This is a genomic window from Akkermansia sp. AE01SA01, from assembly GCF_036417395.1.
Classification (GTDB): Bacteria; Verrucomicrobiota; Verrucomicrobiia; order Verrucomicrobiales; family Akkermansiaceae; genus Akkermansia.
Map to the genome: position 1 here is coordinate 171,692 of NZ_CP143890.1, position 115,343 is coordinate 287,034.

95 protein-coding genes and 1 tRNA gene (2 of these 96 running past the window's edge) are annotated in these 115,343 nt (G+C 55.7%); 38 read left to right on the plus strand and 58 right to left on the minus strand.

The genetic code is table 11. The features are described 5' to 3' along the window. Positions 1–2,886, plus strand: the 3' portion of a protein-coding gene (locus V3C19_RS00705; protein WP_295934511.1) for a VIT domain-containing protein. It extends 816 nt beyond the left edge of the window; 2,886 of the gene's 3,702 nt are visible here — the last part of the coding sequence; the start codon falls outside the window, past its left edge; the stop codon is at positions 2,884–2,886. Between the two features lie 44 nt (positions 2,887–2,930). On the opposite strand, the gene V3C19_RS00710 is transcribed toward V3C19_RS00705, so the two are convergent. Then, positions 2,931–4,016 (minus strand): glycosyltransferase family 8 protein, encoded by a 1,086-nt coding sequence (locus V3C19_RS00710; RefSeq protein ID WP_295934509.1) that lies wholly within the window; start codon positions 4,014–4,016, stop codon positions 2,931–2,933. A gap of 36 nt (positions 4,017–4,052) precedes the next feature. Further along, positions 4,053–5,141, minus strand: coding sequence for a glycosyltransferase family 8 protein (locus V3C19_RS00715; protein ID WP_302389227.1), 1,089 nt, complete (start codon positions 5,139–5,141; stop codon positions 4,053–4,055). A gap of 424 nt (positions 5,142–5,565) precedes the next feature. On the opposite strand from V3C19_RS00715, the gene V3C19_RS00720 reads away from it, so the two are divergent. Genes V3C19_RS00720 through V3C19_RS00730 form a run of 3 tightly spaced genes read left to right on the plus strand, consistent with a single transcriptional unit; the run spans position 5,566 to position 8,943 of the window. After that, complete coding sequence (locus V3C19_RS00720) at positions 5,566–6,669, plus strand: glycosyltransferase (protein ID WP_295934505.1); 1,104 nt, start codon at positions 5,566–5,568, stop codon at positions 6,667–6,669. Between the two features lie 21 nt (positions 6,670–6,690). After that, complete coding sequence (locus tag V3C19_RS00725) at positions 6,691–7,803, plus strand: glycosyltransferase (protein WP_295934503.1); 1,113 nt, start codon at positions 6,691–6,693, stop codon at positions 7,801–7,803. 33 nt (positions 7,804–7,836) lie between these two features. Further along, positions 7,837–8,943: a glycosyltransferase gene (locus V3C19_RS00730; RefSeq protein WP_302389224.1), complete on the plus strand. Its 1,107-nt coding sequence runs from the start codon at positions 7,837–7,839 to the stop codon at positions 8,941–8,943. Positions 8,944–9,016: 73 nt separating this feature from the next. Here the strand turns inward: V3C19_RS00730 and V3C19_RS00735 are convergent, their stop codons facing one another. The 7 genes from V3C19_RS00735 to V3C19_RS00765 all read right to left on the minus strand — a co-directional run bounded on the left by V3C19_RS00735 (position 9,017) and on the right by V3C19_RS00765 (position 16,105). Next, on the minus strand, positions 9,017–9,580 hold the full coding sequence (locus V3C19_RS00735; RefSeq protein WP_295934501.1) for a DJ-1 family glyoxalase III: 564 nt from the start codon (positions 9,578–9,580) through the stop codon (positions 9,017–9,019). 51 nt (positions 9,581–9,631) lie between these two features. Then, positions 9,632–10,675, minus strand: coding sequence for a biotin/lipoyl-containing protein (locus V3C19_RS00740; RefSeq protein WP_295934499.1), 1,044 nt, complete (start codon positions 10,673–10,675; stop codon positions 9,632–9,634). 84 nt (positions 10,676–10,759) lie between these two features. Then, entirely contained in the window at positions 10,760–11,908 is a 1,149-nt protein-coding gene (gene nagA / locus V3C19_RS00745) for an N-acetylglucosamine-6-phosphate deacetylase (RefSeq protein WP_295934497.1), read from the minus strand. Between the two features lie 62 nt (positions 11,909–11,970). Next, the gene (locus V3C19_RS00750; RefSeq protein ID WP_130084372.1) at positions 11,971–12,228 is read right to left on the minus strand and encodes a hypothetical protein; all 258 of its coding nucleotides are present in this window, start codon (positions 12,226–12,228) and stop codon (positions 11,971–11,973) included. 31 nt (positions 12,229–12,259) lie between these two features. After that, positions 12,260–12,853, minus strand: coding sequence for a peptidylprolyl isomerase (locus V3C19_RS00755; RefSeq protein ID WP_295934495.1), 594 nt, complete (start codon positions 12,851–12,853; stop codon positions 12,260–12,262). A 160-nt stretch (positions 12,854–13,013) separates the two neighbouring features. Further along, the gene (locus tag V3C19_RS00760; protein WP_295934493.1) at positions 13,014–14,357 is read right to left on the minus strand and encodes an MFS transporter; all 1,344 of its coding nucleotides are present in this window, start codon (positions 14,355–14,357) and stop codon (positions 13,014–13,016) included. A 278-nt stretch (positions 14,358–14,635) separates the two neighbouring features. Beyond that, complete coding sequence (locus V3C19_RS00765; protein WP_295934491.1) at positions 14,636–16,105, minus strand: carbon starvation CstA family protein; 1,470 nt, start codon at positions 16,103–16,105, stop codon at positions 14,636–14,638. A 396-nt stretch (positions 16,106–16,501) separates the two neighbouring features. Here V3C19_RS00765 and V3C19_RS00770 point away from each other — a divergent pair, with 396 nt between their 5' ends. Together V3C19_RS00770 and V3C19_RS00775 are read left to right on the plus strand one after the other, a co-directional pair. Further along, entirely contained in the window at positions 16,502–17,266 is a 765-nt protein-coding gene (locus V3C19_RS00770) for a PEP-CTERM sorting domain-containing protein (RefSeq protein WP_295934489.1), read from the plus strand. Between the two features lie 193 nt (positions 17,267–17,459). Then, positions 17,460–21,695, plus strand: a complete 4,236-nt coding sequence (locus V3C19_RS00775) for a sulfatase-like hydrolase/transferase (RefSeq protein WP_295934487.1) — start codon at positions 17,460–17,462, stop codon at positions 21,693–21,695. A gap of 449 nt (positions 21,696–22,144) precedes the next feature. Here V3C19_RS00775 and rbfA read toward each other — a convergent pair whose 3' ends face one another. The 3 genes from rbfA to nusA all read right to left on the minus strand — a co-directional run bounded on the left by rbfA (position 22,145) and on the right by nusA (position 26,065). Further along, the gene (rbfA, locus tag V3C19_RS00780; RefSeq protein ID WP_295934485.1) at positions 22,145–22,522 is read right to left on the minus strand and encodes a 30S ribosome-binding factor RbfA; all 378 of its coding nucleotides are present in this window, start codon (positions 22,520–22,522) and stop codon (positions 22,145–22,147) included. A 143-nt stretch (positions 22,523–22,665) separates the two neighbouring features. Further along, positions 22,666–24,726, minus strand: a complete 2,061-nt coding sequence (infB, locus tag V3C19_RS00785; RefSeq protein WP_295934483.1) for a translation initiation factor IF-2 — start codon at positions 24,724–24,726, stop codon at positions 22,666–22,668. 43 nt (positions 24,727–24,769) lie between these two features. Continuing rightward, positions 24,770–26,065 (minus strand): transcription termination factor NusA, encoded by a 1,296-nt coding sequence (gene nusA, locus V3C19_RS00790; protein ID WP_067572275.1) that lies wholly within the window; start codon positions 26,063–26,065, stop codon positions 24,770–24,772. Between the two features lie 254 nt (positions 26,066–26,319). On the opposite strand from nusA, the gene V3C19_RS00795 reads away from it, so the two are divergent. Both V3C19_RS00795 and V3C19_RS00800 read left to right on the plus strand, forming a co-directional pair. After that, positions 26,320–27,081, plus strand: coding sequence for an exodeoxyribonuclease III (locus V3C19_RS00795; RefSeq protein ID WP_295934478.1), 762 nt, complete (start codon positions 26,320–26,322; stop codon positions 27,079–27,081). A 27-nt stretch (positions 27,082–27,108) separates the two neighbouring features. Further along, the gene (locus tag V3C19_RS00800) at positions 27,109–27,720 is read left to right on the plus strand and encodes a non-canonical purine NTP pyrophosphatase (protein WP_130084362.1); all 612 of its coding nucleotides are present in this window, start codon (positions 27,109–27,111) and stop codon (positions 27,718–27,720) included. A gap of 59 nt (positions 27,721–27,779) precedes the next feature. Here V3C19_RS00800 and V3C19_RS00805 read toward each other — a convergent pair whose 3' ends face one another. After that, positions 27,780–28,355: a class I SAM-dependent methyltransferase gene (locus V3C19_RS00805; RefSeq protein WP_295934476.1), complete on the minus strand. Its 576-nt coding sequence runs from the start codon at positions 28,353–28,355 to the stop codon at positions 27,780–27,782. A gap of 165 nt (positions 28,356–28,520) precedes the next feature. Here V3C19_RS00805 and V3C19_RS00810 point away from each other — a divergent pair, with 165 nt between their 5' ends. The 3 genes from V3C19_RS00810 (at position 28,521) to V3C19_RS00820 (ending at position 31,701) form a co-directional block, all read left to right on the plus strand. Next, a complete protein-coding gene (locus tag V3C19_RS00810; RefSeq protein WP_295934474.1) occupies positions 28,521–29,435 on the plus strand; it encodes a DUF362 domain-containing protein in 915 nt (304 codons plus the stop codon). Positions 29,436–29,534: 99 nt separating this feature from the next. Beyond that, a complete protein-coding gene (locus V3C19_RS00815; protein WP_295934472.1) occupies positions 29,535–31,265 on the plus strand; it encodes a 4Fe-4S dicluster domain-containing protein in 1,731 nt (576 codons plus the stop codon). Between the two features lie 211 nt (positions 31,266–31,476). Next, positions 31,477–31,701 carry a hypothetical protein gene (locus V3C19_RS00820; RefSeq protein ID WP_295934471.1) on the plus strand — a complete coding sequence of 75 codons (225 nt, stop codon included), beginning with the start codon at positions 31,477–31,479 and terminating at the stop codon, positions 31,699–31,701. 30 nt (positions 31,702–31,731) lie between these two features. On the opposite strand, the gene V3C19_RS00825 is transcribed toward V3C19_RS00820, so the two are convergent. Further along, positions 31,732–32,184, minus strand: coding sequence for a GNAT family N-acetyltransferase (locus V3C19_RS00825; protein ID WP_161981663.1), 453 nt, complete (start codon positions 32,182–32,184; stop codon positions 31,732–31,734). A gap of 362 nt (positions 32,185–32,546) precedes the next feature. On the opposite strand from V3C19_RS00825, the gene V3C19_RS00830 reads away from it, so the two are divergent. The 4 genes from V3C19_RS00830 (at position 32,547) to V3C19_RS00845 (ending at position 37,597) form a co-directional block, all read left to right on the plus strand. Further along, positions 32,547–34,370 carry an ATP-binding cassette domain-containing protein gene (locus tag V3C19_RS00830; protein WP_295934467.1) on the plus strand — a complete coding sequence of 608 codons (1,824 nt, stop codon included), beginning with the start codon at positions 32,547–32,549 and terminating at the stop codon, positions 34,368–34,370. Positions 34,371–34,474: 104 nt separating this feature from the next. Beyond that, positions 34,475–34,855 (plus strand): hypothetical protein, encoded by a 381-nt coding sequence (locus V3C19_RS00835; RefSeq protein WP_295934463.1) that lies wholly within the window; start codon positions 34,475–34,477, stop codon positions 34,853–34,855. Between the two features lie 18 nt (positions 34,856–34,873). Further along, a complete protein-coding gene (locus V3C19_RS00840) occupies positions 34,874–36,778 on the plus strand; it encodes a hypothetical protein (protein WP_295934461.1) in 1,905 nt (634 codons plus the stop codon). Between the two features lie 84 nt (positions 36,779–36,862). After that, on the plus strand, positions 36,863–37,597 hold the full coding sequence (locus tag V3C19_RS00845) for a L,D-transpeptidase family protein (protein ID WP_295934459.1): 735 nt from the start codon (positions 36,863–36,865) through the stop codon (positions 37,595–37,597). 128 nt (positions 37,598–37,725) lie between these two features. Here the strand turns inward: V3C19_RS00845 and V3C19_RS00850 are convergent, their stop codons facing one another. Continuing rightward, positions 37,726–38,376: a hypothetical protein gene (locus V3C19_RS00850; RefSeq protein ID WP_295934457.1), complete on the minus strand. Its 651-nt coding sequence runs from the start codon at positions 38,374–38,376 to the stop codon at positions 37,726–37,728. Positions 38,377–38,819: 443 nt separating this feature from the next. On the opposite strand from V3C19_RS00850, the gene V3C19_RS00855 reads away from it, so the two are divergent. The 3 genes from V3C19_RS00855 (at position 38,820) to V3C19_RS00865 (ending at position 43,858) form a co-directional block, all read left to right on the plus strand. Next, positions 38,820–40,151 (plus strand): sugar transferase, encoded by a 1,332-nt coding sequence (locus tag V3C19_RS00855; protein WP_295934455.1) that lies wholly within the window; start codon positions 38,820–38,822, stop codon positions 40,149–40,151. Between the two features lie 299 nt (positions 40,152–40,450). Further along, positions 40,451–41,548, plus strand: coding sequence for a galactokinase (gene galK / locus V3C19_RS00860; protein ID WP_238623847.1), 1,098 nt, complete (start codon positions 40,451–40,453; stop codon positions 41,546–41,548). 12 nt (positions 41,549–41,560) lie between these two features. Then, positions 41,561–43,858: a sodium/solute symporter gene (locus tag V3C19_RS00865; protein WP_295934452.1), complete on the plus strand. Its 2,298-nt coding sequence runs from the start codon at positions 41,561–41,563 to the stop codon at positions 43,856–43,858. Between the two features lie 685 nt (positions 43,859–44,543). On the opposite strand, the gene V3C19_RS00870 is transcribed toward V3C19_RS00865, so the two are convergent. Both V3C19_RS00870 and fmt read right to left on the minus strand, forming a co-directional pair. Further along, a complete protein-coding gene (locus V3C19_RS00870; RefSeq protein WP_130084348.1) occupies positions 44,544–46,550 on the minus strand; it encodes a UvrD-helicase domain-containing protein in 2,007 nt (668 codons plus the stop codon). After that, positions 46,551–47,495 (minus strand): methionyl-tRNA formyltransferase, encoded by a 945-nt coding sequence (gene fmt, locus V3C19_RS00875; RefSeq protein WP_130084347.1) that lies wholly within the window; start codon positions 47,493–47,495, stop codon positions 46,551–46,553. A 187-nt stretch (positions 47,496–47,682) separates the two neighbouring features. On the opposite strand from fmt, the gene V3C19_RS00880 reads away from it, so the two are divergent. From V3C19_RS00880 to dtd, 6 genes are all read left to right on the plus strand, one after another. Then, positions 47,683–48,807 (plus strand): hypothetical protein, encoded by a 1,125-nt coding sequence (locus tag V3C19_RS00880; RefSeq protein ID WP_161987484.1) that lies wholly within the window; start codon positions 47,683–47,685, stop codon positions 48,805–48,807. 5 nt (positions 48,808–48,812) lie between these two features. Next, positions 48,813–49,541, plus strand: a complete 729-nt coding sequence (locus V3C19_RS00885; RefSeq protein ID WP_295876029.1) for a type III pantothenate kinase — start codon at positions 48,813–48,815, stop codon at positions 49,539–49,541. 135 nt (positions 49,542–49,676) lie between these two features. After that, positions 49,677–49,919, plus strand: a complete 243-nt coding sequence (locus V3C19_RS00890; protein ID WP_012420022.1) for an acyl carrier protein — start codon at positions 49,677–49,679, stop codon at positions 49,917–49,919. A 99-nt stretch (positions 49,920–50,018) separates the two neighbouring features. Further along, the gene (locus V3C19_RS00895; RefSeq protein ID WP_067572309.1) at positions 50,019–50,561 is read left to right on the plus strand and encodes a hypothetical protein; all 543 of its coding nucleotides are present in this window, start codon (positions 50,019–50,021) and stop codon (positions 50,559–50,561) included. Continuing rightward, a complete protein-coding gene (locus V3C19_RS00900; protein WP_295934450.1) occupies positions 50,518–51,294 on the plus strand; it encodes a LysM domain-containing protein in 777 nt (258 codons plus the stop codon). Before V3C19_RS00895 ends, V3C19_RS00900 begins: the two co-directional genes overlap by 44 nt. After that, the gene (dtd, locus tag V3C19_RS00905; RefSeq protein WP_295934448.1) at positions 51,291–51,743 is read left to right on the plus strand and encodes a D-aminoacyl-tRNA deacylase; all 453 of its coding nucleotides are present in this window, start codon (positions 51,291–51,293) and stop codon (positions 51,741–51,743) included. Before V3C19_RS00900 ends, dtd begins: the two co-directional genes overlap by 4 nt. Positions 51,744–52,090: 347 nt before the next feature. Here dtd and V3C19_RS00910 read toward each other — a convergent pair whose 3' ends face one another. Genes V3C19_RS00910 through V3C19_RS00920 form a run of 3 tightly spaced genes read right to left on the minus strand, consistent with a single transcriptional unit; the run spans position 52,091 to position 55,579 of the window. Beyond that, positions 52,091–52,858 (minus strand): succinate dehydrogenase/fumarate reductase iron-sulfur subunit, encoded by a 768-nt coding sequence (locus V3C19_RS00910; protein ID WP_067572315.1) that lies wholly within the window; start codon positions 52,856–52,858, stop codon positions 52,091–52,093. Positions 52,859–52,898: 40 nt separating this feature from the next. Then, positions 52,899–54,857, minus strand: a complete 1,959-nt coding sequence (locus tag V3C19_RS00915; RefSeq protein ID WP_130084341.1) for a fumarate reductase/succinate dehydrogenase flavoprotein subunit — start codon at positions 54,855–54,857, stop codon at positions 52,899–52,901. A gap of 20 nt (positions 54,858–54,877) precedes the next feature. Next, positions 54,878–55,579: a succinate dehydrogenase cytochrome b subunit gene (locus V3C19_RS00920; RefSeq protein WP_130084340.1), complete on the minus strand. Its 702-nt coding sequence runs from the start codon at positions 55,577–55,579 to the stop codon at positions 54,878–54,880. A 200-nt stretch (positions 55,580–55,779) separates the two neighbouring features. Between V3C19_RS00920 and V3C19_RS00925 the strand changes: the two genes are divergently transcribed. Both V3C19_RS00925 and V3C19_RS00930 read left to right on the plus strand, forming a co-directional pair. Continuing rightward, complete coding sequence (locus tag V3C19_RS00925) at positions 55,780–56,052, plus strand: hypothetical protein (RefSeq protein ID WP_130084339.1); 273 nt, start codon at positions 55,780–55,782, stop codon at positions 56,050–56,052. Positions 56,053–56,057: 5 nt separating this feature from the next. After that, positions 56,058–56,876 (plus strand): TatD family hydrolase, encoded by an 819-nt coding sequence (locus V3C19_RS00930; RefSeq protein ID WP_162851517.1) that lies wholly within the window; start codon positions 56,058–56,060, stop codon positions 56,874–56,876. 195 nt (positions 56,877–57,071) lie between these two features. Here V3C19_RS00930 and V3C19_RS00935 read toward each other — a convergent pair whose 3' ends face one another. From V3C19_RS00935 to V3C19_RS00960, 6 genes are all read right to left on the minus strand, one after another. Beyond that, positions 57,072–57,623: an N-acetylmuramoyl-L-alanine amidase gene (locus tag V3C19_RS00935; protein WP_130084337.1), complete on the minus strand. Its 552-nt coding sequence runs from the start codon at positions 57,621–57,623 to the stop codon at positions 57,072–57,074. Positions 57,624–58,030: 407 nt separating this feature from the next. Continuing rightward, positions 58,031–58,747, minus strand: coding sequence for a PEP-CTERM sorting domain-containing protein (locus tag V3C19_RS00940; RefSeq protein WP_130084336.1), 717 nt, complete (start codon positions 58,745–58,747; stop codon positions 58,031–58,033). A gap of 617 nt (positions 58,748–59,364) precedes the next feature. Beyond that, positions 59,365–60,567 (minus strand): SUMF1/EgtB/PvdO family nonheme iron enzyme, encoded by a 1,203-nt coding sequence (locus tag V3C19_RS00945; RefSeq protein WP_130084335.1) that lies wholly within the window; start codon positions 60,565–60,567, stop codon positions 59,365–59,367. Between the two features lie 20 nt (positions 60,568–60,587). Beyond that, positions 60,588–61,334 (minus strand): 3-oxoacyl-[acyl-carrier-protein] reductase, encoded by a 747-nt coding sequence (gene fabG / locus V3C19_RS00950; RefSeq protein ID WP_130084334.1) that lies wholly within the window; start codon positions 61,332–61,334, stop codon positions 60,588–60,590. Positions 61,335–61,666: 332 nt separating this feature from the next. Further along, complete coding sequence (locus V3C19_RS00955; RefSeq protein WP_130084333.1) at positions 61,667–62,197, minus strand: hypothetical protein; 531 nt, start codon at positions 62,195–62,197, stop codon at positions 61,667–61,669. 58 nt (positions 62,198–62,255) lie between these two features. Continuing rightward, positions 62,256–63,866, minus strand: a complete 1,611-nt coding sequence (locus V3C19_RS00960) for an ABC-F family ATP-binding cassette domain-containing protein (protein WP_130084332.1) — start codon at positions 63,864–63,866, stop codon at positions 62,256–62,258. Between the two features lie 240 nt (positions 63,867–64,106). Between V3C19_RS00960 and V3C19_RS00965 the strand changes: the two genes are divergently transcribed. Beyond that, positions 64,107–64,700 carry a hypothetical protein gene (locus V3C19_RS00965; protein ID WP_295934442.1) on the plus strand — a complete coding sequence of 198 codons (594 nt, stop codon included), beginning with the start codon at positions 64,107–64,109 and terminating at the stop codon, positions 64,698–64,700. Between the two features lie 220 nt (positions 64,701–64,920). Here the strand turns inward: V3C19_RS00965 and V3C19_RS00970 are convergent, their stop codons facing one another. Together V3C19_RS00970 and raiA are read right to left on the minus strand one after the other, a co-directional pair. After that, a complete protein-coding gene (locus V3C19_RS00970) occupies positions 64,921–65,046 on the minus strand; it encodes a hypothetical protein (protein WP_330937123.1) in 126 nt (41 codons plus the stop codon). 215 nt (positions 65,047–65,261) lie between these two features. Beyond that, entirely contained in the window at positions 65,262–65,855 is a 594-nt protein-coding gene (gene raiA, locus V3C19_RS00975) for a ribosome-associated translation inhibitor RaiA (RefSeq protein WP_130084329.1), read from the minus strand. Between the two features lie 349 nt (positions 65,856–66,204). Here raiA and V3C19_RS00980 point away from each other — a divergent pair. Further along, positions 66,205–66,281, plus strand: a tRNA-Met gene (locus V3C19_RS00980). A gap of 165 nt (positions 66,282–66,446) precedes the next feature. Here V3C19_RS00980 and V3C19_RS00985 read toward each other — a convergent pair. Continuing rightward, positions 66,447–67,613, minus strand: a complete 1,167-nt coding sequence (locus tag V3C19_RS00985; RefSeq protein ID WP_130084328.1) for a DUF418 domain-containing protein — start codon at positions 67,611–67,613, stop codon at positions 66,447–66,449. Between the two features lie 343 nt (positions 67,614–67,956). Here V3C19_RS00985 and V3C19_RS00990 point away from each other — a divergent pair, with 343 nt between their 5' ends. From V3C19_RS00990 to V3C19_RS01020, 7 genes are all read left to right on the plus strand, one after another. Next, a complete protein-coding gene (locus tag V3C19_RS00990; RefSeq protein WP_330937124.1) occupies positions 67,957–69,003 on the plus strand; it encodes a glycosyltransferase in 1,047 nt (348 codons plus the stop codon). A gap of 14 nt (positions 69,004–69,017) precedes the next feature. Further along, a complete protein-coding gene (locus V3C19_RS00995; RefSeq protein ID WP_149880173.1) occupies positions 69,018–71,267 on the plus strand; it encodes an alpha-1,2-fucosyltransferase in 2,250 nt (749 codons plus the stop codon). 339 nt (positions 71,268–71,606) lie between these two features. Continuing rightward, positions 71,607–72,212, plus strand: coding sequence for a hypothetical protein (locus V3C19_RS01000; RefSeq protein ID WP_130083701.1), 606 nt, complete (start codon positions 71,607–71,609; stop codon positions 72,210–72,212). 6 nt (positions 72,213–72,218) lie between these two features. Next, the gene (locus V3C19_RS01005; protein WP_130083700.1) at positions 72,219–73,025 is read left to right on the plus strand and encodes a phosphoadenosine phosphosulfate reductase family protein; all 807 of its coding nucleotides are present in this window, start codon (positions 72,219–72,221) and stop codon (positions 73,023–73,025) included. Positions 73,026–73,047: 22 nt separating this feature from the next. Continuing rightward, positions 73,048–73,761 carry a GTP-binding protein gene (locus V3C19_RS01010; RefSeq protein ID WP_161981419.1) on the plus strand — a complete coding sequence of 238 codons (714 nt, stop codon included), beginning with the start codon at positions 73,048–73,050 and terminating at the stop codon, positions 73,759–73,761. Between the two features lie 400 nt (positions 73,762–74,161). Next, positions 74,162–78,076, plus strand: a complete 3,915-nt coding sequence (locus tag V3C19_RS01015; RefSeq protein ID WP_130083698.1) for a TIM-barrel domain-containing protein — start codon at positions 74,162–74,164, stop codon at positions 78,074–78,076. Between the two features lie 299 nt (positions 78,077–78,375). Next, positions 78,376–78,654 carry a hypothetical protein gene (locus tag V3C19_RS01020; protein WP_130083697.1) on the plus strand — a complete coding sequence of 93 codons (279 nt, stop codon included), beginning with the start codon at positions 78,376–78,378 and terminating at the stop codon, positions 78,652–78,654. 391 nt (positions 78,655–79,045) lie between these two features. Here the strand turns inward: V3C19_RS01020 and V3C19_RS01025 are convergent, their stop codons facing one another. The 9 genes from V3C19_RS01025 to V3C19_RS01065 form a co-directional block, all read right to left on the minus strand. Then, positions 79,046–79,366 (minus strand): DUF3820 family protein, encoded by a 321-nt coding sequence (locus tag V3C19_RS01025; RefSeq protein ID WP_295931246.1) that lies wholly within the window; start codon positions 79,364–79,366, stop codon positions 79,046–79,048. Beyond that, positions 79,359–80,066, minus strand: coding sequence for an alpha/beta fold hydrolase (locus V3C19_RS01030; RefSeq protein ID WP_295931249.1), 708 nt, complete (start codon positions 80,064–80,066; stop codon positions 79,359–79,361). Before V3C19_RS01030 ends, V3C19_RS01025 begins: the two co-directional genes overlap by 8 nt. A 15-nt stretch (positions 80,067–80,081) precedes the next feature. Continuing rightward, the gene (locus V3C19_RS01035; protein ID WP_130083694.1) at positions 80,082–80,687 is read right to left on the minus strand and encodes a MarC family protein; all 606 of its coding nucleotides are present in this window, start codon (positions 80,685–80,687) and stop codon (positions 80,082–80,084) included. Positions 80,688–80,851: 164 nt separating this feature from the next. Further along, on the minus strand, positions 80,852–81,235 hold the full coding sequence (locus tag V3C19_RS01040; RefSeq protein ID WP_295931251.1) for a hypothetical protein: 384 nt from the start codon (positions 81,233–81,235) through the stop codon (positions 80,852–80,854). An 87-nt stretch (positions 81,236–81,322) separates the two neighbouring features. Beyond that, entirely contained in the window at positions 81,323–81,730 is a 408-nt protein-coding gene (locus V3C19_RS01045; protein ID WP_295931255.1) for a hypothetical protein, read from the minus strand. A 5-nt stretch (positions 81,731–81,735) separates the two neighbouring features. After that, on the minus strand, positions 81,736–82,764 hold the full coding sequence (locus V3C19_RS01050; RefSeq protein ID WP_295877222.1) for a GDSL-type esterase/lipase family protein: 1,029 nt from the start codon (positions 82,762–82,764) through the stop codon (positions 81,736–81,738). Beyond that, positions 82,761–83,819: a hypothetical protein gene (locus V3C19_RS01055; RefSeq protein ID WP_295931258.1), complete on the minus strand. Its 1,059-nt coding sequence runs from the start codon at positions 83,817–83,819 to the stop codon at positions 82,761–82,763. The genes V3C19_RS01050 and V3C19_RS01055 overlap by 4 nt, the downstream gene beginning before the upstream one ends. Next, positions 83,816–84,388 carry a hypothetical protein gene (locus tag V3C19_RS01060; protein ID WP_295931261.1) on the minus strand — a complete coding sequence of 191 codons (573 nt, stop codon included), beginning with the start codon at positions 84,386–84,388 and terminating at the stop codon, positions 83,816–83,818. Before V3C19_RS01060 ends, V3C19_RS01055 begins: the two co-directional genes overlap by 4 nt. 117 nt (positions 84,389–84,505) lie before the next feature. Next, positions 84,506–85,279 (minus strand): Hsp33 family molecular chaperone HslO, encoded by a 774-nt coding sequence (locus V3C19_RS01065; RefSeq protein ID WP_130083688.1) that lies wholly within the window; start codon positions 85,277–85,279, stop codon positions 84,506–84,508. Positions 85,280–85,804: 525 nt separating this feature from the next. On the opposite strand from V3C19_RS01065, the gene V3C19_RS01070 reads away from it, so the two are divergent. Further along, positions 85,805–86,308, plus strand: coding sequence for a peptidylprolyl isomerase (locus tag V3C19_RS01070; protein WP_130083687.1), 504 nt, complete (start codon positions 85,805–85,807; stop codon positions 86,306–86,308). An 88-nt stretch (positions 86,309–86,396) separates the two neighbouring features. Beyond that, positions 86,397–88,391, plus strand: coding sequence for an ABC-F family ATP-binding cassette domain-containing protein (locus V3C19_RS01075; protein ID WP_302388900.1), 1,995 nt, complete (start codon positions 86,397–86,399; stop codon positions 88,389–88,391). Between the two features lie 82 nt (positions 88,392–88,473). Here the strand turns inward: V3C19_RS01075 and V3C19_RS01080 are convergent, their stop codons facing one another. The 11 genes from V3C19_RS01080 to lepA all read right to left on the minus strand — a co-directional run bounded on the left by V3C19_RS01080 (position 88,474) and on the right by lepA (position 102,225). Next, positions 88,474–89,127: a PEP-CTERM sorting domain-containing protein gene (locus V3C19_RS01080; protein ID WP_295933524.1), complete on the minus strand. Its 654-nt coding sequence runs from the start codon at positions 89,125–89,127 to the stop codon at positions 88,474–88,476. Positions 89,128–89,538: 411 nt separating this feature from the next. Continuing rightward, positions 89,539–90,444, minus strand: a complete 906-nt coding sequence (locus V3C19_RS01085; RefSeq protein ID WP_295933517.1) for a DMT family transporter — start codon at positions 90,442–90,444, stop codon at positions 89,539–89,541. 202 nt (positions 90,445–90,646) lie between these two features. Next, on the minus strand, positions 90,647–91,402 hold the full coding sequence (locus tag V3C19_RS01090; protein ID WP_161981420.1) for a LamG-like jellyroll fold domain-containing protein: 756 nt from the start codon (positions 91,400–91,402) through the stop codon (positions 90,647–90,649). Between the two features lie 488 nt (positions 91,403–91,890). After that, positions 91,891–93,306, minus strand: coding sequence for a cysteine--tRNA ligase (cysS, locus tag V3C19_RS01095; RefSeq protein WP_295933515.1), 1,416 nt, complete (start codon positions 93,304–93,306; stop codon positions 91,891–91,893). A gap of 119 nt (positions 93,307–93,425) precedes the next feature. Beyond that, positions 93,426–94,982, minus strand: a complete 1,557-nt coding sequence (locus V3C19_RS01100; protein ID WP_130083682.1) for a beta-N-acetylhexosaminidase — start codon at positions 94,980–94,982, stop codon at positions 93,426–93,428. A 114-nt stretch (positions 94,983–95,096) separates the two neighbouring features. Beyond that, positions 95,097–96,839 carry a sulfatase gene (locus V3C19_RS01105; RefSeq protein ID WP_130083681.1) on the minus strand — a complete coding sequence of 581 codons (1,743 nt, stop codon included), beginning with the start codon at positions 96,837–96,839 and terminating at the stop codon, positions 95,097–95,099. Between the two features lie 249 nt (positions 96,840–97,088). Further along, positions 97,089–98,063: a thioredoxin family protein gene (locus tag V3C19_RS01110; RefSeq protein WP_130083680.1), complete on the minus strand. Its 975-nt coding sequence runs from the start codon at positions 98,061–98,063 to the stop codon at positions 97,089–97,091. A gap of 90 nt (positions 98,064–98,153) precedes the next feature. Beyond that, on the minus strand, positions 98,154–99,080 hold the full coding sequence (locus V3C19_RS01115) for a hypothetical protein (RefSeq protein WP_295877209.1): 927 nt from the start codon (positions 99,078–99,080) through the stop codon (positions 98,154–98,156). Positions 99,081–99,097: 17 nt separating this feature from the next. Then, the gene (locus tag V3C19_RS01120; RefSeq protein WP_215434233.1) at positions 99,098–99,343 is read right to left on the minus strand and encodes a hypothetical protein; all 246 of its coding nucleotides are present in this window, start codon (positions 99,341–99,343) and stop codon (positions 99,098–99,100) included. A gap of 318 nt (positions 99,344–99,661) precedes the next feature. Continuing rightward, on the minus strand, positions 99,662–99,970 hold the full coding sequence (locus tag V3C19_RS01125) for a hypothetical protein (RefSeq protein WP_330937125.1): 309 nt from the start codon (positions 99,968–99,970) through the stop codon (positions 99,662–99,664). 455 nt (positions 99,971–100,425) lie between these two features. Then, positions 100,426–102,225 carry a translation elongation factor 4 gene (gene lepA, locus V3C19_RS01130; protein ID WP_295933509.1) on the minus strand — a complete coding sequence of 600 codons (1,800 nt, stop codon included), beginning with the start codon at positions 102,223–102,225 and terminating at the stop codon, positions 100,426–100,428. A 261-nt stretch (positions 102,226–102,486) separates the two neighbouring features. Between lepA and V3C19_RS01135 the strand changes: the two genes are divergently transcribed. Further along, entirely contained in the window at positions 102,487–102,690 is a 204-nt protein-coding gene (locus V3C19_RS01135; protein ID WP_130083676.1) for a hypothetical protein, read from the plus strand. A 17-nt stretch (positions 102,691–102,707) separates the two neighbouring features. Here the strand turns inward: V3C19_RS01135 and V3C19_RS01140 are convergent, their stop codons facing one another. From V3C19_RS01140 to nusG, 9 genes are all read right to left on the minus strand, one after another. Then, entirely contained in the window at positions 102,708–103,343 is a 636-nt protein-coding gene (locus V3C19_RS01140) for a GyrI-like domain-containing protein (RefSeq protein WP_295933506.1), read from the minus strand. A gap of 100 nt (positions 103,344–103,443) precedes the next feature. After that, complete coding sequence (locus tag V3C19_RS01145) at positions 103,444–104,148, minus strand: PEP-CTERM sorting domain-containing protein (RefSeq protein WP_130083674.1); 705 nt, start codon at positions 104,146–104,148, stop codon at positions 103,444–103,446. A 308-nt stretch (positions 104,149–104,456) separates the two neighbouring features. Beyond that, the gene (gene rpoC, locus V3C19_RS01150; protein WP_130083672.1) at positions 104,457–108,650 is read right to left on the minus strand and encodes a DNA-directed RNA polymerase subunit beta'; all 4,194 of its coding nucleotides are present in this window, start codon (positions 108,648–108,650) and stop codon (positions 104,457–104,459) included. A gap of 72 nt (positions 108,651–108,722) precedes the next feature. Next, a complete protein-coding gene (gene rpoB, locus V3C19_RS01155) occupies positions 108,723–112,661 on the minus strand; it encodes a DNA-directed RNA polymerase subunit beta (RefSeq protein WP_295933502.1) in 3,939 nt (1,312 codons plus the stop codon). 203 nt (positions 112,662–112,864) lie between these two features. Beyond that, entirely contained in the window at positions 112,865–113,239 is a 375-nt protein-coding gene (gene rplL / locus V3C19_RS01160) for a 50S ribosomal protein L7/L12 (protein ID WP_295933500.1), read from the minus strand. A 158-nt stretch (positions 113,240–113,397) separates the two neighbouring features. Further along, positions 113,398–113,901 (minus strand): 50S ribosomal protein L10, encoded by a 504-nt coding sequence (rplJ, locus tag V3C19_RS01165; protein WP_067570725.1) that lies wholly within the window; start codon positions 113,899–113,901, stop codon positions 113,398–113,400. Between the two features lie 21 nt (positions 113,902–113,922). Next, positions 113,923–114,624 (minus strand): 50S ribosomal protein L1, encoded by a 702-nt coding sequence (rplA, locus tag V3C19_RS01170; protein ID WP_067570723.1) that lies wholly within the window; start codon positions 114,622–114,624, stop codon positions 113,923–113,925. 50 nt (positions 114,625–114,674) lie between these two features. Next, positions 114,675–115,103, minus strand: a complete 429-nt coding sequence (gene rplK / locus V3C19_RS01175) for a 50S ribosomal protein L11 (protein WP_067570722.1) — start codon at positions 115,101–115,103, stop codon at positions 114,675–114,677. 54 nt (positions 115,104–115,157) lie between these two features. Further along, positions 115,158–115,343, minus strand: the end of a protein-coding gene (gene nusG / locus V3C19_RS01180) for a transcription termination/antitermination protein NusG (RefSeq protein ID WP_067570720.1). 384 nt of this gene lie beyond the right edge of the window; 186 of the gene's 570 nt are visible here — the last part of the coding sequence; the start codon falls outside the window, past its right edge — the gene reads right to left on this strand; the stop codon is at positions 115,158–115,160.

The window sequence follows — 115,343 nt, forward strand, 5'->3', positions numbered from 1 at the left end:
GCCCGGGCATGTCCCGGTTTCATCCATCTGGTTTGGGATGCCTCCGGTTCCATGAAGGATATCGATGTAACGAAAGTCCTTGATTTCTTAAAGAGTTATCTTTCTTACGGCAACGTTGGGAAAGGCGTGGAACTGTGTTTGACCGTAGTGAGGGACAGGGTTTTGCCGTCCAAAACCTTCACGGTGGCTCCTGACAGGCTGGAAGATTTGTCCAGGGAATTGAAGGCCCTGGATTATGACGGGGCTACCGGGGATTTGGGTGTGGCCACGGCCCTCTATGCGGACCGCAAGGGGGCCTGCATGGTTGTGAGTGACGGATTGGTCAATTTCAGCGCTGCTCCCGGGCGGACCACACCTCTTCCGGAGGAGGCGTATGCCGTGGTGGCCGTTCCCCGCAAGGATGTCAACCTGTTCAAGAGCATGGGCTTTCGGATTCTTGACCTGAGTACCCAGACGGTGGAGCAGGCCATGGAAAAGGTCCGTTCCGGAGAGGTACATGCCGGTTTTGACGACAAGGGAGACATGCCCTGGGGTGCTTTTCACCGGTATGAATCTCCCGGGCTTCCGGCGGGCTCCGTTCTGCTGGTGGCGGAACTGGAAGGGAAAGGCGTGTTTACGGGAGGAATAAAAGTTTCCGGCGGTGGTGTTCCGGACAGGAACATCCCGGTAAGCGTAGATACGGATCGGGCCCTTCCAGGCACCATGTTGCGGTCCTTGTATGCCCAGGCCAAATTGAACGAATTGATGCGCCAGCCAGCTTCCGGAGGCAGGGATGAGGCAGTCAGGGAACTGGGAATGGAATACGGCATGGTAACTCCCGGCACATCCCTGCTGGTGCTGGATTCCCTGGACCAGTACCTGGAATACGGAGTCCGGCCTTCTGCCTCTTCTCCGGAATTGCGTGCTGAATATGACAGAATGATGATGGAAGGAGAAAAGAGGGAAGTCTTGAAAGAAGAAAGCGCCCGGCTTGACAGATTGAAAACTTATCTTGCCTCCTGGGAGCGGCTGCAGAAGTGGTACGACAGCGTGAAATATGTTCCGGCGGAAGTTTTGTGGAAGCAGGGAAAAATGGAGGAAGCTATTGGTGCATATGAGAAAATATTGAAGCAGGATGCCGGAAACAGGTATGCCATGAAACGCCTGAAAGAGTTCAGGAATACTCTGGAAGGTGTGAAAAAGGCCGCGAAGGCGAAAGAAGAACGCCAGACCTTGAAAAGAAAACTGGAAAAGGAATATGCCGTAGGGATGCCGGAAAGCGTTCAGGGCATGTTGTCCCTGGCGTCCGGATTCCGCGATGTCGGCGATTATGAAAAAGCGGTGCTTCTGTTCGGCAATGTGCTGAAAAAAGATCCTGATAACGCAGCAGCCCGCCGTGAGCTGGAAAGTATTAGCCGCAGAATGGTTTTCTCCTGCAGGGCCGCCTTTGACAAAGCCAGGGCCGCCATGCAGGAAGCTGTGGATGGCGCGTCTGACGATCCCTTCATGTTTGTTCCTGTTCCTGTTTCTTCTCCTGTGATGCAGTTTTCCGGTAACGATGAGAATTCGGATCCTTTTGGAGCCGATTTCGCGGTTGATAGCGTCAATGGAGTTCCAGAAAGAGTATCCGCCAGCACGGTTGTCGAAGAAGGAGACCTTTTACCGCCCGCCGAGTTGGGATTGGAAGAGGAAAATTCTTTCTCCGGTAGTGCTACGGGAAATACGGATAAAATAACATTGCCGACGATTTCCGGTGCGGCCGGAGGGTTTGGCAGCTTAAGCGAAAATGCAGGGGCTTTGAGAAAGAGCCGTTCCGGCAGTTCCCCCGTGGTCAATGTGAAGGCATGGGATTCCAAGGCTCCGTATCTGGCTGCCCTGGAGGCAGCCGACCGGCCTGTTGCAGTGTATATGAGGCTTAAGGAACAGTATGGAGAAAGTCCCGGATTTTATATGGACTGCGCGGACTGGTTTGCCGGAAAGGGGGAGAAGGCGCTTGCCATTCAAATTCTCTCCAATTTGGCAGAACTGGAGCTGGAAAACCGTTCCCTGCTCCGGGTTTTGGGCTACAAGCTGCGCTACATGGGGGAACTGGAACAGGCAAAATACATTTTTGAGATTGTAAAAAACCTGTTTCCGGAAGAACCGCAGTCTTACCGGGACCTGGCTCTGGTGCTGGACGAACTGGGAGAAGCCCAGGCGGCGTTCGATATGTACAAGGAGGTGCTGGACCGCCCGATGCCGGAACGTTTTACCGGTATAGAGCAAATCGTACTGGTGGAAATGAACCGTCTGCTTTCCCGCAGCAAGGGCCAAGGGCTGGATTTGGATACCAGAAGAATTGACCCCGCCTTCATCAGGCCTGTTGAAGCGGATTTGCGCGTGGTCATTAATTGGGATACGGACGCATCGGACATGGACTTGTGGGTGACGGACGCCACCGGGGAAAAATGCTATTACAGTAATAAATTGACCAAGTCCGGCGGTCATCTTTCCCGTGACGTGACGCAGGGCTACGGTCCGGAAGAATACCTCGTGCGCAAAGCAATTCCCGGTCCCTACAGAATCCAGACGGACTATTACGGAACCCATTCGCAAAAAATGCTGGCGCCCGTTACCCTCTATGCGGAGGTATATACGGACTACGGCCGCCCGGAGGAAATCCGCAAAACGTCCGTGTTCCGTCTGGACGGAAGAAAGCAGGTGGTTCACGTGGGAGATGTGACGTATGGCCGGAATCAGCAGGAGGGCATGACACGCGATTACCAGGTGAAAGCCGGGGAAACGCGCTCTTCCATTGCAGCGGATCAGTTGGGAGATAAGGAACGGAAGAAGGAGATCATCCGGTTGAATCCAGAATTAAAGGAACGGGAGCCAAAGGCAGGAGAAATCATCAAGCTTCCCCAGTGAAGAAAAATGATGGAGCGTGTTCCGTACATCCCATACATGCGCGATCATGCCCTGCCGTTTTCAAAAGCGTGCAGCAGACGTTTCAACAAGCGGATTCTTTTCTGGCGTTTGCGGAAATTCTTTCCGAAGGAGAAGGGAAGGTGCCATTGGTTGTAGCGGAGCTGCTTGCGCGTCCAGCGTGTGAATTCATCCAGCAAATTCTTTACGTAGGGCTGGTGGGAAGGGGTTTCCATGGCCGCTTCCCACCAGACATTCGTGGACATAAGGTATTCTTCCGTCTTTTCAGGCTGAAGCCAGGGTTTTTTGGAGCCGATCATATGAAAGAGCTTCCATGAGCGGTTGGCGTAAATCGTGGAAATGCCGGAGAATTCCGTTCCCTCCGCTGCGGCTTCCAGGCCGTCTTTTTTCAGTTCAAACTGGAAGTGATAATTCCATTCAACGGGGAGAGGGGATATCCGGTCGTGAAACACGATGTTCAGGGCGTCCTGGTCCGGATGCTCCAGTTGTTCGTTGTATTCTTCAATCACCTGAAGGAGGCGCGGTTCCGCATTTTCCGCCCGTATCAGGGCCAGATCCAGAACCAAAACGCCCGAGTTGAAGTAATGGCGGGGATTGCTCAGGCCGAGCGGTTCCAGTTTTCTGAGCTGGAGGCGCGGATAGCCTGCAATCAGGCTGCTCAGTACAGATACGTCCCGAACGGCACCCAGAGGATTTCCGCCGAGGTCGGCATCATAAAGTTCCGCTACATCCGCATAGATGACCGTATCCGCATCCAGATACACTATTCGGTTGTGAGAGGGCAAAAGGCTGGCGGCCAGCAGACGTGCATATGCCAGGGAAGAGAAGCGTTTGACGTCCCGGTGGTCCAGCACAGCCGCCAGTTTGTCCGGCATCGTGCTGAAATGCAGGAGCACATGAGGATATGCGGCAACGGCTTTACGCAATTCCTGTATGTTTTCTCCGGTCAGACCGTCGTGGACGATCCAGATTTCATAGCTCCGGTCCGGATTGGCATGGGCGCACAGGGAGTGAAGGGTGACGGCCAGGCAGACGGTCCATGGCGCAGTAGCGGCAAACATGACAGCAACGGCAGCCTGTCCGTGCGGGGAATGGATTGATGTAGATTGCATAAGGGTAAAAAAAAGGAAATTTTTGAAAATATAGTATTATTGCCAGATGCCGTCAAAGACGGCCAGCAGTCGTTGAAGACCTTTGATCTTTATCCGGCGTTTCCGGAAGACTTTGGGGGGGGAGATGAGCAGCCTCCATTGGTGGCGGTGCATCCGGGAACGGATGGGGCATGTGAATTCCCGGTAGAGGGAATGCAGTTCGGCGCGGAATGCGGGAGTCCGGCGGGCGGCCGGCCACCAGAGGGAGAGGTAGAGGCGGTGGTAAGTCTTTTTCATGTCCGGCGGGAGCCAGGGCTTGTAGTCGCCGACCAGATGGAACAGCTTCCATGAACGGTTGTTGAACAGGACATGCACTTTCTCGAATTCGGTTCCGGTGATGAAGGCCTGCATTCCTTTGTGGTGCAGTTCGAATTGGAAGTGGTAATTCCACTCTACGGGTAGGGGCATCATGCTGCCGTGAAAGGCGATGTTCAAAATGTCCTGATCCCCGTACGGAAAAGAATCCGGGAGGGAGCGGAGTATCCGGAAAAGAGTATTTTCCATGTCTTTTTGCCGTATTTGACAGAGATCCATGACCATTACTCCTGTATTGCAGTACAGCAGGGGGAAAGTTACGTCCGTGCCGTCCAGGCATTCCAGGTGGGGCGCGAGCCTTCCCGTGCAGATGCTCTGCAGGACAGCGCAATCCCGGACGGCGGCTATCGGTTTTCCCTGAAGTTCGGTATCGTAAAGTTCAGCTACGTCTCCGTTCAGCAGGATGTCTGCATCCAGATACAGGAGCCGGTCATACTGGGGAAACAGGCCGGCAGCCAGAAGGCGGACGTAGGACAGGGAGGAAAATCGGCCGCAATCCCTGTTCTGGAGGGATTGGAACAGTTTTTCCGGGAGCGTGGCAAAATGAATTGATATATGGGGATGGCCGGAGATGGCCTTGTGCAGTTCCTTCATTTCTGAAGCTCTCAGGCCGTCATGAACGATCTGGATTTCATAAAGGCGGCGGGGATTGGAATGAAGGCAGAGAGAATAAAGGGTCACCGCCAAAGGAACAAGCCAGGAGGAAGTGACGGCAAACATGACGGGAACGGGATGCCCCTTTTTCTGGCAAGGAGAAGATGAAGTCGGCATGTGCTGGATTTCAACAGGAAACGAAAAATGGGTGGAATGAGGAGAGGTTCCGGTGCCTTTGAAGAATCCTTATGCAGGGAATGGTGGAAGAAGGAAGTTTCAATTTCATGATGAGGATGAATTCCGGTGCGCTGGGGAGGAAGCGTAAAAAACACGTCTGCAACTGCTTTTTCCGTTATTCACAGCATAGGACAACTTCTGCGGTAAAAACGCTCATGATACGGAATTAATTATACGGATTAGAAATCCGGAAGGTTGTTTTCGATTTTTCCCAAGGTTGATTACCAGTTGTTAATAAAACAATTATGTTAAATTCTGGAAAGAAGCTCATAGGAAAATCTTTTTTCAGGAACATGCGTCTGGCAATGCGTATGCCCTTTTCTGTCCGGCTGTTTGGTTTGACTTCGGATTTCTAATCCGTTACATGGAGATTGCATTGCATGCGGTAACTGTATCCATCATTGTTCCTTGTTATAATGTAGCTCCCTATCTGGATGCGTGCATGGACAGCTTGGTGCACCAAACCCTCCAGGATATTGAAATTATTTGCGTGAACGACGGATCCACGGATGATACCCCTGCCTTATTGCGCGCCTGGGAGGAACGGGACAGCCGTGTACGGGTGATTGACCGGGAAAACGGTGGTCTTTCCGTGGCCCGTAATACCGGCATGGAGTTGGCGTCCGGGGAATACATCGGCTTTGTGGACCCGGACGACTACGTGGAACATTCCATGTATGCCCGTCTGCTGGAAGAAGCCCGCAGGCATGACTCGGATGTCGTGGCATGTGGTTATACGTGCTTTTCAGTTCATGGCGGGAAGGTTTTTGAGAAGTGGAATATCTCGCCGGACTTCGGAGTGGAGGAAGATGCACAGTCAAGTGTATTTGGATCACGGTCTGCCTGTGAAAGAATGGATATAGTCGCTTGGAACAAGCTATATAAGAGAGAGTTTCTGGAAAGAAACAGCCTCTGCTTTGAACCTTCCTGCAGGCAGGCGGAGGACGTTCTATTCTGGCTAATGCTGCTGGCGCATGTTTCCAGCCTGGCAGTAATTCCCGACCGTTTATACTGGTACAGGAAGGGGAGGGAGGGCGCTCTTTCCCTGAAATGGGAAGAAGAAGGGGCCCCCGTTCTTCTTTTGATAGATCGTCTGGCATGTGCTACCGTTTACTGGAAAAAATGCGGATGGCTGGAATCCGGACTGGAAAGAGGGTGGGTAGTTTATTTCCTGCGGTGTTACCTGTTGCAGCGCCTGGTGCCCGTACGTAAGCCGTTTCCCCTTTTAAGCAAGGAGGAATGGCGGGCTTTCCACAGAAAATTTCAGGAGTGGTTTGCGCTGGCTGGGGGCAAGGTGGACAGGTTGCAGATATTGGATAAATGGGAGACAGCGTTTTGCCGTCTATTGTCCCAACCCGCAAAAACTCCGTACTGGATACTCCGCATGTGGTGGAAATTTCTTTCCCGCCGCCGTGGGCGCCGTGGCCATTATTATACCCTGAAGATGCTTTTAAGCACCCGCAAATGAAAAGGCCATTTCTGATATCCCATGATTGCTGCCGTATCCATTATTGTTCCCTGTTATAATGTAGCTCCCTATCTGGATGTCTGCCTGGACAGTCTGGTGAACCAGACGTTGCCAGATATTGAAATTATCTGCGTGAACGACGGGTCCACGGATGATACCCCGGCCCTTTTAAGGGAATGGGCGCAGCGGGACAGCCGTATCCGGATCATTGACCGCGAAAACGGCGGACAGGGAGCCGCGCGCAACACCGGGATGGACGCAGCTGAAGGGGAATACATCGGCTTTGTGGATCCGGACGACTACGTGGAACATTCCATGTATGCTCGCCTGCTGGAAGAGGCCCGCAGGCATGAGACGGATATCACGGCGTGCGGCTATGCATGTTTTTCCGACCATGATGGAAAATTGCTGGAAAAATGGTGCCAGTCTCCGGCAGCCGGAGTGGAGGAAAACGTAAAATCCAGTTTATTCCATTTGAACGCCCTCTGGATGCGGACGGATGTCGTCGTCTGGAACAAGTTGTACAGGAAAGACTTTTTAAACAGGCACCATCTCCGGTTTGAAACTTCGTTCCGGGCCGCGGAGGATGATGTTTTTTGCCTGATGCTGCTGCCGCATGCAACCCGCGTAGCTGTGATTCCGGACCGCCTGTACTGGTACCGCAGGCAGCGGGAAGGTTCCATTTCCTCCTCGTGGGACGAGCGGGGAGCCCCTTTCATGATTGCCGTGGAACGGTTGATGCATGCGACGGAGTATTGGAAGAAAGTCGGCTGGCTGGATTCCGGGCTGGCTCAGGGCTGGGTTTCCCAGGCATTGCGGGTTTATTTGCTGGGCCATTTTCTGGCCCAGGATTATCCTCTGCCGCAGTTGAGTGAGGCGGAGTGGGCCTTGCTCCGCGACAGATGCCGGAAGTGGTTTGAGATGGTGGGAAACATGGATGCTTACCGGTCCTTGGGGAAATGGGATTTTGCTTTTTGCCGCTTGCTTGCCTCTCCTCCTGAAGGAGCAGGATGGTTGGCACGCGCGTGGTGGAAGTTCCTTTCCCAGTGCCGTGGACGCCGCGGCCGCTATTACGAAGTATGCCGGAGGCTGTCTCTTCCGGAAGGGCAGCGGAGGAAAAAACTGCGGTCGTAGAAGCTACCGCCGGTAAAGGGCATGAAGATCTGAATGATGAGAGTTGAATCTTCCATAAATGGTACGGTTTCCATTATTTTGCCTTGCTATAATGTAGCTCCGTATCTGGACCAGTGCCTGGAAAGCCTGGTCCATCAAACCTGGAAGTCTGTGGAAATCATCTGTATCAATGACGGTTCCACGGATGAAACGTCGGCTGTGCTTCATTCGTGGGCGGCAAGAGACGGCCGCATCCGGGTGGTTGACCGGGAAAACGGCGGCCAAGCTTCAGCCCGTAATGTTGGCATGGATATGGCTTCTGGCGAATACATCGCGTTTGCCGACCCGGATGATTATATGGAACATTCCATGTATGGCCGTCTGATGGAGGAAATTTGCACGCATGATGCTGATGTTGTGGCTTGCGGATATACCAGTTTTTCCGATGAAAACGGCTCCGTGCTGGAAGAGTTGAGCAGGTCCCCCGGTTTCGGTGTGGAGAAGGAGGCGCGGTCAAGTTTTTTCCATGCGGATTCCGTCTGGATGAAGATGGATGTCGTCACATGCAACAAGTTGTATAAAAAGGAATTCCTGAATCAATGCGGAGTTCGTTTTGAACCTTCTTTCAGAAGGGGTGAGGATGACGTATTCTGGCTGATGGTACTGTCCCATGCCCGGTGCTTCGCTGTGATACCTGACCGGCTGTACTGGTACCGGAGGAAAAGGAAAGGTACCGTTTCCTATGCGTGGGAAGAACAGAGATGTCCCTATTCCTTGGATATGGACCGACTGGAGTACGTAACCGCCTACTGGAAGCAGATCGGCTGGCTGGATACCGCCGTGAGTCGGGGATGGCTGGCCCATGTCATGAAACGCTATTTGTTGTCCCACGTCACCTCCGGAGAGGAAATTTTCCAAAAGCTGGATAAGCAGGAAAGCCGGGCCTTGGTGCAACGCTACCGGGAATGGCTGTGCGGCATGGAAGCAGGGGCGAACCCTGCGGGATTAAACAAGTGGGACCGCGCTTTTTGCCGCCTTTTGCGCACAGAGCCTGTGAAAGCCAATCCGGTTGTTGGAATTTACAACAGGTTCATGTCGGCATGCAGTGGCAGGCGCGGACGGTACTACCGCCTCAAGTCCCTAATGTCCAGTTTATCCTGAGGAATACTCTTCCGCAAGAGAACATGGCCTTTTTGGTTTTCTGCCGTGCGCCCGCTGTTCCTGCTACCGGGAATTACACCCCGGTGTAGCACATTTGCTCCTTGAGCTGGGCCACCTGGAGGTCTTCTCCCAGGTATTCCCCGATGGAGTAGCCGAAGAGCATGGCGGCTCCGGGGCCGTTAGCGGTGAGCACGTTGCCGTCCAGAACCACATTTTCATCCTTGATGATGTGGGCCCCAGCCTCGTTGAGTTCCCGGTAGACGTCCTGGGCCGGGTAGGCCGTGACGTCCTTGTCCTTGACCAGTCCGGCTTTTGCCAGAACGATGGGAGCGGCGCAGATGGCGGCCACCAGTTTGCCCGCTTCATTCATTTTCTTTACCAGATGAATGACTTCCGGCGTATCCCGCAGGATCCAGGAGCCTGCGCCGCCGGGCAGAACCAGGGCATCCAGCTTGTCAGCGTGGAGCTTGTCCAGCATGGTGTCCGTAGTGACGGTTACGTCGTGGGTGCTAACCACCTTGTCTGATTGTACGCCGGCAAGCAGGACTTCCATATTCAGCCGGCGCAGGATGTCCAGCGGGGCAATGAGTTCGATTTCTTCAAATCCGGGTGCGGCAAGAATGGCGACTTTTTTCATGCTTGGTAAGACAGAATGGCAGGATGGAATGTTCAAGGAAACAGGCAGCCTCTACAGGAGCAGCAAGACCGGGTTTTCCAGCAGGGTCTTGAATTCGGCGGCGATTTTGGACGCCTTGCATTCCGGAAGGATGTTGGCGTTCACGTACAGGGTGACGGGCAGGATGAGTTTGGAAACGGGGCGTCCCGCTTCAATGCCCGTTTTTGGTGTCGTGCCTCCGATGCTGATGATGCTGTGGGGCATGTCGCGTATGACGGAGCGCTGGGCTTCCACATTCACGCCGCTGTCGCAGAGCAGGATGTTGGGCGCCACGGTCCCCGGAGCGGGAGCACCGGATTTGGGTGCGGCGAACCGTTCCATGGCAATGTTGTAGATGGTCTTGGCGCCGGCGTTTTCAATGAGAACGTATTTCTCTCCCTTGTCCAGCACCATGAGCAGTTCCGCGGAAGCGTCTCCCGCCAGCCATTCCGGTTCGCTGAGGCATGCCTTTACGGCGGCGCGCACGACGTAGTCGAACAGGCTGTAGCGCCCCCCGATGAGTTTTTCACACTGGACGGCAATGGGCGTGCTGATGGCGGCCAGGTAGGACATGTTGGCGCCCAGGGTATAAAGATAAAAGTTGTCCACGCGCGTAGCATGGCGCGTATCCTTCGGTGCAAGAGGGGTCTGTACCTTCCGGGCTGGGCCTTCGGTCCTACGGACTGCGGCGCGTACGTCCGCCGCCATGATTCTGGCGTGCGGACCGGTGCCGTGCAGGCTGGCGGGGTCCATCCCGGCTTCCGCCGCCAGTTTGGCGGCCAGAGGACTGAATTTTACCGCGGGGGAGGAAAGGGGACAGTCACAGGAGGCCGCACCGAATTCCGATTGCAGCAGGGCAATGGGAGTGCCCACGGCGGCTGTGGCGCCTTCCGGCACCAGGATTTCCGTCAGGGTTCCGTCCTCGCATGCCTGAAGTTCCACGTGGGCCTTTTCCGTTTCGATGTCGGCCAGGTGGTCTCCCACTTCCACAAAGTCTCCTATTTTTTTGATCCATCTCAGGACGATGCCTTCGTGCATGGAATCGGAAAGGCGGGGCATTTCAATGGTAATGGCCATGGAGAGTGAATATTGAATGTTGGAATATGGGAAAGTGCTGTGTGATGGAGCGGCTTTGCCGCTCCATCACACAAGTGTGCGCATTCAGGCGCTGTATTTTTCTACGCCGTCGATGAACACCCTGGAGGTGTTGAAATCATCGTCCAGCAGGACCATGTCCGCCGTGAAGCCGGGCGCGATCTTGCCGAGGCCTTCCAGTCCCAGGGACTGGGCCTGGTTCCAGGAGGTAGCCTTGACCAGCTCGCTGAGGGGCTTGCCGGTGAGGCGGTGTACATTTTTCAGGCCGTGGGCATATTTGAGGGTGCTGCCGGCCAGGGCGCCGGATTCCTGCAAGCGGGCCACGCCGTCCTTCACGATGATGGGCAGGCCGCCGAGATCGCCGGGGCCGTCCGGCATCCAGGAGCAGGCCAGGGAGTCCGTGATCATCATCATCTGGTCCGTTTCCTTGTTCTTGAATACGGTTTTGAGCATGTCCGCGCAGAGGTGGATGGTGTCGCAAATGATTTCGATCTTGATTTCCCTGTCCAGCAGCCCGGAACCCACGAGGCCGATTTCACGGTGGTGCAGGGGGGACATTTGGTTGCAGTAGTGGGTCAGGTGGACCAGGCCGGCGGCTTTCGCCTTGTTGAAATCCTCGTGGGTAGCCGCGCTGTGGCCGGCGGAGCAGCGGATGCCTGCGGCGGATGCTTTCGAAATGAAGTCCACGGCGCCGGGCATTTCCGGCGCCAGGGAGACCAGCAGCACCCTGGCGATGGAATTGAGATTGGCTACTTCATCATAGTCCGGCTGGCGGACAAAGGCGGGGTTTTGCGCACCGCAGCACTTGGGATTGATGAACGGCCCTTCCAGATGAACGCCGGGGGTTTTCGCAAATTCCTGGTTCTTCATGTATTCCGCTACGGAGGCGCACACGTTTTCCAGCACCTTGGGAGACAGGGTGAGGGTGGTCGGCAGCCAGGAGGTGACGCCTTCCTTCATTTTGCATTCCGCGATGGTGCGCAGGCTTTCCAGCTTGGCGTCGCAGGTATCGCAGCCGCCGGCACCGTGGCTGTGGATGTCGATGAATCCGGGAAGGAGCATCTTGCCTTCCGCGTCCACCACCTTGTCCGCCGCGGGAAGTTCGCTCCCGGCGGGATAAACGGCGGTGATGACCGTTCCTTCGATTTCCACGGCTGCCCCGGGCAGGTCGATGCCGGGGGAAATGATGCGTGCGTTTTTAATGAGTGTTTTCATAAAAATAAATAATTGTTTGGTGGAATGGATAAGTATGTTTGATGAATGATGGGGAAGAGATGTTACAGTTCCTTTCTTTTGTCAATGACAAGCCAGGACCATTTGCGGCACCGGGGGCAACGGCCGAAGTTCCTCTTCCTGCCGGATGATTTGTAAAGGATGCCGTATTTCCCGAAGGGTTCTTCCAGACCGCACTTGTTGCAGTGCATTACCCAGCCGGGCGCCCTTTTCTCCCATTTGGCCAGGTTTTCCGGCGTTGCCTCCACTTCCCTGGGTATGGAAATGTAGTCGATCAGCCGGGTGAAGATGTTGGGAGCCATGGGAGGGGCAATACGGGACGGTCGGCATGAATTACTTCTGTGCGTCCAGCGTCTTGTTCCACTCGGCCACCCGGGCGGCTTCCACTTTCAGAACGGCGTCTGCCTCGGCCTTGTCCAGAATGCGGATGTCCTTGATTTTGTCTCCGCGGGCAATGGCGTTGACGACGGCTTGCCCTTTCAGCACTTTCCCGAAGACGGTATGGCGTCCGTCAAGATGGGGCGTAGCCACGTGGGTGATGAAGAACTGGGAGCCGTTGGTCCGGGGACCGCGGTTTGCCATGGAAAGGATACCGGGACCGTCGTGTTTGAGGTCGGGGGAGAATTCGTCTTCAAACTCATAGCCGGGACCGCCCATGCCCGTGCCCTGGGGATCGCCTCCCTGGATCATGAAGTCCGGAATCACGCGGTGGAAGGTTACTCCCTTGTAATAGCCCCTGTTAATGAGGTTCAGGAAGTTGGCGACAGTAACGGGTGCCTTGGAGGGATAGAGGGCCAGTTCAATGTCCCCCTTGGTGGTGGACATGACTACTTTCACGTCCTTGAGTCCGGCGGTGGAGTCGGCGCAGGCCGTAAAGGCCGCCAGGGCGCACAAGGAACACAGCAGAAGGGTAAAATACTTTTTCATGGCTTCTTGTTGTTCCCCCATGTTGCCCTAAGAGAGGCCGGTTTGCAAGTAAATCGCGTGCCCTGGCGGGAGAGTGCCGCACGCCAACGGGAATTGGAAGCGGGGGATCAGAGGCATCAAAGGCATTTTTAATCTCAATATGCTGTTTTTAAATGATTTTTCATACTACTCCCCCGGCTGCACGGGAAAAACGGAAGATCAGCCAGGTCATGCACAGGCTCAGGACGCCCATCACGACGAACTGCCAGGATGGGGGGATGACCAGCATCATGGCGTACTGGAATCCCACGGCCGCAAGACCCAGAACACAGTCCACCAGGTTTCCGGCGGCAATCATGTCGCCGCGCTTGTCGTTGTCCGCCCGGTCTTGAAAGAAAGCGTTCAGCGGTACCAGGAACAGGGCGGCGGAGATGCCGGCCGCCATCAGCAGGGCGTAGAAGACGGATGAGGTCATGGAGACCGTGGAAAGGGCCAGGCAGCTCAATGTCATCAGCGTCCCCCCCGCCACGGACACTTTCATGCGGATGTGGTTCCTGCACATCAGGGAGGCCAGGATCCCCCCCAGTACGGTACCGCCGCTCATCCAGGCCATCAGCACAGCCCCTACGGAGCTGAAATCGTCGCTTCCTCCGGAGATTTCCTTGGCCATCTGAATGGTCATCAGCATCACGGTGCCCCCGAAGAACCAGAAGTACCCTATGCCCATTTCGCTGACGCGCAAGTTCCTGTTTTTCCACATTTTGGAAAGCTGGTGGAAGTGTTCGTAGAACAGGGACCAGGAAAAGGACCTGAATCCTTCCGGAGCGTACCGGGGAAGGTAGAAGCTGGAAATTGCCACAGGAATGGCCAGCAGAAGGAACACCAGGCACGGGAAGGAAGCTGCGTACCAGCCGTCGTTGAGGCCGGAGGGTTTCAGCCAGGCGTCAAACCATTGGAAGAAGCCCTCCCCCAGCAGATGGTGCCAGACGGTGTCCGTGGAGGGTTCCAGCAGGTAGCGGAACCAGACGAAGACGCCTATCTGGCCGATCAGCAGGCTGAGGATGGAGGCCATTTCCACAATGCCGCTGGCAAATCCCATGCGGGAGGTTCCCACAATGTCCTTCACGATTCCCTTTTTTGACGGACTGAAAATGGTGGCCTGCAAGGCAAAGACGCAGAACCACAGGATGGCTCCGTTCAGGTTGTGGGAGCGCAGGCTCCAGTACATTCCCCCCAGCACGCAGATTTGGAGAATGGCCATGGATTGAATGATGCGAGCCTTGCAGAAGCGGTCGGACAGCCACCCGACAAAGGGAGAAAACAGGATGAAGGGAAGAACAATGATGGCCCCCAGCGGATATTCCAGGTCTCCCTGCGTACCGTACAGCCATACGCCCAGGGGAATCAGCAGGAACTGGGCCCCCTTTTCGTTGAAGGAGTTCTGCGCCTGGATCAGCACGAGCCGCCAGAAGGCGCCCCAGGGCACCTTGTCAACCGGTCCGGGGGTGTGGGAGTCATGTTTCATGAAATCATATGCTTGGTTCCTCCGTTTTTCTGGATTCAGTACGGGATTCCGGACCAGGCAGGGCGGCCCGGCAAAGGGCGCCTGTCCGCGGAGCTTAACTTTTCCCCGTGTTGCTGGCAAGCCGGAAGAGCCCAAGGGGCCGCATCCCAGGGGGTCATCAGTATCCGGGGGCTGTAGGTGGAAGGGATGCCGCTCCCGGGGGAGATGCTGTGGAAGGACGCAGAAGGGAGGCTCCGTACCTTCAGCTCATGGGACCTCCCGTTTTGGCTTCCGGTATTTTATGCAATTTCTTCCGATTCCCTCAGCCCGGAGCTGCGGAACAGGCAGAGAACACCGATAACGGCTACCGCCACGACGCTGGCGATAAGCGACGCCTCATAACCGAACCCGCACATTTCCGGGCTGGAAAACAGGTATTGGAAGACGACCAGGCTCAGGAACGCGGCGGGAACGGCGGCTATCCAGCAGCAGCGGGTTTTGCTGCGCAGATAGATGGAGACAGCCCACAGCGTGGATGCCGCCAGGAGCTGGTTTGCCCAGCCGAAGTACTGCCAGATAATGTTGTAATCCATGCTGCTCACGGCGATGGCCACGGCAAACAGGGGGATAGCGATCATCAGGCGGCGGCTCAACTGCTCCTGGTTCAGCTTGAAGCAGTCGGCAATCATCAGGCGCGTTACCCGCAGGGCTCCGTCTCCCGTGCTGATGGGCAGGATCACGACGCCGATCATCACCAGAATGGAACCTGCGTGCCCCATCCAGGATTCCGAAATCATCTGGATGGCCAGGGCAGGGGCTTTCCCGTTGGCGGTAGCTATGCCCAGCGCCTCCGGAGAACCGTAGAAGGTCAGGGCGGCTGCGGCCCAGATGAAGGCGATGACGCCTTCCGTAATCATGGCTCCGCCGAAGACGGGCAGGCCTTCCTTTTCCGTTTTCAGGCAGCGGGCCATCAGGGGGGACTGGGTGGCGTGGAAGCCGCTCACGGCTCCGCAGGCAATCGTGATGAACATGACCGGGAACAGCGGGAAGTCCGCCGGGTGGAGGTTGTGGAAAAAGTCCATGTCCGGCAGCACCTCCATGCGGGGAATGTGCATCCAGTACGGCATGGATTCCGCAAAGGGCATCAGCAGCATCACGCCCAGAATGCCGGCCACCATGATGATCAGCGCTACGGAAAACAGGGGGTACACCCGCCCCATGATGGCCTGGATGGGCAGAATGGTAGCCAGAAAGTAGTAGCCGAAGATGATCCAGACCCATGTGGAGACGCTCCACCCCGTCATCGGGGCCAGAATGGCGGCAGGCCCCACGGCGAATACCACCCCCACCAGCACACTGAACACAATGCAGGCCGCGCGGCTGATCCACTGGGCCTGGCTTCCCAGATAGCGGCCCAGGATTTCCGGAAGGTTCTCCCCCTTGTGCCGCAGGGAGATCATGCCGGAGAAATAGTCGTGCACCATGCCGCCGAAGATGCAGCCGAACACGATCCAGAGCAGGGCGGCGGGGCCGTACAGCACCCCCATCACGGCTCCGAAAATGGGGCCCAGCCCTGCGATGTTCAGCAATTGAATCAGGAAGATGCGCCAGCGCGGCATGACCACGTAATCCACGCCGTCCGTGTACGCCACGGCCGGTGTCCGGCGTTCCGAGTCCGGCTGGAAAATCCGCTCCAGCACGCGGCCGTACGTAAAATAGCCGGCCGCCAGGACCAGCATTCCCAGAATGAAGTAGCAGTAACCGTTCATGTTGAAAAGGAGGACTCCCGGGCAGAAATAACAAGAGGCCGTCCGCGTGTGAAACGTAACTTTTCCATTGCATTCTGGCAAGACGTTATTGATCTGTAGATTCCGGATTTTTTGCCCGGAAAATGAAAAGAAACACAACGTCAATTTCCAGATAATCTGAGCGGATTGCAAATTCGTCCAAGGAGAAGCCTTGTCCGATGAATGATATAATTACTTAATAATAAAGTAACATGAATATTGATAAAATGAAAAACTAGACTTGGGTAATCTGACTATTTTCTCAGGGTTAATCCTTATAAATCGTTTTGTCTGAAAAAAACATGTTGACTTCGAATTTGCAATCCGCTAAGAAGATGAGGCTGACTCTTTGGCACTTTAACTTACACTTGCAGTATCATGAAGAAAACTTTGTTCCTGCTCTCATCTCTTGCCCTGGCTGCGGCATCGGCTCAGGCGGCGGTCTTGTGCACGACGACATTCAACCGGACGGGTAACAGCCTTGGATCGGTAACGATTAATAACGAGTCTGGATACGGGCTGGAAGGCCCCACTTCCATTTCCTCTTTCAGCAAAGGAGGAAATCCGGCTGGAGGCCAAAGCGGAGATCTGCTGGGACAGAGTTCCATTCCGTCCTCCGTGGTAACTCCCAATTCCAATGTGGCAAGCGGCGGTTCCTGGAGCATGTCCTTTACGTTTACCAACACCGCTGCCCAGGACATGCAGATTTCTTCCATTGACCTGACCATGATAGGGGTGACCGGCGGTGGAGCTGCCCAGAACACGGGCAATGGAGTAGCAGGCCAGGACGGATGGATTGGCACGACTACGGGCTTGAGCAACAAGCCTATCAACCTGGCCCTTTCCATAGATAGTGTCGGTTCGCAAACTCTTGTTTTCAATGCTGCCACGGATGGATCCAATTCAGGAAACTGGAACATGACCAAAACGGGAGGATATGATTTTTTCAACGGTTTTATTCTGAAGGCGGGAGAGTCGCTGACCATCACGATTGACGCTTCCCAGCATGAAGCCTATAACAAGGGGTGTTTTGCAGGGTTATCCGGCATTCAGATCAATGGGGAGCTGGTTCCCGAACCGGCCACGGCGTCCCTTGGACTTCTGGGGCTGGCGGCATTGATGGTGCGCCGTCGCAGGGCCTGACCATTTCAGCAAAATTTAATCAAGCCGTCCTGTGGATTTTCCGAAGCAGGCGGCTTTTTTCTTTCAAACGGGACTCTCACATGTTGTTTGCTTAACTGATGCTTGTTGCCATCATCCAATCCGTTTTCTCCGCTAGAATTTCCTGTCCCGGTCCTTTTCATCCGGGGTCTTTTTTCCATTGACTGCCATGTTCATGTTTCGCTTCTTATCCGCTCTGATTTCCTCCCTGCTGATTCTGTCTCCTGTAAAAGGAGAGGATGCAGAATATGTCTGGAGAGGGACGGGAGGAAATGCCTGGGGGACCTTGTCCAATTGGAGCCCGTCAGTTGCTCCGGGAGCCCAATCTTCTGCCTACACGCACTGGATGACCACTAATGGAGCGGATTCCGTGGGAAGAACGGACGTGGGAGGCCTGGGTTCCGACGGAAGGTATCTGAAGGGTGTCCGGGTGGAGGGTGTCAATAACCAGCCCGGAGGGAAAATTCAGTTGTTCATCAAGAATACAAACGAAAAGGTTTACCTTCGTATCCAGGATGGCGGCATTACTGTATCAAATACAAGCACGGGGGGATACAATGCGGATTTCGGGATTGCCCAGCTGCGCGTAGCCTCGGACCAGACCTGGCATGTGGAGGAGGGCCGCAGTTTTTATGTGGGGAGCGATGAAACGGCCCCCGTCGGCGGTCTCTATTCCCTGACTTCTGAAAACGATGCCGCCCGGGTGGTAACGCTGACGGGCGCCGGCGCCGTGCGCATCGGGGAGGGAATGCTGCTGAACAATATTTCCGGCGTGATCGGCTTCGTGATGAGTGCGGGGCAGGGAACGCCCACGCTGGACCTGGCGGACCGGGGAATGAGCAATACGATTACGGTGGAGGACGCCGCGCGACTGGAGGGCATGGCCCTATATCAGGGCTCTCTGATTACCCGGGAAAATTCTTCCGTGACTTTCTCCGGGACTACGGCAAAGGTTTCCAGCTTATGGAACATCGGGAAAAATACGGCCATCATGCTGGAAAGTTCCACACTGGACATGTCTGAAGCGGGAGTGGAGGCTGAAGCGATTCTTTCCGGAACATCCGGAGTTTCAGGTTCACAGGGAACGCTGAAGCAGACGATTCTGGATGATGCCCGGATCACCTACACGAACAGGGAAGGCAAGCCGGGAGAAATTCAGTCCGTAGGGAAAAACGTCACCATTACCCTGAATAATTCCTCCGTTGATTTTAACGGAGAAGTTCCGGAAGTAAATCTGGTCGTTCAAGGGAATTGTTCCCTGGCGGGAAGCGGAAATTTCAACGGCACGATTACATATGCTCCGGGCGGCACTCTCGCTGTGAAAGGGGACATTACCCTTCCCAGTTCTTCCCTGGCCTTGGGCCGTTCCCATGTGACCGCCCTGGACGGCGTGCCGCAGGCCGGGGCCGTGCCGCCGGAAAATTCCTCCCTGCAGGCGCAGGAATACGTCATCCTGTTTGATTCGTCTTTTGAAGACCTGATTGCCGAATGGCCCGGAAGCCATACGCTGACGGTGCAGTTTGCGGAAGGGATGGAAGCGGAAATTACCGTGAAGGACCTTCCGAAGGGAGCCGTTTCCTGGAGCTATGACCGCGCTTCCAGAAGGCTGAACCTGGTGACGAATGTGGCGGAAAAGCCTTCCATGCCTTCCGGTGTATCCGGCTCCAGGCCGAACATCATCTTTGTGCTGGTGGATGACATGGGCTGGGGGGACCTGAGCGTCAACTGGACGCAGCAGGATAAAAACGGGCGCCAGGTGACGCGCAGGAATGAATTCAAGACTCCGACCCTGGATACGATGGCTACGGAAGGCATGCAGCTCCGGCGCCATTACAGCGCCGCTCCGGTGTGCGCTCCGGCGCGCGCCTCACTGCTTCTCGGCGTGCACCAGGGCCACTCACGCGTGGTGCGCAACAACACCTTTGACTACCCCATTGAAAACTCCCACACCCTGGGAACGCTGCTGAAGGGCGCGGGTTACCACACGGCGGCCATCGGGAAATGGGGCGTGGGCGGCGGAGGGCAAAGCGGCAAGGGGCTGACCGGAGCGCCCCATATGCGCGGGTTTGACTACTTTTACGGAATCATCAAGCATCTGGCGGGCCACTTCCACTATTTGACGGCGGGTTCCCAGGAGATTTACGAATATGATGACCAGTCCGCAGCCCCGGCGTGGGCGAACGTCAGCGCCAAGGTCCCCGGCACCGCCTATGATACGGACCTCTTCGGCGCCCGGGCCAAGCAGTGGATTATGGAGCACCATGAAAAGGCCCCTTCACAGCCTTTCTTCCTGTACCTGGCTTTCCCCGCCCCCCACGGCTGCCTGTCTGCTCCTGCCTGCGCCTATCCGGAGGGATTGGGAAAAACCGGCGGCCTGCAATGGGAGAAGAAAGATGGCTATGAAGCCTGCAATACCGCCGCGGACGGCTGGACTGGCGTGCAGGGGGATTTTGGCCCGGATACGTACATTTATCCGGAACACACGGTTTTCGGCAAGACGGAATCCCGGCACGCCACGATGATCCGCCGCGTGGACGATGTTCTGAAGGATATGATCCAGCTGCTCAAGGAGCTGAACCTTGACAGCAATACGATGATCGTGTTCACCTCCGACAACGGCCCCCACAATGAGTCGGGCTCAGGTAATTACAACAACGGGGCCCAAGACCCGCGGTACTTCATGAGTTATGGAATGATGGACGGCATCAAGCGGGACTGCTGGGAGGGCGGCATGCGCGTGCCTGCGGTGGTGCGCTGGCCCGGAGTGGTTCCCAGCGGGATCAGCCTGGGCGCCAGCCAGTTCCATGACTGGATGGCCACCTTCGCGGATGTGGCGGGGGTACCCGTTCCGTCCCGCTGTGACGGCGTTTCCCTGCTGCCCACGCTGGTAGGCGTTCCGGAGCGCCAGAGAACCGGCGTCATTTACACGGAATATGCCTACGGCGGAAATACTCCGGGCTACAGTGACTTCCTCCAGGCCCACAGGAACCGCGGCAGGCAGCAGCAGCAGATTGTGTTTGCGGACGGTTTCAAGGGCCTGCGGATGGGCAATGCCGCTCCCGCTACGGACTTTGAAATCTATGATACGGAAAAGGACCCGCAGGAGGCCAACAACTTGGCTTCCTCCCGTCCGGACCTTCAGGAGAAAATGAAGGCGCAGGCATTGCGCATGCGCCGTCCTTCTCCCACGGCAGCTACGAACTTTGACACTGCTTACGTTGCACCCGTCGCGCCTCCCTCCAACCTCCGGCAGGGGCGGTTGCGCCAGCGCGCGTGGAACCGCGGGTTCGACTGGGTGCCGGATTTCCGCCAGATGGAGGAAGCCCCGGCCGTCACAGGAGCTACGGGCGCTTCCGGCGTGCTGGATGTCAACCCCGCAATTTCCGGCCAGAAGGGCGTGGAACTTACCGGTTATCTCACCGTGCCTGCTACGGGGGAATATAAATTCTACCTGAAAACGGATTCCAACAAAGGTTCCAAGGCTTTTGTCCATTTGCACGACATGCAGCTCCTTGACGCGGATTATGCCTATACGCCGGGAACGGAAGTTGCCTCCAATGCGCGGGAAGGTGTTTCCAGCGATGTACAGCCCAATGCCGTACAGACGGTCAAGCTTACGGCGGGCGTTCATCCGATCCGCATCGGCTATGTGGGCCAGGGTTCGTCGTCTTCCCTTTCCATGCAGTGGGAAAGCGCCGATGCGGGCATTTCCAAGCAGGAGATCCCCGCCAGCGCGTTTGCGTATGAATACGTGAATCCTTTCAATATTGATAAAACGGAGGAGGCCGTGGGCTTTGCCGCTGCGGAGACGACGCTGACCGTGCAGACCCAGCTTCCCTGGACCGCTTCCTGCGACCAGCCCTGGGTCACGGTCATTCCCGCTTCCGGGAACAGTACCGCTACGCTGGCTGTCAGCGTGGACGCCAATAGCCAGGAAACACATCGTACGGCAGTTGTGACCATTACCTGTGACGGCGAACAAAGGACCTTCACGCTGACTCAAAGTGCCGCGCCGCCATTGACCGGATACGATAAGTGGAAGAAGGATAAGTTCCCCGCCGGAACGACGGAAGACGACATGGCTCCGGGAGCCAGCCCTGCAGGCGACGGAATCAGCAATTTGATGAAGTATGCTACCGGCCTGGATCCTTTGAAACCGTGCGGCAGTGTAACAACGCTGACGGTGCGGAAGGAAGAGGGCAGCCAGGAATATCTGGTGCTGGACTGGCCGGTCAATACGGAAGCCGTGGATGTGGTTTTCAGCGTGGAAAGCTCCGCGGACCTGAAGACCTGGAATGAGGAGGAAACGGTAGTTCCGGCAGGCAGCAAGGGAGAATACCGGGACACGGTGGCCATTGATGAAAATGCGCCGCAACGCCGCTTCCTGCGTTTGAAAGTAACGAGAGAGTAGAATCTGGGCCTGTATTGGCATCGAAAATTGAATGCCGATACAGGCGGTACTCCATGCCGGGATTTTTCGTGATCCGGTTACCTTTTATTAATAGCGAATCACCGTTCCGGAGCTCTTCGGAAGATTTCTCCGGAATTCCTTCTCTTTGCCGAGGTCTATTTCCGACCGAAAAGCAAAAAACCGGGCACGGGCCGCAAGCCCGGCTGCACGGATTGCGCCACGCGAGATTCACGAAGGATAAAGCGACCGTGGGAAGCAGTGACCAAATGTGTACTCCCAAAGACGCTTATGGAAAGATACCTCCGGAAATGTCTGTTTGCCGGGAGTCACGGCTCCGGTGTCCGGGGCGAGAGTATCCTGTTTTTGACGGACAGATTTTTTTGCCTTCAGCAGGTGGAAGAATCGCTGTTTTCCAGTATCCGGAGTGTTATTCCAGGGGGCCGCGGGATTCAGGCCTGTTCTTCCTCCGGATCTGCGGGAGGGGCTTTAGGCAGATTTTTGTCAATGTCGTCCAGCAGGTTGACCAGATCAACCCCGCGCTGCGCGGAGTCGTCCAGCCGGAAGGAGAGCCGCGGAGTGTTGCGCAGAACGACTCTTTTGGCTACGGCCGACTGAATGAGGCCGTGGCGGGAGTTCAGCTTTTCCAGAACCTGGGGAGGAGCCATGCGGCCCACGACGCCCACCCAGACCCTGGCTTCTTTCAGGTCATCCGTCACTTCCACTTCAATTACGGTGACAATCGTTCCGGGGAATTCAAAGTCCCGCTGGATGGTGGTGCCTATTTCCCGGCGGAGGAGTTCATTAACCTTGTCTGTGCGTCTGCTCATATGAAGAAATAGAGTAAGGGGCTGTCCGATTGTTCAATCGGAAGGAGGGATGTACACGAATGGCAGAAATGGAAGCTCCCTAGGGGACCCTGTCGGAGCCCTGGGGCGGTTCCATTCCCGCTTCGGTGAGATTACGTATTGGCTTACAGCGTCTGCTGGATTTTTTCCAGCGTGTAGCATTCGATGATGTCGCCAGCCTCATATTCGTTGAAGTCGCCCAGGCGAATGCCGCATTCCAGACCGGCCTTGACTTCTTCCACTTCGTCCTGGAAGCGGCGGAGAGTGGACATCTTGCCGTCGAAAACGGGAGTTTTGTCGCGGATGACGCGCGCTTCACAGCTGCGGAGGATTTTGCCGTCCTCAACCATGCAGCCTGCGGCGCGACCCTTGTTGAGCTTGAAGACCTGGAGAACCTTGGCGTGGCCGATGATGGTTTCACGCGTTTCCGGTTCCAGCAGGCCCAGCATGGCGTCCCTCACCTGGTCGATGAGTTCGTACACGATGGAGTACAGCTTCACCTGCACGCCTTCACGTTTGAGAAGTTTCACGGCGTTGGATTCCACCTTGACGTTGAAGCCCAGGATGACGGCGTCGGAAGAGGAAGCCAGCAGGACATCAGATTCCGAGATGGGACCGGCGGCGGCATTCAGGAAGACACATTCCACCTTGTCCGACTGGATGTCCATGATTGCCTTTTTAATGGCTTCCACGGAACCCTGGACGTCCCCCTTCAGGAGAATCTTGAGCTGGGCCTTCTGGGTACCGTCGCCCATCATGGCGAGCAGTTCCTCCATGCGGGCCTTGCGGGGCTGGGCCAGGCGCTGCTTGCGCAGTTCCTCCTGGCGTTCTTCGCCCAGTTTCTTGGCGGCGCGTTCGGATTCCATTTCCACGAGTTCGTCACCCACGTTCGGGGTCTCGGAAAAGCCGATGATTTCCACGGGCATCCCGGGGCCGACTTTTTTGACGCGTTCGCCGTGGTCGTTGACCAGGGCGCGCACCTTGCCGGCGTAAGGGCCGCAGATGAAGGGCATGCCGATGCGGATGGTGCCGCTTTCCACAATGGCCGTGGCGGAACTGCCGGTACCGGGTTCCACGCGGGCTTCAATGATGGATGCCCGGCAGTTGGCCTTGGGATTGGCTTGGAGTTCAAGCACTTCCGACTGGAGGGAAAGGAGGCCGAGCAGGTCGTCAATGCCGTCCCCGGTCAGGGCGGAGACTTCCACGCATTCCACATCGCCGCCGAAGTCCGTGGGGACCAGCCCTTCTTCCATCAGGCCGCTCTTGGCTTTCATGGGATCTGCCGCAGGGAGGTCGCATTTGTTGATGGCCACGATGATGGTTTTGCCGGCCGCCTTGGAATGGGCGATGGCTTCCCGCGTCTGGGGCATGATGCCGTCATTGGCGGCTACGACGAGCACGACAATGTCCGTCACGTCCGCTCCGCGGGCGCGCATTTCCGTAAAGATGGCGTGACCGGGCGTGTCCAGGAAGGTGAGGGTGTTGCCGTTGTAGTCTACCGTATAGGCGCCGATATGCTGCGTGATGCCGCCGGCTTCCCCCTTCGCTACGTGGGCCTTGCGGATGTAGTCCAGCAGGGAGGTTTTCCCGTGGTCTACATGGCCCATGACCGTGATGATGGGCGTGCGGGTGATGAGGGTGGCCTTGGGTTCTTCCACGACCGGCACTGGTTCCGGCTCCTTCACCGGTTCCTGCTGGGCCTTGACTCCACCTCCTTTTTCCCGTTTTTCACGGGCGAAGGTGTAGCCGTGCAGGTCACAGATGGAACTGACGGCGTCAGCGTCCAGCGGCGTGTTCGGGTTGGCGAAGATGCCCATGCCCATCAGGTCCTTGATGATCTGGAAAGGCTTGGCTTGAAGCAGAGCGGCCAGTTCGGAAACGGAAACGGGCGGCTTGAGGTTGATGACCTTATCCCTGGAAGACGGTTCCTCTTCCTGCGGCGCGGGTGCGGCGGCAGGAGCTGGCTGGACGGATTCGGGAGCCGGTTTGGCGGGAACGGGAGCAGGCGCTTTTTTCTTGGGGCCGGAAAGCAAGTCGAGAGCTTCTTTCTTGGCCGGAGCCGGACGGGGGATGGGCGCCGGGGCCGGAACGGGTTCGGGCTGCGGTGCGCGTTTCTTTTTGGGAGATCCGCCGATCAGATCCAGCACTTCTTTTTTGGGTTCGTTCTCTTCTTGTTTGTTAGGCATTTGATTTTAAATTGGTTAGATATTGAGCGCCGTGCTCAATGGTTTATTGGGAAATGAGGTCCCTGGCCTTGTCCAGAATCTGGGCGGCTTCCTCTGCGGGAATACCCATGCTTTCCGCGATGTCGGAAGCTTCAAATCCGGTGAGGGCCACCAGGTCCGTTCCCCCCATGGTTACGAGGCCCATGGCGGTTTCTTCCGGGATTTCCAGTTGTTCGCTGAGGGTTTTCGCCGCGGCCTGGCACTGGCGCATCACTTCTTCAGCGGCTGCCTGGCTCTGGAGTTTTTCAGCTTCCTGAACGTCAAAGACGCGCACCTGGACATCCCAGCCCATCAGGCGGGAGGTGAGGCGGGCGTTCTGGCCCCTGCGGCCGATGGCCTTGGAGAGGTCCTTGTCGTCCTGGACGATGACGAAGACCCTCTTGGCGTCTTCGTCCACGGTGATTTCCCGGGGCTCCACGGGGCTGAGGGCCTCCCGGACGAATTCGACGGGGTCTTCCGTCCATTCCAGGATGTCCACCTTTTCATTGTTGAGCTCCCGGACAATGTTTTTAACGCGGGCTCCGCGCATGCCCACGCATGCTCCCACGGGGTCCACCTTGTCGTCGTGGCTGATGACGGCCACCTTGGTGCGGTAGCCGGCTTCGCGGGCGATGCCGTGGATTTCCACCGTCTGGTCACCGATTTCCACCACTTCCGATTCAAAGAGGCGGCGCACCAGGTTCGGGTGGCTGCGGGAAAGGATGACTTCCGGTCCGCGGCCTTCCGTGCGCACTTCCACCACGTAGAAGCGCATGCGGTCGCCTACGCTGTAGTCTTCGTTCGGCACGCGCTCGCGGGAGGTCATGACGCCCTCGAATTTTCCGAGGTCCACAAAGATGTCCCCTTTCTCAAAGCGGCGGATGGTGCCCGTGACCAGATCGCCGGCACGGTCCTTGAACTCGTCGTACAGCATTTCCTTTTCGGCATCCAGCAGTTTCTGGAGCATCGTCTGGCGTGCCGTCTGCACGGCGATGCGGCCGAAGCCCTTGGGGGTGATGTTGGTGGCCAGCAGGTCGTGCAGGACGGCATTCTGGTCCAGCTTGACGGCCAGGGAGAGGGGGATCTGGTTGAATTTGTCCTTGTATTCTTCATCCGGAACTACTTCCAGATCAGCAAAGATGCGCACCTTGCCCTTGTCCACGTTGATTTCAGCCCGGAGGTAGTTGATGGAGCCGGAACCGGGGACCATTTTGCGGTAGGCGGACAGGAAGGCAGATTCCAGAGCGAGGAGAATTTTTTCACGGGAGAGCCCTTTTTCCCTCTCGTAGTAGTCGATCAAAGCTTTAATGTCGTTTGTCATGAGCGTAGAGATGTGTGATGGATAGACAAAAAAGAGCGGGTCGACAGACCCACTCTCGAGTGCCTCTCGGGGTGTTTGCCTATCTAAGTAAGCATGACCCCTGCCGGTTGGCAAGAAAAAACACTTGTCCCGTGCGGCATGCAAGATACTGGGGATGATTCCGGAAGAAGGGTTTGCGCGGAGGGATGAAGCAGGGCCGACGAAGGGGAGTTTGAGGGCTTGACGGGAAGGGGAAAAACGGGAAGTATGCCCGCATGAAACTCGTTTCTTGGAACGTGAACGGATTGCGCGCGATTCTGGGCAAGGGGCTGGGAGAAGCCGCGGATGCGCTGGATGCGGACATTCTCTGCCTTCAGGAGATCAAGGCGCGTCCGGAACAGGTGGATGATTTGTGGCTGTCTTCCTGGCCGTACCAGCTCTGGAATCCGGCGGAAAAGGCGGGTTATTCCGGAGTGCTGGTTCTCAGCCGCGTGAAGCCCCTGTCCATGTCCACAGGTATTGGCTGGCCGGAACACGACCGGGAAGGACGCGTGTGCACCATGGAGTTCGAGCAGTTTTACCTGGTCAACTGCTATACGCCCAATTCCCAGAGCGAGCTGGCAAGGCTGCCCTACCGGCAGCAGTGGGATCAGGCGTTCCGCAATTACGTGGCCGGCCTGGCGGCTGTCAAGCCGGTCATTTTCTGCGGCGATTTGAACGTGGCCCATCAGGAGATCGACATCGCGCGGCCCAAGGACAACCGTTTCTCCGCCGGGTTCACCGACGAAGAACGCTCCGGGTTCACGCAGTTGCTGAAAGCCGGATTTACCGATACGTTCCGCCTGCTGCATCCGGAGGAACCGTCCTGGTACAGCTGGTGGTCGTACCGCGGGGGCGCGCGTGCCCGGAACATCGGCTGGCGCATTGATTATTTCTGCGTTTCCGATTCTCTGGCTCCCAGGGTGAAGAGCGCGGCCATCCATATGGACGTGATGGGTTCCGACCATTGCCCCGTAAGCCTGGAGATTGACTGCTGAGAAAAAACACGACACGAGAATTTCAACATGATGCAACAGGAATTGCCATTGCTGGTGGTTGCCACGCGCAACGCCCATAAAACCGGGGAAATCCGTGCCATGCTGGCCGGAAAATGGGAGGTAAGGGACCTTTCCGACTATCCCCAGGCCCCACCCGTGGAAGAAACCGGCGTTACGTTTACGGAAAACGCCACGCTCAAGGCAGTCTCCGCCTCCAAATGCATTCCCGGCATTGTCCTGGCGGACGATTCCGGGCTGGAGGTGGATGTTCTGGATGGCCGTCCGGGCGTCTGGTCTTCTTCCTTCGGGGGAGAGGAAGGTAATCATGAACGGAACAACCGCCGTATGCTGGAAGAGTTGCGGAAGGCCGGAGTGCGCCCGGGAGGCAAGCCTGCCGCCCGCTTCCGCTGTGTGATGGTTTTGGCCCGCGAAGGTGCGGTGCTGGCGGAATTTTCCGGTTCCATAGAAGGCCACATGCTGACGGAATTGACCGGGGAGGGAGGATTTGGATATGACCCCCTGTTTGTGCCGGAAGGGTATGAGCAGAGCTTCGCCCAGCTCCCCATGGAGGTGAAGAATTCCATGTCCCACCGGGGCCGTGCGCTGGCGCAGGTGGTGGAGTGGATGGGCCGTGCGTGAGAAGGGTATTCCTTAAGTATCTTCCGGTCTGCGTTCGCCTTCCGGAAGCTGAAGGAATGTCAATCCAGCCTGAATGCACAAATTTGAAACGGTGCGGGCGTGGAAGTGTTCAGAAGCTGGTATTTGCCTGTTCTCCACAGGTGATGGGGAAGCCGGGAAAGGAATTGTTCCACGGCGGCCGCTTCCATGTCTCCTCCCTCATGGCCCGGATAGCACATGACGCTGAGGATTCCGTTGGGGGCTGTCAGGTTCACGGCCTGTTCCAGGGCCGCCAGAGTGGAATCCGCACGGGTGGTGAGGTTCCTGTCCCCGCCGGGCAGGTAGCCCAGGTTGAACATGATTGCTTTGACCGGGCCGCGGACCAGTTCCGCGAGGCGCGAGTGGCTGGCCAGATGGAAACAGACGGCGTCCGTAAGCAGCCCCTCTTCCCTCAGGCGTTCCCTGGCGGAGCGGATCGCCTCTTCCTGAATGTCGAAGGCGTGCACTTTCCCTTCCGGGCCGACCAGGCGTGCCAGAAATGCAGTATCGTGCCCGTTTCCCGCTGTGGCGTCCACCACCGTGTCTCCGGGCAGGACGAGACGGCTGATCCAGTCGTGCGCGCAGGTCATGGGCCGGCTGAGCAGGGAACACTTCATGACCGGGTTTTATAGGAGCCCGGCGTGTATGACAATTAGTTTGTGAATTTCCCGCAGGGAAAATGATTGACAGGTTGTTTTTCCATTTTCCGTATGATAAGGTAGGCACTAAGGCATCGGAAATGCTCCGTTGCCGGAAAGATGAACATTTGACTTTGCACCAATATGACTGACAGACGTACATTTTTGAAGGGGACCGCCGCCGTGGGCGCTTTAGCGGCCATTACGGACATGGAAACCCTCTTCGCCCAGGAGACGTCCCCCCAGACGGCTTCCGGCATTCCCGACCTCGTTGCCGTCCGCAATGGGACTCGCGCGGAAATGGTTAAAAAGGCCGTGGAAACGCTCGGCGGCATGCAGGCATTCGTGAAGCCGGGCCAGACCGTGGTGATCAAGCCGAACATCGGCTGGAACAAGGCGCCGGAGTTCGGGTCCAACACCCACCCGGAAACCGTCGCCACGCTGGTGGAACTGTGCAAGCAGGCCGGCGCGAAGGAAGTGAAGGTTTTTGACCACTGCTGCCATAATGGCGCGTATGAAGGCAGCGGCGTGAAAGAGGCCGTGGAAAAAGCCGGAGGCGTGATGGTGGACGGCGGCAATGAAGGGCAATACGTTCAGACGGAAAACCCGAAGGCCAAAAAATTCACTTCAGCCAAGGTGCACAAGGCCGTTCTGGAAGCGGACGTTTATATCACCTGCCCTCCGCTCAAGCACCACAGCGGATCTGAAATGACCGCCTGCATGAAGAACGTCATGGGCACCGTATGGGACCGCGGCGCCATGCATAAGAACGACTTGCACCAGTGCATTGCGGATGCCGTGTATTTTCGCAAGCCGGACCTGTGCGTGCTGGACGCCTACATGCCCATGGTGCGCAACGGTCCCGTAGGCAAGGACACGAACGATCTGGTGGAGCGCAAGACTCTGCTTGCCTCCCGCGATATCGTGGCGATTGATTCTGCGGGCGCGGCCCTGCTGAACAAGGCGGGCAAGATCCGCCATGTATTGCTGGGAGAGGAAATGGGGCTGGGAACGGCGGACCTCACCAAGCTCAATATCCGCCGCATCAACATGGCCTGATGTTTTTTCCGTCCGTCCGCAATTATTGCGGACGGACGCCAACTTTTCGTTGCGGGCGGTGTTTCATAGATTGGTATGTCAATCATTAAAGCTTTTTTTGTGAGTCCGTTGAAATGGCTCCGCGCAACCGTGGCCGTCATTTTCTTCGTGGGGATTGCCTATGCTTTCCTGCGCGGCATTCCCGCGTGGAATGTGCCGAATATGACGGGAGGCGGGGAGGGGATGGAAGATTCCTTTGCGCTGGCGCAGTGGCAGTTTGTCCCTTCCGTGCTGGGGACGTTGAATTGGGTGGGTGTTTCCGTGGCGGCTCTGGCCGTTCTGCTGGTCCTGACCTTGCTTTTCGGCCGCGTTTATTGCTCGTTCCTCTGTCCCCTGGGCATTTTGCAGGACATTGTGTTCAGGATGCGCAGATGGATCAGGCCGAAAGTTTTTTTGAAATTTTCCCGGCCCGTGCCGTGGGTGCGGTATATCATTCTGGCGGCACTGGCCGTCTGCTGCGTGATCGGTTTTGCCGGGTTGACGCTCAATTGGCTGGATCCGTACAGCATTTTCGGGCGCATCATGTATGTGCTTGCGTGGCCTGCCGCCGTCTGGGGCAACAACCTGCTCGCGGCGGACAGCGCTTCCGCGGACCTGGTCCGCATGGACTATTATCCCGTGGCTCTTCCCGCCTTGCTGGCTTCCGCCGGAATGCTCGGGCTGGTTGTCGCCATGAGTGCCTGGAGGGGACGTTTGTATTGCAATACGGTGTGTCCCGTCGGCACCCTGCTGGGGCTCCTTTCCCGGGTTTCCCTTTTCCGGCTGGGTTTTGATCCCGCATCCTGCAAAAAGTGCGGCAAGTGTATCAAATCCTGCAAGGCCCAATGCCTGAATCTCAAGGAATACCGGATAGACGCCTCCCGCTGCGTGGCGTGCTACGATTGCGTGCGCGCCTGTGATGAGGGAGGAATCCGCTACCGCTGGTTCACCAGGGCCCGGAGATTGATTCCTGCCAAAAAGGAAAGGAAAGAGGCTTCTTCCCGCCCTTCGGCGGCGTTTTCTCCGGTTGTCGCGAAAAGTTCCCGTCGTGAATTCCTGGGGGCTACCGCCGTCGGGCTTGCCGGAGCCGCCCTGTCGGGATGCCGTGGGGATGCAGCCCAGAGGCTGGACCCCACCCAGTGCGTTCTTCCGCCCGGAGCCGGTTCCCTGGAACGGTTTCTGGACGTATGCACCGGCTGCCAGATGTGCATCGCCAGCTGCCCCACCCACGTGCTCCAGCCCGCTTATTTCCAGATGGGCATTAAGGGATTCATGAAGCCCCGGATGGATTTCAGCACCAAGTATTGTCTTTACGACTGCCACCGCTGCGCGGAAGTGTGCCCCACCGGGGCCATCAGAAAACTCCCTATTACCGCTGAAAAGGATACGACGGAAATCACGAAGGATACCACGCGCATTGCCGTGGCCCAGTTTTACGTGTGCCGCTGCCTGGTCAGGAGGGAGGACATGGACTGCGGCGCCTGTACGGAACACTGTCCCACCAAGGCGCTTTACACAGTGCCCTACATCGGGCGCGACGGCCAGGAACACCGCCTGCCGAAGCTGGATCCTACCCTGTGCATCGGCTGCGGGGCGTGTGAGCACGCCTGTCCCGTTACGACGGAAAAGCCGGAGGAACGCGTGCGGGTAGGCCCCTGCAATTTGTGCGAGGAAAAGTGCGAATTCAAAAAGCGGGAAGCGGTGCCCCCGAGAGCCATTGTGGTGCGGGCCGTGAATCCCCAGCAGAAGGCCGTAAAGAAATTTGAGGAAAAAGCCGTGGACCCGGTGGGCGATACGGATTTCCCGTTCTGATGCGGTTGCCGCAGGGCGGTACTTGGGCCTTGTTCATTTATCCGTTGTTTTTTCGCGGTTTGTTCTCCTATCCGGCAGGAGAGGATGAAAGGCATGATGTTCCATGCCGTGCCCCTGCTTGTGCTTTTGCGGAGAAGGGTGTAAAATGGACTGTGTGGTTAATTATTAAATATTAAAGTCCATGAGTGTTTTGGAATTCATCTTGCGGCACATGATGGGATTTTTGGAGGACATCCTGATGAAGGTTTTCCTTATTTCTCCCTTCTACCCGGAGGAATGGAGCCTGATGCGTGTGATCAACACATTTTTGCTGTGGTGTGCGTTGATATTCCTGGTATGCGGGGTATTGCTGGAATGGTTTTCCTTTTGGGTAGCGGCGGGGATTTTTCTGGCCGGGTGCTTGATCCGGCTGGCCGTAGGGAAAATGTTGGAATGAAGTGTTCCTCTTCCTGCGGGGGCCGTTTTTTCAAGCCTTCTTTTCCAGAAACGCCATGACGGTGCTTCCGGCATTCCGCGTGTACAGCTTTTCGTAACCCAGTTTGCCGTACAAGTGCAGGGTTTCCGGAGTTTCCTCCGACGTGAACAGGAGGTACCGGGAGGCTTTTCCGCGGAAGTATTCTTCCAGCGCCTGCATGAGCTGCCGTCCGATTCCCCGGTTCCGGCAGTACGGGTCCACAATCAGCTTGCCCACATGGCAGGTGCCGGAGGCATCCAGGCTCCCTCTGACCGAACCGATGATATGCCCGTCCTCCGTATATTTAAGAAATACAGAGTTCTGCTCTTCTTCCAGCAGTTGTTCAATGGTTTGTTCCAGCGGAGGCAGAGTGGCGGCGTTCAGGCGCCGGGCAACTTCTCCAAAGGCCCGGAGCTGGAGATCCAGGATTTCCGGAAGATCGTCTTTTACCGTCCGGCTGATCATGAAGCCCATGATGCCTCCATCCGGGCGGGGAAGCGAGGAAAAAGAAAGGTTCAGCTTTTTCTTCCGATTCAATCAAGAGGTTGACATGGAATTCTTTTTCCGGAGTTCCGGCACCCTGGAAATCCGTTAAAAAGAGGACCTCACAGGAATCACAAGTAATCCTGATGAGCAGGGGAGGAGTGGAGGGAAGATTCTTCGCGGCGCGGAAGTCGCAAATCCACAACATGAGGGTAGTCAGGTGTTTCGTCGTCCGGGGCGGAACCTTTTCAAAATAACAAGTTTGCGCATGGGTTCAACATGTGAGGGAAGAGTCCCGATTTTCCTTGATGATGCGGAGACTGATGGGATAAGGTACATGCATTATGTTGCAGGCGGACGGCATTACGTACGAGATAGAGGCCCAGGACGGTCCTTTGAAATTGCTGGACAATGTGAGCTTTAATGTGCCCAAGGGGCATTTCATGGCGGTCGTGGGGCCGTCCGGCTGCGGAAAGACCACGTTGTTGAAGGCTATCGCGGGCATGGTCGCGGAGACAGACGGCAGTTTTTTCTGGAATGGGCATGATTTGGCGGAAGAGGATTTTGAACCGACGGAGATCGGGTTTGTCCCCCAATTCAGCATTGCCTATGACCAGTTGAGCGTGGATGAGAATGTGGAAAGCGCCGCGAAGCTCCGCTGCAAGTTCGAGTCTCTTGACGATCTGGACGACAGCATTGACAACGCCCTGGAGGTAACGGGCATGGAGGGAATTGCAGACAGGGACGTGAAGATTCTTTCCGGGGGCCAGAAGCGGCGCCTGGCGCTGGCCATGGAGCTGGTGTCCGATCCCCGGCTCCTGATTTGCGACGAGGTGACTTCCGGCCTTGATCCGCGGTCCGAGCACGATATCGTGAACCTTCTGCATGAGGTGTCCCGTTCCGACGGGCGCATCGTCATTTCCGTTACGCACAGCCTGGCTCATCTGGACAGTTACGATTCCATCCTGGTCATGCATCAGGGATGCGTGGTCTACCACGGTTCCCCCAAGACGATCCTGCATTACTTCGGTGTTTCCGCTCTTGAAGAGATTTATCCCAAGCTTCAGGACCGGACCGGAGCTTCCTGGTCCCGGTCCTGGGCCAAGCATCGGGAGTCCTATTATGCCCGGCTGGAGAAGGAAAGGGAGCAGAAGATTCTTTCCGGAGAGTTGCCGGACCCAAATGCCAAGCCTTTTGACGAAGAGAACGGAGTAACGCCGGCTCCTGCCGGAGAGGAAGATGGGGAACGGGGATCTTCTGAACGAGCTTCAGCCGGAAAAGAAATTGCCGCCGCATTTGAGGGCGGGGAGGAAGCCATTCCCGAAGTGCCCGGTTTCTTCACCCAGTTTTTCTGCCTGCTGGGGCGCCGGTGGCGCATTTTCTTCCGTGACCGCTCCCAGCTTGTCCTCCAACTGGTAATGGTGCTTTTGTTTCCCGTGCTGGTAGCCATGTTCACGGATAAGGGAACCGGGCAGATCGTAGGGCTTTCCGCCACGCAGGACGTGCAGACGCTGCAGAAGGATATTGAGGCGCAGCAGTTGAATATGAAGACCGGTTCCGCCGTTTCCGGCATCATCATGTTTGAGGTGATCCTGCTGGGGCTGATGGGGTCCAACAATGCCGCAAGGGAGGTGGCCGGGGAACGCGCCATCATGGAGAAGGAGAAGTATGCGGGCATGCGGCCTTCCTCCTATCTGGCGAGCAAGCTGGCGTATTTGAGCGTGCTGGTGCTGGTTCAGTCCGTGTGGATGTTCGCCTTCGTGGATTTCTTCTGGGACCGGGGCGGCAGCCTGACGCATTTGTTTTTCCTGATACTGGCCAATGCCGCCATGACGTTTGTCTGCCTGGGCATTTCCTCCCTGGCCAAGAGCGCGGACCAAGCCTCCCTGCTGAGCATTTACCTGGTGGGCTTCCAGCTTCCCCTCTCAGGGGCGGTACTGGCTCTCCCGGAGCAGGTGGAAAGCTTCATCCGGCCGTTCATTTCCGCGTACTGGTCCTGGTCCGGAAGCATTTCAGCTCTGAAGCCGGACGTGTACAATGCCGTCAAGAATGTGCTGGATACGGGGCTGACCCCGGCCCTGATCTGCTATATTGTCCTCGGCGCGCATGTTGCATGCGGCATCGCCGCCTCCTACATCGGCATCCGCCGTTCCCGCTGGGAACTGTAATTTAATGCGTGCAATCACTGCGTGTTCGTTATACATTTTCTCGACAAGAGATTATGGCGAGACGACGTGCAGCGAAAAAGAAGAGTTCATCATCATCTGCTCCAATGCTGGTCATCGGGGCGGTGGTTCTTGTGCTGGCGCTTGTTATCGGCTATGCCGTGACGCGCTCCAGCAACAAGCCCCAGGCGGGATCCGACATCCCGCTGGATATTCTGGCGATGAACGCCTCCCAGCTTTCCAACAACAATTACGTGCTGGACGGCACCGTGATTGACCGTTTTCCCCGCGGCGAGTCGGAATTGATTTCCTTTTTGTACAAGGATGCGTCCGGACGGGAATACATTATTCCCATCTGCGTTTCCGCAGAAGCCAGAAATGGAATGAACATCAACAGAGACCAGCAATACAGAATAGAATTCCGGGTGGAGGATATCAGCCCGAACGTGCGCGGCGTGTGTATGGCTACCTCCATCCTGCCTAAATAACCCGAGCTTTTTCGATCCATGAAATACTGCTTTCTTCTGACCTTGGCCTGTACGTTTCCTGCGATGGGGCAGATGATGTACAATCCTCCGGCAACGGGAGGAACCCCCGCTCCTGCGTCTCCACAGCCAGCCAATCCATCCGGCTCCATTCAGCCCAACGCCTACCAGCCGGGCAGCCAGGGAGATGCCAAATCCCTGTACGGCAATGAACTGCCGTTTCTGAACCCGCAGGACGGCACGGTAACCATCAACGGGCAGACCCTGAACATGGGCAGCTTCCGGGAAATTGAGGCCCGCTTCAACAAGTACCTGAGCCAGCCGGAGGAGAATACGGAGGATGCCCGTGAATACCAGAAGGTTTTCAACAAGATTCACGAAGTGCTTTCCATGCGCAAGGAAAGGCTGGCGGCGGACAATGTCCTGCGGCAGGTGGTAGACCTGCTGACTGCCGCTTCCAGCAATCCGCTGGACGGCGGTGTTTCCGACGCATTGTGCCAGGCCATCTATACCGCATGGCAGGCCAAGACCAACGGGAAGAACAAGGGAAAGATGATGGACGCGATGGAACGCGAAATCCGCACCAATACCCAGAAAATGAGCCTGATGGAAAGCGGTGTGACGACGTCCTCCGGTTCTGCCTCTAACCAGAAGGGGGGCAGGAAGGGGAATTCCTCTTCCAATCCGGCGCGGGACAATCCGCGCTACAAGTATTTGGAAAAGCGCGTGGTGGAGATGCAGGCCCGCAAGCTGAAACTGGAAACCGAGCAGGTGCTTACCGTAACGGAAGCCAAAATCGTGTTCCAGTCCACACTTGTCCAGTTGTTTGCCCAGCGCCGTTTTGACCATGTATCCATCGGCTGCGGCGTGTACAGCCGCCTGTTCAATGACGGCGATACGAAATTGCGCCTGGAGAAGGGTTCCGATGCGGCCAAGATGTTTGGAGGTACGCTGGGCGTACCTCCTACCGTGGCTGTTCTGGACAATCTTTCCCGGGAATTGGCGCGGGATTCGGACCGCCACATGAAGGCCGTGAACAATCTGGTGGATTCCCACCATTACGTGGATGCCCTGGAACGGTTGAATGAAGCTCTCCTGATCGGCGAATTCATGGCGCCCGTCAGTACGTTCCCGTACGAGAAGAAGCAGAAGCTGTATGTGTTCAAGCGGGATGTGGAGAAACTGTTTGAGCTGATGAACGGCAAGGATTACGAGGAAGCCCTCACGCTGGTGGAGGACCTCAAGAAGACTTCCCGGGATTTCAGCACGGGCCGGGCAGAATCCGCCATCAGCGCTGCCGTGTTCGCCAGCGACGCCTATATCGCCCAAGGGCAGGAAGCCCTTGCCAAGGGGGACCGCGTCAAGCTGGAAGAATGCCTGAAGAAGGCCATTGAGATCTGGCCCAAGAATCCGCGCCTGCTCCCCCTGCGCAATGCCATGATGGCCGCAGGCCAGCAGTCCCATGCCCTGGAGGATTTCAAGCGTTTCCACAAGAACAAGAACTATCGGCGTATTTTCGACAATCAGCACGAGTTTGCCGTGCTGGTGAAGGATGACCCGGAACTGCAGGCCCAGTTTGTGGATGACCTGGCTAAAATGGCGGTCATTGAGCGGGCACTGGGCGCGGCGCGTCAGCGTGAGGCCATGCAGGACGTTTACGGCGCCTGGGAGGAATTGCAGCAGCTGCGCCTGCGCGACCAGGAATTGTTTGTCAATGACCAGGAGCTGAATTCCCAGTATCTGGATCTGACGACCAAGGCAAGCAGGCTGGTCAAGCTGCTGGACGATGCGGAAAATGCGCGGAATGCCAAGGAAGTCGGTTCCGCCCTCGGCAAGTACATGGAAGCCAAGAAGCTTTACCTGCATTCCCGATTTGCCAAGGAGGGGATAGAATCGCTGCTGGACGAGGTGCTTCCGTTGAAGTAGGTACTCTTGTGTACGTCTGCCGGATGCCGGGGAAGGACGGAGTATTTGCTTCCCTTCCGGAGCTTCCCCGGTATGCTACGGCGCATGAAGGGTATCTATGTATGCGTGTGCATGCTGGCGATGTTTTGCGCTGCGGCCATGGCTCTCCCTGAAGATTGCCGCCAGGTAATTGTGGGGACGTCCGACGGCTGGAACAGTTCGCATGTGAAATTGAGCCTTCTGGAGAAAGGTCCCCAGGGGTGGATGATGGTGAAGGGGCCGTTTCCGGCCCGCTTGGGGAAGTCCGGACTGGTATGGGGCAGGGGGGTCAGCAGCCCTCCCGCGGAAGGTCCCGTGAAGAAGGAGGGGGATTTGCGTTCTCCCGCCGGAATTTTTGAATTGGGCGGAGCGTACGGCACCGTGCCCGTTCCCAACAAGAAGCGTTCCATGCCATACCGCCGCATCACGCCCCGGGACATGTGGGTCGATGATCCGTCTTCCCCTCTTTATAACCAGCATTTCGTGCTGAAGCATGATCCCGTGACGCCTTGGGAGTTCAAGCAGCAGATGAAGCTGAACGATTACGCCCACAGCCTGAAGCTGTTCATCAGGCATAACGCCGCCGGAGATCAGGGGCGCCCCGTAGCAGGGGGAGGGTCTTCCATTTTCTTCCATATCTGGAGGAGGGACGGCCAGGCCCCCACGGCCGGATGCACCGCCATGAGCGAGGAAAATTTACGTGCCATGATCGCATGGCTGGACCCTTCCAAGCATCCTTTGTACGTCCTGCTGCCTTCCAGGGAATACCTGAGGCTGCGCAAGGCATGGGGGCTGCCGTGATATGGCCGTTCTTCGTATGGCGGGTTCCCCCGCAATTTACAGGCTTCTGGAGGCGGCGTAAGAGGCAGGAAAGCAAAGAGCCGGCTTTCCCTGAGGGAGAGCCGGCTCTTGATTCGTAAAAACTTGTTTTATGCCTGAGGCTGGGTTTCCGGCTGAATCAGGGGGGTGGAAGTTTCCTTTATTTCTTCCATAGAATCCTGTTCTTCCTGCGGGGCGCGGGGTTCGCGGGCCGGCCTGGACTGTTCCTGGCGTTCGTTGGCGCCGCTGACCAGCAGGTTTCTGCCCATGAAAGGCTGGTTGTGAAGAATGTCCACGGAGCGGACGGCATCTTCCAGTTTCTTCATTTCCACGAAGGCGTAGCCCTTGGATTTGTGAGTGCGGGGATTGTAAATGATTTCCACGGAGGTTACTTCGCCAATGCCTTTGAACACGTCTTCAAGGTCGCTTTCCGTAGCTTCGTAGGAAAGGTTGCCTACATACAGCCTGCGGTTGGAGACAGGCTGCTTGGGAGTGATGATGCGTTCCTGCTTGGTGCGGGCCACCCTGGTATTTGTTTTGGAGGCGTTTTTGTCTTTGACGGCAGGCTTGCCCTTGGCCGGGCGGATGCCGAAGATGCCCAGGAAACGCTGCCATAAAGAGAGCTTGGCAGGAGCTTCTTTTTTATATTTGGGACGGTATCCGCCGGATTCCCGGCGGTCATTGCCATAGGAATGGCCGCCCTTGTGATAGCGGCGACGGGGGCCTTGGCCTTGTCTTCCCTGTGTGTGGTGTTGCGACATACTTATATGCTAAGTTGATGATTATGTTGGTGTCATGCCGGATTTTCATGCCCCATGCAATAGGTTCCGTCCGGCGAATCGCCGGGGTGTTCCGTTTCCGTAAGGAAAGACAGAAATGCGGATGCCCCGTGCCCCGATCAACGGTCCGTGCATGGTCTGATAAGGAGCGATCCGGCTGTGTGCGGTGTCAGTCCGGCGGATTGACGCGTATACCAATGCACACGGAGGCCGTTTCTTGCAAGCCGGTATCCCGTCATTTTGGGCTTTCCAGCCCCGCGGAGACGAAAACCCGTTTGCGAAAACTGGTCTTGTGACGGGAAGGCAGTCCGGAATTGGATGAAACTTGACAAAAACTTTGGCATCATTAACTATGTGGTCCGCTAGCTCCTTCATTCTCGATGCTTATCCAAAACGCAGACCGTACAACTTACGGAATCAATAAAATGGCGGTCACTGTTCTGGCGTTTGTCGTTTTTATGGTTGTTGGGTTCATTTCCTGGAGTTCACTGGGCGTCCAGCCTGAACCCTGGCGGCTCCGCACACTGGTGCTCGCCCCTCTGACCATGTCCCTGCTGTTGTATTTCTGCTGTGACCAGTTTGGGGTGTATTACCGCTGCATGACGTTGAGCGGCACCGTTTGGCGACTGGTGCTGGCCTACGCATGCTTTGTGGTGCTGAGTTCCATCATCTGGAAGTATCTGGTCCCATTTTCCGGAGATCCTGCCGTTCAAATACTGGGGTATCTGCTGACTTTTCTTGGAGTGCTGTGGCTGTGTATTTTCCGGTTCCGGTCGGAAAAGAAGCTGGAAGAAGAGGCTCCCATGCTTCTGGTAGGCGCTCCGGAATATGTGGACACATTCCTGAAGCAGATGAAGCGGGACCGCGTGGATATTCAGGGAGCCCTGACAGTGATTTCTCCCAAATCCGTGGATTCTGTCACAACGCGGGATGTGATGATCAGGAAATGCATCAGCAAAGTCGTATTTTTGCCGGAAGGGGTGGATGTTTCCGTCGCGAAGTGCCTGGCCGATCTTTGCGGCAAGATGGGAGTGGACTTTTATGCTTCCATGATGGTGAGGATGCCAACCGTCCACAAAACTTACTTTGGAGTGATGGGAGAGGTCAGAATGCTGGTGTACAAGTCCACCCCCATTCCCTACACCACGTCCTGGCAGATAAAGAAAACCATGGACTGGCTCGGTTCCCTTGTCCTGCTGGTGCTTACTTCGCCTTTGTGGCTGGTTGCGGCCGCCGGCATCAAGCTGTCTGCTCCCGGTCCCGTTTTCTACTGCCAGAAGCGTTCCGGATTGTATGGAAAGGAATTCGGCATGTGGAAATTCCGCACCATGTATCAGGATGCAGACAAAAGGCTGGATGAAGTAAAGGCCAGCCACGGCAATGAGATGGACGGCCCCATTTTCAAGCTGGGGAATGATCCCCGTATCTTTCCTTTCGGCCGCATTCTGCGCAAATTCAGCATTGATGAACTGCCTCAGCTCATCAATGTACTGAAAGGAGAGATGAGCCTGGCGGGCCCCCGGCCGCTGCCCGTTTATGAAACGGAGGCTTTTACCAGTGATGCACACCGCCGCAGGTTGAGCGTGCTTCCCGGAGTCACCGGATACTGGCAGATAGCGGGGCGCAGCAACATCAAGGAATTTGAAAAGCTGGTGGAGCTGGACATGTATTACATCGACCACTGGTCCCTGTGGCTGGATGTCAAATTGCTGCTGAAAACAGTCCCCGCCGTATTGTTTGCCCGCGGGGCCAAGTAAGGATTTCCGGCAGCTGGGAGGGTACGGAAATGCCCTGTTTACGGGCCTGGCATGCGTTTGGGAGGGTGTTTTTCGGCTTTCTGCCTCATGTCCGCCGTGGCATCAGGCGGTCTTTTTCTGAAAAAACTCAAAAGTTTGGTAAAAAATGAAGTGATTTGAGGCCGGGCGGAGACTTTAACCTTGAGGTGTGGGAGGCGTTGGGGCAGAATCAGCCCACTATGGATTTAGTTCAGCGAGAAATCTCTAAAGAAACGGTGACTCCGTATTTCATCGAGTATTTCGGTCAGGCTCCAACTCATGTGGCAGCGGCACCGGGACGTGTGAACCTCATTGGCGAACACACGGATTATAATAATGGTTTTGTGATGCCCATGGCTCTGGACAATCATTGTGTCGTCGCGGTAGCTCCTTCTCCTGTCGGCAAGCATCGCTTCTGCGGTTCGCTGGGAGACCAGATACATGAAATTGCCGTGGAGGACGCCCTGGTTCCCGGCGAGCCGTTCTGGTCCAATTACGTGCGCGGCGTGCTGGCCAATCTGCACCGTCGCGGCGTAGAAATCGGCCCGGTGGACATGCTGATTGACAGCAACGTGCCCCGCGGCGGCGGTCTTTCTTCCAGCGCTGCTCTTGAAGTTGCCGTCTGCACCGCGCTGGCCGCCTTTGCCGGCGTCAGGATTGATCCCAAGGAGGTTGCCTTGATCGGGCAGGCCGTGGAACATGAGTTCGTGAATGTGCCCTGCGGAATCATGGACCAGTTCATTTCCGCCAACGGCAAGAAGGGCATGGCCCTCAAGCTGGATTGCGCCACTTTGGAATATGAGCTGGTGCCGATGAATAACGATTCCGTTTCCGTACTGGTTCTGGACAGTGCCGTGAAGCATTCCCTGGCGGACGGAGCTTATGGCCAGCGCCGCAAGCAGTGCGAAGAAGCCTCCGCCATCATGGGGGTGCCTTCCCTGCGCGAAGCTTCCCTGGAATTGCTGGAATCTTTCAAGGAACAGCTTGGCGACGTGCGTTACCGCCGTGCTCGCCACGTCATCGGTGAAAACGCGCGGGTGGCTGTTTTTGCGGATGCCCTCGCCCGCGGCGACTGGGATGAAGCCGGCGTCGCCATGCGCGGCAGCCATGCCTCCCTGCGCGATGATTATGAAGTTTCCTGTGCGGAGGTGGATACTCTGGTTTCCCTTTGCGACCGCATTCCTTCCGCTTCTTCCATTTACGGAGCCCGCATGACGGGCGGCGGCTTCGGCGGTTGCATCGTCGCCCTGGTCAAGACGGAAGATGTTGACAAGGTAGCGCAGGAACTGCTCCAGGCCTATTGTCAGGAAACAGGGATTGAAACCACCTACCTCGTGACGAGTGCCGGTGAAGGCGCGCGTGTACTGTACCAAGCTTAATCCATACTGATTATGAGAAAACTAGCAACCATACTCGGGGCCGTAGCCCTGATGACGTGGGGCGCCGCCGCCCAGGAGGGGGCCGTTTCCGCAACAGCTCCGGACGCCCAGCCCACGCTGGCCGCTCCGGCTTTGACGCCTGCTGCGGAAATGCAGCCAGCCGCTGACATCCAGCCAGCCTCTCCCGTGGCTGTGGAAAACGCCGTCCCAAAAGCTGATGAGTCCAGTGAACCGACTCCGGCTCCACTTTCCGCGACGGAAGTCATTTTATTCTGTGTGGTGGTCGTAGGTGTCATTGCTCTGGGTATCTGGAAGAGCCGTGATCCGCAAGAGACGGAAGAAGAAAAGAAAACAAAGGGCGCTTCCGACTATTTCCTGGCCGGCCGCGGCCTGACCTGGTGGCTCGTCGGCTTTTCCCTGATTGCCGCCAATATTTCCACGGAGCAGTTTGTGGGCATGTCCGGCAAGGCCGCCAACTGGGTGGGCATGGCGATTGCCGGTTATGAATGGCTGGCCGCCATTACGCTGGTGGTCGTGGCTTTCTGTTTCCTTCCCAAACTGTTGAAAGGCGGGGTGTATACCATTCCGGAATTCTTGGAACAGCGCTATGATACTGCGGCACGTTCCCTGATGGCTATTGCTACGCTCCTGATTCTGGTGGGCGTGCCGACCGCCGGCGTTATTTACGCCGGGGCCAAGGTGATTTCCGTATTCTTTACCGGCTACAGCGCCATGGGTATCGACTTTGGCAATATTACCGTCGGCTGCATCATCATCGCATTCTGCAGTACCGTGTATGTATTCGTGGGCGGTTTGAAGGCCTGTGCCTGGACGGACCTGTTCTGGGGCGCCGCCCTGATTGTAGGCGGCGGCGTAGTGGCCTATTTTGCCCTGATGGCCCTGAGCGGAGCAGATCCGAATCACCTGGTGCAGTCCGCAGCCGCCAATTCCGGGGCTACGGTGGCTTCCCTGGGGGATCCGTCCAACAGCCTCTGGCACGGGGTAACGCGTTTCTTTGAACTTAATTCCGGGGATGCGACCAGCGGCGTGAACACTGTGGGCGGCAAGCTGCATATGATCCGTCCGGCGGACGATGCCGAAATCCCGTGGACGGCCCTTTGCCTGGGCCTGTGGATTCCCAACTTTTTTTACTGGGGCCTCAACCAGTACATCATGCAGCGTACGCTCGCTTCCAAGTCCCTGGCGGAAGGCCAGATGGGCATCGTGTTCGCCGCTTTCCTCAAACTGATCATCCCGTTCGTGGTAGTGGTACCCGGCATTCTGGCCTACAATCTGTACCGCAATGATCTGAGGGAACAGGCGGAAGTAAAGTATGAGAAGCAAATCGACAAGTCGAAGGATGCCGCCGTCGTCAAGGGGCGTCCTGTCATTTACAGGATCACGGACAGCTTCCTGGTAGAAAACGTGGAAGCCGGCTGCGCCCACGCCCTGCACAACGCTGCGGTCATGAAGGCCGGCGAAGATGTGATGGCCGAGTTGAAACAGGCCTGTGACGAACTCAAGGCGGATGCCGCCAATGAACAGACTACGCTGGCGGAACGCGCTCCCTTTGTGGCAAAAATCGCCACTCTCAATGACGAGATCATCAAGCCTGCTGCGAACGATACGGACAATTATTATTTGACGGATACGCTGGTAGGTTTCGACTATGATTCCGCTTTCGGCACGCTGATCAGGAAACTGCTGCCCGGTACGGGGTGGACCTGGTTCGTACTCGCTGCCCTTTTCGGGGCAGTGGTGTCTTCCCTGGCGTCCATGCTGAACTCCGCATCCACCATCTTCACGATGGATATTTACAACAAGCTGCGCAGAAACGCGAAGCCGACGGAACTCGTTACCGTTGGCAAGATCGGACTGCTGGTGTGTGCCCTGATTGCATTGTGCATTGCCCCGTTCCTGGATAGTCCGGCCTTCGGAGGTATCTTCAACTTCATTCAGGAATTCCAGGGCTTCCTGAGCCCGGGCGCCTTGTGCGTGTTCCTCTTCGGCTTCTTCGTGCCCAAGTGTCCGCGCATCTTCGGCTGGCTGGGCATCGTCATCAATGCCGCCCTGTACGGCTTCCTGAAGATCTGGCAACCGGAAATGGCGTTCCTGAACCGCATGGCCATTTGCTTCATTACCGTAGTGATCATCGGATTCATCTTTACGGCCGTGAACGTCGCCCGCGGAGGCCAGGCCATCGTCCTGCCCGACAGAGGGGCGGTAGCGCTGCAATCTTCTTCCCGAGCCAAGATTTTTGGCTGGTTCGTGGTTGCCGCGACGGTTGCTTTGTACATCATCTTCTGGTGATGTAAGGCGACAGGGATTTCTTTCCTCCTCCCGGCGGTTGCGCCGGGAGGATTTTTTGTGGCCGGAATACTTCCGTCATTGGAATAAACGGAATGAAAATCATAACCTGTGGAAGCAAGCTCATGGCTATCCTCTTGATTCAGAAAAGACGGCCCAGGGAGGAAATGAAAACCCGGCATGGAACGTAGGGCACCCGGTTGATACTGGTGATATCTTCCTTGGAGGCTTGCGGAAAAACGGTCCCTATGCCATTTCTCCGTCTTCACCGAAGCGGTGTGTCCCTGTCTCCGCATGGCATTCAAATCATCCCGTAAATGCAAAGAGAACAGTATTCAATTTCCAGGACGCCTGTTTGCCGAATACGGATGGACAGGTTATGGGGGCTGCTGCATTTCGACAGCGGCGCCCCGGAAATCCTGTTGTCCGGGGACCTTTTCGTAGTGGCCTGGGAGCAGGAAACGGATTCTGCGTTTCAGCCCTTCATCAATAGGGATTTCCAACGGATTGCTTGGGCCGCATGACAATTACGGCATTTTCCCCCATGGCGGTAACGCGCGGTGTTTCCGCCTCGATCCTTCTTGAGCCCGCAACGGCGGCTCTGTGCCAGATGGGAACTGTGCGCCGCCGTGTTTGTTAATCAAGGAAAACGTTGTATTCATGAATAGATACCGATTATCCCGACTACCTATTCATCTTCCAGAAGCATGCTGCGGAGGGAATCAAAGAAGTTTTCCGATTCCTCTTCCGTAGCCTCCGCATTCATCAGGTCTTCCCATTTGGAATATTCCATCAGGTGGGGGGGAATTTCGCTCAGGAAGGAGGAACGCTGGCAGGGCATGCGATCTCCGTAGCGCAGGCGTGTGGCACAGTAGGTCAGCATGAGTCTTTCCTGCGCACGCGTGATGCCCACATACAGCAGACGGCGTTCTTCGTCGCAGTTGCCGTCTTCCAGCGAGCGCTTGTGCGGCAGGATTCCTTCCTCCAGGCCTACGAGGTAAACGACGGGGAATTCCAGCCCCTTGGCGGCGTGCATGGTGATCAGACAGACGCCCGGCTTGTTTTCCACGTCGTCATCGTTGTCCTCCTTGTCCAGGGTAACCTGGGCCAGATAGTCCCTCAGGCTTTTTTCCGGTTGCCAGAAATTGCGGAGGGAGGCTTTCACGTCTCCGATGGAAACGAGGCGTTTCTGCGTTTCCGCCTCCGTCTTGCACAGCCGAGTGACGTAGTCGCTGAATCCCGTTTCTCCAATGAGCTGTTCCATGGCATCTCCAAAGTTGGTTTCCTTGTCTTGGAAAATATCGATGTATTTGGTGATTAGCTCGTTGAATTCCTGAATGCTGTTGCGGGCGCGGGTGGTCAGGGTTTCCAGGAATTCCTCGTCCTGCAGGGCAGCCCAGACGCTGTTGCCGTGTTCCCGGCTCCAGTCGATGGCAAGCTGGGCCGTCAGGTCGCTGATGCCGCGGGGGGGCGTGTTGAGGATGCGCAGCAGATATTCGTCCGCCTGCGGGTTTTCAATCGTTGCCAGGTAGGAGATAAGGTCCTTCACCTCCTTGCGGTCGAAAAAGCTCTGCGCCCCCACCATGCGGTAGGGTATTTTGTGTTCCCGCAGGGTTTGTTCAATGACTCGGCTCTGGGTATTGGCCCGGAACAGGATGGCAAAATCCTCCCAGGGGCGTTCTTCCTGTCTGCGGACGTTTTCAATGTCCGTGATGATGAATTCCGCCTCTTCCGCGTCGCCGGGCATGGAGATGAGGCGTACGGGATCTCCGCCGCCCTTGTGGGCGCGCAGCGTTTTGTCTCTGCGGCCCAGGTTGTGCCGTATCAGGGCGTTGGCCGTGTCCAAAATGGGGGCGGTACAGCGGTAGTTTTCCTCCAGCTTGATGACGGAGGGGTTCGGGAAAAAGCGTTCGAATTCCAGGATGTTGCTGATCTGTGCGCCGCGCCATCCGTAAATGGACTGGTCGTCGTCCCCTACCACGCAGACGTTGTGATCCGGTCCTACCAGGTGGCCGAGGAGGCTCATTTGCAGGCTGTTGGTGTCCTGGAACTCGTCCACGGTGATGTACCGGAAGCGCTGCTGCCAGGCGGCCCGGACATCCGCGTGTTCCTTCAGCAGTTTGTCCGCCAGTATCAGCAGGTCGTCAAAGTCCACGGAATTCTGGGCCTGAAGCTCCCGCTGGTAGGAGGCGGCGATATTGGCCGTCAAGTTGTCTTCAATGGAGTCAATGCCGAGGCCGTTGTTTTTCATCCGGCTCATGGCGGACAACACGTCCTTGGGCCCGATTTTTTCCTTGATGCCGCCGTGGCGGACGATGAGGCGGCGGATCAGGCCGCTTTGCTCGGACCCGCTGTAAATGGTGAAGTTGGTCTTGTAACCCAGACGGCCTATGTCCTCCCTCAGGATGCGCACGCACAAGGAGTGGAAAGTGCTGACCATGATCTGGCGCGCCGCCTTCCGGTCCACCATCTGGCCCACGCGTTCCCTCATTTCCAGAGCGGCCTTGTTCGTGAACGTAACGGCCAGGATGCTTTTCGGACTGATGCCTTTGTCCACCATGTGGGCAATGCGGCAGGTGACGGTGCGCGTTTTTCCCGTTCCCGCTCCGGCCAGGATCAGGACAGGCCCCTGAAGGGTCTGAACGGCCCGGCGCTGGGCCGCGTTCAGGCTTTCCATGGAAAATGACTTGGCCATTTACACGTCGAAATGGATGTCTTTCAAATTTGGGTGCCCAGCGATGAGTTGTGCAATGTTCATGCGCGTGCTGCCTTCCAGTTGAACGTCCGTCACCAGCAGGCCTCCTTCACCGCAGGCAATCAGCAGTCCCTGCTCCCCGGCGGAAAGCACCTGGCCCGGTTTGCCGGAAGCCTCCGGCACGATGGTGAAGCCAGGGAAGATTTTCATGTTGCGGATGCGCCCCTTGCGGTTCCAATAGTTGGTAAAGGTACCCGGCCAGGGATCGTAGGCCCGGATCATCCGTCCGATTTCTTCGGCGGGAACGGTCCAGTCTATCTTGCCGTCCGCCCGCAGAAGCTTGGGGGCGTATGTGGCCAGGATTTCCTGCTGGCGGACGCGTGCGGCCGTTCCCTTTTCAATGGCATGGATGACGGGAAGAAGAACGTCCGGGGCCATTTGCGCCAGTTTGTCGTGCAGGCTGCCGCCGGTTTCCGTGCCGTCCAGGGGAGTGCTGATCTGGGCAATGATGTCTCCGGCGTCCAGTTTTTTGACGATGTGCATGATCGTTACACCCGTATGGGAATCCCCCGATTTAATGGCGGACTGGATGCAGGCCGCGCCGCGGTGGCGCGGGAGCAGGGAGGCATGGGCGTTGATGCAACCCATGGGGGCCATGTCGATTACTTCCTGGCTTAAAATCTGCCCGTACGCCATGACCACGATCAGGTCCGGGTTCAGCCTTTTGAGGCCCACCAGGGATTCCGGCGCCTTCAGGGAGGCCGGCTGGAACACGGTGATGCCCGCTTCCCGGGCGATGTTCTTGATGGGGGGTGCTGTGAGAATCTGGTGCCTGCCCACCGGACGGTCGGGCTGCGTAACCAGTCCTACCAGATCCGTGTGCCGGATCAGGCTGCGGAAGGCGGGAATGGCAATGTCGCCCGTACCCATGAAGACGATGCGCATGGCAGGGAGATTGCCTTGCCGGCTTGCGCAGGTCAATTTAAATCAGGAGACATGGAGGGAATATCGCTGCGGGGAACCGGTTTTTTGCGTTATGCCGCGGCGGTGCGCCGTCGTCTGTTTCCCGACGGCCCGGTTCGTGAGGAAAGAAGTTCTTTCCGATTGGGTGGAATATGGTATATGTTTCTCCATGGAGCATGGAAGGCTGCCGCGTATTTTGATCATCACCGCAGGGTATGGAGAAGGGCACAATTCCGCTGCCCGCGGCGTACAGGAGGCGGTGAAGGGAAGGGCGGAAACGCGTCTTGTTGACTTGTGTGCGGAGGCCATGCCCGCTATGTTCCGGATGACCCGCGCGGGATATCTCTGGGTCATTTCCCGCATGCCCGGCCTCTGGAAGCTGATGTACGACGTGAGTGACCGGCGCAACATGGCGGAAAAGCCGGTCAAGGGCCTGGGCCCGGTGGAAGGGCTGCTGGAACGGCTGCTGCTGGAATGGAAGCCGGACGCCGTTGTCTGTACATACATGGTGTATCCCTACATGCTGGATTCCATCGCCGCGCGTACGGGACGCGCCGTGCCGTATATCACCGTGGTGACGGACTCCTTTGTTATCAACAAGTCGTGGCTGTGTGCGGATTCTCCTCTCTTTGCCGTTACGGATTCATGGACGCGGGACGTCATGGCGGGAAAGGGAATTGATCCGGAAAGAATTCGCGTGACCGGTTTTCCCGTAAATCCCTGTTTGGAGGCGGTCCGGAAGCATCCCATTTGCTGGAAGCCGGGGGAACCGTTCCGCGTTCTTTATTTTGCCCAGCGTTCTTTCCGGCATGCCCGTGAAGAGCTGGAGGCCATGCTGGAGGCCGACCCCGCCGTGTATGTGACCTGCATCCTGGGCCGCAAATTCAGGAGGATTTATCCCCATATCCGCGATTTGCGCGCGAAATACGGTACAAGGCTGACCGTGCGCGGCTGGACGCGCCGCGTACCCTCGTACCTGACTGTAAACCATGTGGTGGTCGGCAAGGCCGGAGGCGCTACGGTGCATGAGGTGCTGGCCGCCGCGAGGCCCATGCTGGTGAATTTTCTTCTGCCCGGACAGGAAGAGGGAAACGCCCGCCTGCTGGAGACCCTGGGCGGCGGCGGCCATGTGCAGGATGCCGCCGCATTGGCGGAAGCCCTGAAGAACATGATGGCGGACGAAGGAGCGCCATGGAGGCTCCTGCATGAAAACCTGCTGAAGGCGGATATGACCGGAGGAAGCGGAAAGATAGCGGATTTGGCCTTGAATCTCGCGGCGGAACGTACTAACTGATTCCCGTGACCTATCTGCTGATCGACAACTCCAATACGCGCACCAAATTCGTGCTCTCCACCCCGGAGGCCCTGCTGAAGGAGCGGCGCATGATCCCCACCCGGGAAGTGAGCGAGGAACGGCTGGACGACGCCCTCAAGGGACTTCACTATGATGCCGCCGTCGTGTGTTCCGTGGTGCCCCGCGTGGCGGATGTTCTGAGGAACTGGCTCACCAGGCCGAGCCATTTTCTTTCCTGCGATTCCCGGCTGGGCGTGGGCATAGACTATCCTTCCCCGCGCCAGATCGGTGCGGACAGGCTGGCGAACGCCGCCGGGGCCGTGGCCTATTACGGTTATCCGTGCATTGTGGTTGACTTCGGAACGGCCGTGACATTTGACGTGATCGGCCCGGAGCGCACTTATCTGGGCGGAGCGATTGCCCCCGGGCTGGCCAGCATGGGGGATTACCTGGCACGCAATACGGCCCTGTTGCCCGCCATTGAACCCCATGAGCCGAAACATGCCATCGGAACAAGCACGGTGGAAGCCATGCATTCCGGCGCCGTGTACGGCTACCGCGGCATGGTGAAGGAAATTCTGGCGAAGCTGGAGGAAGAAATGGGAAGGCGCCCCACGGTCGTGGCTACAGGCGGAGATGCGGCCCTGATTGCCCGGGGAGTGCCGCGCATCGACCATGTGGACCCGGATATTACGCTGAACGGCCTGCGGATGGTTGCCGGGCTTAATCTTTGAAAAGTGGTGCAAGAGCCTGCTTCAGAAGGGATTTCCCTCCGGGTGGCATGATAGATGACACGTAAAAACTCATAAATAGGTATTGCAAAACCTGCATGCCCCATGTAGTATCCATGAACCTTAACAATAAATATCATGTCTGATAACAGCATCGAAGAAAAAGTAAGAAGTATCATCGTTGACCAACTTGGCGTTGAATCCGATAAAGTGACTGCTGATGCGAAATTCATCGAGGATCTCGGTGCTGATTCGCTGGATACCGTTGAACTCGTGATGGCTTTCGAAGAAAACTTTGACATCGAAGTGCCTGACGAAGAAGCGGAAAAACTTCAGTCCGTGGCAGACGTCGTTGCCTACATCGAAAAAGTTCAGGGCTAAGTTGAACTGCTGAAATCCTTTGTATAAAAAGCGGCTTCCCTGTAATTCTGCAAGGGAGCCGCTTTTTCATGGGATGACCTCGGTTTCCGCCTTTCTGCCATGAGTGAATTGCCCCCATATTCCCGTGACGACATTCGCTACGCGGCGGAAATGACCCGCGTAGTATATGAACCGGACCGCCGCATAGATACCTTCGGCGACACCCGGTTCAATTTCCTCCTGATCTCCGAAGTGATGGACGAGATTGACGTGGTGCGCGTACGCAGCGGCTGGGTGGAGGCAGAGAAGCCCAAGATCATACGCCCCTCCATTTACAATGAAGTCAGTACGGAGGGTTTTTCCGGGGAGGCCAAACGCTTTTTTGACTGGTTGTCCAAAAATGGTCCCGGTTTCCTGACCCTGCTGGAATATGGATTCCGGTTCAAGAGGTCGGAGGTGCGGGAGGAAATCCTGCATGAACCGCTTGAATCCGTTCGCGGCCGGTTGCTGGACCAGGTGCGCAACGGGGAGGACACGTTCATGGCCCTTGTGGAAGGGGTGGATGACGCATGGGAGGTCTCCCTCTTGAAATTCACCGTGGAAATGATACAAAAATCCCATGAGATCAACATTTTCGACTTCAAGCGCAAGGGCCTGCTGTAGCCTTCTGGCGGCGGTATTCTGCGTCCAGGCCGCTTTGGCCGACGGGGAGAATTACTCCCTCTGGCCGCGCCGTCCGGCAGCCCTTGAAGAAGCGCGCAGGTTGATGGACCGCGGCAGTCTGGCGCAAGCCCTGGAACTGCTCCAGCCCTTGGTGAACCAGGGCGGCGTGGTGGGCCGGGAGGCCAAGGATCTCATCGGGGCTTTGCGCATCCGCCAGGTTCTGGACCCCAATGGGCCGGACGTGAAGGAATACACCGTCAAAAGGGGAGATTCCTGGATACGCATGGTCAAAAAGCTGGGATGTTCCCAGGCCATGCTGGTGCATTTGAACGGCCTGATGGATGTTCCTTCCCTTCAGCCCGGGGATGTATTCAAATACCGTCCCCTCAACTTTCATGTGGTGGTCAACGTGCCTGAAAAGGAAGTCTGCCTGTACGACGGTGAAAACTTTGTGAAGGCCTATTCCATGGTGACCATGAAGGACACGGGGCGAAAGAATTTTGAGACGACCGTCAAGGATGAACAGGCTTCCTTTTCCATTTACGACAAGCACTATCCCGCGGCGGACAAGACCCTTCTACTGGCTGCCGGAGGATATGTCATTGAGGCTGGAAACGGAGCTCCCCGTTCCCCCGGATTTTATCTGAACCGGCAGGACTGCAATGAACTGGCCATGCTGACGAGGCCGGGCACCAAGGTAACTATCATCAGGGAGAAGGGAACGGAACAATGAGGCTGGTCGTCCAGCGGGTGACGGAAGCCGCCGTCCATATCGGGGGAGTCTGTGCGGGCCGCACGGGCCGCGGGCTGATGATTTTGATAGGCATTGAGGAGGCGGATACGGAGGAGGACGCGCTTTGGCTGGCCAAAAAGGCGGCTGACATGCGCATTTTTTCCGATGAAGAGGGAAAAATGAACCTCTCTGTGAAGGACATCGGGGGAGGAGCCCTGGTCGTCAGCCAGTTTACGCTGCACGCTTCCACCAAAAAGGGGAACAGGCCCTCCTTCATCCGCGCCGCGAGACCAGATCATGCCGTTCCCCTCTATGAACGGTTCAAGGAGGAACTGGCCGCACTGCTGGAAGGCCGGGTGGAGAGCGGGGAATTCGGTGCGGACATGCAGATTTCCCTGGTTAATAACGGCCCCGTGACAATCTTCATGGATTCCCGGAACAGGGAGTAAGTTTTTCCTCCCTGGCGAGCGCATTGTTCAGAGAGGAGTCTCGCGTTTCATTTGGGACGGATAGCCGTTAAGACTGGGAGAGCTTGATTCCCGTTCCGCAGACAAGCGGGAAAAGACGCGGTGGATATCCCGGTTGCCTCTGCGTGGCTCCGTCCGTGCGGAGGATGGGGAAGAACTTTCTGCCTTTCTGGTTGAAGGCGGCATGCCGTGGGGCGGGATGATTGAATACTATTCTCAGTAACCGTCCTTGCTGAAAGACGGCGGGGTTTCAAAAGGGATTTAAAAAACAGGGGCTGTTCCGCTTTTGGCAGAACAGCCCCTTGATAGGGATTTTGCTGAAAGTCCTGTTAGTAGCAGAGGCCTTCCTTGGCATTGGCGCGGATGAAGTCGCGGTTGAGGCGGGCAATGTTGTCCACGCTCACGCCCTTCGGGCAGGCCGCTTCACATTCATACTGGTTCGTGCAGTTGCCGAAGCCTTCCGCTTCCATCTGCTTCATCATGGCCAGGACGCGCTTGGTGCGTTCCGGCTGGCCCTGGGGCAGAAGGTTGAGGTGGGCAATCTTGGCGGAGGTGAACAGCATGGCGGAGGCGTTCTTGCAGGAAGCCACGCAGGCGCCGCAGCCGATGCAGGCGGCGGCGTCGAAGGCGGCTTCCGCCTTCACCTTTTCCACGGCAATGTTGTTGGCATTCGGGGCCGCTCCGGTGCGCACGTCGATGTAGCCGCCGGCGGCAATGATGCGGTCCAGGGCGGAACGGTCCACCATCAGGTCCCGCAGGATCGGGAAAGCCTTCGCGCGGAAGGGCTCGATCCAGACGGTATCGCCGTCCTTGAACTTGCGCATGTGAAGCTGGCAGGTGGTCACCTGGCGTTCCGGCCCGTGGGGGATGCCGTTGATCGTCAGGGAGCACATGCCGCAGATGCCTTCCCGGCAGTCGTGGTCAAAGTGGATGGGCTCCTTGCCTTCCTTCACCAGACCTTCGTTGACGATGTCCAGCATTTCCAGGAAGGAGGCGTCCACCGGGATATCCTTGGCGGCGTAAGTCTCAATGCGGCCCTTGGCATCCTTGTTTTCCTGGCGCCAGACCTTGAGGGTGAGATTGATTGTTTTAGCCATGTGATAATCTTTCTTTTAAGTGTTAATGTAGTGGCTATTTTTACTTGTAGCTGCGGATGGCAAGGTGCACGTTGTCGAAGGTCAGCGGTTCCTTGTGAAGAATCGGCAGTTCGTCCACCCCGGCGTATTCCCAGGCGGCCACATAGGCGTATTCTTCGTCGTTGCGCTTGGCTTCGCCGTCCGGCAGCTGGTATTCCACGCGGAAGTGGGCGCCGCAGGATTCCTGGCGGTTCAGGGCGTCGTAGCAAAGGAGCTGGGCGAATTCCAGGAAGTCCGCTACGCGGCAGGCTTTTTCCAGTTCTGCATTGATGCCTTCCGCGGTGCCCGTAACGAGTACGTTTTCCCAGAATTCCTTCCGGAGCTGCGGAATGCGTTCAATGGCGCGCATGAGACTTTCTTCCGTGCGGGCCATGCCGCAGTCGTCCCACATGATCAGCCCCAGTTCGCGGTGGAAGGAGTCCACCGTCTTGGTGCCCTTGACGTTGAGCAGCTTGTTGATGCGTTCCTTCACAGCGTCTTCCGCAGCCTTGAATTCCGGAGCGGCCGTAGTGACGGCGCCGGGCTTGGTGGACGTCAGGTAGGTTGGCAGGGTGGCGGGGATGACGAAGTAGCCGTCGGACAGGCCCTGCATCAGAGCGGAGGCTCCCAGGCGGTTGGCGCCGTGGTCGGAGAAGTTGGCTTCACCGAGGACGTGCAGGCCTTTTACGTTGGACATGAGGTTGTAGTCCACCCAGAGGCCGCCCATGGTGTAGTGGGAGGCGGGGTAGATCATCATGGGCGTTTCATGGGGATCGTCGTCCGTGATTTCCTCGTACATGTCAAAGAGGTTGCCGTACTGGCCGTCAATCCATTCCCGGCCCATGCGCTTGATTTCGTCAGCAAAGTCCAGGAACACGCCCTTGCCGGTGATGGCCACGCCGCGGCCATCGTCACAGGCTTCCTTGGCGGCGCGGGAGGAAATGTCGCGCGGAGCGAGGTTGCCGAAGGAGGGGTACTTGCGTTCCAAGTAGTAGTCGCGTTCTTCTTCGGGAACGTCGGAGGGTTTGATTTCCTTCTTGCGGATTTTTTCCGCTGTCTCACGGGATTTGGGCACCCAGATGCGGCCGCTGTTGCGGAGGGATTCCGACATCAGCGTCAGCTTGGACTGATAGTCCCCCTTCACCGGAATGCAGGTGGGGTGGATCTGCGTGAAGCAGGGGTTGGCGAAGAATGCGCCGCGCTTATATGCCTTGTAGGCGGCGGTCACGTTGCAGCCCATGGCGTTGGTGGACAGGAAGAACACGTTGCCGTAGCCTCCCGTGCAGAGCAGCACGGTATCACCGGCGTAGGACTTGATTTCACCCGTTACCAGGTTACGGGTGACGATGCCCTTGGCTTCGCCGTCCACGATGACGAGGTCCATCATTTCATGGCGGGTGAACATTTCAATGTGGCCTTTGGCGATTTCCTTTTCCATGGCCTGGTAGGCGCCCAGCAGAAGCTGTTGGCCGGTCTGGCCGCGGGAGTAGAAAGTGCGCTTGAGCTGGGCGCCCCCGAAGGAACGGTTGTCCAACAGGCCGCCGTATTCACGGCCGAAGGGAACGCCCTGGGCGACACATTGGTCAATGATGTTGGAGGACACCTCCGCCAGGCGGTACACGTTGGCTTCGCGGGCGCGGAAGTCGCCACCCTTCACGGTATCGTAGAACAGGCGGTACACGGAGTCGCCGTCGTTCTGGTAATTCTTGGCCGCGTTGATGCCGCCCTGGGCCGCGATGGAGTGGGCGCGGCGGGGACTGTCCTGGTAGCAGAAGCATTTTACGTTGTAGCCGAGTTCGGCCAGAGTCGCGGCTGCGGAACCGCCGGCCAGTCCGGAACCCACGATCAGCACGGTGTATTTGCGCCTGTTGTTCGGGTTGATCAGCTTGGCTTCAAGCTTGTACTTGGACCATTTGTCCTGAATAGGGCCGGAGGGAATATTGGCGTCCGGCATCCAATCGCTTACGGGAAAATTAATCATGTCTTTGCAGTGAGTTGAGGTTATTTGATGATACCCAAAAGAACCGACACCGGCACGGAGATGAAGCCGGCGCATATCACCACGCCGTAAGCGATGGCGATGAAGTTGTACACGGGGCGGATTTTCCGGGAGTCAAGGCCCACCGTCTGGAAGATGGACTGCACGCCGTGGCGCAGGTGGCTGAAGAGCATCAGGATGGCCAGGATGTAGAACGCAGAGCACCATACGTTGCTGAACCCGTTGACAATCATCCTGTAAACGTCGAATGTCTCCACTTTGCCGTCAGAGATGTAGGCGACGTATTGTGCGGGATCATAGCCGACGCGCAGGGTGTACTGGTAGAGATGGTAGATCAGAAACACCAGGATGGTCAGGCCGGTGTAGATCATGTAGCGGGAGGAGAGCGTCGCCTTGATCGTGTTCTTGAACACATAGGGTTCGCGGGCCGCGTTGTTTTCCAGCTTCAGTTGGATGGTCAGCCAGATATGGATGATGAAGATCACCGCAAGGCCCAGGCGGATGCCCCACAGGGCGGCTTCCGGCATGGAGTGCAGGCCGTGGGCGTATGTGTTGATCCACTCAGGCCCCCCGAAAATGAGGAGGTTGCCTGCCAAGTGTCCCGCAAGGAACAAGACTAAACATAACCCCGTCAGAGCCACAATGATTTTGCGGCCGATGGAGGATGTCACGAATGTACATATGGTTTTTACTAGTGCATTCATAGGCGCTCTAATGAAATAAATGCGTCTCCACAGGATGACGGATTCAGGTTCGGATGGCAAGCCTCTTCTTGAATTCCCGGCGCTTTTTGGATTTTCGCAAAGGCGCGGGAACCCCTTGCAAATCACTAGTTTGGAATAGTTATAAATTTGTTACCCATTCCGGCTTGACTGGGCTTTCCGCACGGGCGTATCGTCACTGCATGAAAAGGAGCAAAAAAGAGGTTCTGGACGCGGACTTTGCCGCGGCGCGTGCGGGCGTGCTGGATGTAGCCGCATTTCTGGACCGTGTGGACAGAGGAGAAGGAGAAGCCGATTTCCGCTACCAGGCATTGCTGGAAGTACTCCCGCTGTTGTCCGTCCCCGGCCCCGGGCGAGCCCGCGCCGTGCTGGAAGCGCTTTCCTGCCGGGATGCCGCCATAGCTGAAACCGCCGCCTCCAAGGCCGCCTGCGGAGCACCGAACCCGAACAAATAATCATCATGGCTTTCATTGAACCACATATTCACATGGTGTGCCGCACCACGGACGAATACCGCGCCATGGCCCAGGCCGGATGCCTGGCCGTGGGGGAACCCGCCTTCTGGGCCGGGTATGACCGTTCTTCCGTGGACGGTTTCCGGGACTACTTTGTCCAGCTTACGGAATGCGAGCCGGCCAGGGCAGCCAAGTTCGGCCTGGATCACTATACCTGGCTGTGCATCAACCCGAAGGAAGCCCAGGACGTGGTCTTTGCACGGGAAGTGATGAAGCTCATTCCCCAGTTCATCGACCGGCCCAATGTCCTGGGCATCGGGGAAATCGGCCTGAACAGGAACACTTCACGGGAACTGGCTATTTTTGAAGAGCATCTGGACCTGGCCATCCATCTCAATCAGCTTGTCCTGATTCACACTCCCCATTTGGAAGACAAGCTCAAGGGGACCAACATGATTCTAGATGCCCTGAAAAACCGTCCGGAATTGGAGCCGAGCCGGATATTGATTGATCATTGCGAGGAACATACGTTCCCGCTGGTGAAGGATGCCGGTTACTGGGCAGGCCTGACCCTGTACCCGACCAGCAAGCTCAATCCCAAACGTGCGGCGGATATTCTGGAAATATACGGAATGGACCGTGTCTGGGCCAATTCCGCCGCGGATTGGGGAGATTCCGATCCCCTGGCGCTGACTGCTCTGGCTTGTGAGCTTTACGGGCGCGGTTTTTCCCGGACGGAAGTGGATCGCCTTCTTTTGTCCAATCCGGAGGCGTTCATGGGCCAATCTCCCAAGTTTCGGAAGGTGTCCGCCCGGCTGGGTTAGGGAAAATTTCCGGTCCCCCTGTCCCTGCCTGGAAACAGGGCAGGGGGGAATAGCGGCATTTACCCGTTCCTGAAAACGGGAGGAAAGCGGTGGAAATGGGCTATCAGGAGGGTTACTGTAGTGCCCGGCGGTTCTGCCTGCCGGGTCCGGGAAACTTTAAGACTTTTCGTTAGCGCAGGAAAAGAAGGATGCCGGTCAAGGCTTCCACTCGTTGATGGCACGGGCCACTTCCACACAAAGTTCGCGGATGCGGTTTTGGAGTCGTTCATTGTCCTCCGGATTGGATGCAGCAAAGGCCGGTTCCACCAGAACGGCGGGCATTCTGGTTTTGGTGAAGTAGGAAACGGCACGTGCGCTTTGCCTGTTGACCGGTTTTAACCCCCGGTTTTTCAGCTCCAGAACACTTACCATGGCGTCGTTTACCAGTGTGGCTGCCAGTTTTCCCTTGGGGGAGCTTTCCCAGTACAAAGTTTCCGTGCCGGTAGCGGAAGGAGAATCCGCGCTGTTGAAATGGAATTCAATGGCCAGGTGCGCCCCGGTGTTGTTGCAGGCTGCCGCCGCATGTCCGGGAGTGGTTCCTCCGGTGTCGGAACGGTTGACGATAGGCGCCTGGTGCCCCATCTGTTGAAGTTCCTTCTGCAGCAAGGGCAGATGATGTTTCCAGAAAGAGTATTCGGAATATTTTTTATCATATGTTTCCGCTCCTCCGTCTTTTGGAGAGTGGCCGATGGATAAGGCAATTTTCATGGCGATGTGTTGTCGGAATTGTTAATTGAACGGAGCTCCTTTGGCCCACGAATTACAGACTAGGATAAAGACGGTGGAAAATCAATGTGCGTAATACGTTTTGAAGATATTGCCCACGGAACAGAAGTCGCTCATGTGGAAATTCTTCCGCTGAAGATACCGCAGGAATAAACGGACGGTGTGAAAAGGAAATTCCGCTTTTCTGGTTCAGGAGACGCTTGGGAATGTACCGCGGCATTTGGAAATGTGCGGAACGGAAGAAGAGCAGCTGTGCATGAATGCAAACAGTACCGGAAAAGAATACCCTTCAGTATCGCCTGCCTTGCGTAAACTTTTCAAAGATGAAAAAAGACTGCTCCGCATTTGGCGGAGCAGTCCCGAAAGAAAGATTAAAAAGGATGGAAAACCTATGCTCTGCGGCGGCGCATCATCAGAGCGGCCAGCCCCAGCAGGCTCAGGGAAGCAGTGGCGGGTTCCGGAACGTTTGCTATTTCAGCCATGAGCTGGCCTATCTGCTCTTGTGAAAGGGCGGAATCATGCACGTAGAGCTGTTCAATGGCGTCCGCCATTCCCGCGTTAATCAGGAGCTGGGTGATATCCACATTGCCGAATTTCAATCCGCTAGCAGTATAATAGGTGGACTCGTCCCCCAGATAAATGCGGGTTCCGGATTCTCCGGTAACCACGGAAATGGTCAGCGTGCCTTCCGTACCCAGGGTTGTCGTCGTAGGGCCGCCGGAATAGGCTCCATTATTCCACAATCCCTGCAGGGTGCGGTCTGTATTAAGGCCCACACCCCAGCTTGTACTTCCGCCTTTGGCGTTGAACAGAGCGGTATAGCTTTCAGGAGTATTGAGTTTTGACAAATCCAGAACCATGGAGAGGGTCATGTTGTTGCGCCCGCCATTACCGGAAGGCTGGCTGAATTTGACATCCGGACCGGACAGAAGCAGGTTGTCGCCGCTTGTGGCGATTGTGACGGAGTCCCGCTGGGTGCCGAAATCGGCGATTCGGGACTCAAAATCGGAATATCCCACGATTGACTGCTCCAGGAGGGTGGTGGCTGCGGAAGCGGCTACGTTGAGACCTGCTGTAAGCATTAGAATGGACAATATTTTCTTCATGGCTGATTTTAAGTGGCGGGCTTGTTTCCCGCCTACATAACGGTTTTGGAATCCGTTCTGTTTTTCATACAAACTGAAGAAATTATTAAATCTATGTAAAACAAAGAATTCAAAGCCCCCTGGATGAAAGAACCAGTTATATAAAAAGCCAATGAATATTAATTCTTTAGGAAAACATAATATTGACGGTTAATATTTTTGGTTGTTGGCGGATTCCAAATTCGCATAGGTAAATTTCATATATGGAACAACAGTATTAGCATGAAGAAGTTATTGATTAATCTGCTGGTATTAAGAGTGCAGTGTGATTGGTGAACACAATAGGCCAACATCCGTTTTTACGGAACCCCGTGGGAAACGGCTCCGGAATCTGTTACGGCGGCTTTGAGTCTTCTTGGTCCGGCTGCACTGCTGATGCATTGCCGCATGGAATGAGCGTTTCGTTGATGGATTAATTATTTCTTTGTCATAGCCCTAGGATTGTTGGTCCTAAAGCCGAGCAAAGATAATGTACCGGATAGGTCATTATTCCATAAACGACTCGGAGGAATGCATTGGTGAACTCAGGATTTGCAGCCATTCACCGATTGAAACGGAGGCGCACTGAGAGGAATTACTCATGGTTCCCCTTTAGAAAAATTCCAGAGGCGGTGCATGGTAATTACGTCCGGGATGTGCATGGGGCGTACCACGCGGAAGCCAATCATGCCGCCGTCTGTCAGGTACCAGATGCTTTTGGGGTTCTGGGGGTCTTGCCGGTTCCAGGCGGGGGTGCTGGCACGGCGTGCGGCGCTTCGCAGTCGGTCCGGATCATCCTCCCATGAACCGCCCCGGACGATGTGGGGCGCTCTGGGCCGGATAACTAGCGGGTCTTTCACGGCATTCCCGGTTCTTTTCCCGTAAGCATCCGGTGCGTAGGAGTCCAGAACCCATTCCGCCACGTTTCCATGCATGTCGCGCAGGCCCCAGGCATTCGGTTCTCTGGTTCCCGTCCGCTGGTAGCGGTCATTGGAGTTGTCCCAATACCATGCGTACCGCTCCAGGCGGTCTTCTCCGCTGCCGTAGCAATAGGCACCGGGATTTCCGGCACGGGCGGCGTATTCCCATTCCGCTTCCGTGGGAAGGCGGTAGTAATGCCCGGTCTGGGCGCTGAGCCATTCGCAGAATTTACTGGCGGCGTGGTGGGACATGGAAATGGCCGGCATGCCGCGTTCATAGCCGTGGCCCATTCCCAGGTTCATGGCGGTATAGGGCGCTGTGGGCTGTGTCACGGCATCCCAGAGTTCGTCGTCCGGCTGTTCCTCCAACAGTTGACCGTCTTTGGCGCGCGGACGCCCGTTTTCCATGAAGGCGGTGTAAAGTTCCCAGGGGATTTCCATTTCCGAGATCCAGAAGGGAGAAATGCTTACTTCATGCTGAGGGCCTTCGTCCGGCTTACGGTGGGGTTCATTTTCCGGGCTTCCCATCAGGAAGGAACCTCCCGGTATGGCAATCATGCGCAGGGAGGCGCCTGCCGCGGGTACGGCCTCCGTATAGGATTCAAACCGGGCAGGGGTACCCGTTGATTCGATGAGCTGATGAATTTGGCGCGTGGTTCCCACCAGTTCCGGAGAGGGCAAGCCGTCGGGAACGGGAAGGGCAGGTCCTGCAGCACGTTCCAGTTCCCGTTTTTGAAGCGCGGAACGGCTTTCTCCCCACTGGCGCGCGCCGGTAATGCGCGCGGCATCCTCCGTGGCTGGCCTGGGACTGCCGTCATCCCGGCACCCTGCCAGCAGGGCACCCCCCCCGAGGAGGCAGGAAACAAGGAAAATGCCGCGCATGGAAAAGTGATGTCCGGGCCTTACATCGTCATGCCCCCGTCGCAGGTGATGACCTGTCCGGTGATATAGCGTGCATCATCGGAGGCAAGGAAGGCGGTAAGGGATGCGATGTCGTTCGGTTCTCCAAGGGACCCCAGAGGAATCTTTTTGAGCATTTCCTCCTTGATCTTTTCCGGGATGGCGTCCGTCATGTCCGTGGCGATGAAGCCGGGCGCGATGGCGTTGCTTGTTACTTTACGGCTGGCGAATTCCTGGGCAAGGGACTTGGTGAAGCCGATGAGGCCTGCCTTGGAGGCGGCGTAGTTGGCCTGGCCCATGTTGCCCGTGAGGCCTACGACGGAACTCATGTTGATGATGCGGCCCGCAGGGGATTTCATCAGGATGCGCTGGAAAGCCTTGACCATGTTGAAGGCGCTTTTCAGGTTGGTGGACATGACGGAATCCCAGTCTTCCTCTTTCATGCGGAGCATCAGGGTGTCGCGCGTAATTCCGGCGTTGTTCACCAGAATGTCAATCTGCGGAAAGTTTGCCAGAATGGCCGCCGCAGTTTCCTGAACCGCGTCATAATCTGCCACGTCACAGGGATAGGCCGTGCATGAACCGGGGAATTCCTTGTTGATTTCTTCCGCGGCTCCCCCGCAGCTGGATGCGCTGCGGCTGATCAGGATGACCGTAGCTCCTTCCGAAGCGAAGCGCCGGGCAATGGCATTGCCGATGCCGCGGCCTGCGCCGGTGACGATTGCTGTTTTACCTGCTAATTTTTGCATGCGGCCCTCAGTAAACCTGTTTTCCGCGTATCCGGCAAGCTTGAAATGGAGCGGGGCAGGGGGCTGAACCCGGTGTTCCCGTTTCTCTCAGGATATGCTGTCCCTTGTTCGTCTCTCTTGCCGAATTCCGCCGCAGATTCAAAACACGATGGCCTTTCCATCCGTCTGAACCGTGTAACGGGTAGGCCTGCGCTCTTGGTCGGGAGTTTCCATCCGTCAACCGTGTTGCTGGAATACATTACCCAGACAGATTATTGGACTGCACCGTATTTCCGTATCCGGCCTTTTGATGGTGGAGGCCGTTTTGCAGGCAACCCGGAAGATGTGAGGTATTATTCCTCGTCTTGCTCGTCCCCTCCGGAGGCAGGCCCTCCCTCTTCTTCGTCCTGCTCGATGAATTCGCTAAGTTCGTCCGAGTTATTCATCACATCTTTCAGGGCGGTGGAGTTGTAAAAATCAGCTTTTACCAGGCGCTTGCCTTCCTGTTTGCAGCTTTCTTCCAGTCTTTTTCCCCGCTCTTCCATCTTTTCTAACAAATCGAACGCTTTTTCCTGTTCCGCATCGCTGAGTTTATTCATGAGATCCTGGAAATGCTTGATGTCTTTCTGAATACCTTCCAGGGTTTTGGCTGCTTTGTCTGCGCTTTCCTTGTCCTGGGTTGCGGCCAGGGTCTGCTGTATGTTGATTAACAGGGAGAGAGATTGATTGACGAGGGAATCAGCCGAAGGGATGGCCTCCTTCGCGGTCGCAGTCGCAGCCGGAGTGGATGTCGGCGGAGCCTGGGGAACGGCGGGTGTGTCTGCCAGCAGGGGAGCGGCGGACAGAAGGACGAAACTTAAGACGGGGATGGAAGAAGTCTTCATTTACTCTTTGTAAAGCAGAGAGGCACACGGAGCAAGGAGAAAAGAAGACGTACGCGGGCTATTCCGCCGTGATGCCGCCCTTCTCGTCGTCCAGAATCCCGGATTTCTCCAGGTAATAATCGTAACCGCCTGCGTAGGTGGTGATGGTTCCCCGGTTGACGTGCAGGGTTTTTTCCGCCAGGGAGCGGATGAAGTGCACGTCGTGGGAGATGAAGACCAGCGTGCCTTCATAATGTTTCAGGGCCTGGACAAGGGCTTCCACGGAAAGGAGATCCAGGTGGGTAGTCGGTTCATCCATCAGCAGGAGGTTGGGAGGGTCCACCAGGAATTTGACCAGACTGAGGCGTGATTTTTCTCCCCCGGACAACACGCTGACGCGTTTCTCCACATCCAGGCGGCGGAACAGGAAGGACCCCAGAATGGAACGCGCTTCCTCCTCCCGGATTTCTGCATTGCACTTCATGATTTCCTCCAGAACGGTGTTTTCCGGATTCAGGTTTTCCGTACGTGCCTGGGAAAAGTACCCGATGCGCGTTGTGGTGCCGGGAATACGCTTGCCGGAGTCGATGGGGATGATGCCGGCAAGGATTTTCAGAAGGGTGGATTTTCCCGCACCGTTGGGACCCACTAGAACAGTTCTTTCCCCGCGTTCCACCAGCAGATCCAGGTTTTCATAGACTTTGTGGTCGCCGTAGGACTGGCACACCTTTTCCAGCTCAATCACCTTCTGTGTACTGCGCGGAGGCTGGGGGAAGTTGAACTTGAACACCTTTCTGCGTGCTACGGGCTTTTGGATGACCTTCATTTTTTCCAGCTGCTTGATGCGGCTCTGCACCTGGCCCGCCTTGGAGTTAATGGAGCGGAAACGGTCGATGAACTCCTGAATGTGCGCGATTTCCTTCTGCTGGTTGCGGTAGGCGGCCTGGAGCTGTTCAAAGCGGACATCCCTTTGTTTCAGGAAATCCGTATAATTGCCGCGGTATTCTACCAATTCCTCGTTGTCGATGTCGTACACGTTTTCCACCAGCTCATCCATGAAATCCCGATCGTGGGAAATCATCAGGATGGCGCCGGGATAATTTTTCAGATAACGCTGGAGCCAGAGCAGGGAAAGAAGGTCCAGGTGGTTGGTGGGTTCGTCCAGCATCAGGAGGTCCGGTTCCAGAACCAGCAGTTTGGCCAGATAGGCGCGCATGATCCATCCGCCGGACATCTCCCGTGCGGGACGGTGAAAATCGCTTTCCCGGAAGGCAAGTCCCTTGAGAATCTTCTTGGCCTTGGGTTCCAGCTGATAGCCGTTGGCGGCATTAAATGTGTCAATCGCGTCCGCATACTCCGGCGTGTCCGTTTTATTGGCATTCTCGCTCATGCGGATGATATGGATCGCCCGTTCCATTTCCGGTGTGACGCCCATCGCTATTTCCAGCACGGTCTCGTCCTTCGGTTCGCTGGCCTCCTGGGGCAGGTAGCCTACAATGGCATATTCATCCAGGCTGATGGAACCTTCGTCTGGCGTATCTTCCCCGAGAATCATGCGGAACAAGGTGGATTTGCCTGCGCCATTGGGTCCAACCAGGGCAACTCTCTCTCCCCAGTTGATGGTCATTTCCGTTTCTCTGAACAGGGTGCGTCCGGCGTGGGCTTTTGTAAGTTTTTTAATTGTCAGCATGGTGGAGGAAGGGGCGCATTCTACCGATCAGGTGCGGAGAAGGCAAGAGCGGGCAGGTTGTTGCCGGGGAATTTTGAAAGCTTTGCTGGATTTTCCCGTGCAGTTTGATAGCCTTGCCGCGCTATGCCAGCCATGAACACATTCAGGCTTTTTCTTGCCGCCGTACTTTTGGGAGGCTGGAGTTCCTGCTGCACCCCTCCTGGTGAAAATTATGTGCAACAGACTTATGCACAGCATCAAATGTCCAGTCTTAAGGAGTCTTTACTGGGTTTGTTGCCGGGGAGCCAGGCTTCCCGGCCGGCTGCGCAGGAGGAAGCCAAATGGCTGGCTGATACGGCGGTAACGCAGTCGGCCTCCATTGCCCGAAGAAACAGGGTGGTGTTATTCGGCTGGCTGAACAATATTCTGGTGAATTCCAATCTGCGGGACCGCGGCCTTTGCTGGGAAGTCCAGCAGGATCTGTACCGGGATTTGCGGCGCCGTCCGGTCAAGTATTTCCGTGTAGGGCTGACTATCCGGGACCGCGGGACAGGGCGCGAGCACAGTTGCGTGTACATCAATGCGGCCGGGAAAGGATTGAAGGACTCCCTGGTGCTGGATGCCTGGAAAAACTGTGGCTACCTGGTTGTTCTGACCCAGAAGGACAGGGAAGGCGGCAGATGGGAGGAAGACTGGCGTGAGCCTTACGTCTCCGCCGCTTTTCCGGAAGGCCATTCCTATGATATGCAGTACCATCTCGTCTGGCCCGGATGGGCTCAGAGGCGCAACATGTTCCAGCGGATGCAGACTCAGCAGAAAGCTCCCGAATCCGGTACTGCCGGGCCAGCTTCCTGAAATTGACGGAATTGTCCGTGCATATCCGTTAGTCTGAAGTGAAACTGCGGAAAGCCACCGTTTTTCCGGCCGTCGGCAAATTAATTCCATAACCGGAAGGCGCGGTTCTTTTTTATGGGTGAAACGGTGGCCTGAAAAATAAAAAACGCACTCAGTGCGTACACCGAGTGCGGATTAAATGATAATTTGCTAATGTAGCAGGGCGCGCCCTGCAGCAAACTTACTTCTTCATGGGCTGAACAACCGGGGGGTTGCTCGGTATGGGCTGCTGTTGCTGCTGCTGCTGGGAGCAGGAAGCAACCAGGCAAGCTGCGCCGGCGATGGCGAGGATAGCGATGTTCTTCATAATTCGAATTAAATTACAGTGTTTGTTAACTACTGGAACCTCCGCATCCACGGAGGTTTGCTGGGACCAATGTAAATGGTGGCAAGTAGAAATCAAGAGATTTTCTTGTTCCATGTCACGGCATTACAGAAAAAGGCAGGACTCCCTCATCGGGAATCCTGCCCTGTGCCGCGCAGTGCGGAAAACGTCCGTGTGCCCGGCTGGCGCACTTCACTTTATAAAGTAGTGCCGAGCTCAATGATGGAGTAATCTCCGTCCGGCCTTCTGTACACGATCTGAAGAACATCGCGGCGGGCGTTCCTGTACAGCACGAAAGGCTTGTCGGAAAGCTCCAGTTCCATGATGGCTTCTTCCTTGTAGAGCTTCTTGAGGTTATAGCTTTCCCGGTGGATCAGCATCGGTTCCGGGTCTTCCTTGGAATCTTCCGGATGATCGAGTACGGAATCGTCATACACGGTTTCATCCAGCTTGCGGATGGTTTCCTGATGATGAGGACGGAATTTTTTCATCAGGCGTGTTTTGTGCTTGCGCATGCGGCGCATGATCTTGGTGATCGTTTCGTCGATGCAGGCGTACATGTCCGCTCCCTCCGTGGAAGCGTCAATGGTGATGTGGTCCGAGCAGAACAGGATAACCTGAGAAATCATGCGGTCGCGTTGGACATCAAGTAAGACTTTAACCTCCATAATGCGCGGGAAATCCAGACGGATCCCTTCAATCTTTTTCGTTACGAATTCCCGGATCGCGTCGGTTACTTCCACATGGCGCCCCGTGATCGTAATAGGTGTATTTACGTTTACCTTTTGCATTGTCGTACCTCTTTCTATTGATGTTGATTGCGGAACCCTGTCCGCACCTTTCAAGATATACAGATTTGACAATGTTTGTCGAGGAATCCTTTCTTTTTTTCCGCCCGTGATGCCGGAAATCGTCCGTTCCCCCTTCGGGTGGTGAGACCCCGTTTTTGCGCCTATCGGTTGTTTTCCAGTCTGCGGCGCGAGTGGCCTTTAACGCGGCGCGGAAAAAAGAAGCATTTGAAGTCATTAGGGGCCTTTGTCATACGACAAGGAATGTTAAAAAATCTTATAGCAAAATACTTGACATCCTGTAAAAAGAAGCTATAAAAGTTTTGCACTCCTCTACGGATGCTTTCCAAATCGCGGGATGGAGCAGCCAGGTAGCTCGTCAGGCTCATAACCTGAAGGTCGCAGGTTCAAATCCTGCTCCCGTAACCATTTGAAAGCCCTGCAAGTCAAAAGCTTGCAGGGCTTTTTCGCATCCGGAACACCGTGCTTGAAACAAGCCGGAAATAGGGTGGAATAAGTGTCAAATGGCCGCTTGGGCCTCTAAAAACGCAAGTCAAACTGCGTTTATGATGGTAGGGGGAGCATTGCGGCTTTTTAACGTTGGGAACAAATCCATGTGGCTCGGTGCCAGAGCCCTTCCAGCGGGCCATATTTGTGCCGCGCCAGCCACCATTGACAAAACCTGATCTGCAACAGCATGATGACCAGGCCAACAAGGAAGCTGTTCAAATACCCCAGATAAGGGGCGAGGCCCAATGCATACGGGAAAAAAATCAACGATCCAATGATCGACTGGGAAATATAATTCGTCAAACTCATTTTGCCGTAGAATGTCAGCCCTGCCGTCATTTTACGGAAATATTCCAGCCGATAAAGCAGGACGAAAGCCGCTACCCATATCCCCGTAAAGCTGACATTATGCCACATGGTAAAGATGGTTTTGACGGGGGTGTAAAGTGTCGGCACTTCTTTTGCAATAAAGAATGTGAAAGAAACAACGGCGGAAATCAACAGAGTCCTGACCCAGAAAACCGTATTTTTGTCGCTTTCCTTAAAAAAGCCGCCCTTCCCCAGAATGAATCCGAGGATGAACAGGCCCGGGGCCTGCATCAGGCGCCCGGCGTCAATACCCCAAGTATAACTGGCGACTTGCCCCAGAGTCAGGTTATGCCAGGCCATGGACCAGAAGTTGCCCGAATCCACAAAGACCTTTAACGTGGGATAAGATTCCGGCGCATGCAGGATGGGAGGCGTCCAGCCGGGTGATATCCATTGAACTGCAGCATAAATGATTTCCAGCGGCTGAGCCAGAAAGAAGAAGGAAGCCAGGACAAGAGCCGTTGTGCTCAAACGACGCGCGGGAATTAAAATGAACCCGACAGTTGCAAAGGTCAGCAGGATATCTCCGCCGGGGAAGAAAATGGCATTCAAACAGGCAAAACCGGCCAACAGGCATAACCTCCAGGCGAACCGTCCGGCAAAGTCCTTTCCCTTCTTCAACTGGTTTCCATATTGAATCGCATATGTAAACCCGAACAACAGAGCAAACATTGTATAAGATTTTCCCGCAAATAGGAAAAAGAAAGCCTCTTTTACCGTTTCATTGACGGAGGCCATTGCCGGAGAAGAAGAAACCGGATAGGAATTATAGATGAAGTGCTCCAAAAAATGAACCAGCATAATGGCAATGATCGCGAAACCTCTCAAGGCATCTACAACCTGGATACGCTGGGTATTGTTAATAGGAGTGTTTTCAGTCATTGTCTCTTCCTACGGGGGGGAATACCTTTGTCTTTCAGACTGAATTTTGAAAAGGATTATTTTTCAGTTGAATATAAGCAACCGGCCGCTTTGTCCAAAGCCGGAATAATATATGGAGTGAAAAAAGGAAGATAGGGAAATGATTAAGGGAAGTAAACAGATGCTGTCCGCTGTAAAATAAAAAGGTCCCGGATGTATTTAACATAAATGCAGAAATAAAGCGCAAAACTTTGATTTTTGCCGGTGGCAGGTATTTCTTTGCCATATTTTCAAAACTTGTCCATTGCCAGGATAAAAGTCTGCGTGCTAGCGTCGCTCAGTGAATCCACTTGAGAATTAACCCATGAGCACCTCCTTAAAGAAAATCTATGTCAACGGCTTCCCCAGCCTCTACGGCGGAGCCGGAACCGAACTCCACCACCAGATACTGGTCTGGAAACACATGGACATTGACGTCCACATCATCCCCACCAACGACGGCTTCCAAAACGAAGCCCTCTACCTGGAAATGCTGGGGCTGGGCGTCCATATCCACGCTCCCAACGACTGGTCCGTCCTGGAAGAAGGGGATGCCATCATCGGATTCTGCAACGGAGAATACCTGGAAAACCTCCCCGCCATCCGCCAAAAAACCAGGCGCACCATCTTCGTCAACTGCATGACCTGGCTCTTCAACAAGGAAAAGGAACTCATGAAGCAGGGGCTCATTGCCATGTTCCTTTACCAAAACGAAGAAGTCCGCCAGAAAAACATGCCCCTGCTCAAGCGCTGCAACGACGACCCCTCCATTGCGTTCATGACCTTCAAGCCCTACTTCCACAACGACTCCTTCCCCTTCATCGCCGAGAGAAGCGGGGAATACTTCGGCTGCGGGCGCATCTCCCGGCAGGACGCGGACAAATTCGCCGCCAACACGCTCCACATCTACGAATACTTCGTCTCCCCCCTCTTCAAGCGTGGCCTGTTTTTGGGCTTCGACCAGAGGAGCCGGGAGAAAATCGGAGAACCCTACGGGTGGATACGCACGGCGCGCGACCAGAGGGAGGTGAGCCAGCAGGACTTCTACAAGCACTGTGAAATAGTGCTTCAGCCCACGGACACGACGGAAAACTGGCCGAGAGTGGGCTTTGAGGCGATGGCCAGCGGCAGCGTGCTGGTGGTGGACAACCGCGGAGGTTGGCGCCAGATGGTGGAGCACGGCAAAACCGGATGGCTGTGCGACCATGAAAGGGACTTCATCTACTACGCCAGCAAGATGGCCTACGAACCGAACCTGAGGAGGGACATGGCGGAGGCGGCTCGTGAGCGGGGTATGGAGCTGGGGGGGCTGGAATCGTCGGTATCCAGCTGGGAGGAAATCTTTGAAGCGGTGGAACAGCTTCCTGCCTAGAAAGGAGAAAAGACATGAAAAAGCAAGTGAAGATACTGGTAGGAATCTGCTCGTGCCAGCGGATGAAGGAAAAGAGGGATGCGGTGAGGGAGACGTGGCTGGAGCATCCGGCGGATGGGATAGAATGCGTGTTCTTTGTGGGAGGAAAGGAAGGACTGGAAGAGGAAAGGGGGGATACGGTGGTGCTGGACACAGCGGATGGCTACGACGAGCTACCGGGGAAGGTGAAGTCTTTCTTTCGGTATGCGCTGGAGAACTACGACTTTGAGTGGCTGTTCAAGTGTGATGACGATACGTATGTGGATTTGAGCCGTTTGGAATCCGTGGTTGATGATGAGTATGACCTGATCGGAGATGTGATGGTATCGACTCGTCACTCTCCGAGTGGGGGAGCGGGTTATTTTCTGAAAAGGGGCATGGTGGAGAAGCTTGTGGAGGCGCCCGGCTTTGCTGATTGCGGGGCGGAGGATCTGATTGTGGGTGAACTGGTAGGGAAGCTTGAAGGGAGGCTGAAGTCGACAGGCCGTCTTTACATGAATAATGTATATTACCCGGATGCCGGGAATGACATGGTAACGGCGCACTGGTGCACGCCCCCTATTCTGCGCGCCCTGTATGCATTCAATTACTCCCGGCCGGATTTGGTAGGTGATGCCAGCCATCCGCATTGGAAGGATGAACTGCATTTTTATGCCAATGGAGTATTCCGTCGCAAGTCTTCGGGCTGTTATGGCTGGTGGAGTATGGGAAGCCAGGGAGAGCTGATATTGAAATGGCTCGTCTGGCCCATGGAACAATTGCTGCCCCAGCATGGGAAATATGTGGGATCATCCATCACGATTCAATTTCATGCCGGAATGATGCCTCTGGAACAATTGTGCCAGGAACATGGAAGCAATGCCGAATTTCCGCATTCCTCCAAGTTGTATGTCCATCTTGGCTGCGGAGACCGACGTTTAAACGGCTGGCTGAATCTGGATGCTCCCAATTATGATATATCCCGTCCGCTGCCTTGGGAAAGTGAATCTGTGGATGCTTATTATTTGGAACATGTCATTGACGGGATAAGCTCGGAAAAAGCCTGCTGCTTCTTTTTTGAGGCATTTCGTTCTTTGAAACCCGGCGGCATTTTGAGGCTTGCATTCCGGGATGTGCTTTCTCTGACGGGGACTGTTACTCCTGCATTCCGCCAATACATGAAAAGCAAGTATCCGGACACGTTTATTCCTGCCAATGAAGTGGGGGCCATCCTGGCCTTCTATAAACAAAAATCCTTGTGGACGGTTGATTCGCTGACGGAAGTACTTAAATCCGCAGGTTTTGAAGTGGAGGTTCGGGATCCGGGAGTGTCGGAGTATGGTCACTTGCAGTCTCTGGAACGTCGTTCCGACCGCGATGAGCATCCTTTCGATCTGCTGGGGACCGTGTGTATGGAAGCGAAAAAGCCGGCAAACGGAACTCGGCCCGGACACGCCCCCGTCAATTTTCGTATCCTTTCTCCGCATAAGTGGAATGGTTGCGTAGCTCCTTTCTTCAAGGACTATGCACGCACCGGAAACCACCTTTTTCAGATCGCCGCTACTTACGCCCATGCTCTTCGCCATGGGCTTGAATGCAAAATACCCTGGAAAATGAGGGAAGAAACCAGGAATTTGCAAGAGTGGCTGGGAGACTCCTGCGCATGCTGTCCGGAAGGAGGATACGACTTTCCCGTTGTTTACGAGGAACCGTGTTTTTCCTACCGCCCCATTCCCGGCATGATTCGGCAAGGAGCCATAGAAGGTTACTTTCAGAGTGAAAAATATTTTGAGGAATATGGAAATGAAATTCGAGCCCTCTTCGGAAATTTAATCGCTCCCAAGCAGGAAGGAACGGCGGGAGTTCATTTAAGAATGGGTGATTACCTTAATCTGACCTTCCTCTACCATACTCCGGATGTCCCCTTCCTGAATGAAGCGCTTGCAAGGCTGTCCGGCAATATCAGGAAGCTGGTTGTTTTCTCCGACTCTCCTGAACATGCCCGGAAGCTAATGGAGAATGTTTCAGAAGCTCGCCGTTTCGAAGTGACTGTGGATGAACATAAAACGCTGGGTGCCCTTCGGGAATTGACAGCCATGCAGGAACTCGTTCTTTCCTGTTCCTCATTCTCCTGGTGGGGTGCCTATCTGGGAGATCAGGATAAAGTCTTTATCCAGAAGGAGTGGTTTGTAAGTAAAATTAAGGATTATCAGGATGTCTATCGAGATAAATGGATAAAGATTTAACTTTAAATAACAGAGTGAAATTTGGGTATAATTCGCCGTGAATACAAGGACAGCACGAGACATACGCATTATTCATTTGCGACGGGAGGAAAACTGCCGCATAGAGGACCTCCGGCTTTTCCGGGAACCGGGAAATGACATGTCTACCCTTACGAAAGGAGCTGGAGAAAATCCCCGGGCCCTCTTCTCGTCCGGGTATGAAAGTATCGAGACGCTGGCTTATAATCCGGTTACTGATAAGTATTCCGCGACAGGAGCGGCGGGGCGGTGGCAGGGCCGGCATTTTGCTGCAAGCGTGACCGGAGAAAATATATTCTCCATGTACCGACAAAAACTCTAATGTACCTGATTCCCAAAAATGCGTGCGGCACGCAGATAGGAACCGTATTTCACGAACTGGGATCCAATCCTGCGGCTAGGAGTCCGGTAAGGGTTTGGAATGAGAATACCTGCAACTATTGCCTGAACAATCAGGATTATGATGCGGACAAATTCCGGGAATACAATCATCTGGCTGTTTTCCGCGATCCTGGCGAAAGATTTGTCAACCTTGCCAATTATGCCTGGTGCATCAACCGGGGAATATTTTCTCCCTTCACTTCATCCTGCAGGAGCAAGAGGCAGTTGCTGGACACCATGCATTTGCTTATTCGGATGAATGAAGCCAATCATCCCGGCAGGTGTGGGCGGCATTTTGAAGTACAGGCCTGGTATTATGACCGTTGTCCCCGGATTGACACGATAGTCCGCGTTGAAAACCTGCCCGACTATATGAGGACCGTCATGAACGTGGAGCCGTGCAATTTCAATATGGATGGCAAACATGAACTGACACGGGGCGATTTGACGGACGCCGACATTGCCAGCATCAGGGAAAACTGGGCCGGCGACTTTCTGCTTGAAAAACGTTTCAAGAAACTTTTCTGGATTAACCCCACGAAATAACAAACCATGACTGACTGGATAGAAAAAACACACAGAATCATTAAAACGGCTCTTTCCAAGGCGAAGCGCCCGGCCGTCCTCTGCTCCTACGGCAAGGACAGCATTGTCCTGCTGGACTTGCTCCGGCAGCACATCAACCTGGATCGGCTGAGGGTCATTCACGTCGATACGACCTTTGAATTCCCGCAGCTTTATGCCTACAAGAAATACATTATCAAGGAATTCGCTATCGGTTCCGGTGATCTCACCGTGACTAATACGGCTGCTCTGAATTCCGGAATGAACTATGAAAATACGCCTGTTTTCGAAGTAACGGCTGCGCTCAAGACGGAACCCCTCAAACAGGTTATCCGTGATGAAGCAATCGACTTCCTGTTCACGGGAATCCGCCGCGATGAAGAAGGTTCGCGGGCCAAGGAACGCTACTTCTCCTACCGGGACGCCCAAGGCGTCTATGAACCGTCGGACAACAATCCGGAATTCCATCCCTTTGAAGGAATTAATATTTCCACCCCGGAAAAAGGGCATTACCGCGTCAATACCCTGTTGGACTGGACGGAACTGGACATCTGGCAATACACCCTGGAACGCAAGCTTCCCCTGTGTCCCCTTTACCTTGCAGTTGACGGCAAACGCTACCGTTCCCTTGGGTGTATGCCTGTAACCACCCCCGTGGATTCCGGAGCGGATACTATTGAGAAAATTATTGATGAAGTAGCCGTAACCCTCGTTCCGGAACGCGCCAGCAGAGCGCGCCAGGATGAAGCCGTGCCGCATTGCATGGAAATGCTCCGCCGCAACGGTTTTTGCTGATCCATTCTCCACATTTAAACATATGAAATCAAAAGCCACTATAGCCGTATGCGGCCTGATGGACAGTGGAAAATCCACGCTTATCAAGAGCCTGCTTCGGAAGAACACGGGACGCGTGATTGAACCGGATGCGCTGTGCATTGAACAGGCCACGGGCCGTACGATCACGGGAACCCGTATCGCCTGCCCCGTCAATGACCATACCGATCTGGTCTTCTGCGACTGCCCCGGGCATCTGGAATACCTTCCGGAAATCGTGTCGGGGTTGTGCGCCTCCAAGGGATATATCCTGATCATTGATGAAAATCGGCGGGAGCAGTCGGAAGCGTACCAGAGGAAACTGGAAGAAATTGCCGCTGCCATCGGCGTAGAAAACATTGCCGTGGTTCACAGTCATTCCATGGCGGAACAGGCGGGGCAAATCCATTATGATACGGAACAACCTTCCTTTGATGCCGCCATGGATCGGCTGCTGGAGGTCATGGACCGTTTTCTCCAAAAGGAGCGTCAGATTCCGGCAAGCGAATCCCGCATTGTATGGTTCGATTCCCTGGACGGAACGGCCCGGTACGTTCTGTATGATTTGGCAGGACATCCTCTGGACTGGTCCCATGAAGGCAACCATGATCCGGGGGACTGCTCTTCCATTGACGGATTGCCGCCTTCCCTCTCCGGCCGTTTTCTCGTTTGCCGCGCCAAAAAGGGAAATATTGTAGGCGTGGGATGCGCCGCCTGAAACATTCAGAAATAACCCGCATGCCGTTGGTTCTTGGTAAAAGAGCCGGCGGCATGTCGCATTTTCCAGTGCTTCGCCAATCTGCCGTCCGGGTTTTCTATGGCATTGACCAGGAATATTATTGAGGCATAGTTCAAAAGAGGGTTGTGCCCGGATGAAACGCATGCGGGGGAAAGGATGAAAAAAGCGCAGGAAACTGCCGGTATATCTGGCAGCTGGAAAATGCCGGAGCGCATGGCCCTCTTTAATATGATTCGCGTACACATCCGATATTGCAGGCGCAGCCTGTACAGGAAACTACATAGTTGATAAAAAAGGGGGATTCCATTCATCTTTGGATTGATTATTGGAGTTCATTTTGAGACGGTGTTCCGGCTGACGTGATAAAAATGATATGATAATGGGAAACTCAACTGACAGCAGCATGCTGAGGAAAACTGTTTTAATGACCTGCGGCGTGTCTCTCTTCTTCTCCGGCTTTGCCTTTTCCGCCCAGGGTGGGCCGCAGGAAGGGCGGCAGGCCCCGCTGGTGGAGGATGCCCGGAAAATCAATCCTTCGGCCGTCGAGGTGCTGCTCGGGAAAGACCACCGGATGACCTTCGACTTTTACGGGGACAACATCTTCCGCCTTTTCCGCGACGATTCGGGAGGAATTATCCGGGACCCGAAAGCGGAGCCCGAAGCTAAAATACTGGTCGGGCAGCCCAGGAAGGCCGTGTCCAGACTGGATGTTGGCAACCAAGGGAATATGGTCACAATCACCACGGGGAAAATCAGGGTGGAAATTGACAAGAAGACTTCCCTGATCAAAATCGTTGATTTGAAAACCGGAACAGTGGTTGTTGAGCAGGCGGCTCCCGTCCTTTTTGAAAAGGGCAAAACCACTCTGTCCCTGAAAACGGGGCCGGAAGAATACTTCTACGGAGGAGGCGTGCAGAACGGACGCTTCTCGCACAAGGGGAAAGTAATCTCCATTGAAAACCAGAATAGCTGGACGGATGGAGGCGTAGCCTCCCCCACTCCCTTCTACTGGTCCACAAACGGCTACGGACTTCTGTGGCATACGTTCAAGAAGGGGCAGTATGATTTCGGCGCCAGGGAAAAAGGCATCGTCAATCTCAGCCATGATGAAAATTATCTGGATGTCTTCTTCATGGTTGACGACGGAGCGGTCAACCTGCTGCAAAAGTTTTACCAGTTGACGGGAAATCCCGTTCTGCTGCCCAAATTCGCCTTCTACCAGGGGCATTTGAACGCCTACAACAGGGACTACTGGAAGGAAGATGAAAAAGGCATTCTGTTTGAAGACGGCAAGAGATACAAGGAGAGCCAGAAGGACAATGGAGGAATCAGGGAATCCCTGAATGGAGAACTGGACAACTACCAGTTTTCCGCCCGTGCCGTGATCGACCGCTACAAGGCCCATGACATGCCCCTGGGCTGGCTCCTCCCGAATGACGGCTACGGCGCCGGTTATGGACAGACGGACACTCTGGACGGAAATATTGCGAATTTGAAAAGCCTGACTGATTACGCTCTGAAAAACGGAGTGGAAATCGGCTTGTGGACTCAGTCGGATCTGCATCCCAAACCGGAGATAAGCGCCCTTCTGCAGCGTGACATTGTCAAGGAAGTCAGGGACGCCGGGATACGCGTATTGAAAACGGACGTCGCCTGGGTAGGGCCCGGCTATTCCTTCGGACTGAACGGTATTACGGACGTCGCCCAGATCATGACCTATTACGGGAACAACAGCCGCCCGTTCATCATTTCCCTGGACGGCTGGGCCGGAACCCAGCGTTATGCCGGCATCTGGACAGGCGACCAGACGGGCGGAGCCTGGGAATACATCCGTTTCCATATTCCTACCTACATCGGCTCCGGCCTGTCTGGCCAGCCGAACATCTGTTCGGATATGGACGGCATCTTCGGTGGGAAGAATCCCGTAGTCAACATCCGCGATTTCCAATGGAAAACCTTTACCCCCATGGAACTCAACATGGACGGTTGGGGAGCCAATGAAAAATATCCCCATGTATTTGGGGAACCCGCCACCTCCATCAACCGGTGGTATCTGAAACTCAAATCGGAACTCATCCCGTATGCCTACAGCATCGCGGAAGAATCCGTCAGCGGAATGCCGATGGTCCGGGCCATGTTCCTGGAATATCCCAATCCCTATACATTGGGCAAGGCGACGCAGTACCAGTTCCTCTTCGGCCCCTCTTTCCTGGTGGCTCCCGTCTACCAGGAAACGAACGCGGACAAGGAGGGCAACGACATCCGCCACGGCATTTATCTGCCGGAAGGCCAGTGGATCGACTACTTTACGGGCGACTTGTACGAAGGGGGTAAAATCTACAACTGTTTTGACGCCCCCGTCTGGAAATTGCCCGTCTTCGTGAAAAACGGAGCCATCATTCCCATGACGGGCCCGAACAACAACGTATCGGAAATAAATCCGAACCACCGGATATATGAAATTTACCCCCATGGCCGCAGTTCTTTCACCACGTACGACGACGACGGCGTAACGGAGGAATACCGGCAGGGCAAAAGCGTCAGAACCCGGATTGAATCGGACCTTGACGGCAATAATAACGTGACCGTAACCGTTCATCCGGCAGTTGGCGACTTCACCGGATTCGACAAGAAAAAATCGACGGAATTCCGCATCAACGTGACGCGGAAGCCGGACAAAGTTTCCGCACGGCTTGGCAAGGACAATCTGGAACTGGCAGAAGCGGCGTCCAAAGACGATTTCCTGTCACGGGAGAATGTTTATTTTTACGATGCCGCTCCCAACCTGAACAAATTCGCCACGAAGGGAAGCGATTTTGAAAAGAAAGTGATTGCCAAAAATCCTCAGCTCCTGGTGAAACTGGCAGCGACGGACGTTACGGCAAATCCCGTTGTGCTTTCCGTGGAAGGCTTCCAGTTCCAGCCTGCGGAAAAATACCGCCTCTCATCCGGTCCTCTGTCCGCTCCCGGGAATGCCGGAGTTACGGAAGAAAACACGGCTGCCTACACGCTGAAACCCACCTGGAATGCCGTAGCCAATGCGGATTACTATGAAATCGAGTTCGGCGGCATGCTGTACACCACTATCAAAGGAACGGAATTCCTGTTTGAAGATCTGGAAGCCGAAACTCCCTACTCCTTCAAGCTGCGTGCCGTCAACCGCGATGGTCATTCGGATTGGACGGCCTTTAATGCCAAAACTCAGGCGAATCCGCTTGAATTCGCCATTGAAGGAATTGTTGGTGAAACAACTGCGGAAAACCAGGGCAATTCCCTGACCAAGCTGTTTGACTTCAAGGAAAAGGATGCTTGGCACACGAAATATGGTGCGAAGGCCATCCCGTTTGATTTAGTCATGGATCTGAAAACAATCAACAAGATTGAAAAATTCCATTACGTTCCCCGTGAAGACGCCGGGAATGGCACCCTTCTGAAGGGCACCGTCTACTACAGCATGGACAAGGAAACCTGGACGAAGGCCGGAACCTTCCAGTGGGACAAGAACAATGAAGTGAAAATCTTCGGGTTCAAGGATGCTCCCACCGCCCGTTACATCAAGCTGAATATAACCGAAGGCGTGGGAGGCTATGGTTCAGGCCGGGAAATCTACGTCTTCAAGGTGCCGGGAACGGAAAGCTACCTTCCGGGCGATATCAACAATGACGGCAAGATCGACAGGAACGACCTTACCTCCTACATCAACTACACGGGATTGAGGAAAGGGGATTCCGACTTCGAGGGCTATATCAGCAATGGAGATATCAACAGGAACGGCCTTATTGACGCCTATGACATCTCTGTTGTCGCCACTCAGTTGGAAGATGACTCCGACCAGCCGCAGGAGGATGCCGACCAGGATAAGGGAGATGCCAAAAAACAGAAGGACGCCACCGCCGGAAAAAAGAAAGCGGAACTGGGCGGCAAGCTTCTAATCAGTGCGGATAAAAAGAGATACGGCAAGGGAGACATCGCCAAAGTGACTGTCAAAGGGCAGAAACTCAGTCTGGTGAATGCCTTGAGCTTTGCCCTCCCGTATGATCCCAAAGACTATGAATTCGTGGGTGTGGAGGTCACGGGCATGAATAAAATGGAAAACCTGACGAACGACAGGCTTCATACGAATGGTGACAAGGCGCTGTACCCCACCTTCGTCAACATCGGTGACAAGGAGCCGGTAGAAGGTACCAAGGAACTCTTTGTGTTGAAATTCAAGGCCAGAAGGGATGTCAAATTTGATTTGAAACTCAAGGACGGCATGCTGGTGGACAAAAAGCTGAATACTAAAAAATTGTAAGGGCGTCTATTCGAGCGGCCCCGTTTTCCGGTAATAATTCAACCGGAAAACGGGGCCGTATTGTTTTTGTCGGTGGCAAATCCGGCATGATGAGCCTGCCGCTTCTCCCGCCTTTTCTGAAGCCAATGGAGAAGCTCTTCCTGAGTGCGGGAATAAGGAAAAAAGAACCCCTGGGAACGATGCGTACCTGTGGTCCAACACGGATGAAAGAAACCGGAAACAGGGGTATTTGGGAATCCGTGAATATGAATCTGAACCTCTCCGTCCATTCGGGCGGCATGCTTCTGAAGTAGGGACGGGTGTATTGCGACTGGAGTTACAACTGGGGAAACGTGGCGGACCGCCCCTATGACGGTAATTATATGGGAACCGGAGCCGGAAATGTGTTTGTGCTGTATTATTACGGCAGGCAGGACGCACTTGAATTGATGGTCCAGCTACTATGCGCCGGGCGGTTCAGGGAATATTCCTCCGGCGGCGTAACGGTGGCTTCCTCTGATCTCGTTGGATTGATGGGCATGCCGTCCTGGCTTTTTCACCACTTCCTAGATGATGGAAAAAGTTCCGTGGAAAAATGAACAAGGGATGGGAGGATACGGTTTCCCTGAATAGGAGGGCCTGGGTAAAACCCCTCTTCCGGGTAGCAATCCCCAACTCCCTGGGAACCGTTCTGGAGATGTTCAGCTATTATTTCATCAACAGCATGAGTACGGATATTCCGGCGCGTTTGTATGAAAGGGAACGTGCGGGGAAGATGCACGTTCATTCAATGCCAGAACCTTTCCGGAACGCTTGAAGGCGGAATTGCTGAAAAAGCACCAGACTCTAATGAATTAGGCGTTCGTTTCTTCCCCGGCCGCGGAATGCTTCTGCTCTTGGAAGGGACTGGTGGCCCGGTAGGAGAATCTTCAAGCGTCCATCTGTTTGGAACAGACGGAAAATCAGGATTGTTCCGCTGGCCGTGCAGTATCATTCATTCTCGAAATCCCACACGCGGCGGGGGCCATTCTTCTTCGTCCTGCCGCCATTGGCCTTCCGGAAGGGGTCGAAAAGGTTGTCCAGCCCGTTCCCCTTCAGGAGCAGGCATTGTTCCATCAGGCGTCCCAGTTTGCCTTTGGGGAACCCCTTGGCCTGGAACCATGCCAGATATTCCTGAGGCACATCCATCAGGGGGCATCCCTTGGGCGGGTATTTGGCCGGGCCGTACATGCCGAATGGGATGTGGGCCTGGGCTATTTCCTCCACCAGTTTTCTCAAGTCTTCCGCATCCGGGATTCCTGAATCATTCATAAGTTGCAGTGATTAGTTGTTGCAGGCATTTCGCCAGTTTTTCCGGAGCTTCCAGAGGAAGCCGATGGCCGGCATGGGGGATGATCACCGCCTTGTCCCCCGCTGCCCGGCGGGCAAGGGCAGTAAATTTGGAGTCCCGTTCCCCGGCTATCCATAATTGGGAAACACGGGACTGCTTGAGGAGCGGGGCCAGGTTTTCCTGGGCGCCCACGGACCAGTCAATAAACGCGCGGGAGATGGACTTGCGCCACGGTTTCAGGGAGGAGCGGCCAGGATTTCCCGCTTCTCCGCCAAACACGGCCTGCGCATCCCATTCCCTTAAAAAATCCTCCCAGGGGGTGGAGAGACATTTAACGGCCCATTCCGCATCCGCGGCGCGGCGCGCGGCCTTTTCCTCTTCATTCTTCAGACCGGGGTTGGCGCTGATGAACATGGCCCCCTTCCAGAGTGGGGAATGTGCCAGAACCGCGTGCATGGCCAGTCTTCCTCCCAGGGAATAGCCGCAGATATAGGGGCGCTTGTCCTGTGCGGCAATTTCAGAGCAAAGCACGCGGCCCATTTCGGGAAGGCTTTTAGGGCAGCATTCCAGATATTTCCAGAGGTTAAGAGCGCGGGATTCGATTCCGTTGGAACGCAACGCATCCATGACGGGCTTCCAGTCCGCCGGAGATCCCAAGTTGCCGTGAAGGAGCCAGATCATGGTCGAATTTCTGTTCTATTTGACGCCGTATCCCGCCAGGCCATTCATGAACATCTGAACAGAAATCATGATGAGCACCATGCCCATCAGCCGCTCCAGGGCGACTGTCCCTTTTTCCCCCAGCAGGCGCAGGAATTTATGAGCGATGAAAAGGACCAGACCGGAAAGCAGCCACGCCGTGATGATGGCGGCGGCGTAAGTCATCTGGGAAATGCTGTCCGGGCTCTGGGAAGCATGCAGCATGATGATGGCCAGGGAGGAAGGCCCTGCCATCAGCGGCATGGCGATGGGAACGATGAAAGGTTCGTTCTTTCCGGACGCATGGGCCGCGGACGTGAGCATATCCTTGGCGGGAAACACCATTCCCAGAGCCACGAGGAACAGCAGAATTCCGCCGGAAATGTTCAGGGTAGCCGGTTCCAGACCGAGCAGGTTCAGCAGGAATTTTCCGGAGAAAAAGAACAGGAGCAACAAGAACAGCGCAAAAACCAGTTCCCTTTTCAGAATGGCCTTTTGCTTCTCCGGCGTGTATTTTTTCATCATTCCTTGGATCATCGGCGCCAGTCCCACGGGATCGATGACAATGAACAGAAGAATGACTGTGGAAAGAAAGTCCTGCATGGATGTCTTTCTTTGTAACCCATGAAAAAGCGTCCGTCAAAGGCAACCGCCGGCAGCGGGCAAATTCCGGCTTTGGCCCACTATTCCCTTCAGCCGTTCGGAAGAGGGAAGCAGGGTCTGGTAAACCTGTCCACCCCGCCGGATGAATTCACTTTCTCGGAAGCTCAGGGAAAGGAACAGGGAGCGTGCGGAGAAAGTAGCCGGATGAACATGGACGAATGCCTCGCGGTCCGGCGGCATGCAGGAAAGAGCCTTCCGGGCCGGCAGGCTTCCGATGCCGTGCGCCTCCTGTATCCCGGCCGGACGACCAGAAAGCCGATTCCGCCGTGCTTTGGGGAGAATGCCGTTCCTCCGGCAAGTTCTCCTTCCGTCCAGGCGCCAAAGGCCGTATTTCTGGCAGTGCACCGTTCCATGACGCCACGATGATCAGCAGGAGCCATGCCGGGAAAATCGTCCCGGACGGTTGCGGTCATTTCCATCCAGGCGGGAAAATCCGCAGGCGCGGCCTGACGGATGAAAACGGGGGAATGGGTTGGCAGGGCGGCCATGGACGGCGGATAAAGACTTGTACCATTTTTTGGAAAAGCTTGCAAAAACCAGTGCCGGATGCGTACCTAATTCACTATTTTTAAGAGTTAAAGAAGCAGGTCTTGAATGCTGTCGGAAGAAATGACGCCCGTTTCCATGGAAGACAGAGTACAAATGGCATCCATCAGGTTTTCCTGGCCCAGGGCGAGCCCGGCCTCTTCCACAAGCACATCGTCGATGTTCAGGGAAGCGACGGAGATGGAGGGGGCTTCCGGCGCCGCAGGCTCCATCAGTACGGAAATGCCGATTACCCCGACGACCAGCGCCGCTGCGGAGGAGGCCCAGATGCGGAAGGAATTCCACTTGAAGCTTCGGATGGATTCTACGGGAGCGGACTGTGCGCGTTCCTCTTCGGCAATACGCATCATGACCTTACGGGTAAAGCCATCCCCCGGAGCCGTCTGGGAAGCATGGCCGAGCAGTTGCCAGAGTTTTGTATCGTCCTGTTCGTTCATCGTGATTATTCCGTTGGGGGTTCTATTACAGAAACCCCGGAAGGGGAGGAAGGTTTCTTGGCCGTGTCATTTTTTCTTTCTTCCGCCGCCCGGCGGATGACGGGAGCGAGAACAGAGGCTATCCGTTCATATCCTGAAGCGGATGGATGCAGGCCGTCGGAGGAAAGCTCCGCCGGAACTCGGCCGGATTCATCCGCCATCAGCCGTCCCGGTTCCGTGTAAAAAAAACCTTGCTCGGTGGCCAGGGCCTCCAAGCGCAGATTGATGGAGGCAATGCGCTCCGCCGTTCCCTCCCGGCCGCTGTTGCGCGGGTAAAATCCCTGAAGAATGATGGAAGCTCCGGTGAGCCTGTTCCTGGTTTCCCCGCATACGGCGCGAATGCCCAGCAGGATTTCTTCGTCCGTGTTTTCCGCAAAATTATTCGTGCCGATCAGCACCACGCACACGGCGTCTGCGGCGGCGCCGTCCAGCTCTCCGTGGCGTAGCCTCCACAGGACGTTTTCCACGCGGTCGTAGCCGAATCCCAGATTGGCGGCTCTCATGCCCTCTGTGCATGCGGCCCAGGTCTCCGGGGATTTTTGAAGGATGTCACGGTGCGGCTCGTCCACGGGATTCCCTCCCCAGAAATGGGTGATGGAATCTCCGATGAAAAGCAGGTCCGGATGTGTTTCCCGGACCAGGCGGCAGACCGCTTCATGCCGTGCGGGCCAGTCGTAGATCAGGAAATCCCTGTTCTGGGTGCAGGGAACCAGCGTGGAAGGAACGGGGGAAATGGAGGGGATTCCCGGCATGACGAAGGTTTCCGGTTCTCCGATTCCCTTTTTGCCCGTAAAAAGGCGGTAGCGTATGCGCGTCCCCGGAGGCGCCTGGATGGGGGCCAGGTACTGCCCCTGCGTGCACAGCATGCGGGAAGAATCCGCATTGAGGTCCACACGGATGACGGCCCCGTCCGGAGCATGGGCCGGGGTAAGTTCCAGTTCTCCGGCATCGTTCAGAACGGCGTGGATTTCAGGGGATGGAAGGGCTGCCGTCATGATACGTCGCGCATATGCTGCCGCATCTGCCTGCGGCCGATGGAGTCGGGATGACGACCTTCCTGCATGCAGTAATTGACAGGGCGGCTCTGGGAGGCCCCGTGCGGGGCGCCAAGCCTTTTATCCGGTTCCGACGGAAGCAGGCGTACTACCCGCTTGTTTTTCCAGACCAGCCAGAGAACCGCCAGGGAAACCAGTGCGGAGACATGCAGGATGATGCCCGCAACATTCGCCAGGGCGAAGGACATCCAGGCCTTCATCAGGACGTGCAGGTGGGATTCCGGGGCTTCCTCCGTCTCCAGGATGGTTATATTGGCTTCCGGGATGCTTTCAGGATTGTCCGCTTCCAGAGCGGGCAGGGCGGGCTTGGGGGCGGCGGCCATATTGGCTTCCGTTCTCCGGGCCAGGGAAATCATGGCCGTGATCAGCTCGTCCTGCGGATTGGTGAAGCGGGAAGCGTCCTGCTTCACCTGGTAGAGCAAATCGCGCCGTCCGGCATCCCCCAGATGGGAGCTGAGGTCGGGATCCAGGGCTATCTGGGCGCTTTTGATATCCCCCATATGGAAATGCAGCAGCAGGTTGCGTTCCTTGTCCTTGAAAATCTGGCGCGCGATGGTGGGGGCGTTGACGGAGGGGGGGACCTTCTGCCCGGCGGCGAAGATGCTGACAAACAGATTGACGTTGTAGCGGTCCTTGATGAGCCGGATAAGTTCAATGACGTCGTTCCTCTCCACTTCTCCAAGTAGCTTTTGCGGATCTATCAGCCCTGTCGTGGTCCGGATATATTCCGGCAGGAAATATTCGTTTACATCCGTGAAATCCTCCGGAATGGGGTCCACGGCGGGGGAATCTGCGTCCGCAGGCGCTTCCGGCGCGGAGGGAACCGGAGAAACGGCGGCTTCCACGGGGGGGAGGATGGGGGCATGGCTTTCCCACCATGTTCCCTTCATCAGGGACTGCTGGTCTTTGGAAGACCATTTCAGGAGGGGAAGCTCCTGAGCGGGGGCCGTCAGGACCGCCATGAAAAGCATGGTTGCAGGCAGGAGCTTTTTCATGCCGCACCGCCTCCTTTCCTTTCTGCCGGAGAGGGCGGCGTAAGACCGTACCTCATGGGATGTCTGACCTTGGAACGCGCCTTCCGGGCCACAAGGTGGACGGCGTCCTTCATGATGGAGCCCGCGGCGTGCAGAAGCATGCTTTCCCGGAGGGGAATGCGGGCTTTCATTATGGACTTGTTGATCAGGTCCGGTTCTACATAGGGATCCAGTTCGTATCCCCACATAAAGCAAGCCGTATCCGTCCGCACATCCAGCACCAGAACCAGCAGCCACTGCGGATCGAGGGGGCCCTGGTGATTGGGAAATCCGGCTTCATCCACCATCAGGTGGTTCATCATCCAGAAACTGTGGGGAATCAGGGAGAAGGGCTCCAGAATATTGGGAAAATAGACGGAAAGAAGAACGGGGGGAATGCGGCGTTCCAGTTTTTCCAGCAGGGCGTTCAGCTTCACGCGGTCCTGCTGGCGGAGCGCTCCCGCGTTGTCGCACACGCGGCGGTAGGGGATGGAATCCCTGCCGTATTTCTTGTCCAGATTTTCCAGGGAAAAGCCGCAGTGAGGGCACAATGATTCCGCCCCGCGGTGGAAATTATGTAAGCACTTCGGACAAGTCGGCACGAGGAAAGTTTAAGCACGAATTTCGTTGCCGAAAAGGCTAATTGTCAGAAAGAAATCGTGTATGTCTCAATCTTCCAGATTTTCTCTCGTCACGCGGTAGATGGCGGCGCATCTGGGGCAGGTGATTTCCAGCTCATTTTCTCCCTGGAACAAATCTTTCTCTTTCTCCTGGAGCGCCTTGAGCGTTGGAAGTATGCGGTCCAGGGTACAGCCGCAATAAAAACGGAAGCGGCGGGTTTCCAGCACGCGCGTATTTTCGTTTTCTTCCAGATGGGCCATCTTTTCCTGATTGAGGGAATTGAGCCATTCCTCGTCGGCGTCCGGCTGGGCCGTCACCATCGTATAGCATTCGTCCGGCAACTCAATGCAGCGTGCCGTTCTCTGTTCACTCTGCTTGTAAAATTCCTCCACCCACTGGGCGGGGGATACACCGGGAATGGGAACGACGGAATAACGCGGCTCCTGCCCCTTGCAGAGCATGGTGGAATACAGCGTATTCTCTTCCGGCTCTTTTACGTCCTGCGTGAAGACGCGGCCTACGACGGATTCCGTCAGGGATGATCCGGAAACGAACAGGTTGGCCACGATCGGAGTTTTCAGATTGACTGTCCACGCATGCTGTTCCGCCCAGGGGCGGGCAACCATGTACAGCGTGAAATAGGCCATCAGCTCTTTCAGCAGGCTGTCGTAAATCTCTTCATTGCGCAGGCCGTACTGCATGAGATGAAGATAGTAGTCCGTAAACAGGGGTGAGAACTTCGCTCTAAGCGCCAGGCAGTTGCGTCCACGCACAAAGATAGATTCAACCGTAACGAATTCTTCTACCATTTCTTCGCTCATATGATGCAAATTCATCCCTTTTACAGGGAAAATCAATCATGCCTCCTGTCATCGCCGGCTATCATGACAGGCCGGAACGGCCTGTTCCGGGGAAATTGCGGGTATGTTACCCTCCTGAAAAGGAAGATGAAAAAGAATTCTTTCCGGAAGTACCTGGCGGGTTCCTTTTAATGATGGAACGGTTGAAATAAGGGGGGGAGGAAAGCCGGAAACCTTGGGGATTTCCGGAACGCTACGTTCGGAATCGGGTATTCCCGACGGATGAATTAACGTATTCTCCGAAGTGAGGATGGGGCCGCCGCAGTCCCTGCGCCATTTCTTTTTTCATCCATGAAATGCGGCAAATGGTCTTCCGCAACATGGACTGGAGACAGCATCATAAAGAGGTGCGTAAACGCGCGACAAATCCCTGCGCACCAGCGTAGGAAAGTGAAAAGGAATTGGGAGGGACCAATAAGGAACAGGCCCTCTATTTGCACGCAATACAGCCTTTACCATGCCTTTCCATGCGTTTAACATGCGTGCATGGCAACCGACAAGAATATTACCATCCATACTTCCAAGGGAGACATCAAGCTGACGGTGTTCGCTTCCAAGACGCCCGTGACGGCGGCTTCCTTCCTGAACCTGGCTTCCCGCGGCTTTTACGACGGCCTCAAATTCCATCGCGTGATTCCGGATTTCATGATCCAGGGCGGCGATCCCACCGGGACGGGCATGGGAGGCCCCGGCTACCGTTTTGAAGACGAATGCCGCCCGGACCTCAAGCATGATGGCCCCGGCGTACTTTCCATGGCGAATGCGGGCCCCGGTACCAACGGCTCCCAGTTCTTCATCACTCATGTGCCTACCGACTGGCTGAACGGCAAGCACACCGTCTTCGGCAAAGTGACCGAAGGCCAGGACGTGGTGGACTCCATCGAGCAGGGAGATACCATTTCCCGCATCACGATTGAAGACGACACCGCCGACCTGTTCACGGAGCAGGCTGACCGTATCGCCGCGTGGAACAAGGTCCTCGGCAAATAAGGATTAAAAGGAAAAACGGTGGAGGCGGCGCGGAAAACGTTCCTCGAACGTTTTCCGCGCCGCCTGTCCCGATGATTGATTCCGGCACATGGTTCTGGCCGTTCAAAATCTGCGCGTGCAATATGGCGCGCGCGTATTGTTCAACGATCTCTCCTTCACGATTGAGGACGGGGAGCGCATTGCCCTGGCGGGGCATAACGGCGCGGGCAAGTCCACGCTGATGAAATGCATTGCCGGCCTCAATGAGCCGGACTCCGGTTCCATCATTCATTCCAAACACTGCCAGGTGGGTTATTTGCCGCAGGAGGGCATTCACGTCCGGGGGCGCAAACTGGTTGACGAAGCCATGTCGGCTTTTGCGGACCTGATGGACATTCAGCAGCGTATTGATGCGCTGACGCAGGACATGGCCGGGCTGGACCCCCGTTCAGCCGCCTATTCCGAAGTGCTCAATGAAATCGGGGAGCTGGAACTCGTGCTGAACGCCCATGACACCGCCCGTCTCCGGCCGCGGACGGAATCCATTCTGCGCGGCCTCGGATTCAAGGACCGGGATTTCGACCGGGACTGCGGCGAATTCTCCGGCGGCTGGCAAATGCGCATTGCTCTGGCGAAGCTTCTTCTTCGCGAGCCGGAAGTGCTGCTGCTGGACGAGCCTACCAATCATTTGGATATCCAGTCCCAGCGGTGGATGGAACAATATCTGCGCACCTACCGCGGTGCCATCGTGATCATTTCCCATGACGTGGCCCTGCTGGATTCCCTGGTTTCCCGGACGATCGCCTTTTATCACGGGCGTGCGGAGGAATATGCGGGAAACTTCTCCTACTTTCTGAAGGAAAGCGAACAGAGGAAGGAAATCCTTCTGCGCCAGAAAAAGGCCCAGGACCGGGAAATAGCCAAAACGAAGGAATTCATCGACCGTTTCCGCTACAAGGCCACGAAGGCTTCCCTGGTGCAGTCCCGCATCAAGCAGTTGGAAAAGGTGGAACTGATTGAGGTGGAGGAAGACGACGCCGTGATGGACTTTCACTTCCCTACTCCCCCGGCGGGAGGCCATTCCGTCGTCAAACTGGAAAAGGTCTCTAAAAATTACGGCCCCATTTCCATTCTGGACAAGTTTGACTTTGAAATCGTCAAGGGCGACCGCATCGCCATCGTGGGCGTGAACGGAGCGGGCAAGTCCACTTTTTCCCGCCTTATTTCCTGCGGGGAGGAACCGACTGCGGGACATGTCACAATGGGCCACCATACCCGGATCGCCTTTTTCTCCCAGACCCACGCCGACGATCTGGACCCGGACAAGACGGTGCTGGAATGCGTAGAAGCGGCTGCAACACGGGAATCCGCCCCCATGGTGCGGAATCTGCTGGGTTGCTTCCTGTTCCGGGGGGACGACGTGCATAAACGCGTGGGAGTGCTGTCCGGAGGGGAGCGGTCCCGCGTGGCCCTGGTCTGCATGCTGCTGCATCCCGCCAATTTCCTGATCCTGGACGAGCCTACGAACCATTTGGACATTCAGTCCCAGCAGGTCCTTCAAAAAGCCCTGGCCGAGTATCCGGGTTCCTACTGCATTGTTTCCCACAACCGCAGCTTTCTGGACCCCATTGTTACCAAGGTGCTGGAATTCGTGCCGGGGGAAAAGCCGCGCCTGTACATAGGCAACGTATCCGATTATCTGGAAAAGGTGGAGCGCGACCAGGCCCTGGGCGCTGCAGCGCGTTCTGCCGCCGCCGGAGGAACGGAGCAGGGCGGCGGGGGGGACCGGAAGGCACGCAGGCGCATGGAGGCGGAAATCCGCCAGAAAAAGACGCGCCTGCTTCGTCCCCTCCAGGAAAAACTGGAAGGCCTGGAAGCGGAAATAAGCCGTCTTGAAACGGAAAAAACGGACATCACGACCCGTCTGGAACAGCCGGGAACAGCCGCGGACACGGATGCCGTGATGGAATTGACCATGCGTTTCCAGCAGGCCGACCGACAGTTGGAAGCATGCTTTTCCCAATGGGCGGAACTTTCTGAAGAGATTGAGGAGACGGAAGCCCGCATTGAGATGGAAGCTGCAAAAAGCATTTCCGGCAGCTGACCAGATTTTTTTAACGAAAAACAGGGCCGTTACCCGAATGAGGGTAACGGCCCTGTTTTTATAAATATAAAGGGGAAAAGGATTATACCCTGCGGCGGCGCATCAGGAGCGCGGCCAAGCCGAGTAGCCCCAGAGAAGCGGTTGCCGGTTCTGGTACAAGGTCCCCGTGAAGCCCCAGTTGGGAAAGGCCAAGAAAGGTACCTCCTGTCTCGGGAGCTTTGGCGTTGACGGTCAGGGTGAATGTTTCTCCGGCCTTGACTGTGAGGGGGGTATTGAAAGAAGCTTCCTGTACGTCCGCTGTCGGAGTGCCATCTTTGTCGGCCTGGACGCGCTCGAAGCTCAGATCAGCCGTGGAGGACAAATCTCCGGAGGCTAGGGTAACGGTGGCGGTTCCTGCCTTGGAGTCCGCATTGTCATGCCGTGTGCCGGTACCGGTGACGAACTGAAAGCCCAGGTCCAGGGAAGAAATGGTGATATCCTGCGTCGCCGTGAAGGAAAAAGTAACAGTCCATCCGGTGTTATTTCCATTCATTTGGACGCTGGGAACCAGAAGGTTTGCGGCCAGATTGCTGGAAAGGGACGTGGAAGGATTGGTGAGCGTGACGGAAGCATTGTCCAGAAAGTCACTGTCGGCGTTAATGACTGTCTGGCGGAATTGGGTTTCATACAGAGTAGTTGCTGCCTGTACGCCGGAAATGCACAATAAAAAAGCTGAAATGGAGAGAAATGCTCTCATGTCCGCCATGCTATCGGTGTGTTAATCCGCAGTCAACGTAAAAATTACGGTAGAAATATGTTGACTAAAAATTCCTTGAAGAAAAGGGGAAAGAACTTTAATTTATTTTTCTCCCTTATCCTTTCATTTACAGTTGATTTGATCTTTCAGGAAGATAAAAATCCTCCTGCGGATTAACACTCCGCTACGGGCTAAAATCGAAATTGCTGGGACCTCTCTTATACGGTTGGCTGATTCCGGAGAATTTCTGCTTGCAGACATGTGTCTCCATTGATGAAGGTCCTTGTTCCCTTAAAAATTTCTTTATGGAATCAAAGTTGACGGAAGCCAATCCGTAGAAGTATCTCAGCTTCCTTGTTTTTCATGCCTGGAAAATGGGATGGTCCGGAATTTATCCGGATCAGCATTCTTTCAGGCCGGCTTATCTTTTCCCTCCTTTTTCCTGTATTCGGAAATCATGACGCCGCAGAGGGTCAAAAAAATCCCGGTTATGGAAATCCATGTCAGGCGTTCTCCCAGGATGATAGCGGAGGCTATCACGGCCACAACCGGGACCATGTAAATATAGACGCTGGATTTGACGGCTCCCAGCACTTCCACCACCCGGCTCCAGGCCAGGAAACACAGGGCGGAGGCAAAGAAGCCCAGATACAGCAGATTGGCGGCGTTGACGGGCCGGATGAACAGATCCCAGTCAAAGTTCACCGGCAGCAGAGACAGGGCCGGCACCATCATCACGATGCCGTAGAAGAAAATGCGGCGTGTGCAGGCTACCATGTTGGACGTATTGACGCCGATTTTCTTCATCAGGATGGAATAAACCGCCCAGACAAGGGCCGCCCCCAGGGCCAGCAGGTCGCCTGCCGGATTCAGTTCCAGAACGAAGGCTCCATTCGCCATGATGAGGAAGATGCCCGAGAACGCGGCGACAAAACCCAGGAAAAAGCGCGGCGTGAACCGTTCCCCCTTGATCAGGAAGTGGGCCAGAAGAGCTGTGAAGAACGGCACCACGGCCACGATGATTCCCACGTTGGAAGCCAGTGTGTACGTCAGGGCGATGTTTTCCAGCAGGAAGTACAGAGTGACTCCCGTTAAACCGGCTCCGGCAAACAGGAATTCCTTTTTCCAGCCGGAGAAAGGCATCAGGCGTGGTTTCAGGCACCAGAGGAAGGCGTAGCCGATGACAAAGCGCGTGAAGAGCACCGTAACGGGCGTAAAGTCCCGCAGCAGCACTTTGGTGGAGACGAAGGTTGTGCCCCAGATCAGGATAGTCAGCAGGGCGGCAATGTGCCCAAGGGTTTTTTGGCGGCGCGGCATGAAAAAAGTGGACGGAAAAAGTTCGGCGCGCATTCTGTAGGCCCTGACGGGCATGATCAACCACAAATATCCTTAAGCTCCGGGGAGGATACCGATATTTCAGTCATGCCGGAATATTCGGCAGGGAGCGTTTTGCTCCCCGGAAAAGAAAAAGCCGTTTTCCTGTGGGGAAAAACGGCTTTGAAATGTTTAAAGACGGGGGTTACTTTCTTCTTCTGCGCATAAGCAGGGAAGCCAGCCCGAGAAGGCTCAGTGAAGCAGTGGCCGGTTCCGGAACCAGTTCGGCAGGCATGGCATTCTGGCTCAGGTAGGCGAAATCGTTGCCATTGAGCACGCCGTCATAAACGGCCACGTTGTCTATATAGACTTGGGAATTAGTAGCGGCATGTTCGCCTCCTCCCCTGATGCCGGTAACGAGGGTGGAATCTGAAAGGCCGGTCGTGATGGAATTGGTCAACTGGCCGTTTTTGTACACATTCATTTTGTCGCCTTGGAAGGTCAGACCCAGGTAATCCCAGTTGCCGGGGTCTGTCTGGAAGAGAAGAGTTCCTTGCGGAATACCTATGTCGGCACCGTTGTAAATCACCCACTGGTTGGAAGCATTCATTTCCACCCTGATGGTTGTGTTACCGAATGTGATGGAAAGGGCATCCTGCCAGACGGGATTGTTGCCGTTCTTCAGATGGAGGCCGACGCTGAATCCGGTGGAAAGGTTGATGCCGTCAATGCCGCCACTGTTGCTGATATTGAATGTTGCGCCGTTCACTCTGTGGGCATAGCCTCCATCACCGAGGGGAACATTGTCGCCGGTCCAGTTAATGTACCCGGCTGTTCCGTTGATAGCGGTTGTTCCGCTCCCCAGGTTGGTTAAATTCTGCTCATTCAAATTGTTGAAATCCAGTCCGTAAAGAAGGGTGGAAGCATCGGCGTTTGAAGCCAGTAATGCTGTTCCCATCATGACACTGGAAAAAAATACAGCCGCCAAACTTTTGCGCATGGCCGGATCAAAACGAATTTGAAATCCGAAAAAGCTTTCAAATTATTTTGAAAAATACATAAATCATTAATGGTGATATTATTGAATATTTATTCATATAGTTTCTCCCCGTCTTTCCAGCTCCTTCTTCACTCTTTTCAGCTTTTCTAAGACATTTTGTATCAAAAAATTTCATTGACTTCGGATTTCAAATTCGATGTATGAAGAAATATTTAATATTAAAGAAAAAAGAATCTTTCAGAAGAAGGAACAGATTTGCGTTTTTATGTGTAAGAATGAAGGTGTCTTTAAAGCGCTTTAATTGACTTGATTAATCGAAGAATGAAATATGGAAGGAATGATGCAGGCCAGCTCCCTTTTGTCCTGATCGAAAAAAATCCGGGCAATACTGGAAAAGCATTGCCCGGATGTGTAATTGTCGGTTAACGGATTGTCAGGAATTTTCTGTCTTAGCTTTTGACGATGTCATAGTCATCCTTCCGGTCCTTGATAGTCCAGCCCAGGGCCGTTACTGCAGCCCGGAGACGGTCGGCTTCCGCCCAATCCCTGCTCTGCTTGGCCTGCCAGCGCTGTTCCGCCAGCGTACGTACTTCCTCCGGGACTTCTTCTTTTTCCTCTTTCGGCAGGATAATGCCGAAAGCGTTCAGGATGAAATGGAAGGCATGCCGCATATGAAGAGCCTCTTCGGGAGTCAGAGAGGGAACCTCCGCTTTTCTCATGGCGGTGAAGACGTGGCCCAGAGCTTCCGGAGTGTTCAGGTCATCGTTCAGGCTGTCCCATGCAGGCTGGAAAAGGCCCAGTTCAGGACGGGACACGCGAAACTCGTCGTAGGAAGGGATGTTATCCATTCCTGCGGCGGTTCGGAGCAGTGCGTCGAATTTGGCCATGCGGTTCAAGGCGCCTCTGGCATCTTCCAGGGAAGAAAGAGTGAAATTCAGAGGCCGGCGGTAGTAGCCGCCTGCCAGCACGTAGCGCACGGCTTCCGGTTTGTGGCCCAGTTTCTCTAGGTCTTCCAGCGTGTACATATTGCCCAGGGACTTGGACATTTTGCCGCCGTCCACCAGCAGGTGGGCGATATGGAACCACAGGCGCGCAAAACCGCCTCCGCAGGCGCAGCGTGATTGGGCCGCTTCGTTCTCGTGATGGGGAAATACCAAGTCCACACCGCCGGAATGAAGGTCGAAATCATTGCCGAAGTATTTGTGGATCATCGCGGAGCATTCCAGGTGCCAGCCGGGGCGCCCTTCTCCCCACGGAGACGGCCAGTAGTTGTCTCCGTCTTCCGGACGGCGGCTCTTCCAAAGCACGAAATCCGCCACGGAGTCCTTTTCATACTCATCTGCATGGGATCGGGCGTTGGCGGTTTTGCCGAGATCCAGTTCCCGCTTGTCCAGATGGGAAAGACTGCCGTATTCCGGGAAAGAGGAAATCCTGAAATACACGGACCCGTCTTCGGAAGGGTAGGCGTGGCCTTTTTCCACAAGGGCTTTTACCATTTCTATCTGCTCCGGAATGTGGGCGACGGCGGAGGGTTCCACATGCGGGGGAAGGCAGTTGAGGTCCTGGCAGTCCTGATGGAACTTGTCCGCCCATGCGGCGGTGAATTCCGCCAGAGTGACGGCCGCCTTGCGGGAGTCGCGGATGGTCTTGTCGTCCACGTCCGTCAGGTTGCGGACATGCGTGGTGGCTGTTCCTCCCAGTTCCACAACGCGGCGGAACACATCCTGCATGATGAAGGTGCGGAAGTTGCCAATGTGGGCGGGAGCGTACACCGTGGGACCGCAGCAGTAAAAGCGCAGCGTTTTTCCATCCATTGGGGAAATCTCCTGTGCCTTCCGGGTGCGGGTATCGTAAAGGTGTAACATGGCGGGACGATTAGAAGGGAAGAGCCGCGTCCGGTCAAGCGGGAAAAAAAGAACGGGGACACGTGGTTGACCGTGTCCCCGTTCTGAATGAATCGAATGGCTATGAAAGGGCGGAAAAACTACTTGTCCGCGTTCTGCTGACCCTTCTTGTAGTTCTCGTTAATGCGGTCGATTTGTTCCTGGGTGATGAACTTTTCGCGGTAGGGCTTGTTCTCGACTGTACGGTCCAGCGTATAGCCGAAACGCTTCTGAAAGTGCTTCCTGTGGGTTTCCATCTTTTTCTCGAAATCTTCCAGGCTGGGGCGGTTCTTGTGGTTGCCCCAGGCGGTTTCAGAGACGGCCATGGCCCGCGGATAGGTCATGTACATCAGCAGTTCTCCGGAAGGAATCCATTCCGCCCACATGCAGAGGTTGATGCCCTTGATGTGCTTGACGTCGTTCTTGTCCCGTCCGTTGCGGGGGTCGAAGTTGTAGCAGTCCTTAAGCAGGATGGGGCCGCCGCCGGGCCTGGCCCGTACGTCGTCCTTCGGGAATTTCATCTGGGTGCGGGCCAGGTAATACTTGTACTGGGGAGTGACGATCAGGTCGATTCCCTGTTCCTTCGTCTTGTCGATGCAGCGGGGGAATTCTCCCGGCAGCCAGGACATGACGGTTTCTCCCTTGTGGTAGTAACCCTTGTTGATGTCATACCACAGGATGGGCTTTTTCTTGTTTTTGGCCAGAAGGGCGCCCAGGCTCTTCGTGAAATCGCTCATCTGGGCTTCCACATCATCTCCCTGGCCCTTCTTGGCGCGTGCCGCCTGGCAGTCCGGGCACTTCTTCCAGTCGCCCATGGGGCATTCGTCCCCGCCGATGTGCACATAGTCAAAGGGGAAGATTTGTTTGACCGTGTCAAACGTGTCCTTGATGAACTTCTTGGTTCCCGGTTTCTGCGGGCAGATCAGTTTGGAGGAAACGCCGCCATGCGTCCATACCTGGGCACGCTTGGTATTGCAGCAGAATTCCGGGTAGGAGGCTGCCAGCGCCATATTGTGGCCGGGCATTTCCACTTCCGGCAGCACCTGGATGCCGCGTGCCCTGCAGTAGGCCACCAAGTCCTGGAGTTCCTTCTTGGTGTACATGCCTTCATTGGCCAGCAGGGCGTTTCCCTGGTTGGGCGGGGCGGAAGGGCGGACCGCTCCTATGGTACGGAGCTTGTCGTAGCCCGGAACGGGCAGGCGCCAGCCCTGGTCTTCCGTCAGGTGCAGGTGAAGGACGTTGTACTTATAGTAGTGCATGGCGTCCACAAAATTGTAGAGCTCCTTCATCGGGTAGTGATAGCGGCCTACGTCCACCATCATGCCGCGCCAGCCGAAATCCGGCGCATCCTGGATGCTGCCGCAGGGCAGCCCGGCCGGAGTATCCGAGAGCTGATCCTGAAGCTGGAGGAGGGTTGCCATGGCCATGGCTTTTCCATTGGGCGTGGTGTAGCGCAATTCCACGCCGCCGGGCGTAAGCTTTATGGTGTAGCCTTCATTGCCAAGTCCGGAAACTTTCTGTTCATTCAGGATTTTGAGGTTTTTGGTAGTGCCGGAGGCGGTCGTCACCTTGACGGGTTCCGGAATGATGTTGTAGGGGTTGGTTCCGGCCCAGCAAAGGGAGCAGAGGAACGCCGCCGCAAATAGGAATGCTTTCATATATAGTGACTTCTATCAGATCTTGTTTGGTTTGATTGTATTTTGGCTATTGTAAAAATTATGCGTCGCCATGCGGCATTTTTCAGATGCGGAACAATGGAGTGCGGAGGCTTTTCAATTCTTGCCGGTCCCGCAGTCCCATCTGGGGGTGACGGACAGCTTGCCCGTGGCTCCGGGAAAACCTTCCGGAACCTGGCAGTCCTTGCGGAGCTGCTGGTATAGCCTTCTGAGTTCCTTCATGGTTTCCGCATACTCCGGCTTGGCGTGAACGTCCACCATCTGGGCGGGGTCCTTGTGGTTGTCGAAAAGCATCCATTCATCGCTGGTCCAGAGGTAGGAAAGAGTATAGCGTTCCGTGCGGAGGCCGTCATGGCGCGGAGCGTTGTGTTCTCCGGGATTTTCATAAAAGGCGTAGTACAGCGGACGGTCCTTGAAGTCCGGGTGATCTCCCGTCTTGAACAGCGGCGTGAGGCTGCGTCCCTGGAAAGTGGACATGTTTTCCGGAGTGGCGGCTCCGGCCACTTCACAGAAGGTGGGGGCATAGTCCAATTCCTGCACCATGGCGTTGGAACGCACGCCGGGCTTGATGTGCCCCGGCCACTTCATGATGAGGGGCATCCGGAAGGATTCCTCGAAAATCCAGCGCTTGTCATACAAGCCGTGTTCGCCCATGTAGAATCCCTGGTCCCCGCAGTAGAGAACGATGGTATTTTTCTCCAAGCCGTTCTTTTTCAGGTAGTCCATGATTTCCCCGATGCTTTCATCCACGGAAAGCACGGTGCCCAGGTAATCTTCCATGTAATGGCGCCAGCGGCGGAGCAGAATATCATTCTTGGTCTTGATCTTGCCGCTGCGAATGTCTTTCACGAGCTGGAGGGTGCGGGCCTTGTGATAATTGTACCAGGCTTCCTTCTGCTGCGGGTCCATGCGCACCCATTCGGGCATTTCCCAGTCGTACTTGGTGTGCAGGGTCTTGGATTCAGGGCATGACAGCATCTTCTGTATGTCTTCCGGGACGACCTCTTTGATCAGGTGTTCGTCGGACCACACATTGAAGTGATTGAGTAGCGTCTGTTCCGTCATTTTCAGGAATTCCGGACGGTTGGCAAAGTCGTCTTCCAGATTGGCGGGCGGATCGGCAAGGTCTGCATACTGCTTGGCGCGTCCCAGGTTTTGGATGGAAGGACACCAGCAGCGGTGGGGAGCCTTGTGGCCCACGACAAGCATGAAAGGCTTGGTCTTGTCACGCTGGTCCAGCCATTTGAGACTCTTTTGCGTGACCAGTTCCGTGGCGTAGCCGGGTTCCGTCTTCACCACGCGTTTGCCGTCCTTGCCGGGCGTGATGAAATCCGGGTTGAAGTAATTGCCCTGGCCGGGGAAAATTTCCCAGTAGTCGAATCCGGTGGGATTGGACTCATATTTGGACATGTCTCCCCTGGCATTTGGCGGAATGGCTTCCAGGTGCCATTTGCCTACAATGGCTGTCTGGTAGCCGGCCTTCTGAAGCATCTTGGGGAAAGTAGGCTGGGAACCGTCAAAGGGGGCGGCGTGTTCATTGAACAGGTAACCGTTCATGTGAGAGTGGCGTCCCGTGTAAATGCAGGCGCGGGACGGTCCGCAAAGGGAGTTGGCGCAGTAGCTGCGGTCAAACACCATGCCTTCGTCCGCCAGCTTGCGGAAATTCGGGTAGGGCATGGGAGAATCTTTTTCACAGGTCCCCAGGGTCTGGTAGGAATGGTCGTCCGTGACAATGACCAGAATATTGGGCCGTTGGTCTCCCTCCTTGGTTTGGGCGCTGAAAGCCAGGGAAGCGGAGCAGGCCGCAAGCAACAGGCCGTTCGTTAGATATTGATGCATGGGATATGACAATATAGTGAAAAAATACCAGGAAAAAAGAAGTGCAGAGAATTTCCCGGCGTGCGGCTCTCCATGAAATGGAGACATTTGAAGTACACTAGCACCCCTATTTTCTCTTGCAAGGTAAAAAACAGACCAGAGAGTGCCGGAATGAGATAGCTGGCACGGAAGTATGCCCGGCCATGCATTTGATTTGCCGGAGAGACGCTTCCGGAAAGAATTTCCGCTAAAAAAGAGAAGCGAAGAAGACTACCGTTTTTCGGCTCCGGGAGCGGAGGCCTTCCGTGCCGCCTTTTGATCCAGAATCCATTTCCTGTCTTCCTCGCTAAGGCTTCTTAAAGAGGTTTTATTCTGGTGGCCGTCGAATTCCTGAAGCCAGACGGCCTGGTCCTTCTCCGAGTAGCGTGAAAGTTTGGCAAACAAGGTGTTGCCGTTTGCTCCGGTCCAGGTCCTGTAGCCTTTGGGAATCAGAGTTTTTTTAAACTTTTCATACTGCTGGTTCGCCAGTTTGACGCTGTTTTTGATCTGGTCGAAATAAAGGCGGCTTTGACCGTTGTAATAACCGCGGAGGGTATCCACCTTGGTGCCGTCCGGAGACATGATCAGCAGTACGGGCGTGCCCCTGACCCCGAACAGGGAAGGGGCCTTGCTGACATACTCTTTCATCCGACTGCGCTTTTTGGCGTTCGGCTCGCTTTCAAATTCTTCCGCCTGGTCATAGCAGACGCGGATAATATTTTCCTTGGCCCATTCCTCGAACTCCCGCGTGTGGAGCAGGTCCGCAGCCAGTTTCCTGCTGGGGGGGCTTCCCTTGGAATGGTGGAACCAGATCAGGATGGGATAGCCGGTTCTCTGGGCTTCCCGGAGGGCGGACGAATAACTCTGTATCCACCGCTGGTTTTCCTTCTTCCGCGTGAAGGCTTCATCCAGGCCGGGAATGGATGCGTCTGAATTGTAGGGGTCCGTGAAAAACACGGCTCCGCTGTCCGCACTTGCCAGCATTTCCTCCTGGGTGGAGGCGGTCAACTGGGTGGCCTGCTGCGTTCCGGGGCCGTTCCCCATCAGAGAAGGGGGAACGTTGGCGATGGATGCGGCCAGATTGTCCTGAAGCTGTTCGGAAAGGCTTTTCCGGACTTTCGGCTTGTTTGCATCCGGAGACGTCCCTGCACAGGAGGCCAGGAGAAACGACGTTATTATGAGCATGAAGGGCCTGAACAAACTCATGCCCGATCTGATAACATAACGGGAAAGGAGATGCAATCCGGGAATTACCCGGGCTACCTTCTGGCATTCCGGGGCGTTTGTCAGCCGCTTTTATTGTCCGGCTTTGGCTTTCTGTGCTTTCAAAGCTCTGTCAATTGAATGCAGATACCGGTCGTTCACGCTGCTCTCCTTTCCGGAACGTATCTTCCTTTCATATCTTTTCCCACGGGCGCCTTGATACAGGAATTCCGTTTTTGGAGTTCTTGCCAATGTTCTGAAGATAAGTTCGTCAATCTCTTCTTCACTCTGGTAACCTGCCAGTTTGATATACTTTTCCACTTCCCGCGGCTGACCGTGAAAATAACTCCACAGGCGCCCCATTAAAAGCTCTTCCATCATGTTGATGTAACTGGGAATGGTACTGTTTCTGTTATCCCTGAGAATTTGTTTGTTGATAAAAAAGAGATAATTGCGTTTACTTATTTCCGCAGGGTCGTCTTTGCGCGATTGGAATTTCATTTTTTTCAATTTTTCTTCCAGGTCCGGGTCGTAGCTTTCCCTTACTCTTTTTAATAGACCTGCAGAATAGGAAGCGAATAAATGCACTAATTCCTTGTGATGCTGTCGTTCGTACCTGAGGTAGTCTTCGTCGGAAATCAGCTCGAACGCGATTTGCATGAGAGCGGCACGTTTTAAAACATAGTCGTCTTTATTAAACCGGGGATGAGGAACATCCGGAGAATAATCCACGGTGAGTAGAGGCACTGCCGTGATGTAATATAGCATCCAGAGCCTGTCCAGATAGCCTTTCTCGGAAAACCGGTTTGTTTCTTTCAGTTCTTGGCGGGAATCGTGCAGTTTCTTTTTAGCCAAAACATAAAATTCTTCCAGCCGCCCTTCCTCAAGCAGACTTTTTAATTGGGAGGATGAAGTTTCCGGATCTTTCAAAATCTCCTTGTTCCATGGAATGGGAATTGTCCTGGCCAACTGGACGGGTTCTCCTCTGCCGGTCGCAAGCGAAAGTATCAGGGCAAGCATGCAATAAGTGATAGATTTCACGGCTCTTGTTTTTCTTTTGTGAAGCTATGGTTTCCTCCTGTAACGCGGCTTACTTTACAACCGAATTTGCTTAAAATGGTTTCGATTGTTTTGACGTCTCCCGGTTTGTGTTGAAGAAAATCTATTCTTTGCTCGTAAATTCCTATGCGGGAACGGATCTCCTCATGGCCGGCATTCTCCAGGGCAGTATAAAAACCGCACAACCATGTCCAACCAACGGGAAGAGGCAACGTCAGATTCATGAATTTGTCCAAGCTTTTGCGTGCTCCTATATGATCCCTGCCTCCATTTTGTTTTGTGATGAGCGTTGCAAATGGAGTAGGCCGGTGCACTTCAATCAATGATGGCGGAATCTTATGAAATTAAATCTCTTGGCCATTGTCATCATATTTTTTGAAGCCATGGTCCACTTCAATTTTTGCGAGGTTCCAGAAGCTGACATCCGTAGGATGAAAAGTCAGGTTAAGAACGGAGGATGCTCCGGAAGGCTCCCAATCTCCATTTGCGGAAATCCTTCCCCGTATTCTCCATCTTTACCGGAAACCGGACGCCCTTCATGTTCAGCAGTAATTTTGGAGGGAAGAACGGCTGTGAAGGTTTTTTTTGGCTATAATTTCTTCTCCTTGTAGGACTTGCACATTGAATTCTCCTTCCGTTTGCAAAGCTGCATCTCCTATTTCCTTTTCAGGATCCTGTGTTTCAGAAGTGTCGAAAACGAGGTCTTTGTTAATAGTCAAAACAACAGGAACCAGTAAACTGGGATTATTTCCATCGTCTACCTCTATTTGAGCCCAGTTGTCTCCTTTTCTCGGTTCAATTCTCCATACCAGTTTTTTGGGATCTTCAATTAATGCTTCCTTTCCTGACAATCTTAACTTTACCAATTCACCAGCCCCAAAGCGGGTCCTTTTTCGCTCCCTTTCTTTTTCTTCGTCAGAGATAGGCTTTCCCTAGGCCTCGGCGATGCACAAGTCTGCGGAAAATTCATCCGGCTCCGATTCAATTTCCAACTTGGCTTTTTCTTCTTCACCAAAGGCGAAATGATGGAGGCCAGATAACAGGCAAAACGAGATGATGAATAATCTTGACGGAAAGATGAATTTCATTTTTATCTGGCCCTATGATAAAACTCTAATTTTGTTAAAAGGTATTAAACAATAGAAAAATCAATATTTTCCAGTTCAATTATTATTTCATGGATATTATCTTGAATTTTCATAAAATCAAGATTTTTAAATGAAATCTGTAAGAAGACATGCTTCCTGTACGGCAGGATGATTTGGAACCGCAGGAATGGAAAAACAGAGCAGGAGCCGGAATCAAGTTAGTCCCCAGTTTTCAGCACCTTGATGAAAGCTTCCTGCGGGATATTGATTTTCCCGATGGCCTTCATGCGCTTTTTCCCTTCCTTCTGCTTTTCCAGAAGCTTGCGCTTGCGGGTCACGTCACCGCCGTAACATTTGGCGGTAACGTCCTTGCGCATGGGAGAGATGCTTTCACGGGCGATGATCTTGCCGCCGATGCAGGCCTGGATGGCGACGGTGAAAAGTTGCCGGGGAATGACGTTTTTCAGCCGTTCAGCCAGTTCCCGGCCGCGGGAGGCCGCCTTGTCCTGGTGGACGATCATGGAGAAGGCGTCCACCGGCTCTCCGGCGATGAGCATGTCCATCTTGATCAGCTTGGCGGCCTGGTAGCCGGAGTATTCATAATCCATGGAGCCGTAGCCGCGGGTCATGGACTTGAGCTTGTCGTTGAAATCCACAAGGATTTCCGCCAGCGGCACGGTGCAGGTGAGCATGACGCGCGTATCGTCAATGGTCTCCGTATTGTCCACACTGCCGCGTTTCTCCAGAACGAGCTGCATGATGTCTCCAATGTATTCGCCGGGAAGCATGATAAACACCTTGACGATGGGTTCCCGGATCTCCTGGATTTCCTGGGGTTCCGGAAGCAGGCTGGGGTTGTCCACCTGCATTTCCTCGCCGCTGGTCTTGGTGACTTCATAGATCACGGAAGGATATGTGGAAATAATATCCATGTTGAATTCCCGGCGCAGGCGTTCCTGGATGATTTCCATGTGGAGCAGGCCCAGGAAGCCGCAGCGGAAGCCGAAGCCGAGGGCCACGGAAGATTCCGCCTGGAAGGAAAAGGCAGCGTCATTGATCTGGAGTTTGGCCATGGCGGCCTTCAGCGCTTCAAAATCAGAGGAATCAACCGGGTAAATGCCGGAAAAGACCATGGGGCGGATTTCCTTGAAGCCGGGCAGAGGCTCGGGGCAGGGGCGCATGCAGTCCGTGTAGGTATCCCCGATCTTGACGTCGGAAGCGGACTTCATGTTCGCGATAATATAGCCCACGTCGCCGGCTTCCAGCGTATCGGTTTTTGTCATTTTGGGCGTGAAAATTCCCACTTCCTTGACCTCATACACTTCATCCGTGGCGAAAAGCTTTACCTTCATGCCCCGCTGCACGCTGCCGGAGATGACACGCACGTAGGACACGACGCCGCGGTAGGCGTCATAAACGGAGTCGAACACCAGGGCGCGCAGGAGACCGTCTTCCTCCGTTTTGGGCGCCGGTACCCGTTCCACGACGGCCTCCAGGATTTCATCAATGCCGATTCCCATCTTGGCGGAAGCGTGAATGGCTTCCTCATGGGGAATGCAGACGATATCTTCCAGCTGGCGGTACACGTTGGGAAGGTTGGCGCTCGGCAGGTCGATCTTGTTGATGACCGGAATGATGGCCAGGTTCAGGTCCATAGCCAGGTGCATGTTGGCCAATGTCTGGGCTTCCACGCCCTGGGCCGCATCCACGATGAGGAGGGCCCCTTCGCAGGCGGCCAGCGAACGGGATACTTCATAGGAAAAGTCTACGTGGCCGGGAGTATCCAGCAGGTTCAGCTTGTAGGTTTTTCCGTTCTTGGCCTTGTAAAAAATGGTGACGGGGTGGGATTTGATCGTGATGCCCTTCTCCCGTTCAAGATCCATGGCGTCCAGAATCTGATCCTGCTTTTCCCGGTCGGAAATGGTATTGGTCTTTTCCAGCAACCGGTCGGAAAGGGTGGTCTTTCCGTGGTCGATGTGCGCGATGATGGAGAAATTGCGAGTCAATTCAATGGACATGATGCTTCCTTACTCTTCTAACGTGAGTGCCCTGTGCGCGGCGAGGGTAACACAGCCTTCCTCCCGGTCAAGACCGGAGCATGACCGCCGCATGGTTTTCACCGGCTGCGGCGTGAATGCCCGTTCCAGAGCGGGGTTGGAAGTCCGTCATTCATGACAGCGCGCGTCCGGTGATATTGAACAGGAAGCCGGAACAGCGGCTCTCAATGCGTGAGGGGCGTGCAGAAGAGGCCGTCCGGATCAATTCTATTTTTTAAGCATATGAAATCATTCCTGGCAGCTGTTTTAAGTTTGTTCGTCCCCGGTCTGGGTCAATTGTACAAGGGGCACTTCGTCCAGGCCATTGTCTGGTTCCTGGTGGTGGGCGCGGCTTACGGCCTGTTGTACTGGTTCATCTTTGCCCTGGTTCCCATTGTCCTGCATATTATCTGCATTTTGCAGGCCTACTTCATCGACAACGAATAGGAAGCGGGAAAACGGCATCACGCTTTCAGCACCGGAAGGCGTAGCACGGTTTTCAGCCGTTCCGCAGGCGTCTTCCGGGGGTCTGAGAGATAAATTTCATGGTGTGTCCGCATACCTAATGTATCCGGGCGCAGTCCCGACTGCTCCATGAAAACATGCATGCGGGCCAGCGTGGCTGGTTCATCGTCATAGGAACCCGTGTGCAGGCATTGTACGCAGAACCCTTCCGCAAAGGAAGCCATGCGCGCCATTTCCACGTTCAAATGGGGCTTTTTCTTCATGGCGTTCATCCGAGCGTACTCGAATGCCTCCGCAGTGATGAAGCCGGGCTGGCGTATCATGGAAGTCCAGCGGAACGTATTTTTATTTGCGGAAGGGTTTTGCCCCGAATTCCACCAGAGCCCTTCCAGGGGAGGGACGACGTATTCCAGATAATCCGGAGCCGGGAAAGCTCCTTTTTTCCCTCCCATCCGGACGGCGTAGGAAAGGGTGTACAATAATTCCAGGGCGTGTGAATACTCTCCGTCCGGAGCATTGGGATTGCCCGTGCCGTCCACCATGAAAAACTGCATTTCCGGCACGTCCACCACGGCGGGAACGGCAGAGGGAAGGTAAAGGCGCCTGTCCTGTTTCTTGTAATCCAAAGGGGGCATGGAGGCATGCTAACGGCAGAGGGGAGCTTATGCACGAAAAAAGAAGGCCGCCCCGTTTACGGGACAGCCTTCCATATATAAGGAAAATGAAAGAGCCGGTTCAATTCCTGCGGCGGCGCAGCATCAGCGCGGCCAGTCCCAGAAGGCTCAGGGAAGCCGCGGTGGGTTCCGGAACCGCCAGTGTTCCTTCCAGCGAAATATCGCGGATGATTCCGTTGTTGCCGTTGGTGCCCCCCGAACTGCCGATGACGGCATAAACCTTGCCGTTGCCGTTTGTCTTCATGGCCGCAAGCTGTTCGTCGGTCACATCGTAGGAAACGTTCCACTGGGAGGCGTTGTTGCCCCTGCTTCCCCTGCAAAGTTCCACCAGGTCTCCGTCCGTGGTTTCATACCAGACGGAATAAGTGTACGTGGGGCCCGTTCCGGGAGGAGTCAGGCTGAAGCTGAAGGTGAGCCCGGAATAGGCCTGGATGTTTTCAATGGTCATTTTCAGGCCGGCGCAGACCCCGGCCGTACCGGGCATGTTGGGAAGGCTGATAGTCTGGTTGGCTGTATTGACGGAAGCGCTGCCCCAGCCCATGTCACCGTTTCCGGTAGTGGTGTACCATCCGTCCGCGCGTCCGGCGGGTCCCAGCCATGCCTTGACGTCGGCGGCTGTGATATTGTTGTTGGCAAGACGTCCTGCGGAATTGTAGCCCTGGCCGGTGATGGAGGAGATTTCCGGCATCAGCTCAATGGTAGCCGCCGAAACGGAGGTTGCCAGAAAGGCCATGCCGAGGCAGATGGTGCATAATATTTTCTTCATTGCTGTTGGATTGATGTTGCCGTTAACATGCCGGATTGCAAATCCGCCCGGATTCACATGAAACAGGAAAAGGTTTCAATCAATTCAACGTTTTATAGTTGGCGTGAAAATCCCGTGGTTTGGAACAAGGCTCCCGGGTTTTTCAAACATGCCTTTTTACAGCAAAGGTCAAAGTTTCAAAATATTCTCTTGACACCGGATTTGCAATTCGTCCTGGGGAGGAATGCCTTGAGTGTAAGATATTTTAATACAGAAAAAGGGCCGCTCTCCTTGCGGAAAGCGGCCCTGGAATATGGTTTGGGAACGGATTAGCGTTCGTTGTCGAAGTTGATGGTATCGTTCAGGACTTCTTCGATGGAGTCCATTTCATCATCTTCGCCGGCGAGCACGATTTCTTCAGCTCCTTCCGCGGGATCCACTTCAATCTTGCTGTAGCGGGAGAACCCGGTACCGGCGGGAATGAGGTGGCCCATGATGACGTTTTCCTTGAACCCTTCCAGCGTGTCGGTCTTGCCGAGGGTGGAAGCTTCGGTCAGAACGCGCGTGGTGTCCTGGAAGGACGCGGCGGAGATGAAGGATTCCGTTTCCAGGGAGGCCTTCGTGATGCCGAGCAGAACGGGCTTGGCGGCGGCCGGCTGGCCACCCTGGGCGATCGTCTGTTCGTTGATGCGGTCAAAGGTGGTCTTGTCCACCTGGTCGCCCCACAGGAACTCGGTGTTGCCGGGTTCCGTGATGACTACCTTGCGCAGCATCTGCCGCACGATGATTTCCACGTGCTTGTCGTTGATCTCCACACCCTGGAGGCGGTACACTTCCTGCACTTCGTTGACGAGGTGCTCCTGGAGGCGTTCCTTGCCGCAGACATCCAGAATTTCTTCCGGAGAAACGGGGCCTTCCGTAAGCTGGTCGCCCATGTGGACGTGGTCGTCTTCGTGAACGATCACGTGCTTGTTCATCGGCACCAGATGGTCCACCAGTTCGCCCGTGGGCGTTTCAATGGTGATGACCTTCTTGCCGCGGGAGGTGTTCTTGCTGCTGAGGCGCACAATGCCTTCCACGCGTGCGATGGTGCAGGCGTCCTTGGGCTTGCGGGCTTCAAACAGTTCTGCCACGCGGGGAAGACCGCCGGTGATGTCCTTTGTCTTGGCCACCTTGCGGGGCGTCTTGGCCACCATGGTGCCGGCGGAAATGGTCTCTCCGTCCTTCACGGTCAGGTTGGCCCCGGCGGGAATGGCGTGGTGGGCCAGAACCTCGCGGGTCTTGGCATCGCGGATGACCACCTGCGGGTGGAGTTCCTGCTTGTGTTCCATCACGACGAGGGTGGACGTACCGGTTTCACGGTCCGTTTCCTTGGAAACGGTGATCCCCACGATCATATCCTTGAATTCGACCATCCCGCCCTTTTCAGCGATCACGGGCACGTTGTACGGGTCCCATGTGGCGAGGGTTTCATCCTTCTTGATGGAGCCGCCGTTGGGAACGTACAGGATGGTGCCGATGACGGGCTGGTAGGATTCCAGCTCGCGGCCCTGTTCGTTTTCAATGCGGACGGAGCAGTTCTTGTTCAGAACCACGAAGTTGCCGTCCACGTTTTCCACCGTGCGGAGGTCTTCCGTGTAGATCACGCGGCCGTCGTTCTTCGCCTTCACGATAGGCTGCTTGAACGCCGTAGTGGCCGTGCCGCCCACGTGGAATGTACGCATGGTCAGCTGGGTGCCGGGCTCGCCGATGGACTGGGCGGCGATGATGCCGACCGCTTCACCGATCTTCACTTCCTGGCCGGTAGCCAGGTTCAGGCCGTAGCATTTGGCGCAGCAGCCCTTCTTGAGTTCGCAGGTCAGCACGGAACGGATCTTCAGCTGTTCAATGCCGATCTTTTCCAGTTGTTCCGCCTGCTTCTCGTTGATGAGGTCGTTGATGTCCACGATGATCTCGCCGCTGACGGGATCGACGATACGCTCGCAGGAAACGCGGCCGTAAATGCGGGAGGAAAGGGAGGCCACCTCTTCATCGCCATCATAGATGGCGTGAACGGTGATGCCGTTATTCGTACCGCAGTCGTCCGCGTAAACGATGACGTCCTGGGCCACGTCCACAAGCTTGCGGGTCATGTAGCCGGAGTCCGCCGTCTTCAAGGCGGTGTCCGCCAGGCCCTTGCGGGCGCCGTGGGTGGAAATGAAATATTCCAGCACGGAGAGGCCTTCACGGAAGTTGGCCGTGATGGGGCGTTCGATAATTTCACCGCTGGGCTTGGCCATCAAACCGCGCATGCCGGAGAGCTGCTTGATCTGCGCCTTGTTGCCTCGGGCGCCGGAATCCACCATCATGAAGAGCGGGCTGGCCATCTTGGAACCTTCGTTGTGTTCCAGCTTGCGGTACAGGGCCGCCTGGATCACGTCCGTAGTCTGGGTCCAGATATCCACCACCTTCTGATAGCGTTCGCCGTCCGTGATGATACCGTTCTTGTACTGCTTGGTGACCTTGTCCAGCTCTGCATAGGCCTTTTCGATTTCCGTCTTCTTCTGGGACGGAACGACCATGTCCACAATGCCGATGGAGCAGCCGGAACGGGTAGCTTCTTTGAAGCCCAGGTTCTTCAGGGCGTCCAGGGTCTGCACGGTACGTTCCTTGCCCACCGTCTGGTAGCAGCGCCAGATGATGTCGCCCATCTGCTTCTTGCCCACGTTGCGGTTGATGTAGCCGAGTTCTCGGGGCCAGATTTCATTAAAACGCACGCGTCCGGCCGTAGTCACGATCACCTTCTTGGTTACGTCTCCGTACACCACTTCGGACGGCTTCTTGCCGTAGTCCGGGTTGTGGAGGCGAATCCAGTCATGGTAGCCGATCTTGCGGGCGGCAATGGCGTATTCCACTTCATCGATGGATTCGAAAAGGGGCAGGTGCTGGTGGTTGTCCTGGTAATTCTGCACTTCCGCGGCACGGGTGTGCGTCAGGAAGTACGCGCCAAGAATGATGTCCTGCGTAGGCGTGGCGATGGGCTTGCCGGATGCCGGGGAGAAGATGTTGTTGGGCGCCAGCATGAGTTGGCGCGCTTCCATCTGGGCTTCCACGGAAAGCGGCACGTGCACGGCCATCTGGTCGCCGTCGAAGTCCGCGTTGTACGCGTTACAGACAAGCGGGTGCAGACGAATGGCGGAACCTTCAATCAGGACCGGTTCAAAAGCCTGGATGGAAAGGCGGTGCAGCGTGGGCGCACGGTTGAGCATGACGGGGTGGCCCTTGGTGACTTCTTCCAGGATGTCCCATACTTCCGGCGTCTTGCGGTCAATCAGCTTCTTGGCGGAACGCACGGTGTGTACGTAGCCCAGCTCCTTGAGGCGGTGGATAATGAAGGGTTCAAACAGGATGAGGGCCATCTTCTTGGGAAGGCCGCACTGGTTGAGCTTCAATTCCGGGCCGATCACGATCACGGAACGGCCGGAGTAGTCCACGCGCTTGCCCAGCAGGTTCTGGCGGAAACGGCCGCCTTTGCCTTTCAGCATGTCGGAAAGGGATTTGAGGGGACGGTTGCCGGCTCCCGTGACGGCGCGGCCGTGGCGGCCGTTGTCGAACAGGGCGTCCACGGCTTCCTGGAGCATGCGCTTTTCGTTGCGGATGATGACTTCCGGAGTCTTCAGGCTCAGCAGGGTCTTCAAGCGGTTGTTGCGGTTGATGACGCGGCGGTACAGGTCGTTCAGGTCGGACGTGGCGAAGCGGCCGCCTTCCAGCGGAACCAGCGGGCGCAGGTCCGGCGGGATGACAGGCAGCACGTTCAGGATCATCCATTCCGGGCGCGTGTTGGACTGAAGGAAGCCCTGGGCCAGCTTCAGGCGCTTGGCGATCTTGCGCTTGTTCTGCTTGGAGTTGGTGTTGTCCAGCTGTTCCTGGAGATCGGCCACGAGGGAGGGCAGGTCAATGGAGGCAAGCATCTTCTGGATGGCTTCCGCACCCATGCCGGCTTCAAAGCTGTCATAGCCGTATTCGTCCTCCGCGTTGCGGAATTCCTCTTCCGTCAGAATGGCGCCCTTTTCCAGGGGAGTGCTGCCGGGATCCACCACGATGTAATCTTCATAGTAAATCACGCGTTCGAGATGGCGGGCCGTCAGGTCCAGCATGAGACCGATGCGGCTGGGCATGCACTTGTAAAACCAGATGTGGGAGACCGGAACGGCCAGCTCAATGTGACCCATGCGTTCGCGGCGCACGCGGGCGTTGGTCACTTCCACGCCGCAGCGGTCGCAGGTGATGCCCTTGTGCTTGATGCGCTTGTACTTGCCGCAGGCGCATTCCATGTCGCGGGTGGGGCCGAAAATGCGTTCGCAGAACAAGCCGCCTTTTTCCGGCTTGAACGTGCGGTAATTGATGGTTTCCGGGTTGACTACTTCGCCATGGGACCAGCTGCGGATGGTATCCGGATCAGCCACGGTGATGGCTACCTGGTCAAAGGTCTTGGGCTTGTCGCTCAGACCGTGCATTTCCCGAATGGTAGGGGTATCAGACATATGTTAAAAATCTTAAGAAGGGTTGATGCCCCCTCCCGCACCGTGCGGGGCGGAAGGGGAATGCGATGGATGTTAGAATTTAAGGTCGGAGAAATCGACATCCGCCAGTCCGGCCATGTCGTCGCTGTCAAAGCCTTCCGTCATGCCGTCCACCGGGGCAAGGTCCGTACCGCCGAGCTGCAGGGAAGGTTGTTCATCCTTGCTGCCGGGGCGTACGTTCAGGCCCAGGGACTGCATTTCCTTCATCAGAACGTTGAAGGATTCCGGAGTGCCGGCTTCCAGGGTGTTGTCCCCCTTCACGATGGATTCGTAAATGCGGGTGCGGCCCTGCACGTCGTCGGACTTCACGGTGAGGAGTTCCTGGAGGGTGTAGGCGGCGCCATAGGCTTCCAGCGCCCACACTTCCATTTCCCCGAAACGCTGGCCGCCGTACTGGGCCTTGCCGCCCAGGGGCTGCTGCGTGACCAGGCTGTACGGACCCACGGCGCGGGCGTGGATCTTGTCCGCCACCAGGTGGTTCAGCTTGAGCATGTAGGTCTGGCCTACCACAACGGGATTGTGGAAGGGTTCGCCGGTAAGGCCGTCGTACAGGATGCTCTTGCCTCCCACTGTGCCGTCCTTGCCGTCGCCGATCCAGGTAAAGCCGTCCACCTTCTTGGCTTCGGACATATAGTTCCAGATGGTTTCTTCACTGATGCCGTCGAACACCGGAGTGGCCACCTTGAAGCCGAGGGCCCTGGCCGCGATGCCGAGGTGGGCTTCAAGCACCTGTCCCACATTCATTCGGGAAGGTACGCCCAGGGGGTTCAGCACGATGTCCACCGGAGTGCCGTCCGCGAGGAAGGGCATGTCCTGTTCGGGAACGATCTTGGCTACCACGCCCTTGTTGCCGTGGCGGCCGGCCATCTTGTCACCCACGCCGAGCTTGCGCTTGGCGGCGATGTACACCTTGACTTCCTTCAGGCCGCCGGGTTCGGATTCGTCCCCGGATTCCATCTGGTCCAGTCTGTGTTCGCGTTCGTCGTCCAGCTCGGTGAAGCGGCCTTCGAAGGAGGTGATGATTTCCAGAATCTTGTTGCGGATCGGGCTGGGCTCGATTTCGATGTGGTCGTGAACCAGCGCCAGCTTGCGCAGCAGGGTCTTGGTGATCTTGCGGTTGGCCGGAATGATGATTTCGCCGGTCTGTTCGTTGACGACATCAAGCGGGATCTTTTCACCCAGAAGAATGTCGGAAAGCTTCTTGGTCAGCTGGTCAATAAGCTGTTCCTTCTTCTTCTTGTGCTCGTCGTTGATCTTCTTGAACTGCTTCTTCTTCTCCGCGCTGTCCACCACAAGGTCGCCGCGGTGATGGCCGGAACCTGTGGAAGAAATGCGTACGTCCATCACGATGCCGGTGCAGCCGGAGGGAACGCGAAGGGAAGTATCCTTCACTTCCGCCGCCTTTTCACCGAAGATGGCGCGCAGCAGGCGTTCTTCCGGAGCCAGTTCCGTTTCAGACTTGGGAGTGATCTTGCCGACGAGGATGTCGCCGGGCTTCACTTCCGCACCGATGCGGATGACGCCGTCATGGTCCAGGTTCTTCAGGGCTTCGTCCCCGGCGTTCGGAATGTCGCGGGTGATTTCTTCCGGGCCCAGCTTGGTGTCGCGGGCCTGCACTTCAAACTCGGAAATGTGGATGGAGGTGAAGGTGTCTTCCTTGACCGTCTTTTCGGAGATGACGATGGCATCTTCGAAGTTGTACCCGTTCCACGGCATATATGCCACCAGTACGTTGCGGCCGAGAGCCAGTTCGCCCTGGTCCGTGTTCGGGCCGTCCGCCAGCACGTCGCCGGCCTTGATCTTGTCCCCGCGGCGCACGATCGGCCTCTGGTTGATGCAGGTGCCGGCATTGGAACGCATGAACTTGCGCAGGGGATAGACGTAAATGCCGTTGTCGCGGTCGGTGCGGACGCTGTCCGGATCGGACAGGTACACTTCCGGGCGTACGGGCAATTCGCCGTCCTTCGTGGTGATGATAACTTCCGCAGAGGCGGAGGCAACGATGCCGTCCGCTTCCGCCAGCACGACGGAACGGGAGTCCCGGGCGCACTTGCCTTCGATGCCGGTGCCCACGTACGGGGATTCCGCCACCATCAGAGGCACGCCCTGGCGCTGCATGTTGGAGCCCATCAGGGCGCGGTTGGCGTCGTCGTGTTCCAGGAAGGGAATGAGGCCTGCGGCGATGGAGACGAGCTGCTTGGGAGACACGTCCATGTAATGCACGTCGGCCGGGTCCACTTCGATGAACTCGCCCTTTTCACGGGCGGTCACGCGGGAAGTGGTGAAGTTGCCCTGTTCGTCCAGCGGGTTGTTGGCCTGGGCGATGAGGTAGCCTTCCTCCTGGTCGGCGGTGACGTATTCGATGGTATTGGTGACCCGTCCGTTTTCCACCTTGCGGTAGGGCGTTTCAATGAAACCGAATTCATTGATGCGGGCGTAGGTGCACATGGAGTTGATCAGACCGATGTTGGGGCCTTCCGGCGTTTCGATCGGGCAGATGCGGCCATAGTGGGAAGGATGCACGTCTCGCACTTCAAAGCCGGCGCGGTCGCGGTTCAGGCCTCCGGGCCCCAGGGCGGAAAGGCGGCGCTTGTGCGTCAGTTCCGCGAGGGGGTTGATCTGGTCCATGAACTGGGACAGCTGGGAACGGCCGAAGAAGTCGCGTACGACGGCGCTCAGCGCCTTCGGGTTGATCAGCTTGCTGGGCGTGACGCCTTCAATATTCTGGTCGATGAGGGTCATGCGTTCCTTCACCAGGCGTTCCGTCCGGGCGAGGCCCACGCGGCACTGGTTGGCCATGAGTTCGCCCACGGCGCGCACGCGGCGGCTGCCCAGGTGGTCGATGTCGTCCACCATCCCTTCGCCCTTCTTGAGGCGCAGGAGATACTTGAGGGCGGCCAGGAAATCTTCCGCAGTCATCAGGCGTTGGTCCAGGCTGGTGTCCAGACCCAGTTTCTGATTGATCTTGTAACGGCCCACGCGGGTGAGGTCGTACTTCTTGGGATCGTCGAAGAGTCTCTTCAGAAGCGTGCGGGCCTGTGCGGCCGTAGCGGGGTCGCCGGGACGCAGGCGCTTGTAAATTTCCTTGAGGGCGGATTCCTCGTCGTGGGCGGGATCCTTCTTCAGGGTCTTGATCAGCACGTCGTCCTCGTTCTGGTTGATGACGTCGATTTCCTTGATGCCGAACTGGAGCAACTGGCGTACCACGCCCATATTGAGCTGTTCGAAGGCTTTGGCAAGAACCAGATCCTTGTCCTTGATCGTATCGACGGCGACGAGGTTGTGCAGGTCTTCTTCCGTCATATCTTCGCTCAGGGGAAGAGTGCGGATATCGTAAAACTGGCTGACGATGTCGCGGTCGGTCTTGAAGCCCAGATAGCGCATGAACGTGGTCGCAAGGAACTTGCGGCGGCGGCGGCGGCGGTCAAGATAGACGTAGAGCAGGTCGTTGGTGTCAAACTGGACTTCCAGCCAGGAACCGCGGTCCGGAATGATGCGGAAGGAATGCAGAAGCTTGCCGTTCAGGTGCTGGGCGCTTTCAAAGCAGATGCCCGGAGAACGGTGAAGCTGGGACACAATGACGCGTTCCGCGCCATTGATCACAAAGGTGCCGCGGTTGGTCATCATGGGCATTTCACCCATGTAAACAGTTTCTTCCTTGGATTCGTTGTCGGATTTGAGCTTGAAGGTGACCTGGAGGGCGGCGCTGTAGGTTTCCCCGGCGCGGATAGCCTCGTAGTCGCTCATCTTCGGCTGTTCTATTTCATAAGAGACGAAGTCGAGCTCAATGTTTTCGTCATAGCTCTTGATAGGAAAGATTTCCTTCAGAACACCCTGCAAGCCGATGTTTTTCCTGGCCGCGGCCGGCGTGTCCTGTTGTAGAAAATCGAAGTATGATTGCAGTTGAATCTCAATAAGGTTGGGAGGTTCGATGACTTCCTTGATATTCCCGAAGTAGAGTCGCTTTGACATGGGCTGCTGTGGCGGAGATGTTATGAATGTGCATCCTTGCTGCCCGGATGCGGGGCAGAACGGTTCCTTCCTTGGGGAGACGGAACCGACTGGAAGCGATTTGATGCGCAAAAAGCCTCTAGTCGGTCACGCGGGATGTGAAGACGAGGAAGCGCAACAGGAGAAAAAACGGGATTTCTCCTGTTGCGCGGGAAGTAAAAAGCTTACTTGACGTCGATCTTGGCGCCGGCTTCTTCCAGCTTGGCCTTGGCGGCGTTGGCTTCGTCCTTGGAAACGCCTTCCAGAATGGTGGCGGGAGTGCCTTCAACCAGTTTCTTGGCGTCCACCAGGCCGAGGCCGGCCTTCACTTCGCGGACAGCCTTGATCACGGCGATCTTGTTGGCGCCGGCTTCCGTCAGCACAACGTCGAATTCGGTCTTTTCTTCTTCAGCTTCGGCGGGAGCGGCGGCAGCACCGGCAGCGGCTACGGGAGCAGCAGCGGAAACGCCCCACTTTTCTTCCAGGAGCTTGACGAGGTCGGCGGCTTCCAGAATGGTCAGGGTGCCGAGTTCTTCAGCGATTTTGTTAATATCAGCCATTGTATTGTTTTCTTTTTTGGTTCTAGTCGCGCCAAGAGCCACTTGGCATTTCAGTTCTCCGGCCGGAGTTCCGACAAGGAACCTCTAGGAGAGGTCAGGCCCGGTTTTCACGCATTTTGGCTAAAGTGCAACAGGGCCGTCCGGTCAAGGGGTTAGTATTAAGCAGCGGGTTCTTCGCTGCCGCCGTTTTCCTTGTCCACATATGCCTGAATGACTCGGGCAAGAGCGGAACCGGCGGCATTGATGGTGCCAAGGAGCTTGGCCAGCAGCTGGTCGCGGGGAGGCAGGTCGCCGATGGCGCGGATCTGGTCGGCAGTGAGGACTGCCCCGTCCAGAATGGCTACCTTGTATTCGGCCTTCTTGGAAGCCTTGTTGAAGGTATTGATGGCTTTGGCGGCGCCAGCCACGTCGGATGCTCCGGTGATGAAGGCGGTCTGGCCGACGAGGTGTTCGCCGATGTCCGGCAGGCCGGCATCCGTCAGGGCCGTGCGCATGAAATTGTTCTTGGCCACGTGGCACTGGGCGCCGGAGGCGGCCAGGGCGGAACGCAGATTGGTGAACTCGGGCACGGTGATCGCGGTGTAGTCCACAACGATCAGGAACGGAGAGGCGTTGACGCGGGCGGTCAGGTCGTCAATGATGATACGCTTGTCAGGATTCATGATGTGCTAAATCGGTTCGGGTTACAGTTTGGCGATGGAAGCGGTGTCAACCGGGAGACCGGGGCACATGGCGCATGAAACGGTGACGGATTCCACATAGGCGCCCTTGGCGGAAGCCGGGCGTGCCTTGATGACGGAATCAACCAGAGCGGCGATGTTTTCGCAGATGCTTTCGTTGGAGAAGGACAGCTTGCCTACAGCGGCGGAGATGTTGGCGTTCTTGTCAACCTTGTAGTCGACGCGGCCTGCCTTCACTTCCTTCACGGCCTTGGCCGTGTCGTCCGTAACCGTACCGGTTTTCGGGTTGGGCATCAAGCCGCGCGGACCCAGTACACGGGCAACCTTGCGAACCTCCGTCATGGCGTCGGGGGTGGCAATGGCCGTGTCAAAGTCAACGAAACCGTCCTGGACCTTCTTGATGAGGTCTTCAAAACCCACGTATTCGGCTCCGGCTTCCTGGGCGGCCTTCGCGGCGTCGCCCTGGGCGAAGACGAGGACGCGGACGTTCTTGCCCGTGCCGTTGGGCAGGGAGACGCTTCCGCGGACCATCTGGTCGGATTTGCGGGGGTCCACGGTCAGGTGGAAGGAAACGGTGACAGTCGGGTCAAACTTCGGCGCCGGGAAGGACTTCATGGTTTCCACGGCTTCGGAGATGCTGTAGTTCTTGTTAGGAGTAACAAGCTTGGCTGCTTCTTGATATCGCTTGCTGCGTTTGGTAGACATGTGTGTATTTGGCAGTGCGTTCGGATTGGTTAATCCTCCTGCGGTGAGTGTTACATACCTTCAACTTCGATGCCCATCTGGCGTGCCTGTCCGGCAAGGATGCGGGCGGCGCTTTCGGGATCTTTCGTGTTGAGGTCAGGGAGTTTGGTGTTGACAACTTCCATCAGCTTGGCCTTGGAAAGGGTGGCAACCTTTTTCTTGTTCGGTTCGCCGGATCCGGAGGCAATGCCGGCGGCTTTCTTGAGAAGCACGCTGCCCGGGGGCTGCTTGGTGATGAAAGAGAATGACTTGTCCTTGTAAACCGTGATGACGGTCGGCAGGAGGTCGCCGGCCTGCTTTTGCGTGGCGGCGTTGAACTCCTTGCAGAATGCCATGATGTTTACACCGGCCTGACCAAGTGCCGGACCCACGGGCGGGGAGGGGTTAGCGGCTCCGGCGTTGATCTGGAGCTTGATGATTTTGGTTATTTCTTTTGCCATGGTTTTGCTTTGTTAGCGGAGAAAATGAACGGCGGGAATGTTGCGGGAAAAGTTTCAGGCCTTTTCAACCTGCCAGTATTCCAGGTCCACCGGAGTGGCGCGGCCGAAGATGGAAACGCTGACACGCAGTTTGCCTTTTTCCGGATCGATTTCCTCGATGGTGCCTTCCTGGCTCTGGAACGGGCCTTCGCAGACGCGCACCGGGTCACCGACGGCGAATTCCACCTTGGGACGGGCCGC

What these genes read in the sequence shown, in the direction of transcription:
- V3C19_RS00710 (WP_295934509.1), bottom strand. Translation starts at nt 4,016, where the DNA reads ATGCAATCTACATCAATCCATTCCCCGCACGGACAGGCTGCCGTTGCT.
- V3C19_RS00715 (WP_302389227.1), bottom strand. Translation starts at nt 5,141, where the DNA reads ATGCCGACTTCATCTTCTCCTTGCCAGAAAAAGGGGCATCCCGTTCCC.
- V3C19_RS00720 (WP_295934505.1), top strand. Translation starts at nt 5,566, where the DNA reads ATGGAGATTGCATTGCATGCGGTAACTGTATCCATCATTGTTCCTTGT.
- V3C19_RS00725 (WP_295934503.1), top strand. Translation starts at nt 6,691, where the DNA reads ATGATTGCTGCCGTATCCATTATTGTTCCCTGTTATAATGTAGCTCCC.
- V3C19_RS00730 (WP_302389224.1), top strand. Translation starts at nt 7,837, where the DNA reads ATGATGAGAGTTGAATCTTCCATAAATGGTACGGTTTCCATTATTTTG.
- V3C19_RS00735 (WP_295934501.1), bottom strand. Translation starts at nt 9,580, where the DNA reads ATGAAAAAAGTCGCCATTCTTGCCGCACCCGGATTTGAAGAAATCGAA.
- V3C19_RS00740 (WP_295934499.1), bottom strand. Translation starts at nt 10,675, where the DNA reads ATGGCCATTACCATTGAAATGCCCCGCCTTTCCGATTCCATGCACGAA.
- nagA (WP_295934497.1), bottom strand. Translation starts at nt 11,908, where the DNA reads ATGAAAACACTCATTAAAAACGCACGCATCATTTCCCCCGGCATCGAC.
- V3C19_RS00750 (WP_130084372.1), bottom strand. Translation starts at nt 12,228, where the DNA reads ATGGCTCCCAACATCTTCACCCGGCTGATCGACTACATTTCCATACCC.
- V3C19_RS00755 (WP_295934495.1), bottom strand. Translation starts at nt 12,853, where the DNA reads ATGAAAAAGTATTTTACCCTTCTGCTGTGTTCCTTGTGCGCCCTGGCG.
- V3C19_RS00760 (WP_295934493.1), bottom strand. Translation starts at nt 14,357, where the DNA reads ATGAAACATGACTCCCACACCCCCGGACCGGTTGACAAGGTGCCCTGG.
- V3C19_RS00765 (WP_295934491.1), bottom strand. Translation starts at nt 16,105, where the DNA reads ATGAACGGTTACTGCTACTTCATTCTGGGAATGCTGGTCCTGGCGGCC.
- V3C19_RS00770 (WP_295934489.1), top strand. Translation starts at nt 16,502, where the DNA reads ATGAAGAAAACTTTGTTCCTGCTCTCATCTCTTGCCCTGGCTGCGGCA.
- V3C19_RS00775 (WP_295934487.1), top strand. Translation starts at nt 17,460, where the DNA reads ATGTTTCGCTTCTTATCCGCTCTGATTTCCTCCCTGCTGATTCTGTCT.
- rbfA (WP_295934485.1), bottom strand. Translation starts at nt 22,522, where the DNA reads ATGAGCAGACGCACAGACAAGGTTAATGAACTCCTCCGCCGGGAAATA.
- infB (WP_295934483.1), bottom strand. Translation starts at nt 24,726, where the DNA reads ATGCCTAACAAACAAGAAGAGAACGAACCCAAAAAAGAAGTGCTGGAT.
- nusA (WP_067572275.1), bottom strand. Translation starts at nt 26,065, where the DNA reads ATGACAAACGACATTAAAGCTTTGATCGACTACTACGAGAGGGAAAAA.
- V3C19_RS00795 (WP_295934478.1), top strand. Translation starts at nt 26,320, where the DNA reads ATGAAACTCGTTTCTTGGAACGTGAACGGATTGCGCGCGATTCTGGGC.
- V3C19_RS00800 (WP_130084362.1), top strand. Translation starts at nt 27,109, where the DNA reads ATGATGCAACAGGAATTGCCATTGCTGGTGGTTGCCACGCGCAACGCC.
- V3C19_RS00805 (WP_295934476.1), bottom strand. Translation starts at nt 28,355, where the DNA reads ATGAAGTGTTCCCTGCTCAGCCGGCCCATGACCTGCGCGCACGACTGG.
- V3C19_RS00810 (WP_295934474.1), top strand. Translation starts at nt 28,521, where the DNA reads ATGACTGACAGACGTACATTTTTGAAGGGGACCGCCGCCGTGGGCGCT.
- V3C19_RS00820 (WP_295934471.1), top strand. Translation starts at nt 31,477, where the DNA reads ATGATGGGATTTTTGGAGGACATCCTGATGAAGGTTTTCCTTATTTCT.
- V3C19_RS00825 (WP_161981663.1), bottom strand. Translation starts at nt 32,184, where the DNA reads ATGATCAGCCGGACGGTAAAAGACGATCTTCCGGAAATCCTGGATCTC.
- V3C19_RS00830 (WP_295934467.1), top strand. Translation starts at nt 32,547, where the DNA reads ATGTTGCAGGCGGACGGCATTACGTACGAGATAGAGGCCCAGGACGGT.
- V3C19_RS00835 (WP_295934463.1), top strand. Translation starts at nt 34,475, where the DNA reads ATGCTGGTCATCGGGGCGGTGGTTCTTGTGCTGGCGCTTGTTATCGGC.
- V3C19_RS00840 (WP_295934461.1), top strand. Translation starts at nt 34,874, where the DNA reads ATGAAATACTGCTTTCTTCTGACCTTGGCCTGTACGTTTCCTGCGATG.
- V3C19_RS00845 (WP_295934459.1), top strand. Translation starts at nt 36,863, where the DNA reads ATGAAGGGTATCTATGTATGCGTGTGCATGCTGGCGATGTTTTGCGCT.
- V3C19_RS00850 (WP_295934457.1), bottom strand. Translation starts at nt 38,376, where the DNA reads ATGTCGCAACACCACACACAGGGAAGACAAGGCCAAGGCCCCCGTCGC.
- V3C19_RS00855 (WP_295934455.1), top strand. Translation starts at nt 38,820, where the DNA reads ATGGCGGTCACTGTTCTGGCGTTTGTCGTTTTTATGGTTGTTGGGTTC.
- V3C19_RS00865 (WP_295934452.1), top strand. Translation starts at nt 41,561, where the DNA reads ATGAGAAAACTAGCAACCATACTCGGGGCCGTAGCCCTGATGACGTGG.
- V3C19_RS00870 (WP_130084348.1), bottom strand. Translation starts at nt 46,550, where the DNA reads ATGGCCAAGTCATTTTCCATGGAAAGCCTGAACGCGGCCCAGCGCCGG.
- fmt (WP_130084347.1), bottom strand. Translation starts at nt 47,495, where the DNA reads ATGCGCATCGTCTTCATGGGTACGGGCGACATTGCCATTCCCGCCTTC.
- V3C19_RS00880 (WP_161987484.1), top strand. Translation starts at nt 47,683, where the DNA reads ATGGAGCATGGAAGGCTGCCGCGTATTTTGATCATCACCGCAGGGTAT.
- V3C19_RS00890 (WP_012420022.1), top strand. Translation starts at nt 49,677, where the DNA reads ATGTCTGATAACAGCATCGAAGAAAAAGTAAGAAGTATCATCGTTGAC.
- V3C19_RS00895 (WP_067572309.1), top strand. Translation starts at nt 50,019, where the DNA reads ATGAGTGAATTGCCCCCATATTCCCGTGACGACATTCGCTACGCGGCG.
- V3C19_RS00900 (WP_295934450.1), top strand. Translation starts at nt 50,518, where the DNA reads ATGAGATCAACATTTTCGACTTCAAGCGCAAGGGCCTGCTGTAGCCTT.
- dtd (WP_295934448.1), top strand. Translation starts at nt 51,291, where the DNA reads ATGAGGCTGGTCGTCCAGCGGGTGACGGAAGCCGCCGTCCATATCGGG.
- V3C19_RS00910 (WP_067572315.1), bottom strand. Translation starts at nt 52,858, where the DNA reads ATGGCTAAAACAATCAATCTCACCCTCAAGGTCTGGCGCCAGGAAAAC.
- V3C19_RS00915 (WP_130084341.1), bottom strand. Translation starts at nt 54,857, where the DNA reads ATGATTAATTTTCCCGTAAGCGATTGGATGCCGGACGCCAATATTCCC.
- V3C19_RS00920 (WP_130084340.1), bottom strand. Translation starts at nt 55,579, where the DNA reads ATGAATGCACTAGTAAAAACCATATGTACATTCGTGACATCCTCCATC.
- V3C19_RS00925 (WP_130084339.1), top strand. Translation starts at nt 55,780, where the DNA reads ATGAAAAGGAGCAAAAAAGAGGTTCTGGACGCGGACTTTGCCGCGGCG.
- V3C19_RS00930 (WP_162851517.1), top strand. Translation starts at nt 56,058, where the DNA reads ATGGCTTTCATTGAACCACATATTCACATGGTGTGCCGCACCACGGAC.
- V3C19_RS00935 (WP_130084337.1), bottom strand. Translation starts at nt 57,623, where the DNA reads ATGAAAATTGCCTTATCCATCGGCCACTCTCCAAAAGACGGAGGAGCG.
- V3C19_RS00940 (WP_130084336.1), bottom strand. Translation starts at nt 58,747, where the DNA reads ATGAAGAAAATATTGTCCATTCTAATGCTTACAGCAGGTCTCAACGTA.
- V3C19_RS00945 (WP_130084335.1), bottom strand. Translation starts at nt 60,567, where the DNA reads ATGCGCGGCATTTTCCTTGTTTCCTGCCTCCTCGGGGGGGGTGCCCTG.
- fabG (WP_130084334.1), bottom strand. Translation starts at nt 61,334, where the DNA reads ATGCAAAAATTAGCAGGTAAAACAGCAATCGTCACCGGCGCAGGCCGC.
- V3C19_RS00955 (WP_130084333.1), bottom strand. Translation starts at nt 62,197, where the DNA reads ATGAAGACTTCTTCCATCCCCGTCTTAAGTTTCGTCCTTCTGTCCGCC.
- V3C19_RS00960 (WP_130084332.1), bottom strand. Translation starts at nt 63,866, where the DNA reads ATGCTGACAATTAAAAAACTTACAAAAGCCCACGCCGGACGCACCCTG.
- V3C19_RS00965 (WP_295934442.1), top strand. Translation starts at nt 64,107, where the DNA reads ATGTCCAGTCTTAAGGAGTCTTTACTGGGTTTGTTGCCGGGGAGCCAG.
- V3C19_RS00970 (WP_330937123.1), bottom strand. Translation starts at nt 65,046, where the DNA reads ATGAAGAACATCGCTATCCTCGCCATCGCCGGCGCAGCTTGCCTGGTT.
- raiA (WP_130084329.1), bottom strand. Translation starts at nt 65,855, where the DNA reads ATGCAAAAGGTAAACGTAAATACACCTATTACGATCACGGGGCGCCAT.
- V3C19_RS00985 (WP_130084328.1), bottom strand. Translation starts at nt 67,613, where the DNA reads ATGACTGAAAACACTCCTATTAACAATACCCAGCGTATCCAGGTTGTA.
- V3C19_RS00990 (WP_330937124.1), top strand. Translation starts at nt 67,957, where the DNA reads ATGAGCACCTCCTTAAAGAAAATCTATGTCAACGGCTTCCCCAGCCTC.
- V3C19_RS00995 (WP_149880173.1), top strand. Translation starts at nt 69,018, where the DNA reads ATGAAAAAGCAAGTGAAGATACTGGTAGGAATCTGCTCGTGCCAGCGG.
- V3C19_RS01000 (WP_130083701.1), top strand. Translation starts at nt 71,607, where the DNA reads ATGTACCTGATTCCCAAAAATGCGTGCGGCACGCAGATAGGAACCGTA.
- V3C19_RS01005 (WP_130083700.1), top strand. Translation starts at nt 72,219, where the DNA reads ATGACTGACTGGATAGAAAAAACACACAGAATCATTAAAACGGCTCTT.
- V3C19_RS01010 (WP_161981419.1), top strand. Translation starts at nt 73,048, where the DNA reads ATGAAATCAAAAGCCACTATAGCCGTATGCGGCCTGATGGACAGTGGA.
- V3C19_RS01015 (WP_130083698.1), top strand. Translation starts at nt 74,162, where the DNA reads ATGGGAAACTCAACTGACAGCAGCATGCTGAGGAAAACTGTTTTAATG.
- V3C19_RS01025 (WP_295931246.1), bottom strand. Translation starts at nt 79,366, where the DNA reads ATGAATGATTCAGGAATCCCGGATGCGGAAGACTTGAGAAAACTGGTG.
- V3C19_RS01030 (WP_295931249.1), bottom strand. Translation starts at nt 80,066, where the DNA reads ATGATCTGGCTCCTTCACGGCAACTTGGGATCTCCGGCGGACTGGAAG.
- V3C19_RS01035 (WP_130083694.1), bottom strand. Translation starts at nt 80,687, where the DNA reads ATGCAGGACTTTCTTTCCACAGTCATTCTTCTGTTCATTGTCATCGAT.
- V3C19_RS01040 (WP_295931251.1), bottom strand. Translation starts at nt 81,235, where the DNA reads ATGGCCGCCCTGCCAACCCATTCCCCCGTTTTCATCCGTCAGGCCGCG.
- V3C19_RS01045 (WP_295931255.1), bottom strand. Translation starts at nt 81,730, where the DNA reads ATGAACGAACAGGACGATACAAAACTCTGGCAACTGCTCGGCCATGCT.
- V3C19_RS01050 (WP_295877222.1), bottom strand. Translation starts at nt 82,764, where the DNA reads ATGACGGCAGCCCTTCCATCCCCTGAAATCCACGCCGTTCTGAACGAT.
- V3C19_RS01055 (WP_295931258.1), bottom strand. Translation starts at nt 83,819, where the DNA reads ATGAAAAAGCTCCTGCCTGCAACCATGCTTTTCATGGCGGTCCTGACG.
- V3C19_RS01065 (WP_130083688.1), bottom strand. Translation starts at nt 85,279, where the DNA reads ATGAGCGAAGAAATGGTAGAAGAATTCGTTACGGTTGAATCTATCTTT.
- V3C19_RS01070 (WP_130083687.1), top strand. Translation starts at nt 85,805, where the DNA reads ATGGCAACCGACAAGAATATTACCATCCATACTTCCAAGGGAGACATC.
- V3C19_RS01075 (WP_302388900.1), top strand. Translation starts at nt 86,397, where the DNA reads ATGGTTCTGGCCGTTCAAAATCTGCGCGTGCAATATGGCGCGCGCGTA.
- V3C19_RS01080 (WP_295933524.1), bottom strand. Translation starts at nt 89,127, where the DNA reads ATGAGAGCATTTCTCTCCATTTCAGCTTTTTTATTGTGCATTTCCGGC.
- V3C19_RS01085 (WP_295933517.1), bottom strand. Translation starts at nt 90,444, where the DNA reads ATGCCGCGCCGCCAAAAAACCCTTGGGCACATTGCCGCCCTGCTGACT.
- V3C19_RS01090 (WP_161981420.1), bottom strand. Translation starts at nt 91,402, where the DNA reads ATGATGGGAACAGCATTACTGGCTTCAAACGCCGATGCTTCCACCCTT.
- cysS (WP_295933515.1), bottom strand. Translation starts at nt 93,306, where the DNA reads ATGTTACACCTTTACGATACCCGCACCCGGAAGGCACAGGAGATTTCC.
- V3C19_RS01100 (WP_130083682.1), bottom strand. Translation starts at nt 94,982, where the DNA reads ATGAAAGCATTCCTATTTGCGGCGGCGTTCCTCTGCTCCCTTTGCTGG.
- V3C19_RS01105 (WP_130083681.1), bottom strand. Translation starts at nt 96,839, where the DNA reads ATGCATCAATATCTAACGAACGGCCTGTTGCTTGCGGCCTGCTCCGCT.
- V3C19_RS01110 (WP_130083680.1), bottom strand. Translation starts at nt 98,063, where the DNA reads ATGAGTTTGTTCAGGCCCTTCATGCTCATAATAACGTCGTTTCTCCTG.
- V3C19_RS01115 (WP_295877209.1), bottom strand. Translation starts at nt 99,080, where the DNA reads ATGCTTGCCCTGATACTTTCGCTTGCGACCGGCAGAGGAGAACCCGTC.
- V3C19_RS01120 (WP_215434233.1), bottom strand. Translation starts at nt 99,343, where the DNA reads ATGAATCTGACGTTGCCTCTTCCCGTTGGTTGGACATGGTTGTGCGGT.
- lepA (WP_295933509.1), bottom strand. Translation starts at nt 102,225, where the DNA reads ATGTCCATTGAATTGACTCGCAATTTCTCCATCATCGCGCACATCGAC.
- V3C19_RS01135 (WP_130083676.1), top strand. Translation starts at nt 102,487, where the DNA reads ATGAAATCATTCCTGGCAGCTGTTTTAAGTTTGTTCGTCCCCGGTCTG.
- V3C19_RS01140 (WP_295933506.1), bottom strand. Translation starts at nt 103,343, where the DNA reads ATGCCCCCTTTGGATTACAAGAAACAGGACAGGCGCCTTTACCTTCCC.
- V3C19_RS01145 (WP_130083674.1), bottom strand. Translation starts at nt 104,148, where the DNA reads ATGAAGAAAATATTATGCACCATCTGCCTCGGCATGGCCTTTCTGGCA.
- rpoC (WP_130083672.1), bottom strand. Translation starts at nt 108,650, where the DNA reads ATGTCTGATACCCCTACCATTCGGGAAATGCACGGTCTGAGCGACAAG.
- rpoB (WP_295933502.1), bottom strand. Translation starts at nt 112,661, where the DNA reads ATGTCAAAGCGACTCTACTTCGGGAATATCAAGGAAGTCATCGAACCT.
- rplL (WP_295933500.1), bottom strand. Translation starts at nt 113,239, where the DNA reads ATGGCTGATATTAACAAAATCGCTGAAGAACTCGGCACCCTGACCATT.
- rplJ (WP_067570725.1), bottom strand. Translation starts at nt 113,901, where the DNA reads ATGAATCCTGACAAGCGTATCATCATTGACGACCTGACCGCCCGCGTC.
- rplA (WP_067570723.1), bottom strand. Translation starts at nt 114,624, where the DNA reads ATGTCTACCAAACGCAGCAAGCGATATCAAGAAGCAGCCAAGCTTGTT.
- rplK (WP_067570722.1), bottom strand. Translation starts at nt 115,103, where the DNA reads ATGGCAAAAGAAATAACCAAAATCATCAAGCTCCAGATCAACGCCGGA.